General features: G+C 64.6%; 102 protein-coding genes and 3 pseudogenes (1 of these 105 running past the window's edge). 47 read left to right on the forward strand and 58 right to left on the reverse strand.

Annotation, left to right across the window (positions count from 1 at the left end):
- Window positions 1-23: 23 nt before the first annotated feature.
- The 4 genes and pseudogenes from JNC62_RS07530 to JNC62_RS07545 form a co-directional block, all read right to left on the reverse strand.
- Window positions 24-203 carry a hypothetical protein gene (locus JNC62_RS07530; RefSeq protein ID WP_374837468.1) on the reverse strand — a complete coding sequence of 60 codons (180 nt, stop codon included), beginning with the start codon at window positions 201-203 and terminating at the stop codon, window positions 24-26.
- A 180-nt stretch (window positions 204-383) separates the two neighbouring features.
- A pseudogene (locus tag JNC62_RS07535) lies at window positions 384-782 on the reverse strand (IS3 family transposase); the annotation flags it as partial.
- Window positions 783-1,005: 223 nt separating this feature from the next.
- Entirely contained in the window at window positions 1,006-1,692 is a 687-nt protein-coding gene (locus tag JNC62_RS07540; protein WP_374837470.1) for a hypothetical protein, read from the reverse strand.
- A 112-nt stretch (window positions 1,693-1,804) separates the two neighbouring features.
- Window positions 1,805-2,110, reverse strand: a complete 306-nt coding sequence (locus JNC62_RS07545; protein ID WP_374837472.1) for an acyl-CoA dehydrogenase family protein — start codon at window positions 2,108-2,110, stop codon at window positions 1,805-1,807.
- A 97-nt stretch (window positions 2,111-2,207) separates the two neighbouring features.
- Here JNC62_RS07545 and JNC62_RS07550 point away from each other — a divergent pair, with 97 nt between their 5' ends.
- The 3 genes and pseudogenes from JNC62_RS07550 to JNC62_RS07560 form a co-directional block, all read left to right on the forward strand.
- Entirely contained in the window at window positions 2,208-2,981 is a 774-nt protein-coding gene (locus JNC62_RS07550) for an FAD/NAD(P)-binding protein (RefSeq protein WP_374837474.1), read from the forward strand.
- Window positions 2,982-2,990: 9 nt separating this feature from the next.
- On the forward strand, window positions 2,991-3,782 hold the full coding sequence (locus tag JNC62_RS07555) for an FAD/NAD(P)-binding protein (RefSeq protein WP_374837475.1): 792 nt from the start codon (window positions 2,991-2,993) through the stop codon (window positions 3,780-3,782).
- A 149-nt stretch (window positions 3,783-3,931) separates the two neighbouring features.
- Window positions 3,932-4,129, forward strand: a pseudogene (locus JNC62_RS07560) (hypothetical protein); the annotation flags it as partial.
- A 47-nt stretch (window positions 4,130-4,176) separates the two neighbouring features.
- On the opposite strand, the pseudogene JNC62_RS07565 reads toward JNC62_RS07560, so the two are convergent.
- The 3 genes and pseudogenes from JNC62_RS07565 to JNC62_RS07575 all read right to left on the reverse strand — a co-directional run.
- Window positions 4,177-4,566 (reverse strand): annotated as a pseudogene (locus tag JNC62_RS07565) (ATP-binding cassette domain-containing protein); the annotation flags it as partial.
- On the reverse strand, window positions 4,545-5,513 hold the full coding sequence (locus JNC62_RS07570) for an ABC transporter ATP-binding protein (RefSeq protein ID WP_374837477.1): 969 nt from the start codon (window positions 5,511-5,513) through the stop codon (window positions 4,545-4,547). The gene JNC62_RS07570 and the pseudogene JNC62_RS07565, both read right to left, overlap by 22 nt.
- On the reverse strand, window positions 5,506-5,724 hold the full coding sequence (locus JNC62_RS07575; RefSeq protein WP_374837478.1) for a hypothetical protein: 219 nt from the start codon (window positions 5,722-5,724) through the stop codon (window positions 5,506-5,508). Before JNC62_RS07575 ends, JNC62_RS07570 begins: the two co-directional genes overlap by 8 nt.
- Here JNC62_RS07575 and JNC62_RS07580 point away from each other — a divergent pair.
- Complete coding sequence (locus tag JNC62_RS07580) at window positions 5,711-5,869, forward strand: glutathione S-transferase family protein (protein WP_374837480.1); 159 nt, start codon at window positions 5,711-5,713, stop codon at window positions 5,867-5,869. The two genes, JNC62_RS07575 and JNC62_RS07580, sit on opposite strands and share 14 nt — an antisense overlap.
- Before the next feature lie 83 nt (window positions 5,870-5,952).
- On the forward strand, window positions 5,953-7,203 hold the full coding sequence (locus tag JNC62_RS07585; RefSeq protein ID WP_374837482.1) for a 3-hydroxybenzoate 6-monooxygenase: 1,251 nt from the start codon (window positions 5,953-5,955) through the stop codon (window positions 7,201-7,203).
- Window positions 7,204-7,485: 282 nt separating this feature from the next.
- Here JNC62_RS07585 and JNC62_RS07590 read toward each other — a convergent pair whose 3' ends face one another.
- Complete coding sequence (locus JNC62_RS07590) at window positions 7,486-8,115, reverse strand: TetR/AcrR family transcriptional regulator (RefSeq protein WP_374837484.1); 630 nt, start codon at window positions 8,113-8,115, stop codon at window positions 7,486-7,488.
- 147 nt (window positions 8,116-8,262) lie between these two features.
- Between JNC62_RS07590 and JNC62_RS07595 the strand changes: the two genes are divergently transcribed.
- Window positions 8,263-10,299 (forward strand): oxidoreductase, encoded by a 2,037-nt coding sequence (locus JNC62_RS07595; RefSeq protein WP_374837485.1) that lies wholly within the window; start codon window positions 8,263-8,265, stop codon window positions 10,297-10,299.
- Between the two features lie 150 nt (window positions 10,300-10,449).
- On the opposite strand, the gene fabI is transcribed toward JNC62_RS07595, so the two are convergent.
- The 4 genes from fabI to JNC62_RS07615 all read right to left on the reverse strand — a co-directional run bounded on the left by fabI (window position 10,450) and on the right by JNC62_RS07615 (window position 15,730).
- Window positions 10,450-11,232 (reverse strand): enoyl-ACP reductase FabI, encoded by a 783-nt coding sequence (gene fabI, locus JNC62_RS07600; RefSeq protein WP_374837487.1) that lies wholly within the window; start codon window positions 11,230-11,232, stop codon window positions 10,450-10,452.
- Between the two features lie 61 nt (window positions 11,233-11,293).
- A complete protein-coding gene (locus JNC62_RS07605) occupies window positions 11,294-12,463 on the reverse strand; it encodes an acetate/propionate family kinase (RefSeq protein ID WP_374837489.1) in 1,170 nt (389 codons plus the stop codon).
- Window positions 12,464-12,468: 5 nt separating this feature from the next.
- Window positions 12,469-13,434 (reverse strand): phosphate acetyltransferase, encoded by a 966-nt coding sequence (locus JNC62_RS07610; protein WP_374837491.1) that lies wholly within the window; start codon window positions 13,432-13,434, stop codon window positions 12,469-12,471.
- Window positions 13,435-13,504: 70 nt separating this feature from the next.
- On the reverse strand, window positions 13,505-15,730 hold the full coding sequence (locus tag JNC62_RS07615) for a DUF3141 domain-containing protein (RefSeq protein WP_374837893.1): 2,226 nt from the start codon (window positions 15,728-15,730) through the stop codon (window positions 13,505-13,507).
- Between the two features lie 364 nt (window positions 15,731-16,094).
- Between JNC62_RS07615 and JNC62_RS07620 the strand changes: the two genes are divergently transcribed.
- The 4 genes from JNC62_RS07620 to JNC62_RS07635 all read left to right on the forward strand — a co-directional run bounded on the left by JNC62_RS07620 (window position 16,095) and on the right by JNC62_RS07635 (window position 20,799).
- A complete protein-coding gene (locus JNC62_RS07620) occupies window positions 16,095-16,547 on the forward strand; it encodes a YqaA family protein (RefSeq protein ID WP_374837493.1) in 453 nt (150 codons plus the stop codon).
- 88 nt (window positions 16,548-16,635) lie between these two features.
- On the forward strand, window positions 16,636-17,010 hold the full coding sequence (locus tag JNC62_RS07625) for a hypothetical protein (RefSeq protein WP_374837495.1): 375 nt from the start codon (window positions 16,636-16,638) through the stop codon (window positions 17,008-17,010).
- Window positions 17,011-17,126: 116 nt separating this feature from the next.
- Entirely contained in the window at window positions 17,127-17,582 is a 456-nt protein-coding gene (locus JNC62_RS07630) for a DUF411 domain-containing protein (RefSeq protein WP_374837497.1), read from the forward strand.
- 184 nt (window positions 17,583-17,766) lie between these two features.
- Entirely contained in the window at window positions 17,767-20,799 is a 3,033-nt protein-coding gene (locus JNC62_RS07635; protein ID WP_374837499.1) for an aminotransferase class III-fold pyridoxal phosphate-dependent enzyme, read from the forward strand.
- Window positions 20,800-20,926: 127 nt separating this feature from the next.
- Here the strand turns inward: JNC62_RS07635 and JNC62_RS07640 are convergent, their stop codons facing one another.
- The 15 genes from JNC62_RS07640 to JNC62_RS07710 all read right to left on the reverse strand — a co-directional run bounded on the left by JNC62_RS07640 (window position 20,927) and on the right by JNC62_RS07710 (window position 38,263).
- Window positions 20,927-22,060 carry a DmpA family aminopeptidase gene (locus tag JNC62_RS07640; protein ID WP_374837500.1) on the reverse strand — a complete coding sequence of 378 codons (1,134 nt, stop codon included), beginning with the start codon at window positions 22,058-22,060 and terminating at the stop codon, window positions 20,927-20,929.
- A gap of 25 nt (window positions 22,061-22,085) precedes the next feature.
- Window positions 22,086-23,354 (reverse strand): glycerate kinase type-2 family protein, encoded by a 1,269-nt coding sequence (locus JNC62_RS07645; protein WP_374837501.1) that lies wholly within the window; start codon window positions 23,352-23,354, stop codon window positions 22,086-22,088.
- A 6-nt stretch (window positions 23,355-23,360) separates the two neighbouring features.
- Window positions 23,361-23,678 carry a Dabb family protein gene (locus JNC62_RS07650; RefSeq protein ID WP_374837503.1) on the reverse strand — a complete coding sequence of 106 codons (318 nt, stop codon included), beginning with the start codon at window positions 23,676-23,678 and terminating at the stop codon, window positions 23,361-23,363.
- 9 nt (window positions 23,679-23,687) lie between these two features.
- Window positions 23,688-25,343 (reverse strand): GMC family oxidoreductase, encoded by a 1,656-nt coding sequence (locus tag JNC62_RS07655; protein WP_374837505.1) that lies wholly within the window; start codon window positions 25,341-25,343, stop codon window positions 23,688-23,690.
- Between the two features lie 165 nt (window positions 25,344-25,508).
- Entirely contained in the window at window positions 25,509-26,309 is an 801-nt protein-coding gene (locus tag JNC62_RS07660; protein WP_374837507.1) for a 3-ketoacyl-ACP reductase, read from the reverse strand.
- On the reverse strand, window positions 26,306-27,814 hold the full coding sequence (locus JNC62_RS07665) for a GMC oxidoreductase (RefSeq protein ID WP_374837509.1): 1,509 nt from the start codon (window positions 27,812-27,814) through the stop codon (window positions 26,306-26,308). Before JNC62_RS07665 ends, JNC62_RS07660 begins: the two co-directional genes overlap by 4 nt.
- A gap of 9 nt (window positions 27,815-27,823) precedes the next feature.
- Complete coding sequence (locus JNC62_RS07670) at window positions 27,824-28,939, reverse strand: ABC transporter ATP-binding protein (RefSeq protein WP_374837510.1); 1,116 nt, start codon at window positions 28,937-28,939, stop codon at window positions 27,824-27,826.
- A gap of 5 nt (window positions 28,940-28,944) precedes the next feature.
- Window positions 28,945-29,826 (reverse strand): carbohydrate ABC transporter permease, encoded by an 882-nt coding sequence (locus JNC62_RS07675; RefSeq protein ID WP_374837512.1) that lies wholly within the window; start codon window positions 29,824-29,826, stop codon window positions 28,945-28,947.
- On the reverse strand, window positions 29,823-30,704 hold the full coding sequence (locus tag JNC62_RS07680) for a carbohydrate ABC transporter permease (protein ID WP_374837514.1): 882 nt from the start codon (window positions 30,702-30,704) through the stop codon (window positions 29,823-29,825). Before JNC62_RS07680 ends, JNC62_RS07675 begins: the two co-directional genes overlap by 4 nt.
- Window positions 30,705-30,913: 209 nt before the next feature.
- Window positions 30,914-32,167: an ABC transporter substrate-binding protein gene (locus JNC62_RS07685; protein WP_374837516.1), complete on the reverse strand. Its 1,254-nt coding sequence runs from the start codon at window positions 32,165-32,167 to the stop codon at window positions 30,914-30,916.
- 152 nt (window positions 32,168-32,319) lie between these two features.
- The gene (locus JNC62_RS07690; RefSeq protein ID WP_374837518.1) at window positions 32,320-33,828 is read right to left on the reverse strand and encodes an aldehyde dehydrogenase family protein; all 1,509 of its coding nucleotides are present in this window, start codon (window positions 33,826-33,828) and stop codon (window positions 32,320-32,322) included.
- Window positions 33,828-34,607 (reverse strand): enoyl-CoA hydratase/isomerase family protein, encoded by a 780-nt coding sequence (locus JNC62_RS07695; protein WP_374837520.1) that lies wholly within the window; start codon window positions 34,605-34,607, stop codon window positions 33,828-33,830. Before JNC62_RS07695 ends, JNC62_RS07690 begins: the two co-directional genes overlap by 1 nt.
- A complete protein-coding gene (locus JNC62_RS07700) occupies window positions 34,600-36,213 on the reverse strand; it encodes an acyl CoA:acetate/3-ketoacid CoA transferase (RefSeq protein ID WP_374837522.1) in 1,614 nt (537 codons plus the stop codon). The genes JNC62_RS07695 and JNC62_RS07700 overlap by 8 nt, the downstream gene beginning before the upstream one ends.
- An 8-nt stretch (window positions 36,214-36,221) precedes the next feature.
- Complete coding sequence (locus JNC62_RS07705) at window positions 36,222-37,223, reverse strand: Gfo/Idh/MocA family protein (protein ID WP_374837524.1); 1,002 nt, start codon at window positions 37,221-37,223, stop codon at window positions 36,222-36,224.
- Window positions 37,220-38,263, reverse strand: a complete 1,044-nt coding sequence (locus JNC62_RS07710) for a LacI family DNA-binding transcriptional regulator (protein ID WP_374837526.1) — start codon at window positions 38,261-38,263, stop codon at window positions 37,220-37,222. The genes JNC62_RS07705 and JNC62_RS07710 overlap by 4 nt, the downstream gene beginning before the upstream one ends.
- 493 nt (window positions 38,264-38,756) lie before the next feature.
- On the opposite strand from JNC62_RS07710, the gene JNC62_RS07715 reads away from it, so the two are divergent.
- Window positions 38,757-39,923, forward strand: coding sequence for a dihydrodipicolinate synthase family protein (locus JNC62_RS07715; protein WP_374837528.1), 1,167 nt, complete (start codon window positions 38,757-38,759; stop codon window positions 39,921-39,923).
- A 190-nt stretch (window positions 39,924-40,113) separates the two neighbouring features.
- Here JNC62_RS07715 and JNC62_RS07720 read toward each other — a convergent pair whose 3' ends face one another.
- The 3 genes from JNC62_RS07720 to JNC62_RS07730 all read right to left on the reverse strand — a co-directional run bounded on the left by JNC62_RS07720 (window position 40,114) and on the right by JNC62_RS07730 (window position 44,598).
- Window positions 40,114-43,320, reverse strand: coding sequence for an efflux RND transporter permease subunit (locus JNC62_RS07720; RefSeq protein ID WP_374837530.1), 3,207 nt, complete (start codon window positions 43,318-43,320; stop codon window positions 40,114-40,116).
- The gene (locus JNC62_RS07725; RefSeq protein WP_374837532.1) at window positions 43,317-44,279 is read right to left on the reverse strand and encodes an efflux RND transporter periplasmic adaptor subunit; all 963 of its coding nucleotides are present in this window, start codon (window positions 44,277-44,279) and stop codon (window positions 43,317-43,319) included. Before JNC62_RS07725 ends, JNC62_RS07720 begins: the two co-directional genes overlap by 4 nt.
- A 118-nt stretch (window positions 44,280-44,397) precedes the next feature.
- On the reverse strand, window positions 44,398-44,598 hold the full coding sequence (locus JNC62_RS07730; RefSeq protein ID WP_374837534.1) for a YgaP family membrane protein: 201 nt from the start codon (window positions 44,596-44,598) through the stop codon (window positions 44,398-44,400).
- A gap of 164 nt (window positions 44,599-44,762) precedes the next feature.
- Here JNC62_RS07730 and JNC62_RS07735 point away from each other — a divergent pair, with 164 nt between their 5' ends.
- On the forward strand, window positions 44,763-45,116 hold the full coding sequence (locus JNC62_RS07735; protein ID WP_374837894.1) for an ArsR/SmtB family transcription factor: 354 nt from the start codon (window positions 44,763-44,765) through the stop codon (window positions 45,114-45,116).
- 128 nt (window positions 45,117-45,244) lie between these two features.
- Window positions 45,245-45,940: a uracil-DNA glycosylase gene (ung, locus tag JNC62_RS07740; protein WP_374837536.1), complete on the forward strand. Its 696-nt coding sequence runs from the start codon at window positions 45,245-45,247 to the stop codon at window positions 45,938-45,940.
- 3 nt (window positions 45,941-45,943) lie between these two features.
- On the opposite strand, the gene JNC62_RS07745 is transcribed toward ung, so the two are convergent.
- The 6 genes from JNC62_RS07745 to JNC62_RS07770 form a co-directional block, all read right to left on the reverse strand.
- The gene (locus JNC62_RS07745; RefSeq protein WP_374837538.1) at window positions 45,944-46,897 is read right to left on the reverse strand and encodes a nucleoside hydrolase; all 954 of its coding nucleotides are present in this window, start codon (window positions 46,895-46,897) and stop codon (window positions 45,944-45,946) included.
- A 31-nt stretch (window positions 46,898-46,928) separates the two neighbouring features.
- Entirely contained in the window at window positions 46,929-48,167 is a 1,239-nt protein-coding gene (locus JNC62_RS07750) for an NAD(P)/FAD-dependent oxidoreductase (protein WP_374837540.1), read from the reverse strand.
- A 163-nt stretch (window positions 48,168-48,330) separates the two neighbouring features.
- The gene (locus tag JNC62_RS07755; RefSeq protein ID WP_374837542.1) at window positions 48,331-49,194 is read right to left on the reverse strand and encodes a metal ABC transporter permease; all 864 of its coding nucleotides are present in this window, start codon (window positions 49,192-49,194) and stop codon (window positions 48,331-48,333) included.
- Window positions 49,191-50,018 carry a metal ABC transporter permease gene (locus JNC62_RS07760; RefSeq protein ID WP_374837896.1) on the reverse strand — a complete coding sequence of 276 codons (828 nt, stop codon included), beginning with the start codon at window positions 50,016-50,018 and terminating at the stop codon, window positions 49,191-49,193. Before JNC62_RS07760 ends, JNC62_RS07755 begins: the two co-directional genes overlap by 4 nt.
- A 32-nt stretch (window positions 50,019-50,050) precedes the next feature.
- The gene (locus tag JNC62_RS07765) at window positions 50,051-50,944 is read right to left on the reverse strand and encodes a manganese/iron ABC transporter ATP-binding protein (RefSeq protein WP_374837898.1); all 894 of its coding nucleotides are present in this window, start codon (window positions 50,942-50,944) and stop codon (window positions 50,051-50,053) included.
- A gap of 2 nt (window positions 50,945-50,946) precedes the next feature.
- The gene (locus JNC62_RS07770; RefSeq protein ID WP_374837544.1) at window positions 50,947-51,843 is read right to left on the reverse strand and encodes a metal ABC transporter substrate-binding protein; all 897 of its coding nucleotides are present in this window, start codon (window positions 51,841-51,843) and stop codon (window positions 50,947-50,949) included.
- Between the two features lie 253 nt (window positions 51,844-52,096).
- Here JNC62_RS07770 and JNC62_RS07775 point away from each other — a divergent pair, with 253 nt between their 5' ends.
- Window positions 52,097-52,771, forward strand: a complete 675-nt coding sequence (locus JNC62_RS07775) for a hypothetical protein (RefSeq protein WP_374837546.1) — start codon at window positions 52,097-52,099, stop codon at window positions 52,769-52,771.
- 96 nt (window positions 52,772-52,867) lie between these two features.
- Here JNC62_RS07775 and JNC62_RS07780 read toward each other — a convergent pair whose 3' ends face one another.
- From JNC62_RS07780 to JNC62_RS07805, 6 genes are all read right to left on the reverse strand, one after another.
- Window positions 52,868-53,695, reverse strand: a complete 828-nt coding sequence (locus JNC62_RS07780) for a class I SAM-dependent methyltransferase (RefSeq protein ID WP_374837548.1) — start codon at window positions 53,693-53,695, stop codon at window positions 52,868-52,870.
- Window positions 53,696-53,907: 212 nt separating this feature from the next.
- A complete protein-coding gene (gene lysS, locus JNC62_RS07785) occupies window positions 53,908-55,404 on the reverse strand; it encodes a lysine--tRNA ligase (protein ID WP_374837550.1) in 1,497 nt (498 codons plus the stop codon).
- 165 nt (window positions 55,405-55,569) lie between these two features.
- On the reverse strand, window positions 55,570-57,039 hold the full coding sequence (gltX, locus tag JNC62_RS07790) for a glutamate--tRNA ligase (RefSeq protein WP_374837552.1): 1,470 nt from the start codon (window positions 57,037-57,039) through the stop codon (window positions 55,570-55,572).
- A gap of 206 nt (window positions 57,040-57,245) precedes the next feature.
- Window positions 57,246-59,018, reverse strand: a complete 1,773-nt coding sequence (locus JNC62_RS07795) for an SLC13 family permease (RefSeq protein ID WP_374837554.1) — start codon at window positions 59,016-59,018, stop codon at window positions 57,246-57,248.
- 248 nt (window positions 59,019-59,266) lie between these two features.
- Window positions 59,267-60,025: a TerC family protein gene (locus JNC62_RS07800; RefSeq protein ID WP_374837556.1), complete on the reverse strand. Its 759-nt coding sequence runs from the start codon at window positions 60,023-60,025 to the stop codon at window positions 59,267-59,269.
- Between the two features lie 114 nt (window positions 60,026-60,139).
- A complete protein-coding gene (locus JNC62_RS07805) occupies window positions 60,140-60,874 on the reverse strand; it encodes a TetR/AcrR family transcriptional regulator (RefSeq protein WP_374837558.1) in 735 nt (244 codons plus the stop codon).
- A gap of 152 nt (window positions 60,875-61,026) precedes the next feature.
- On the opposite strand from JNC62_RS07805, the gene JNC62_RS07810 reads away from it, so the two are divergent.
- The 6 genes from JNC62_RS07810 to xylA all read left to right on the forward strand — a co-directional run bounded on the left by JNC62_RS07810 (window position 61,027) and on the right by xylA (window position 69,383).
- A complete protein-coding gene (locus JNC62_RS07810; RefSeq protein WP_374837560.1) occupies window positions 61,027-62,220 on the forward strand; it encodes an HlyD family secretion protein in 1,194 nt (397 codons plus the stop codon).
- Window positions 62,221-62,321: 101 nt separating this feature from the next.
- A complete protein-coding gene (locus JNC62_RS07815; protein WP_374837562.1) occupies window positions 62,322-63,914 on the forward strand; it encodes a DHA2 family efflux MFS transporter permease subunit in 1,593 nt (530 codons plus the stop codon).
- 78 nt (window positions 63,915-63,992) lie between these two features.
- Window positions 63,993-65,123 (forward strand): metallophosphoesterase, encoded by a 1,131-nt coding sequence (locus JNC62_RS07820; protein ID WP_374837564.1) that lies wholly within the window; start codon window positions 63,993-63,995, stop codon window positions 65,121-65,123.
- A 227-nt stretch (window positions 65,124-65,350) separates the two neighbouring features.
- A complete protein-coding gene (locus JNC62_RS07825) occupies window positions 65,351-66,418 on the forward strand; it encodes a LacI family DNA-binding transcriptional regulator (protein WP_374837566.1) in 1,068 nt (355 codons plus the stop codon).
- Window positions 66,419-66,427: 9 nt separating this feature from the next.
- A complete protein-coding gene (xylB, locus tag JNC62_RS07830; protein WP_374837568.1) occupies window positions 66,428-67,882 on the forward strand; it encodes a xylulokinase in 1,455 nt (484 codons plus the stop codon).
- A 190-nt stretch (window positions 67,883-68,072) separates the two neighbouring features.
- Window positions 68,073-69,383, forward strand: coding sequence for a xylose isomerase (xylA, locus tag JNC62_RS07835; RefSeq protein ID WP_374837570.1), 1,311 nt, complete (start codon window positions 68,073-68,075; stop codon window positions 69,381-69,383).
- Here xylA and JNC62_RS07840 read toward each other — a convergent pair.
- Window positions 69,367-70,296, reverse strand: coding sequence for a LysR family transcriptional regulator (locus JNC62_RS07840; protein ID WP_374837572.1), 930 nt, complete (start codon window positions 70,294-70,296; stop codon window positions 69,367-69,369). The two genes, xylA and JNC62_RS07840, sit on opposite strands and share 17 nt — an antisense overlap.
- A gap of 178 nt (window positions 70,297-70,474) precedes the next feature.
- Between JNC62_RS07840 and JNC62_RS07845 the strand changes: the two genes are divergently transcribed.
- Complete coding sequence (locus JNC62_RS07845) at window positions 70,475-71,389, forward strand: DMT family transporter (protein ID WP_374837900.1); 915 nt, start codon at window positions 70,475-70,477, stop codon at window positions 71,387-71,389.
- A gap of 54 nt (window positions 71,390-71,443) precedes the next feature.
- Here the strand turns inward: JNC62_RS07845 and JNC62_RS07850 are convergent, their stop codons facing one another.
- Window positions 71,444-72,481, reverse strand: a complete 1,038-nt coding sequence (locus tag JNC62_RS07850; RefSeq protein ID WP_374837573.1) for a LacI family DNA-binding transcriptional regulator — start codon at window positions 72,479-72,481, stop codon at window positions 71,444-71,446.
- Between the two features lie 167 nt (window positions 72,482-72,648).
- Here JNC62_RS07850 and JNC62_RS07855 point away from each other — a divergent pair, with 167 nt between their 5' ends.
- The 4 genes from JNC62_RS07855 (at window position 72,649) to JNC62_RS07870 (ending at window position 77,613) form a co-directional block, all read left to right on the forward strand.
- Complete coding sequence (locus JNC62_RS07855) at window positions 72,649-74,175, forward strand: sugar ABC transporter ATP-binding protein (protein WP_374837575.1); 1,527 nt, start codon at window positions 72,649-72,651, stop codon at window positions 74,173-74,175.
- 72 nt (window positions 74,176-74,247) lie between these two features.
- Entirely contained in the window at window positions 74,248-75,258 is a 1,011-nt protein-coding gene (locus tag JNC62_RS07860) for an ABC transporter permease (protein WP_374837577.1), read from the forward strand.
- Window positions 75,259-75,402: 144 nt separating this feature from the next.
- The gene (locus JNC62_RS07865) at window positions 75,403-76,353 is read left to right on the forward strand and encodes a substrate-binding domain-containing protein (protein WP_374837578.1); all 951 of its coding nucleotides are present in this window, start codon (window positions 75,403-75,405) and stop codon (window positions 76,351-76,353) included.
- A gap of 207 nt (window positions 76,354-76,560) precedes the next feature.
- On the forward strand, window positions 76,561-77,613 hold the full coding sequence (locus JNC62_RS07870) for a sugar phosphate isomerase/epimerase family protein (protein WP_374837580.1): 1,053 nt from the start codon (window positions 76,561-76,563) through the stop codon (window positions 77,611-77,613).
- 4 nt (window positions 77,614-77,617) lie between these two features.
- On the opposite strand, the gene JNC62_RS07875 is transcribed toward JNC62_RS07870, so the two are convergent.
- Window positions 77,618-78,253: a CatB-related O-acetyltransferase gene (locus JNC62_RS07875; RefSeq protein ID WP_374837582.1), complete on the reverse strand. Its 636-nt coding sequence runs from the start codon at window positions 78,251-78,253 to the stop codon at window positions 77,618-77,620.
- 204 nt (window positions 78,254-78,457) lie between these two features.
- On the opposite strand from JNC62_RS07875, the gene JNC62_RS07880 reads away from it, so the two are divergent.
- Window positions 78,458-79,642 (forward strand): Gfo/Idh/MocA family protein, encoded by a 1,185-nt coding sequence (locus tag JNC62_RS07880; protein WP_374837584.1) that lies wholly within the window; start codon window positions 78,458-78,460, stop codon window positions 79,640-79,642.
- Between the two features lie 186 nt (window positions 79,643-79,828).
- Here the strand turns inward: JNC62_RS07880 and JNC62_RS07885 are convergent, their stop codons facing one another.
- From JNC62_RS07885 to JNC62_RS07900, 4 genes are all read right to left on the reverse strand, one after another.
- Entirely contained in the window at window positions 79,829-80,626 is a 798-nt protein-coding gene (locus tag JNC62_RS07885; RefSeq protein WP_374837586.1) for a DUF1194 domain-containing protein, read from the reverse strand.
- 188 nt (window positions 80,627-80,814) lie between these two features.
- Window positions 80,815-81,759 (reverse strand): oxygen-dependent tRNA uridine(34) hydroxylase TrhO, encoded by a 945-nt coding sequence (trhO, locus tag JNC62_RS07890; RefSeq protein WP_374837588.1) that lies wholly within the window; start codon window positions 81,757-81,759, stop codon window positions 80,815-80,817.
- A gap of 62 nt (window positions 81,760-81,821) precedes the next feature.
- Window positions 81,822-82,724: a CHAD domain-containing protein gene (locus JNC62_RS07895; RefSeq protein WP_374837590.1), complete on the reverse strand. Its 903-nt coding sequence runs from the start codon at window positions 82,722-82,724 to the stop codon at window positions 81,822-81,824.
- A complete protein-coding gene (locus JNC62_RS07900) occupies window positions 82,699-83,196 on the reverse strand; it encodes a CYTH domain-containing protein (RefSeq protein ID WP_374837592.1) in 498 nt (165 codons plus the stop codon). The genes JNC62_RS07895 and JNC62_RS07900 overlap by 26 nt, the downstream gene beginning before the upstream one ends.
- A 192-nt stretch (window positions 83,197-83,388) precedes the next feature.
- On the opposite strand from JNC62_RS07900, the gene JNC62_RS07905 reads away from it, so the two are divergent.
- The 4 genes from JNC62_RS07905 (at window position 83,389) to JNC62_RS07920 (ending at window position 85,903) form a co-directional block, all read left to right on the forward strand.
- Window positions 83,389-84,027: a 2-dehydro-3-deoxy-phosphogluconate aldolase gene (locus JNC62_RS07905; RefSeq protein ID WP_374837594.1), complete on the forward strand. Its 639-nt coding sequence runs from the start codon at window positions 83,389-83,391 to the stop codon at window positions 84,025-84,027.
- A gap of 153 nt (window positions 84,028-84,180) precedes the next feature.
- The gene (locus JNC62_RS07910; protein ID WP_374837596.1) at window positions 84,181-84,894 is read left to right on the forward strand and encodes a tellurite resistance TerB family protein; all 714 of its coding nucleotides are present in this window, start codon (window positions 84,181-84,183) and stop codon (window positions 84,892-84,894) included.
- A 104-nt stretch (window positions 84,895-84,998) separates the two neighbouring features.
- A complete protein-coding gene (locus tag JNC62_RS07915; protein WP_374837598.1) occupies window positions 84,999-85,688 on the forward strand; it encodes a GNAT family N-acetyltransferase in 690 nt (229 codons plus the stop codon).
- Complete coding sequence (locus JNC62_RS07920; protein WP_374837600.1) at window positions 85,688-85,903, forward strand: hypothetical protein; 216 nt, start codon at window positions 85,688-85,690, stop codon at window positions 85,901-85,903. The genes JNC62_RS07915 and JNC62_RS07920 overlap by 1 nt, the downstream gene beginning before the upstream one ends.
- A 52-nt stretch (window positions 85,904-85,955) precedes the next feature.
- Here the strand turns inward: JNC62_RS07920 and JNC62_RS07925 are convergent, their stop codons facing one another.
- From JNC62_RS07925 to JNC62_RS07935, 3 genes are all read right to left on the reverse strand, one after another.
- Window positions 85,956-87,029 (reverse strand): nickel/cobalt transporter, encoded by a 1,074-nt coding sequence (locus JNC62_RS07925; RefSeq protein ID WP_374837601.1) that lies wholly within the window; start codon window positions 87,027-87,029, stop codon window positions 85,956-85,958.
- Window positions 87,023-87,664: a DUF1007 family protein gene (locus JNC62_RS07930; protein ID WP_374837603.1), complete on the reverse strand. Its 642-nt coding sequence runs from the start codon at window positions 87,662-87,664 to the stop codon at window positions 87,023-87,025. The genes JNC62_RS07925 and JNC62_RS07930 overlap by 7 nt, the downstream gene beginning before the upstream one ends.
- 111 nt (window positions 87,665-87,775) lie before the next feature.
- On the reverse strand, window positions 87,776-88,690 hold the full coding sequence (locus tag JNC62_RS07935; RefSeq protein ID WP_374837605.1) for a LysR family transcriptional regulator: 915 nt from the start codon (window positions 88,688-88,690) through the stop codon (window positions 87,776-87,778).
- Between the two features lie 550 nt (window positions 88,691-89,240).
- On the opposite strand from JNC62_RS07935, the gene odc2 reads away from it, so the two are divergent.
- The 5 genes from odc2 to JNC62_RS07960 all read left to right on the forward strand — a co-directional run bounded on the left by odc2 (window position 89,241) and on the right by JNC62_RS07960 (window position 93,372).
- Window positions 89,241-90,374 carry an ornithine/lysine decarboxylase gene (gene odc2, locus JNC62_RS07940; protein WP_374837607.1) on the forward strand — a complete coding sequence of 378 codons (1,134 nt, stop codon included), beginning with the start codon at window positions 89,241-89,243 and terminating at the stop codon, window positions 90,372-90,374.
- A gap of 105 nt (window positions 90,375-90,479) precedes the next feature.
- Entirely contained in the window at window positions 90,480-91,070 is a 591-nt protein-coding gene (locus JNC62_RS07945; protein WP_374837608.1) for a GNAT family N-acetyltransferase, read from the forward strand.
- A 108-nt stretch (window positions 91,071-91,178) separates the two neighbouring features.
- Complete coding sequence (locus JNC62_RS07950) at window positions 91,179-91,583, forward strand: hypothetical protein (protein WP_374837610.1); 405 nt, start codon at window positions 91,179-91,181, stop codon at window positions 91,581-91,583.
- A gap of 398 nt (window positions 91,584-91,981) precedes the next feature.
- A complete protein-coding gene (locus JNC62_RS07955; protein WP_374837612.1) occupies window positions 91,982-92,674 on the forward strand; it encodes an OmpW/AlkL family protein in 693 nt (230 codons plus the stop codon).
- 260 nt (window positions 92,675-92,934) lie between these two features.
- A complete protein-coding gene (locus tag JNC62_RS07960) occupies window positions 92,935-93,372 on the forward strand; it encodes a glyoxalase superfamily protein (RefSeq protein WP_374837614.1) in 438 nt (145 codons plus the stop codon).
- Window positions 93,373-93,438: 66 nt separating this feature from the next.
- Here the strand turns inward: JNC62_RS07960 and JNC62_RS07965 are convergent, their stop codons facing one another.
- The 3 genes from JNC62_RS07965 to JNC62_RS07975 form a co-directional block, all read right to left on the reverse strand.
- Complete coding sequence (locus JNC62_RS07965; protein WP_374837616.1) at window positions 93,439-94,428, reverse strand: WD40 repeat domain-containing protein; 990 nt, start codon at window positions 94,426-94,428, stop codon at window positions 93,439-93,441.
- A gap of 58 nt (window positions 94,429-94,486) precedes the next feature.
- Window positions 94,487-95,581, reverse strand: coding sequence for a CobW family GTP-binding protein (locus JNC62_RS07970; protein ID WP_374837617.1), 1,095 nt, complete (start codon window positions 95,579-95,581; stop codon window positions 94,487-94,489).
- A gap of 91 nt (window positions 95,582-95,672) precedes the next feature.
- Window positions 95,673-96,467, reverse strand: coding sequence for a creatininase family protein (locus tag JNC62_RS07975; protein ID WP_374837619.1), 795 nt, complete (start codon window positions 96,465-96,467; stop codon window positions 95,673-95,675).
- Between the two features lie 81 nt (window positions 96,468-96,548).
- Between JNC62_RS07975 and JNC62_RS07980 the strand changes: the two genes are divergently transcribed.
- From JNC62_RS07980 to JNC62_RS07990, 3 genes are all read left to right on the forward strand, one after another.
- Window positions 96,549-97,070, forward strand: coding sequence for a MarR family winged helix-turn-helix transcriptional regulator (locus JNC62_RS07980; protein ID WP_374837621.1), 522 nt, complete (start codon window positions 96,549-96,551; stop codon window positions 97,068-97,070).
- 51 nt (window positions 97,071-97,121) lie between these two features.
- Entirely contained in the window at window positions 97,122-98,156 is a 1,035-nt protein-coding gene (locus JNC62_RS07985) for a LacI family DNA-binding transcriptional regulator (RefSeq protein ID WP_374837623.1), read from the forward strand.
- Between the two features lie 205 nt (window positions 98,157-98,361).
- Entirely contained in the window at window positions 98,362-98,778 is a 417-nt protein-coding gene (locus JNC62_RS07990) for an AprI/Inh family metalloprotease inhibitor (protein WP_374837625.1), read from the forward strand.
- A 13-nt stretch (window positions 98,779-98,791) separates the two neighbouring features.
- Here the strand turns inward: JNC62_RS07990 and JNC62_RS07995 are convergent, their stop codons facing one another.
- Entirely contained in the window at window positions 98,792-99,571 is a 780-nt protein-coding gene (locus JNC62_RS07995) for a gamma-glutamyl-gamma-aminobutyrate hydrolase family protein (RefSeq protein WP_374837627.1), read from the reverse strand.
- 524 nt (window positions 99,572-100,095) lie between these two features.
- On the opposite strand from JNC62_RS07995, the gene JNC62_RS08000 reads away from it, so the two are divergent.
- The 6 genes from JNC62_RS08000 to JNC62_RS08025 all read left to right on the forward strand — a co-directional run bounded on the left by JNC62_RS08000 (window position 100,096) and on the right by JNC62_RS08025 (window position 106,906).
- Entirely contained in the window at window positions 100,096-102,426 is a 2,331-nt protein-coding gene (locus JNC62_RS08000; RefSeq protein WP_374837628.1) for a putative bifunctional diguanylate cyclase/phosphodiesterase, read from the forward strand.
- Window positions 102,427-102,679: 253 nt separating this feature from the next.
- Entirely contained in the window at window positions 102,680-103,459 is a 780-nt protein-coding gene (locus JNC62_RS08005) for an N-acyl amino acid synthase FeeM domain-containing protein (protein ID WP_374837630.1), read from the forward strand.
- Between the two features lie 167 nt (window positions 103,460-103,626).
- A complete protein-coding gene (locus tag JNC62_RS08010) occupies window positions 103,627-103,851 on the forward strand; it encodes an aa3-type cytochrome c oxidase subunit IV (protein WP_374837631.1) in 225 nt (74 codons plus the stop codon).
- A gap of 85 nt (window positions 103,852-103,936) precedes the next feature.
- The gene (locus JNC62_RS08015; protein WP_374837633.1) at window positions 103,937-105,088 is read left to right on the forward strand and encodes a Re/Si-specific NAD(P)(+) transhydrogenase subunit alpha; all 1,152 of its coding nucleotides are present in this window, start codon (window positions 103,937-103,939) and stop codon (window positions 105,086-105,088) included.
- The gene (locus JNC62_RS08020) at window positions 105,088-105,498 is read left to right on the forward strand and encodes an NAD(P) transhydrogenase subunit alpha part 2 (protein WP_374837634.1); all 411 of its coding nucleotides are present in this window, start codon (window positions 105,088-105,090) and stop codon (window positions 105,496-105,498) included. The genes JNC62_RS08015 and JNC62_RS08020 overlap by 1 nt, the downstream gene beginning before the upstream one ends.
- Window positions 105,499-105,508: 10 nt before the next feature.
- Window positions 105,509-106,906 carry an NAD(P)(+) transhydrogenase (Re/Si-specific) subunit beta gene (locus JNC62_RS08025; protein ID WP_374837636.1) on the forward strand — a complete coding sequence of 466 codons (1,398 nt, stop codon included), beginning with the start codon at window positions 105,509-105,511 and terminating at the stop codon, window positions 106,904-106,906.
- 239 nt (window positions 106,907-107,145) lie between these two features.
- On the opposite strand, the gene JNC62_RS08030 is transcribed toward JNC62_RS08025, so the two are convergent.
- Complete coding sequence (locus JNC62_RS08030) at window positions 107,146-108,030, reverse strand: tetratricopeptide repeat protein (RefSeq protein ID WP_374837638.1); 885 nt, start codon at window positions 108,028-108,030, stop codon at window positions 107,146-107,148.
- Window positions 108,031-108,305: 275 nt separating this feature from the next.
- Window positions 108,306-108,533, reverse strand: coding sequence for a 30S ribosomal protein S21 (gene rpsU, locus JNC62_RS08035; RefSeq protein ID WP_037155834.1), 228 nt, complete (start codon window positions 108,531-108,533; stop codon window positions 108,306-108,308).
- Between the two features lie 326 nt (window positions 108,534-108,859).
- On the opposite strand from rpsU, the gene JNC62_RS08040 reads away from it, so the two are divergent.
- The 3 genes in view from JNC62_RS08040 to JNC62_RS08050 are tightly spaced (at most 57 nt apart) and all read left to right on the forward strand, a layout consistent with a single transcriptional unit that may run on beyond the window.
- Window positions 108,860-110,113, forward strand: a complete 1,254-nt coding sequence (locus tag JNC62_RS08040) for a sarcosine oxidase subunit beta (protein WP_374837640.1) — start codon at window positions 108,860-108,862, stop codon at window positions 110,111-110,113.
- Between the two features lie 57 nt (window positions 110,114-110,170).
- Complete coding sequence (locus JNC62_RS08045; protein WP_374837642.1) at window positions 110,171-110,515, forward strand: sarcosine oxidase subunit delta; 345 nt, start codon at window positions 110,171-110,173, stop codon at window positions 110,513-110,515.
- Window positions 110,512-113,114, forward strand: partial view of a sarcosine oxidase subunit alpha gene (locus tag JNC62_RS08050; RefSeq protein WP_374837644.1) — the 5' portion only. The gene runs 391 nt beyond the window's last position; only the first 2,603 of its 2,994 coding nucleotides appear in the window; the start codon lies at window positions 110,512-110,514; the stop codon falls past the right edge of the window. Before JNC62_RS08045 ends, JNC62_RS08050 begins: the two co-directional genes overlap by 4 nt.

Below are 113,114 nucleotides of genomic sequence, written 5' to 3' on the forward strand. Positions count from 1 at the left end.
AGCAGCCCGGTAGCTCGTCAGGCTCATAACCTGAAGGCCGCAGGTTCAAATCCTGCCCCCGCAACCACTGAGACTTGAATATTTGCCCATTCAAGCCGTTTCATAGAAAGCTCCTCCGCAGATGCGTCGAGGAGCTTTTTGCGCTTCTGCTCTGTATCCAGTTCACCGGCACGCAGCTTCTCCAGATAATAGTGACGCGCCAAGGCCTAGAACCGCTTCTCCAGGATCGTCGCCGCTGCCATCGCGGCGAGGATCGAGGCGATCTGGCCGTGGAATGGCCCAGACATGGTTGGAATGGGTCGCCTCCGTGCGGTCGGCCCGGAGCTTGGCCTTGACCCGACGCTTGGGGATGAATAGCCCCGAGTTTGGTAGACACCCTCGGGTTAGATTTTCTGCTGCTTCTCGAACTCGACGGGTGACAGCATCCCGTTTCTGACGTGTTTGCGTTTCGGATTGTAGAACATCTCGATGTAATCGAACACGTCCTGGCGGGCCTCGTCGCGGGAGCGGTAGACTTTCCGGCGTATCCGCTCTCGCTTCAGAAGATTGAAGAAGCTCTCAGCCACCGCGTTGTCATGACAGTTGCCGCGTCGGCTCATCGAGTGAACCAGATTGTGGTGCTAGAGGAACGAGGCCCAGTCCATGCTGGTGAACTGCGAGCCCTGGTCCGAATGGATCAGTACTTTGTCCTTCGGTTTGCGTCGCCACACCGCCATGAGCAGAGCCTGCAATACGACGTCCGTGGTTTGGCGACGCTGCAGTGCCCAGCCGATAACGCGGCGGGGACGTCACCGCGTTCGTTTCGTTTTAGATTGGCCATGTTCATTCGCAGGCTCCTGGTCTCGCCCGAGGGCGACATGCTAATGCCACGATAGAATGGCATTTGCTATTGGCAACTAAATTTATAGATTTTGTGTTATTGGTTGTACTGGCTACGGTACGCCCCAGCTTGGGCGCGGCAGGCAGGATCGAACGGGAGGGCATGGTAAGGAAACTCACCTTTGCCTAGAGGCCTTTCGGGGAGCACCGGTGCTGCTCGAGACGAAGCGCGCCAACTTGTTGAAATAGGTCCGTCATACGAGGCGCCGGCTCCCCCTCCGGCGTCGCCGTCAAAAGCGCCTCGGCGTTCTGTTCGAAGGTCGCCCGAATCTCTCGTGCGGCATCGGCAGCGGCAATGCAGGCCGCAGCGGCGGCAAAATAGGCCTTCGTTCGATGCTGTTCAGTCAGGCCGATCTGCGCGGCGTCGATCGCGCGCCCGGCGTGCTCGGCCGCCGCTTCGGCGGCGGCGAGACGCATCGAAAGGACGCCGGTGGCGTAAGTATCGGGTTCGCTGATGTCCAGCCCACGCCGAAGCGTCCGGCGTCCGGCTCCGATATGGCGGGCCGCCTCGAGCAGCAGGGCGAGCGAATGCGGTACGTCGATGCGATCCTCCTCGGCAACTGCATGGAGCAAGGCTCCGCTGTCGGCGAATACGTCCTTCAACAGGATGTGCTCCGAAGGCGGCTGGCCGATGGCGGACGGCTCGTAACTGTTGGCAACGTAATGCAGCCCGTCGATCCGGGTCGGCAACAGAAGCTGGGCGGCCTTGCCTTCGTCGATCTGCGTCGGTACCAGCAGCCAGTCGGCATGGCGGGTGCAAGGCGTACTGAGCGCCTCCCCCGCAAGACGCCAGCCAACGCCGCTTACCATCATCTTAAGCGGGGCGCCGTTCTCCGGATTGCGGTGAAAAAGCAGCGCTTTGTTGAGCCTGGCGCCGGCCAGTGCTGCCGGAAAGACGGTATTGTGCTGGCCTTCGGTTCCAAAACTACGGATCTCCTCCAGCGCGACGAAATGAGTAGCGGAGTAACTCCGCCAGCGTTGCGGACGTTTCGGCTGCGATGGCGCAGATCTCGACTAGCGCGACGTTCGAAGCGTCGAGGCCTCCATGTTCGGATGGAATCGAAACGCCAAGCAGGCCGGACCGAGCCAGGATCTCCAGACGCGCTTGCTGCGGAATGCCGGCGGCTTCAAAGCCAGCGGCGACCGCGCTCGCAACGATAGTCGCCTCGTCTTCCGCCGCGATGAGGGCGGCGGTGCGGACAGGATGGCCAATCGCTGGTGTCGTGCCCATGTTTGCTCCTCATGCGGTTTCGGAAGGATCGGGTAAAAAGATCATAGTCTATAGAGACTGTATAGAATGATTTTGCTAATTTTCGGCCGATTTGAAGTTGGTCTATGCCGGCTTCACGAAGATCGAGAAGGGTAAGCCGGTCGCCGTCTATGACGAGCATGGAGGCAATCAAGTTCCGGCAGTGGCCGCCTTAACCAATTCCTCTGGAACCCCGCCCCCGCCGTTTTCTCGGGTAGAAAGTAATTCCGAGGTTTCTATAGATTTTGTAGGAAATACCGTAGACTATGCGCAGGCGGCCGGGGCCGGAGGACTATTCATGCATTTGAGCACCGACGTCGCAATCATCGGTTCGGGATTTTCCGCCGTTTCGCTCGGCCTCAATCTTATCGAGATGCTGCCACCGACCGCCAATGTGAGCCTAGTCGGGAGTGCTGCGCGGCAGGGCAGGGGCATCGCCTATTCGACCACTGACGATTCCCATCTCCTGAACGTTCCGGCCGGCCGGATGAGTCTCTTTGCCGACCGTCCGAACCACTTCGTCCGCTGGCTTGCCGAGGTTGGCTTTGCCTGGACAATCGACGACTACGTGCCGCGTCAGATCTATGGCCGATATGTCAGCGATTGCCTGGAGGCGGCGAGGCGACGGACGGCCAACCGAGCTGCACTTTCCCTGGTCGATGCCGACGCGCTTGGCGCTGAAGCCGCAGCCGATGGGAGTCTGGTTTTCCGCCTGAACGACGGTCGCATGCTCACTGCCCACCTTGCCGCGCTTTGTACGGGCGCCGGCACAAACCGTCTCCCAATAACCCCAGACGCGGTCTCCGCGGACGTTTTACCGCTGGTCGTCAACGACCCATGGGCGGCGGCCTAGTGCGAGCACATGCCGAACGACGCGGACGTCGTTTTCATCGGCACCGGCCTCACCATGGTCGACCAATGCCTGCTTCTGAAGCGGCGGGGCTTCAAAGGTACCATGCACGCCGTCTCGCGACGCGGGCTCTTGCCGCAAGCGCATCTGTCGCGCAGGGCGGATCCGGCCGATCCGGTGCTTGTCGCGGGCGAGAGTAAGCTCAGCGACATGCTTCGCAGGCTGCGCGCGCAGGCCGCCGACATGCCTGACTGGCGTGCGGCGATGGACGGGCTCCGCCCCGTCACGCAGGCACTCTGGAAGGCGATGGATGCGGACCAGCGGGGACGGTTTCTCCGCCATGCGGCCGCGTACTGGAACGTGCATCGCCACGGCATGGCGCCGGCGGTGGCGCAAGAGATCGAAGCGCTTCGGAAATCCGGCCAGTTGGTCATACATCGCGGTCGGCCCGGCGCAATCCGAAGTGCAAAACACGGGGTCATCGTGGACGTAGTGGGCGTCAATGCCGTGGCTCTGCCGGCTGGCATGGTTGTCAACTGTGCCGGCCTGGAGCGATGCGTGGTCGGCGCCTCGCCGCTCTTGTCCGATCTGGCCCGCAAGGGGCTCGTTAAGCCCGATTCCCTCGGCCTCGGCATCGCCGTCGACGACGATTCGACCGTCATCACCGACCGGGAGGCGACCGACGGTCGCCTCTATGCGATCGGTCCGTTGACCGTCGGCAGGCATTGGGAGATCTCCGCCGTGCCTGACATTCGCGTTCAGGCGCGCTCTGTTGCCGAACGCATCAGCGCCCGGATCCGCTGATTGACGGACCAATTTCGCAAGTTCGATCTTTTCAAGCAGGAGTGAGCGATGGAGAGGCCTCGCAGCGACAAATTCAACCGCGGTCTTGAGACCCGCCGCGAGGTGCTGGGGGCCGTGACATGCGCTCCACAACAACAGGCCCGCCGCGACTGGCGCGCCTGGACAAGGTATCCCGATACCTGGCGCAGCGGCTGCTGCGGCTGACCCAGGAAATCGGCCATCAAACCAAGGCGTCGCTCGATGAGCGGCAGCGCGAGGCGATTTTGCGCGAACAGATGGCGGCGATCCAGAGGCAGCTCGGCGGCAATGAGGGCCGTGGGCCGGAAATGGCCGATCTCAGCGAGGCGAGGCCGACGCTCGTCAGCAGGTTCTCCACCACCCTTTGCCGGTCGCCGGGGCGGCCGATCGCATGCAGATCGAGCACCATGCGCAGGCTGTCGCCGACGCGGATGCGCGGATCAAGTGCCGCCATGCTGTCCTGGAACACCGGCTGGATGAGCCGGCGGAACTGTGCAATCGTGCGTCCCTTGAGCCGGTAGGGATCCTGTCCGGCCACCGCGACGGATCCGCACGTCGGTTGCATCAGCCGGAGCACGACGCGTGCCAGGGTCGATTTGCCCGATCCGCTCTCCCCGACCACTCCGAAAATGCAGCCGGAGGGCACGGTCAACTCGATCCGGTCGAGGGCGAGGCGCCCATTCGATCTCTGCGGCCAAGCACCGCCATAGGCTGCGCATACATTCTCGAGTCGGATTGCGGGCGTCATGGGATCGGGTTCCAGCATAGCAAGGTAGAGTCATCGAGGGTTCGCTTCGGCGGCGCAGTTGAGCAGACCGCTGTCGCGCGCGGACAGCGCGGTGCAAAGGCGCAGCCGTCAGAAAGCGTCGCCGGATCCGGGGGATGGCCGTCGAGCCGGCCAGTGCGCGTCGGGGCTTCCGGCAGGGCGGCGATCAGGCCGGCAGTGTAGGGATGGCGCGGCCTTGTGAAGACATCAGCAAGCGGTCCGCGCTCGACAATGCGGCCCGCATACATGACGGCGACGTGCTGGGCGATCTGCGCCACCACGCCAAGATCATGAGTGATGAACAGCATGGCCATGCCGTGCCTGGCTTGCAGCGCGCGCAGCAGATCGAGGATGCGAGCCTGGACCGTAACGTCGAGCGCGGTGGTCGGCTCGTCGGCAATCATCAGCTTCGGTTGACGGATCGCCGCGATCGCAATGATCACCCGCTGGCGCTGGCCGCCGGAAAGCTGATGCGGATAGGCCCGATATCGGGCATCCGGCTCCGGCAGTCCGACGGCGGCGATCATCTCCCGTGCCAGCCGTTCGGCGGCGGTCGGGCTGAGTTCGTGATTTGCGGCCTGGGCAGCCTCGGCAATCTGCGGGCCGACGCGCATGACCGGATTGAGGCCCGACAGCGCCTCCTGCGAAACCAGCGCGACTTCGCGCGCCCTAAGGTGCCTCAGGCGCTCTGGCGGCGCGCCAAGAAGCTCTTCGTCCTGAAGGTGGATGCTACCCTGCATCGAGGCGGCGGAGGCGACAAAGGGTGGCGCGTGAAGGCCGAGGATCGATTTGCCGAGCGCCGATTTTCCGGATCCGCTCTCGCCGACAAGGGCGGTGACCTCGCCTGCGGCAAGATCGAGATCGATGCCTCGAAGGACCGACACGTCGCCGCGCGCGGTGCCAAAGTCCAGTCGAAGGTTGCGGATGGAGAGGAGTGTTTCAGCCATTGCGCCACTCGTCGACATGATCACGCAGGGCATCGCCGATGATCTGGAACAGCAGCGTGATGGCGACGATCACCAGCGCCGGCACGCCCGAAATCCACCAGGCGTTGACGAGATGGTCGCGTCCGTCGCCGATCATGCGGCCGAGCGAGGCGGTGGGCGGCTGGACGCCGACGCCGAGAAAGGAAAGACCCGCCTCTTTGCTGGCCGACATCTGCCTGATCCCCCAGCTCGCGTCCGCGACGCGCTTCAATGTCGACATTTCCGACCTGACCCGGCTCGCGGAGATCCGGGCGGCCTGCAACGCGCTGGATGCGTTCACGCGCGCCGCGCCGGACGCGCAGCCCGACGCCGAATAGCGAAGCTTCGCCGGGGCGACAGGCCCCGGCACTGAACCCGCTCCTGCGGAGTGAGCAAGAATGATCCCAGAGGAGGAGATCACATGCCTCAGACCCATCCCATCCTGATCGCCGGCGGCGGCATCGGTGGACTGGCCACCGCCATCGGCCTCGCCCATCGTGGCTTTCGCACCCTCGTTCTGGAAAAGGCACCGGAACTCGGTGAGATCGGCGCCGGCATTCAGCTCGGCCCCAATGCATTCCACGCGTTTGATGCGCTCGGCGTCGGTGAGATCGCGCGCAACATGGCCGTCTATGTCGACAGCCTCCGCCTGATGGATGCACTGACGGCGGAGGAAGTGGCCAACATTCCGCTCGGAGACGCCTTCCGGGCGCGTTTCGGCAATCCCTATGCCGTAATCCATCGCGGCGACCTTTTCGGTGTCTTCCTGCGCGCCTGCCAGGACCATCCCCTGGTCGTGCTGCGCACCAATGCGGAAGTGGTCGACTACGATCAGGACGCTTCCAGCGTGACGGCCATTCTCGCCAATGGCGAACGGATCGCCGGGCATATGCTGATCGGGGCGGACGGCCTGTGGTCGAATGTCCGCAAGCGCGTTGCAAATGACGGGCCGCCGCGCGTGTCCGGCCATACCACCTACCGTTCGGTGATTCCCACCGAGAACATGCCGGAAGACCTGCGCTGGAACGCCGCCACGCTCTGGGCCGGCCCGAAATGTCATCTGGTTCACTATCCGCTATCGGACTGGAAGGTCTTCAACCTCGTCGTCACCTACCACAATGATGCGCCCGAGCCCGTTGCCGGCCTGTCGGTCAGCCATGAAGAGGTGATGCGCGGCTTCCAGCACATCCATCCCAAGGCGCAGCAGATCATCGAGCACGGCCAGAACTGGAAGCTCTGGGTGCTCTGTGACCGCGATCCGATCACCAAATGGCAGGACGGCCGCGTCGTGCTGCTGGGCGACGCCGCCCATCCGATGATGCAGTATTTCGCGCAGGGCGCCTGCATGGCGATGGAGGATGCGGTTTGCATCGGCCTCGAGATCGAGGCGGCCGCCGGCGATCCTGAGCGGGCGATCAGCGGCTACCTCGCCAAGCGGCAGATGCGAACTGCTCGAGTCCAATTGCAGTCACGGTGGATTGGCGAGAATATCTACCACCCGGCGGGCGGGCACGCTGAGCTTCGTAACACAATCATGAAGGCGAAGTCCCCGGTTGATTGGTATGACACCCTGCAGTGGCTCTATGGAGGCCCTCAGCACAACGCAGGAGAACAACATACAATCTCGCTACAAACGGAAAACCTTCCACAGCGAGCCGCAGGCCATCGCTGACTTGCTGCCCAAAGAGGGGGCCCGACGGCAGTTGGGTCCCTGGCTCTGTGGACTCAGGCCCCGCCAACCAACGACACTTGAATATTCGAACATTCAAATCGCTTGATACAAAGCTCCTCCGCGTAAGCGTCGAGGAGCTTTTGCGCTTGGCACACGTCTCGACCCCGTTGGCTTCCAGCTTCTCCACAAAAACCACATGCACCCGGTGAGGACGCGGCGTTTAGCCAGCCCGGCCGCCCGATCACGCCGGTGCTCAAATCCGAGCCCGTTTCCACCCTGAGCTCATACCGGCTTGAAGCCATGCCGGGCGAAGAAGCGCGCCAGTTCCCTCTGCTGGGGAACCTGACCGGTGTAGATCGCGATGTATTCCGGGATGCGCTTCATGCGGAGCGCAAGATCCTCCTCGGACTGCATCGAGATGTATCCGATCTGGACGAGGTAGGTGGTTCGTGCGCGAACGTCCGCAGCTGCTTCATCATAGTCGAACCGCATGAACATGCGCGACAGCGCTTCGAGCCGCGCCTGGTCGGCGTCTTGAACCTGTTGGAGGATGTCGGGCGATTGCAGTGCCCAGCTGCGGACGGCAAACTCGAACTGGGAATCGAAAAGCTCCTTGTTCAGCCAGCAGTCGAAGACGTTCAGCATCGCTTCGGCGAGCGATTCCGCGTAGGCCTCGGACCGCTTCACAAGATTGCCGGTGTTCTTCTCCCTCCAGCGCGCGATCAGCGCACTCAAAAGCTCCTCGCGGTCCTTGAAGAACCAGTAGAAGCTGGTCCGGGAGAGATTGAGCCGCTTTGCGAGCGGAAGGATCTTCACCGAATCCACGCCAGATTCCAGCAGGCAATCATAGGCCGCTTCCAGCCATCCCTCGTGAGAGCCCCGCCAGCCGCTATCGCTCGTCGCGTGTTCCATGAGTGCCTCGTAGCAAATCCAGCGCCCCGCCGAAAGCAAAATGTACAATTTTGTCTATTTTGCGTACCTTCATGTTATCTTGAATTGACGCTTATGTACATTTTCGCTTACCGTCGTTCCAAAGTCGCTTAACCCGGAGCCCGCCGCATGTCGAATGATCCCCTCCTTCAGCCGTTCCAACTGAAGCATTTGACCCTTCGCAACCGCATCATCGTCACGTCGCACGAGCCGGCCTATCCGGAAGATGGCATGCCGAAGGGGCGTTACCGGGCCTATACCGTGGAACGGGCAAGGGGCGGTGTGGCGCTGACAATGACGGCCGGCTCCGCCGCCGTCTCGAAGGACAGTCCGCCGGTCTTCAACAATCTGCTCGCCTACAAGGACGAAATCGTTCCGTGGATCCGGGAAATGACCGATGCCGTGCATGAAACGGGTGCGGCGATCATGATCCAGCTCACCCATCTGGGCCGCCGCACGCGCTGGGACAAGGGCGATTGGCTGCCGGTGGTGGCGCCCTCTCACCATCGCGAGGCGGCGCACCGGGCCTTCCCCAAGAAGCTGGAAGACTGGGACATCGAACGCATCATCAAGGACTTTGCCGACGCCGCCGAGCGCATGAAGGCCGGCGGCATGGATGGCGTCGAACTGGAGGCCTACGGTCACCTGATCGACCAGTTTACCTCGCCCCTTACCAACGAGCTCGATGGCCCCTATGGCGGTTCCCTTGAGAACCGCATGCGCTTCTGCTTCGACGTGTTCAGGGCAATCCGCAAGCGGGTGGGCGACGACTTCATCCTGGGCGTTCGCTATACCGCGGACGAATGTCTTCCGGGCGGAACCGACAGGGCGGAGGGGATCGAGATCTCCAAGCGCCTCAAGGAAAGCGGCCTGATCGACTATCTGAACGTCGTCCGCGGCCATATCGATACCGATGCAGGCCTCACCGACCTTATTCCGATCCAGGGCATGGCGAGCGCGCCGCATCTGGACTTCGCCGGCGAGGTTCGCGCAGCCACCAATTTCCCGACCTTCCACGCGGCGAAAATACAGGACGTGGCGACCGCACGCCACGCGATCGCCGCCGGCAAGGTCGACATGGTCGGCATGACCCGCGCCCACATGACCGACCCGCACATCGTGCGCAAGATCATGGAAAAGCGAGAGGACGACATCCGCCCCTGCGTCGGTGCGAATTACTGTCTCGACCGCATCTATCAGGGCGGCCTGGCCTTCTGCATCCACAATGCGGCAACCGGCCGCGAGGAGACGATGCCGCATCAGATCGCCAAGGCCGAGGTCCGCAAGAAGGTGGTGATCGTCGGTGCCGGCCCGGCCGGGCTCGAGGCCGCGCGCGTGTCCGCCGAGCGCGGCCACGAGGTCGTGGTGTTCGAGGCTGCGAACAATCCCGGCGGCCAGATCCGGCTGACGGCGCAGAGTGAACGCCGGCGCGAAATGATCAGCATCATCGACTGGCGCATGAGCCAGTGCGAGAAGCTCGGTGTCACCTTCCGCTTCAACACCTGGGCAGACGCCGCCACCGTCACGGCGGAAAACGCCGACGTCGTCATCATCGCCACGGGCGGCCTGCCGCACACCGAGGTTCTGTCGAAGGGCAACGAGCTTGTCGTTTCCGCCTGGGATATCATCTCCGGCGACGTCAAGCCCGGCACGAACGTGCTCGTCTATGACGATGCCGGCGACCACGCCGGCCTCCAGGCCGCCGAATTCATCGCCAGGGCCGGCGGCAAGGTCGAGATCATGACGCCGGACCGCGCCTTCGCGCCGGAAGTCATGGCGATGAACCTCGTGCCCTACATGCGCTCGCTGCAGAAGCTCGACACGACCTTCACCGTCACCTATCGGCTCGAGTCGGCGGAAAAGAGTGGCAACCAGATCATCGCCCATATCGGCAGCGACTACGGCGGGGTATCCAAGCAGCGCACGGTCGACCAGATCGTCGTCAACCACGGCACCATTCCGCTGGACGACCTCTATTTCGAGCTGAAGCCGGGCTCGAAAAATCTTGGCGAAGTCTCCTATGACGAACTGATTTCGGGTGAACCGCAGACGGTCGAACGCAACCCGGAAGGCACCTACCAGCTCTTCAGGATCGGCGATGCGGTTGCTGCCCGTAACACGCATGCGGCGATCTACGATGCGCTGCGCCTTGCCAAGGATATCTGACGATGGCTCCGGGCCGCGGTCGTGCGGCCCGGGCCGGCCGGGATGCGTGGCTTGCAGCGCTTTCCGTCAAGGCTGATCACGTCCCCAACCTTGGCCGAGCATCCTGTTCACCTCGCGTGCTCGGCGCAGCTCTTGCCGGTCTCACCGCGCTCAGTCGATGATGTGATACCCGCCATCGATATAGAGGGTCTCTCCGGTGATGAGCCGGGCGGCGTCATGGGCGAGGAAGGCGGTCGCCATGCCGACGTCATCGATGCTCACCAGGCTACGCGCCGGTGCGGTTTGCTGCGCCTTGTTCAGCAGTTCGTCGAACTGCGGAATGCCGGAGGCGGCGCGCGTGGCGAGCGGCCCCGGCGAAATGGCGTGCACACGGATGCCTTTCGGACCGAGTTCCGCCGCCAGGTAGCGCACGGCGCTCTCCAGTGCGGCCTTGGCAACGCCCATGACGTTGTAGTTCTTCACCACCATCTGGCTGCCGTAATAGGTCATGGTGAACAGCGTCCCGCCGTTCTTCATCAGCGGTTCCGCCAGGTGGGCCATGCGGATGAACGACCAGCAGGAGATCTCCATCGTCGTGAGAAAGCCGTCCCGCGGCACGTCGACAACGCGTCCCTGCAGCGTGTCCTTCGGCGCATAGGCGATGGAATGGACGAGGAAATCGATCTTGCCCCAGTCCTTCTCGATGCGGTCAAACACCGCCTCCATCTGGCCGGGCACGGCGACGTCGAGCGGCATCACGATCGGTGCCGCCAATTCGCGCGCCAGCGGTTCGACATGCGGCCTGGCCCTGTCGTTCAGGTAGGTGACGGCAAGTTCGGCGCCGAGCGCCCGGAATGCCCGCGCACAGCCCCAGGCGATCGACTGGTCGTTGGCGATGCCGACGATCAGGCCCTTCTTGCCCGCCAACAATTGTGCCTGCACATGTGGGATCATCTGCGCCTCACCGTTCGAGAAGTGCCAGGGTGCCACGCGGCACCTGCAGACTGCAATGTTGTCAACCGAGCAGCGCCAGCGTGTGGCGGGCGACCATCAGTTCCTCGTCGGTCGGGACGACAAGGAGCCGCACCTTGCTCTCCGGCGTGGAAACATCGAGCTCGCCGGCGAGGTTCCTCGCCGGATCGATCCGGGCGCCGAGCCATGCGAGCCGTGCTGCGATCCGCGCGCGCATCGGGGGCGAATTTTCCCCGATGCCTGCCGTGAAGACGAAGGCATCCAGTCCGCCGAGCGCGGCGGCCAGCGATCCGGCATGCAGGCCGATGCGATGGACGAAATGATCAAGGGCAAAGGCCGCGCGAGGGTCCTTGCTCTGAAGCAGCATCCGCACGTCGTTGCTGATCCCGGACAGCCCCTTCAGGCCCGAATCCTTGTAGAGCAGCTCCTGTACCTCTTGTGCTGTCATTCTCCGTTGCTGCAGCAGGTAGAGAATGACGCCCGGGTCGATCTGTCCGCAACGCGTGCCCATCGGCAATCCGTCGAGGGCGGTAAAGCCCAGCGTGCTCTCGATGCTCTTGCCGCCGAAGATCGCGCACATCGAGGCGCCGCTGCCGAGATGCGCCACGACCACCCGGCCATCAGCGACTTGCGGGGCGACCTCGCGCAGCTTGCCTGAAACGTATTCGTACGACAGGCCGTGGAAACCATAGCGCCGGATGCCCTCGGCGTAGAAGCGCTCGGGAATGGCGTAGTGGCTCGCCACCTGGCTGTGTTCCCGATGGAACGAGGTGTCGAAGCAGGCGACCTGGGGCAGGTCCGGTCTGCGGTCGAGGATCGCGCGGATCGGGGCAAGGTTGTTCGGCTGGTGCAGCGGGGCGAGCGGCACGTAGCGTTCCAGCCTGGTCAGTACCTCCTCGTCGATCAGCACCGGCCGGTCGTAGTCGGGACCGCCGTGAACGACCCGGTGGCCGACCGCGGCAAGGCGGCCCTCGTGGCGCTCGCGCAGCCAGGCACCGACAACCCGCATGGCGGTGGGCAGGTCGGGCACGTCGGATTGCGCGTGGGCTTGATCGGCGAGAGCCTGTCCGTCGCTGCCCTTGATGCGCAGCCGGGGTGCCGTACCGATGCCCTCCAACTGCCCGCGCAGCAGTTTTCTCGGGCCGTCGCCGATGGCGAAGACCTCGAATTTCAAGCTGGACGAACCCGCATTGACGACAAGGATGGTGTCCATGGGCCTCACCCGTGCTTGACGGCGGCGGCGCGCAGGCGCGCGGCGGCGAGCAGGACGGCCACCGCGCAGGAGGCTAGGCGGGTGCGGAGCGAGTCCGCCCGCGACGTCAGGATGATCGGGACCCGCGCACCGAGCACGATGCCGGCCGCATCGGCTCGGGCCAGAAACGTCAGGTTCTTTGCCAGCATGTTGCCCGCCTCCAGATTGGGCACGACGAGAATCTGTGCATGACCTGCCACCGGCGAGGCGATTCCCTTGATCTTCGCGGCTTCCCGGTCGATCGCGTTGTCGAAAGCGAGTGGCCCCTCCAGAAGACCGCCGGTGATCTGACCGCGTTCGGCCATCTTGCAGAGTGCTGCGGCATCGATGGTGGATGGAATCTTCGAGGTGACCGTCTCGACGGCGGAAAGGATCGCCACACGCGGCGTCCCCAGCCCGACCTGGACGAACAGGTCGATCGCGTTTTGCACGATGTCGCGCTTGGCATCGAGGTCGGGGGCGATGTTGATCGCCGCATCCGTGACGAAAAGCGTTTCGGGATAGGTCGGCACGTCCATGACGAAGACGTGGCTTATCCGTCGTTCGGTGCGCAGCCCGGTGGTCGAAGAGGTGACGGCGCGCATCAGTTCATCGGTGTGGAGGCTGCCTTTCATCAGCAGTTCGCCCTTCGCCTCGCGGATCAGTTCCACCGCTCTGGCCGCCGCGGCATCGCTGTGCGGCACGTCAAGGATTTCGTAGGCGCTGATGTCGAGGCCGTGCGCTTTTGCGACCGCGTCGATCTTGTGAGCCGGACCGACGAAGGTCGGTATGATCAGGTCCGCCTCGGCGGCCGCAATCGCGCCGCGCAGTGACGTCTCGTCACAAGGGTGGACGATGATCGTGCGGGCGGAAGGTGCTTCCTTCGCCCGTGCGATCAGGCGCTCGTATTTTTCGTGCGTGCCCTGCGGTGGGGTGCTGTCGATTTCCGTCATGGGTCCGACCCCGTTCCTCATTGTTCCCGTTCGCGCATATGCCGCGGACGCCAACCCGACCGCCCGTGATTCAATGCCGGATCATCTTCATCCGTGCTGCCTTGGCCGAGGCTTGCTCGACGGCCGTCAGCTTGCCGTCGGGCAAAAACAGCCGCGCGATCGTCTGCCAGCGCCGTTCCGCCTCGCCGGTCAGTTCACCGCGTGCGCTGACGACCGTTCGGACGGCGGCAAGGCCCTTCTGGCGCTCTTCCGGATCGGCCGGCAGCAATTTCGGAATCGCCGCCAGTGCTCTTTCCTCGTCGATCAGCAGCATCAGGAACTGGTCGCGGATGAGGGACTTGAATTCACTGAGCGTCAAACGGGGCAGGGCGTCTTCCGTGGCGCGCAGGCGGCGGATGGCGGCGAAGCCGCGTTCATCGGCGCCGCCACGCGCCATCGACACGTAGAGCAGGGCGCGCGCCAGGCACTCGCGCATCCCCCCTTCGTCAATACGCCCCTTCAGATCCTCTCTGTGCGCCTGAAGGATCGTTCGGTGCAAGCCCGTCTTGCCGGCCTTGCGCTGCGGCATATCGCTTGTGGGGTCAATGCCGACCGAAGCCTGGAGCAGCGGTGAGCCGTAGACGGAGAGGAAGGTTGCTTCCGAAACAGCTTCCACCCACTGTCGCCAGGCGTCGAGACCGGCGACGATCTGACGGGAGGCGACCTGTTCCAGGGCAAGCAACGGATTGTCGGCAGAGACGGGCCGGCGCTCGCTTGTCGCCTGCACGGCCAGATCGGCCACGGTCGCCATCAACGGGTTGGCATCGGAGAGGATGTCGTACTGGAGCCGCAGGGGATGAAGCCTGCGCAGCCACTCCCCAAATCCGTCCGGCAAGAGATCGCGCAGGAATGGCTGCACGAATGTTCGATAGAGCGCCAGATTGGTCTCGGAAACCCTCGCCGCGGTCGCAAAGCGGCGATCATCGGCGGCGTCGTTGCCACCAGGCGCGCGGATGTCGTCGAGCGTCCGCGCCTCGCACCGCATGATCCAGTCGCCCGCCACCAAGTCGGCGTTTCTGGTTTCTTCGGTCCGTGGCTCGAAGATCGCCTCGTAAAGGCCGGGCGGCAAGGCATCGATCAGGTCGATGTTGCCGGCGAACTCGCCGTGTTCCTTGCGCGCAACGCCACCCGACACGAAAATGCCGAGATGGCCGACGCTTTCGTGCACGGTATAGACGATCGTCTGCCCGTGGGCGCGGATTTCGTCGACGTCGTCATAGAGATCGAGGATCCAGCCGAGCGCTTGCTGCGGCGGGGTTATGTTGTCGCCCTTCGAGCAGAACACGACGATCGGCGCTCGGATGTTCCGCAGATCGACCGTCGATCCGTCTGACGTCTTGATGCGGCCGGCTGCCAGGTTGTTGCCGACGAACAGTTCGTCGACGATGAACTGGATCTCTTCGGCGTTGAGATTGACGTGCCCGCCCCACCACTCTTCAAAGCCGAGGTAGCGCGGCGCCTCGGTATCGATCTTGGAGTAGAGGTTGTACTGCTTGCTCCAGAGCGTATTGGCCGGGTTCTGGTTCTCGAAGTTCTGCACCAGCCAGGCGCCGTCGAACTTGCCCTGGCCAAGGTCACTGGTCAGTGCGGTCAGCCAGCTGCCGCCAACCAATCCGCCGCTGTAGCGCATTGGGTACCGGCCGCGCACCCCCGCCCAGTAGGACAGCGGCGCCCCCGCGATGATGATCGAGCCGAACAGTTCGGGTCGAAGGGCTGCCAGCATCATCACCGCCCAGCCCGCCTGGCAATTGCCGATGACGCAGGGCTTGGCATCTGCATCCGGATGCAGCGCGATGACCTTCTCCAGGAAGATCGCCTCGGCCCTGGCGATGTCCTCGATCGTCTGGCCAGGGACGGGCTCCGGAAGAAAGCCGATGAAGTAGCAGGGATGGCCGGCGCGCAGCGCGACCCCGATCTCGCTGTCGGCCTTGAAGCCGCCGATGCCCGGGCCGTGTCCGGCCCTGGGGTCGATGACGACGAACGGGCGGCGGGTCCGATCGACCTCCGTCCCTTCAGGCGGCACGATCCGGACGAGGGCATAGTTGACGGGCCGCTCCAAGGTTCGGCCATCAATCAGGATTTCCGGCGTATAGCTCAGAACATGCGGCGCCGTCTTGGCGGCATGGGCGTGGTACCGGTTGCCACGCTGGCGCATGACATCCCAAAACAGAATGCTTCGCTGCGCTGCATCCACGGCATAGTCGAATGCCGCTCCCCATGGGCCGAACTGGGAGGTTAGCACATCTTTTGCCTGCATCGTCGAAGGACTGCTCATGCGTAACTCCTTCATTCGCGCCGTGGTTGCTGCGTTGCGATGCAGCAATCAATCTATAAAAAGATGCAATTTTCCAATTGTATTGCCTGTGCTCCAACTGTTTTTCAGCGCAGAGTGTGTATCGGACTCTAGTCGACTGACAGGCTACGCACCACTCGGTCGTGCAGGCAAGAAAAGATTTCATGACAATCATGTTTCTTTTTGGGCCACGATAAAATCGCCGTGGCTGCCAAGGTCGGGTCGAGGCGGTCGACGCACCCTTTGGCCGGTATGACCGCCACCGGTTTGCCCGGCAAACCGAAGCATGAGACAAGGGGCGCGTTTGATGGGATGCGGAAACCACGTGATGACCAGCCTGGGCGCCTTTGTCGGCCTGTTTCTCGCGGCCTTCGGGGCCGCGACGGTGCTGCCGTTTCAGTCCGAACCCGTCCTGGTCGGCCTGCTGGTGTCGGGACAGTTCTCCATTCCCAGCCTCGTTTTGGTGGCAAGCCTAGGCAACGTCGCCGGCGCGGTGTGCAACTGGTTCCTCGGACGGTTCATCGATCGGTTCGGTGACCGAACGTGGTTTCCGGCAAAGCGGTCTTCGCTCGACAGGGCCGGCAACTGGTATCGGCGGTACGGCCGCTGGTCGCTGTTGCTGTCGTGGATGCCGTTGTTCGGTGATGCGCTGACCGTCCTTGCTGGCGTTCTGCGGGAGCCGCTGTGGTCCTTTCTGCTGCTGGTGAGCGTCGCCAAAACGGGGCGCTACGTTGCCTTGGCCGCCGCGACGGTCGGCACCCAGTCGGCGCTTGGATACTGAAACAGCGGTAACGGGCGCGGTTGCGGCCGTGCGTCGCAATGCGGGCTGCCCGCTTCCAACCGGATCCGCCACGTGCCATTCTGCACCCATGTCTGCAATCGCGATGCTGCGACGAATTTGCCTGCTGCTGGCCCTGCTCGGGATCGCGTTCGCTCCCGTGTATGCGGCTGCGGCCGCGCCGGCCATGATGGGCATGTTCGGGATGCATCAAAGCGTGGCGCCCGGGATGGATGCCGCCATGGAGAAGGACGACTGCTGCCGCAGTGAACTCCCGGCGCAGACACGCGGCTGCGGCGGCCTCTGCCCTCTGGCGTTGACCTGCTCCTCGCCGGCCATGGCCTGCGAGAACCTGTCGAGCTGGATTGTTCGACGCGTGCCGCGTGTGGTTTTGCATGGGCCTCTGCACGACCAGCAACGGTCGTCCGCCGTCGTTGAGCCACCCACGCAGCCTCCCAGGGTCTGAACACATCCTCTTTGAGGAATATCGGCTGCATCCTCCACATGAACTGGATCAACGATCCTGGAGACCAGCCGGACGCAACGGCTTGACCCTATCTCCGATACAGGATGGAGAAAACAATGAAGAGAAGACAATTCCTCTGGTCCGTCGCCGCGGCCGGAGCGATCGCAATGGCTGGATCGGCACGCGCTGGCGGCGAATCAATCCTGGTCTACAAGGATCCGAACTGCGGCTGTTGCCAGGCGTGGGCAGACGCGATGAAGGCGGCAGGGTTCTCGGTGAAGATCGAGAATGTCGACGATCTCGGCGCGATCAAGCAACGGTTTGCGATACCAGCGCAGTTGCAGGGCTGCCACACCGCGATTGTCGCGGGGTACTATCTCGAGGGCCATGTGCCCCTCGACGCCGTCAGCCGCCTCCTTGCCGAACGCCCCGCCGTCGTCGGGCTTGCGGTGCCTGGGATGCCGAGCGGATCGCTGGGCATGGGGGATGATCCCGGTGCCTCCTATGACGTTCTGGCCGTGAGCAAAGACGGATCAAGCCGGGTCTATCAGGAAGTCCGGCCCAAAGCTTGATGCTCGAACGACCCTCATACGGGGAAAAACGCTGCCGGCGGCGGGATATCGTCGCCGGCAGCGCGCCGACAGAGGCGGTCCTATTCACCGAAAAACGTTGATATCCAAATATCTCTGCTCGAAGGCGGCGTTGAGCATGGCTAGGGTGTGCAGAATTGCGCAATGACGGGGAGGGGACAACGGAATGACGGACGCAAAGAACGAACTCAGCCACGAGGCCGAGGCGATAGACGCGTTGCTTCGCGACAACTATGGCATGGCAGGCGAGGTGACGGCCCTTCCTGGTGAACACGACCTCAACTACCGCGTCCGCGTGACGAGCGGCGAGGCGTTTCTGCTCAAGCTGCATGCTCCAGGCGCGCCCCTTGAACTGGCAATGCAAATGGCCGTCCTCGATCATCTTGCCCATGTCGCGCCGGAACTGCCGGTCTCGCGCGCGCTGCCCGACGTGAACGGCGCCGCGATCACCGCGGCGCTTGTGCGCGGGGAGCGGGTCGCGCGGCTGCTGACCTGGCTGCCCGGTGAAGTCTGGTCGCGCTCTGCGGCACGTGGCAACGAGAGCGTCGAAACGCTCGGCCGCCTGCTCGGCGAACTGGACCGGAGCCTCGAGAGCTTTAATCATCCCGCTGCCGTTCGCCACTACGCCTGGGATATCGGGCGTGCCGGGATGCATCTGGAGAACGTCGGTCTCATCGAGGACGCCGAACGGCGGAAGACCGCCCGCGGCATCCTCGAGCGCTTCGGCACGGATGTGCTTCCGCGCCTCGAAACCTGCCCGCGACAAATCATCCACAACGACGCCAACGACTATAACGTCCTGCTCGACGACAAGGGGCGCGTCAGCGGCCTGCTCGATTTCGGCGACATGGTCGAGACATGGCGCGTGATCGAGATCGCCGTGGCCGGCGCCTATGCGCTGATCGGCACGGCCGATCCCGTCGAGACGATCGCCCGGCTCGCGGCGGCCTATCACGCCGTCAACCCGATCGGCGAGGTCGAGGCGGAACTGATCTTCGATCTCGTCTGCACCCGCTATGCGGTCAGCATGTGCATGGCCGCAAGACAGATCCGCGACAATCCGGAAAACACTTATCTGCTGGTCAGCCAGGACGACGTCTGGCGTGAATTGCAGCGGCTGCAGCGGGAAAACCGGTGCGTTGCCATTGCCCGCATTCGCGACGCCTGCGGCTTCGCGCCGATTGCGCATGCGCCCCGGGTCGAACGCTGGCTGGAGCGCAATGCGCATACGTTCCATCCGATCGTGCGCCCCGCCATCGCCCGGCCGAAGGTGCTGGCTCTGGACCTCACGGCTCATGGGCCGGATGCGCAGGCCTGGGCAACACTCGACGCCGCCGGCGCCGAGGCGCTGGTCGATCAGCGTGTGGCCGAGCACGGCGCCGATTTCGCCATCGGCCTCTACGGCGAGGACCGCGTCATCTACAAGGGCGACGCCTTCGAGACCGCCTCCCCGGGCGCCCGCCGCACCGTGCATCTCGGCGTCGACATCTTCGCGCCGGCCCACGAGCCGGTGCACGCGCCGTTTTCGGGCAAGGTCGCGTTCATCTATGACGACGCGGTTCCCTTCGGCTTTGGCCCGACCGTTCTGCTCGAACACGCAACCGACGACGGCGATGTCTTCTGGACGCTCTACGGCCACCTGTCGCGCGACAGCGTCGCAAGGCTGTCGATCGGCCAGACCATAGGCGCCGGCGAGGCGTTTTGCGCCTTCGGTGCGGCCTCTGAAAACGGCAACTGGTCGCCGCACCTGCATTTCCAGATCGTCACCGACCATCTCGGTCTTGAGGCGCGGATGCACGGCGTCGGCGTGCGCAACCAGTGGCAGGTCTGGCGCGCCATCAGCCCGGATCCGAGCGTCATTCTCGGCTATTCCGTGCCCGCCTCGGTGATCGTCGCGCGCGACAAGAGTTTCCTCGTCCGAGAGCGCCATCGCCGTATCGGCCGGTCGTTGAGCATCGCCTATTCGGACGCCCCGCTGAAGATCGTCGGCGGCGAGGGTACCTACCTGATCGACGAGGACGGCACGCGCTGGCTCGACATGGTCAACAACGTCTGCCACGTCGGCCACTGCCACCCGCGCGTGGTCAGGGCGGCGCAAACGCAGTTGGCCAGGCTCAACACCAACTCGCGCTACCTGCACGATTCTCTGGTCGAATATTCGCGCAGGCTGGCGGCGCTGTTTCCCGATCCGCTCAATGTCTGCTTCTTCGTCAACTCCGGCAGCGAGGCGAATGACCTGGCGATCCGCCTGGCGCGCGCCTATACCGGCAACCGCGACATCATCACTGTCGACCACGCCTATCATGGCCATCTGACGAGCCTGATCGACGTCAGTCCCTACAAGTTCGCCGGCAAGGGCGGGGAGGGGAGACCGGCACATGTGCGCGTCGCGGAGATGCCCGACCTCTATCGCGGCCGCTTCCGCTACGGCGACGAAAGCGCCGGTCGCAAATATGCCGAGGACGTGCGCAACCAGGTGGCAGCACTCGCAGCGGAAGGGCGCCGGCCGGCGCTGTTCTTCAGCGAGGGCATTCTCGGCACCGGCGGGCAGCTGACCCTGCCGGCCGGCTATCTGAAGGAGGCCTATGCCCATGTGCGCGCCGCTGGCGGCCTGTGCCTGGCCGACGAGGTGCAGGTCGGCTTCGGCCGGGTCGGCAGCCACATGTGGGCGCACGAGACGCAAGGGGTGGTGCCGGACATCGTCACCATGGGCAAGCCGATCGGCAACGGCCACCCGATGGCCGCGGTCGTCACCACGGAGGCCGTCGCCGCGGCCTTCGCCAACGGCATGGAATACTTCAACACCTTCGGCGGCAATCCCGTCTCGGCCGAGATCGGCCTTGCGGTGCTCGACGTGATCCGGGACGAGCGGCTGATGCACCACTGTCGCGTCATCGGCGACCGGCTAATGGAGGGCGCCCGGGAACTGGCCACACGCCATCCGATCATCGGCGACGTGCGCGGCCACGGCCTCTTCAACGGCATCGAGCTGGTGCGCCATCGCGAGACGCTGGAGCCCGCCGCAAGCGAGCTTGAAGCCGTCATCGCGCAGATGAAGCGGAAGCACCGCATCCTCTTGAGCAGCGAGGGACCGCACCACAACGTGCTGAAAATCAAGCCGCCGGCGCCCTTCAGTGCTGAGGACTGCGATTATTTCCTCAACGCGCTCGACGACACGCTCGCCGCCTTGAGTAACTGACAAGATCCACGATCCATCCGTCCGCGCTTGGTCGGAGGGATCGTGGTGTAGCGAGCCCACAGTTCACCCCGTCCCGCGGGCCAACGCGACCCGAAGACATTAGCGTCGTCAAATGCTGGGCGGAGTTCTACCGCGTCATGCGCCCAAATTTGCGCATCACATTGGCCAGCAGATCGTGCGGAATCGCCTCGATCAGGAAGCGGTCATGGACGGTTCCGCCGAGCGTTTCGGCTGCCAGCATGGCGTTGACGATCGCCTCGTCGACGCTGTCGACCGCCGCCAGGTAGACCGGGTCGAGCTGCTCGTCATTGACGATTTCGAGCTTCAGGAGCGGCGGCGCGCGGTGGGCCATCGGTTGCGGATTGGCAGTGGAGAAGGCGAGAAAGATGTCGCCGGAGCTGTTGCCGCCCGGCGTGCCGTTGCGGCCGATGCCGATCGCCGCGCGCCGCGCCAGTCTCTTCAACTGGTGCGGTGCCATAGGCAGGTCGGTGGCGATGACGACGATGATCGAGCCGCGCTCCTGCATCTGGCTTTGCGGGGTTCCGTCCTTCATGTGCTGTCCGACGGGAACGCCGCAGATCGTCAGCCAATCGCGCTGGCCGTGATTGGCCTGAACCAGGGTCCCGATTGTGTAGTCCTCACCGCCGAGGGAGACAATGCGTGACGCGGTGCCGGTGCCGCCCTTGAAGCCGTAGGTGATCATGCCGGTGCCGCCGCCGCAGTTTCCCTCCTGCACCGGACCGGCGGCCAGGCTGTTAAGGGCGGCAAACACGTCGGCCTCGGTTAATGGCAGACCATTGATGTCGTTGAGGACGCCGTCGTAGGTCTCGGCGATCACCGGTATCAGCCAGAGAAAATCGTCGCTGTCGTAGGTCGAGGCAAAGCGCTCGAGCATCCACTTGACGGTCGCGTGGTGGGTCATGCCGACGGCGTGGGTGTTGGAGATCATCACCGGTCCGACGAAAGTGCCGCCATCCTCGATCCAGTGGGTTCCCGTCATTTCCCCATTGCCGTTGAAGCGATGGATGCCGGCATAGACGGGCACCGGGGTGGGCGAACCCGCATGGGGCAGAATGGCGGTGACACCGGTGCGGACGGGGCGCTTCCGTCCCGGCCGCGGCGTGTCCTCCACAATCGTACGGAAGCCGACTTCGATCCCGGCCACGTCGGTAATGGCGTTGTATTCGCCCGTGCGGCCGGAGAAGGGCAGGCCGAACGCGCGGGCGCGAGGCTTGGTGGTTTGCAGGTCGTTGGGAGCCATGGTCATTTCCGTCCGGAACAGGAGATCAAAGGACCAGTATCGCCCGGAAATCATTAACATTCGTGCCGGTTGGCCCGGTCGTGAAGATGTCGCCGATCGCCTCGAAGGCGGTGTAGGCGTCGTGGCCGAGCAGGCGCGCGCGCGGATTTTCGCCGGCGGCTCGCATGCGAGCGACCGAATCACCGTCCGCGAAAGCCCCGGCATTGTGCTCCGAACCGTCCCGGCCATCGGTGTCGGCAGCAAGGGCATGGACATCGGGCAGCTCGTCGATGGCGACGGCGAAGGACAGCAGGAACTCGCTGTTGCGCCCCCCCTTGCCATGGCTTCCCTCGCCGATCGTCACCGTCGTCTCGCCGCCAGACAGGATGAGGACCGGCACGCGGAAGGGACGGTTGCGGCTGCGCACCTCGCGGGCGATCGCAGCATGCATCAGGCCGATGTCGCGCGCTTCGCCCTCGATGGCATCCGACAGGATGACGCTCTCGATCCCGGCGGCGCGGGCGCGGTCGGCTGCGGCTTCCAGCGAGACACGGGCAGACGCGATGACGTACTGCTCATGATTGCCAAAGGCCGGATCGGCCGGGCCGGGGGCGGCCGCGGCGTCGGACGCCAGATGCGCCATCACCCGCTCGGGCAGGGACATGCGGTACTGGCGGACGATCTCCAGCGCATCCCCGGGCGTCGAAGCGTCCGGAACGGTCGGGCCGGAGGCGACATGGGCCGGGTTGTCGCCGGGAATGTCGGAGACGATCAGGCTGATCACTTTAGCCGGGGCTGCGGCATGAGCAAGCCGGCCGCCCTTGATGCGCGAAACGTGCTTGCGCACGACGTTCATCGCCGAAATCGGCGCGCCGGAGGCGAGCAGCGCGCGATTGACGGCGATCTCGTCCTCAAGCGTGAGATCGCCCGCCGGTGCGGGCAGCAGCGACGAGCCGCCGCCGGAGACCAGCGCGATGACAAGGTCGTCCGCGGTGAGGCCCCGGACCGCCTGCAGCAGTCTTGCAGAGGCCGCCAGTCCCGCCGCGTCCGGAACCGGATGGGCGGCCTGCAGCACCTCGATCTGCCGGCAGGCGGCGACGGGACCGTGCTGGGCGACGACCACCCCCTCGAGAGGCCCCTCCCACAGGGCCTCCAGCGCCGCCGCCATCTGGCTTGCCGCCTTGCCGGCGCCGACGACGACCGTGCGGCCCTTCGGCCTTTCGGGAAGGTGCGCGCAGATTGCAACAAGCGGGTCGGCCGCTTTGACGGCTTCGTCAAAAAGGCAGGCGAGGAAGGCGCGAGGATCGTCGATCATGCGCGCTCAATCCTCGGTTTCGAGGTCATAGACAAGGATGCCCTTGGCGCCCTCGAGCGCGGCGGCGACGATCTTGGCTCCGGTCTTGCGGTGCTCCTCGTCGGCCAGATAGGCGTCACGGGCGAAGCTGTCGTCGAAATCGACGATGAAGCCGTCGGAAAAGCCCTTGTCCATGCCGACTTCCGGGCTGACATTCGTACCCACATGCACCGCCAGCAGGCCGGGCAGCCGGCCCTTCAGCGCGGCGATCTCGTCGAAGATCTCGGCCTTCTGTGCGTGCGAGATGGTGGGCTTGAAGCGGATGAAGACGCAGTGCCGGATCAAGGCGGGCTCCTATCGGACCTCGGCACGGGCGCGCGGCCGCGTGTCGTTTCGTTCATGGGCGAAAATCTGCGGCGGAAGCGGCTGAAAGTCACGGATTATGTCAGCCCCCTTTTCGCCGACCATGATCGTCGGTGCATTGGTGTTGCAGGATGGCACCCGCGGCATCACCGAGGAGTCGCAGACGCGCAGGCCTTCCAGCCCCCGCACCTTCAGGTCGAGTCCGACGACCGCATCCGGCCCGGTGCCCATCTTGCAGGTGCCGACGGGATGGTGGTCGGTCTTGGCGTTGGCGCAGCCATAGTCGAACAGGTCCTCGTCGGTGAGGCATTTCGGGCCGGGCAGCCGTTCGGCCAGCACGAAGGGCTTCAGCGCCGCCTGCTGCATGATCTCGCGGGCGATCTTCAGGCCCTCGATCGACATCTTGCGGTCGTGCGGGTCGGCCCAGTAGTTCGGGTCGATCAGCGGGGCGGCCGCCGGATCGGCCGAGGACAGCCGCACGGTGCCGCGGGAGCGGGGGTGCAGATAGGCGGAGTTCAGCGTGACGCCGGCGTTCTTCAGCTTTTCCACGCCGGCCTCGATGCCGGAGCCAAGCCCGAGGTGGAACTGGATGTCGGGGGAGCGGGCATCGGGATCGGCATACCAGAAGCCGCCGGTCTCGAAGAGCGAGGAGGCGACGGGGCCGGAGCGAAACAGCACGTATTGCAGCCCGGCCCAGAGCGTGCGGTGAAGCTTCGCCACGTTGTCGTAGGTGTGGTCGCCGGTGCATTCGGCGATGACGAACAGGTCCAGGTGGTCCTGCAGGTTGGAGCCGACGCCGGGAAGATCGTGCTTCACGTCGACGCCGACCTCTCTCAGGTGGTCGGCCGGGCCGATGCCGGATTGCAGCAGCAGCTTCGGCGAGCCGATGGCGCCCGAGGAGACGAGCACCTCGCGTTCCGCCCGGATCGTCTCGATGCCGCGACCGGTGACGACCTCGACGCCGACTGCGCGGGTGCCCTCCAGCACGATGCGGGCGACGCGGGCGCCGGTGCGGATCGTCAGGTTCTTGCGCTTCCTGATCGGCGAGAGGTAGGCGAGCGAGGCCGAGGAACGCCGGCGGTTACGCTGGGTCAGCTGGTAGAAGCCGACGCCGGCCTGCTGGCGGCCGTTGAAATCGTGGTTGTAGGGAATGCCGAGCTCCTGGCCGGCGCGGATATAGGCGTCGCAGATCGGCAGGCCGGAGACCGGCATCGAGACCCCGAGCGGGCCGCCATAGGCATGATAGTCGTCGGCGAAGCGCTGGTTGTCTTCGGCGCGCTTGAAATAGGGCAGCACCGAGCGGTAGTCCCAGCCCTCGCAGCCGTCCTCGCTCGCCCAGAGGTCGTAGTCGGCGGCGTTGCCGCGGGTATAGAGCTGCGCGTTGATCGAGGAGCCGCCGCCGATCACCTTGGCTTGCGTATAGCGCAGCACCCGGCCCTTCATGTGCTTCTGCGGCACGGTCTCCCAGCCCCAGCTGGCCACGCCCTTGGTCATCTTGGCAAAGCCCGCCGGCATGTGGAACAGCGGGTTCCAGTCGCCGCCGCCGGCCTCAAGCAGCAACACCCGCACGCTTGCATCCTCGCTGAGGCGGTTGGCGAGCACGCAGCCGGCCGGTCCGGCGCCGGTGATGATGTAGTCGTAGGTCATGCACGTTTCCTCAGAACGTTTCGGTGCCGCGGCGCGATGGGAGTTGCCCCTCATCCGCCTGCCGGCACCTTCTCCCCGCAAGCGGGGCGAAGGGATTTGCCGTGCCCTCTCGTCTCCCTCTCCCCGCTTGCGGGGAGAGGGCTGGGGTGAGGGGCCAACCCATGCTCACAGCCGCCCGATCGAAAGCCCGCCGTCCAGGTCGATGACCGAGCCGGTGGCGAAGGCGAAGCGGCCGGAGGCGAGGGCTGCGACGGCGGCGCCGATGTCGTCCGGCTCGCCCCAGCGCTTCATCGGCACCAACCCGCCTTCGATCAGTGCGTCGTATTTCGCCGAGACGCCTGCGGTCATGTCCGAGCGGATGATGCCGGGGCGGATCTCGAACACTGAAATTCCGGTCTCGGCGAGCCGCAGCGCGAGTCCCTGGCTGAAGGCCGCAAGCCCCGCCTTGGTCATGCAGTAGTCGAGCCGTTCCGGGGAACTCATCGTTGCCGAGACGGAGGTGATGTTGACGATGGCGCGCGGCCCGGCCGCGGGCGCGGGCAGCATGGCGCGCACCACCGCCTGGGTGAAGAAGACGGTGCCGCGCAGGTTGGTGGCAACGATCGTGTCGAAGTTTTCCGGCTCGAGATCGAGGAAGTCGCCGCGCGCCACCGAGGCGATGCCGGCATTGTTGACGAGGCAATCGATGCGGCCGAAGGCGCTCATGATCGCTTCGACCGTTGCCGTGTGGCCGGCAACATCGGCCAGGTCTGCCTTGAAGTAGACAGCCTTTGCGCCTGCCTGTCCCAGTTCGGCGAGCATCCGGTCGGTGCTGGCGTCCGCCTCGCCGATGCCGGTTATGGCAAGGTCGAAGCCCTCGGCGGCAAGCGCCTTCGCGATGCCCAAGCCGATGCCGCGGCGGCCACCGGTGACGATGGCGAGGGGGCGGGCGGCGTGGCGCCGTAGCGAGCGAAAGGACGCCGTCATGCCGCAAGCTCCCTTGTGCGGATGTGGTCGGCAACGCGCAGCGCCTGGGCGGCGACGGTCAGCGCCGGGTTGACGGCGGCCGAGGTCGGCAGGAACGAGGCGTCGACGACGAACAGGTTCGGGTGATCGAAAGAGCGGCAGTAGACGTCGAGTGGCGCCGTCGCCGGGTCGCTGCCAATGCGGATGGTGCCGCACTGGTGCGAGGGCGTGCGCTTGTCGAAGGCGCGCGACAGCACGATCGGGAAACCGGCCTTCTTCAGCACTGCCTTCAGCTTCGCCACCAGTTCGAGATGGGCGTCCCAGTTGGTGCGCGTCCATTTCAGCACGATCCGCTCACCGTCGACGGTGATGCGGCTTTCGGGATGCGGCAGGTCCTCGCTCATCGCGTAGAAGTCGATCGCATGCCGCGAGACGCGCTCAAGCAGCCATTCCGGCACCTTGGGCATGTTGGCCTTGAGGATCTTGCCGGAGACGCGGCCGAGCAACTGGACATTGCCGAGCGGCGGCCCGCCGGCGCCATCGGAAAGGTAGAAGTCATTGAAGCCGAAGGTCTTCTGGTAGACCGAGTCGTTGCGATAGCGCGGCGAGATCGCGATCACCGCGCTGGAATTGTGGTTCATGAAGTTGCGGCCGACCTGGTCGGAGGAATTGGCAAGCCCGCGCGGGAAGGCGTCGCTCGCCGAGCGCAGCAGCAGGGCGGCGGACTGCACCGCGCCGGCTGCAAGGATGACGAGCTTCGGCGAGACGCTGTGTTCTTCGCCGTCTCTCATGTAGCGCACCGTAGTGATCGTCCGACCGTGCGGGGCGGCGTAGAGGCGGGTGACGCGGCTGCCGGTCTGCAGCCGGACGTTCGGATGCTTCAGCGCCTCGGCAAGGGCGGTGCTCTCGGCATCCATCTTGCCGTCGTCGCAGTTGGGATGTGCGTCCCACGGCGTCTTCGCCTTCTTCAGCCAGCGCTCGATGTCGACGCCGAGCGGTAGGGCAGAGGGGTGCATGCCGGCGGCCTTGAGCCGCTTGCGCACCTTCGCGATTGCCGGCTCGTCGGGCACGGGCGGGAAGGGGTAGGGTGCGGAGTGCGCCGGCTCGGTCGGATCCTCGCCGAGGGTGCCGCGCACCTGGTAGAGCCGCTCGGCTCGGGTGTACCAGGGCTCCAGTTCCTCGTAAGCGAAGGGCCAGGCCGGCGAGATGCCGTCGCGGTGGCGCATCTCCAGGAAATCCTCGCGGCGATAGCGCACGAGCACTGCGCCGTAGAATTTCGAATTGCCGCCGACATTGTAGTAGTTGCCGGGGTTGAAACCCTCGCCGCCGGCCTCATACCAGGTCTCCTTCGGGCGGAAGTGGCCGCGCTGGAAGATCGCGCGCTGGTCGCGGTTCTCCGGCCGGTCCTCGATCCGCTCGCCGGCCTCCAGGATGAGGATGCCGGCGCCGGTCGGGGCGAGGCCGGCTGCGATCGTGGCGCCGCCGATGCCGGAGCCGATGATGACGATGTCGGGCTGCGTGGTCATGCTGTCGTCTCAGGCGATGCGGCGCTGGCTGTCCGGGTCGAAGAACACGGCCTTGTCGAGATTGAAGGCGAGCCGCGCTTTCTGCCCGGCGGAGATGCGGGCGTCGGCGCGAAGCCGGGCGACGATCTCCTTGCCGCCGAGGTGCGTCACCGCGAAGGTGTCGGCACCAGCGGGCTCGACCACCTCGATCAGGCAATCGCCCTGCGCGATCGTGCGGGCGTTGTGGTCGGCGCCCTCGGGATCGGTCAGCGCCTCGGGGCGGATGCCGAAGATCACCTCCCGGCCGCGATAGGCGCCGAGCCCCTGCGGGGCGTTGTCGATGACGAGCCGGAGCGGCTCGGCCTCGGGGCGGGCGAGCGACACGGCCAGCGCGCCGCCGTCGCCTTCGATGCGCGCCTTCAGGAGGTTCATCGCCGGCGAGCCCATGAAGTCGGCGACGAACATGTTGGCCGGGTTGTTGTAGATCTCGGCCGGCGTGCCGAACTGCTGCAGCACGCCGTCCTTCAGTACGGCAATCTTCGTCGCCAGCGTCATCGCCTCGATCTGGTCGTGCGTGACGTAGACGATCGTCGTCTTCATGCGCTGGTGCAGACGCTTGATCTCGGTGCGCATGTCGACGCGCAGCTTGGCGTCGAGGTTCGACAGCGGCTCGTCGAACAGGAACAGTTTGGGATCGCGCACCAGCGCCCGGCCCATGGCGACACGCTGGCGCTGGCCGCCGGAAAGCTGGCCCGGCTTGCGATCGAGCAGGTGGCCGATCTGCAGCATCTCGGCGACCTGCTTGATCGCCTTGTCGCGCTCAACCTTCGGCACGCCGCGGATCTCCATGCCAAACGCGATGTTCCCGGCGACCGTCATGTTCGGGTAGAGCGCGTAGGACTGGAACACCATCGCGATGTCGCGCTTGGAGGGGTGCAGGCCCGCCACCGAGCGGCCGTCGATGGCGATGTCGCCGGAGGTGATCGGCTCGAGCCCGGCGATGGTGTTGAGCAGCGTGGACTTGCCGCAGCCGGAGGGGCCGACCAGAACCAGGAAGCCCCCCTGCTCGATCTCGAGGTTGATGTCCTTCAGGATCTCCAGCGACCCGAAGGACTTGCGAAGGTTGCTGATCTTCAGAAACGACATTGCGGTCATCCTTTCACGGCGCCGGACATCAGGCCGCGGACGAAGTAGCGACCGGAGACGATGTAGACGATGAGGGTGGGAAGGGCTGCGAGGATCGCGCCGGCAAAATGGACGTTGTATTCCTTCACGCCCGTCGATGAGGAGACGAGGTTGTTCAGTGCCACCGTCATCGGCGTCGAGTAGGGGCCGGAGAAGGAGGCGCCGAACAGGAAGTCGTTCCAGATGTTGGTGAACTGCCAGATGACGGAGACGACGATGATCGGCCCGGATGACGGCAGCAGGATGCGGCGGAAGATCTGGAAGAAGCTCGCCCCGTCGATCTGGGCGGCGCGCACCAGTTCGGTCGGAAACGCCTCGTAGTAGTTGCGGAAATAGAGGGTCGTGAAGCCGATGCCGTAGATGACGTGCACCAGGATCAGCCCCCAGATCGTGCCGGCCAGGCCGAACAGGCCGAGCATGCGGGCCATCGGAATCAGCACGATCTGGAACGGGATGAAGCAGGACAGAAGCAACATGCCGAAGAAGACGTTCGAGCCGCGGAACTGCCATTTCGTCAGCACGTAGCCGTTCAGCGCGCCGACGATGGTGGAGATCGCCACCGCGGGCACCACCATCAGGATCGAGTTGATGAAGAAGGGGCGCAGGCCGGTCGGCTGCACGCCGATCTGGGCGGTCGACCAGGCCGACAGCCACGGCTCGATCGTCCAGGTCTGCGGCAGGTTCAGCATGCCGCCCTGGCGGATTTCTTCCAGCGGCTTCAGCGAATTGACCACCATCACGTAGAGCGGCAGCAGGTAATAGAAGGCAAAGACCAGCAGCGCGGCGTAGAGCAGCGCGCGCGTCAGGCGACCGTGGGTGATGACGTTTTCGGAGCTTGCAGCACTCATCGGCCTTTGCCTCCGCGGATTTCGGAATAGAGATAGGGAACGATGATCGAGAAGATCATGATCAGCATGATGATCGCCGACGAGGCGCCGATCGCCATCTGGTTGCGGGTGAAGGTGTAGGAATACATGAAGGTGGCCGGCAGTTCGGTCGCCTGTCCAGGGCCACCGCCGGTCAGGGCGATGATCAGGTCGTAGGCCTTGATCGCCAGGTGCGCGAGCACGACGAAGGCAGACAGGAAGACCGGGCGCATCAGCGGGATGATGATGCGGCGGTAGACGGTCGTCGTCGTGGCGCCATCGATCTGGGCGGCCTTGATGATCTCGTTGTCGACGCCCCGGAGCCCCGCCAGGAACATCGCCATGACGAAGCCCGACGACTGCCAGACGGCGGCGATGACGACGCAGTAGATCGCGTAGTTGCGGTCCTTGATCCAGTTGAAGGAGAAGCTCTCCCAGCCCCAGAGATGCATGGTGTTCTCAAGGCCGATGCCGGGGTCGAGGAACCATTTCCAGGCGGTGCCGGTGACGATGAAGGAGAGCGCCATTGGGTAGAGGTAGATCGGCCGCAGCACGCCTTCGATGCGTATGCGCTGGTCGAGCAGGATCGCCAGACCGAGCCCGAGCACGCTGCAGATGACGATGTAGAGCGAGGCGAAGATCGCCAGGTTGGAGATCGCCCGCCACCAGTGCGGCAACGACCAGAGCCGGACATAGTTCTGCAGGCCCACGAAATTGTAGGACGGCAGCATCTTGCTGTCTGTCAGCGATAGAACGCCCGTATAGGCGATGAAGCCGTAGACGAACACCAGGACTATGAGGAAGCTGGGGGCGAGCACGAGCTTCGGCAGAAGCTCCTGCAGCCGGGCGCGGCTATCCATGATCGTTACCACCGTTGAAAGGTTGTATTTGATTGGCCCCACCCTCCCCTTGAGGGGGAGGGTCGGACCGCAGGTCCGGGGTGGGGTGACATTTTCGGCGTCAGCGTTTGCCGCGGGGCACCCCACCCGCCGCTTCGCGGTCACCTCCCCCCTCAGGGGGAGGTGACGTCAGCACGGATACAAGGCAGTCCGGCCCTGTGAGTCGCCGCTTACTTCGCGCCCTCGACGGCTGCGACCAGTTCCTTGGTGGCTTCCTCGGAGGAGAGCTCGCCGTTGAACTGGCGCGTCACGACGTCGTAGATCGCATTCTTCACGGATGCCGGGTTGGCGTGGCCGTGCGCCATCGAGCCGTAGAGCGTGCCGCTGGCATTGGCTTCGGCCAGGTCCTTGATGCCCTTCTTGCCGCAATCGTCGAAGGCGGTGTCCGGCACGTCGGTGCGGGCCGGGACCGAACCCTTGACCACGTTGAAGGCCGACTGGAAGGTCGGGCTCTCGATGGCGGACGCCATGGCGAGCTGGGCGGGGACCTTGTCAGCCGAAACCTTGAACATCGCGAACTGGTCGGAGTTGAAGGTGACCGAGCCCTGGGTGCCGGGGAAGCGCATGCACACGAAGTCGGTACCTGGCTTCTTGCCGGCCTTCAGGAACTCGCCCTTGGCCCAGTCGCCCATGAACTGCAGGCCGGCCTTGTTTTCGATGACCATGGCCGAGGCCAGGTTCCAGTCGCGGCCGGAGAAGTTGTCGTCGACGTAGGAGCGAAGCTTCGTCATGCGGTCGAAGGCTTCCTTCATCTGGTCGCCGCCGAGCGCTTCGGAATCGAGGTCGATGAAGGCCTTCTTGTAGAAGTCGTTGCCGAGCGAGAGCACGACGGCGTCGAAGATCGTCGCATCCTGCCAGGGCTGGCCGCCATGGGCGATCGGGGTGATGCCCTGGGCCTTGAAGTTGTCGAGCAGCGCGATCAGTTCATCCCAGTTCTGCGGCTCCTTGCCGCCGGCCTTGTCGAGGGCGGCCTTGTTGATCCACACCCAGTTGGTGGAGTGGACGTTCACCGGTGCGGCGATCCAGTGGCCATCATATTTGGAAAACTGCTGCAGGGCGCCGGGGATGACCTTGTCCCAGCCCTCCTTGGCGGCGACCTCGTCGAGGTTGCCGAGCGCGCCTTCCTTGGCCCAGTCGAGGATGTCGAAGCCGAGCATCTGCACGGCCGTCGGCGCGTTGCCGGCTGTGACGCGGGCGCGCAGCACGGTCATGGCCTCGGTGCCGCCGCCGCCGGCGACCGGCATGTCGGTCCAGGTGATGCCCTTGGACTCGAGATCCTTCTTCAGCACGTCGAGCGCCGCAGCCTCGCCGCCGGACGTCCACCAGTGCAGGACTTCCACATTCTCCGCAGCGCGTGCGGCAACGCCGCCGCCCAGCGTCATCATCACCGCGGCAATCGCGGTCGTCGTTACAAACTTGCGCATCGTTTTCCTCCCGTTTGCAAGTTGCTCCCGCGGGCTTCTTGCTCCCGCGACCTCCAGCCTCCGCCGCTCTTGGCGGCATCGGCTCAATTTAGATGGGAGCGTTGTCGTTACGTCAAGCACCTCCCACAGGTATTTTAAATCGATTGAAGCTGCTACCTCGGCATCCACCAGTTCGTGCGGGCGCCGATGTGCATGTTGAGCGTCTTCGTCTCGGTGTAGTCCTCCACCGCGTGCCGTCCGAGCTCGCGCCCGAGGCCCGATTGCTTGTAGCCGCCGAAGGGCAGTTCGGAGGCGCCGTCCATGAAGGTGTTCATCCAGATCGTGCCGGCGCGCACCCGGCGGCCGATCGTCAGGCAGGTGTCGAAGTCGCGGCTCCAGACGCCGGCGGAAAGGCCGTAGTCGATGGAATTGGCGAGGCGGATCGCTTCCTCAGTCGTCTCGAAGGTCAGGACGGAGAGGACCGGCCCGAACACTTCCTCGCGCGCCACGGCCATCTCGGGCCTTACGCCGGAGAGGATCGTCGGCGCCATGAACTGGCCGAGGCCGAGATCGAGCGCTTCGCCGCCGAGGGCAACGCCAGCGCCGGCATCCTTAGCGCCGGACACGTAGCCGGCAATCTTTTCGAGGTGCTGCGGCGTGATGATCGCGCCGACCTGCGTGGTCGGGTCGAGCGGGTCGCCGACCTTGACCTTCTTCGACAGCTCGGCGATGCGGGCCGTCACCTCGTCGGCGATGTCGCGGTGCAGGATCAGCCGCGAGCCGGCGTTGCAGCATTCGCCGGCGTTGAAATAGGCGCCGAAGACGGCGGCGTCGACGAATTCGTCGAGGTTGGCGTCCGGGAAGACGATCTGCGGGTTCTTGCCGCCGAGCTCCAGCGACACCTTCTTCAGCGTCTGCGCGGCGTTCGCCATCGTCAGGCGGCCGACGCCGGTCGAGCCGGTGAAGGAGACCATGTCGACGTCCGGATGCGTCGCCATCACGCTGCCGACCTCGGGGCCGGTGCCGGTGACGATGTTGACGACGCCCGCGGGCACGCCGGCCGCGAGAAGGATCTCGCCGAGCACCAGCGTCGAGCCGGAGGTGAGTTCCGACGGCTTGACGACGGTCGTGCACCCGGCCGCGAGCGCAAAGGGCAGCTTCTGGCTGACGATCAGGAAGGGGAAGTTCCACGGCGTGATGATCGAGACGACGCCGATCGCCTCGCGTAGCACGACGCCGAGCGTGCCCTGTCCGAGCGTGTTGTAGCTCTCGCCGTGCAGGTCGCGGGCGAGCGCTGCGGCGTAGCGCCAGATGTCGACGGCACCGCCGAGCTCGGCCTTGGCCTGGCTGATCGGTTTGCCGGATTCGATGGCGTCGAGATAAGCGAGTTCATCGGCGCGCGCGGCGATCAGGTCGGCGGCCTTGAGCAGCATATTGGAGCGTTCCGCACCGGTCATGTTCGGCCAGCGACCGTCGTCGAAGGCGCGGCGGGCGGCGGCGATGGCGCGCTCGGCATCGCGCTTCGTGCCGGCCTGGTAACGGCTGACGACAACACCGTGGCCGGGGGCGACGCGCTCCAGCGTGCCGCCGCCTTCGGCCTCGACCCAGCTGCCGTCGACCAGCATGCGGAAGTCGCGCGCCATGTAGTCCGTAAGTGCCTTGGGCTGCACCGTGACAGTCATCACCATTCTCCCTTGAATTCGGCGGGGCGTTTTCCGGTGAAGGCGGCGACGCCTTCCTTCAGGTCCCCGGTCTTGGCCACGAGGATGGAGCCGAGGGCCTCCACCGCGCTGCCGTTGTCCTCGCCATTGGCGACGGCGATCATCAGTTTCGAGATTTCCGTCGCAGCCGGACCGCGCGCGGCGATGCGCGCCGCATAGTCCCTGGCCGCCTGCACCGAGGTTCCGGTCTCCACGACCTGATCGACGACGCCGAGCTTCTCAGCCTCGGCCGCCGTCAGCACTTCGCCGCCGAGCAGCATGCGCCGCACGGCCTGCGCGCCAAAGCGCTTCACCAGCCGTTGCGTCCCCGACCAGCCGGGCACCATCCCGAGCCCCGCTTCCGGCAGGCCGATCTTTACCTGGCTTTCGGCGATGCGGATGTCGGCGGCGGCGGCGAGCTCCAGCCCGCCGCCGAGCGCATGGCCGTTGACAGCGGCGACCAGCGGCATGCGCAGGCTCGCCAGCCGTTCGAAGACGCGATGGCCGAAGCGCACCCAGGCATGGCCGAATTCGTTCGGCTCCATGCCGGCCCAGGCCCGGATATCGCCGCCGGCGGAAAAGGCCTTGCCTTCGCCGGTGAGGATGGCGACGCGGACGGCGGCGTTCGCCTCGATCGCGTCGCAGGCGGCGGACAGCTCCTTCAGCATGTCGATGTCGAAGGCGTTCAGTTTTTCTGGCCGCGCCACGGTCAGGGTGGCGATCGGGCCGTCGATCTCGATGCGGATTCGCGGCTCAGACATTTCCGGCCCCCTCTAGCGTACGCTCGGGCTTGCTTGGCAGCTTCAGCCCCAGCGCTGCCTCGTGGAACAGTGCCGGGTCCATCGTCTTCAGTTCGTCGGAAACGATCAATGGGAACTCAGACTGGTCGAGTATGTGCGCCTTGAGGTCGACGCCGGGGGCGATCTCGGTCAGCACGATGCCCTTGGGCGTCAGCTTCATCACGCAGCGCTCGGTGACATAGGTGATGTCCTGGCCCTGCTCGATGGCGCGGCGGCCGGAGAAGGTGACGTGCTCGACCTCGTTGACCAGCTTCTTCAGCTTACCCTCCTTCTCGATGACGAGCTTGCCGCCCTCGACGGCGAGCTTGGCGCCGGCATTGAACATGCCGGAGAACACGATCTTCCTGGCGCGCGCGGTGATGTCGACGAAGCCGCCGGCGCCGGCCGTCACATGCGGGCGGAACGACAGCTTGGAGACGTTGACCGAACCGTCGCGGCCGATCTCGAGGAAGGACAGCAGCGAGGCATCGAAGCCGGCGCCCTGGAAATAGGTGAACTGGTAGGGCGAGGGCATGAAGGCGTCGGCGTTCGAGGCGCAGCCGAAGGCGAAATCCAAGAGCGGAACGCCACCGACCGCACCCTGTTCGATCACCCAGGTCACGGCGCCATGCAGCCCTTCTTCCAGCAGGATGCGCGGCACGTTGGCCGAGATGCCGAAGCCGAGATTGACGCAGCTTCCGGCCTCAAGCTCCTGCGCGACGCGGCGGGCGATCACCTTCTGGATGTTGAACTCAGGGACGCGGAACGTCTCGAGCGGACGGATGATCTCGCCGGAGATCGCCGGGTCGTAGAGGGTCTGGGTCGTCTGCTTCTGGTCGGGGTCGACGACGACGTAGTCGACCAGCATGCCGGGCACGCGCACGTCGTGGGGGCGCAGCGAGCCGGCCTTGGTGATGCGCTTGACCTGGGCGATGACGATGCCGCCGTTGTTGCGGGCGGCGAGCGCCTGGTCGAGGCCGCCGAGATAGGCGCCCTCGTGCTCATAGGTGAGGTTGCCGCGCTCGTCGGCGGTGGTGGCGCGGATGATCGCCACCTGCGGCCGGATCGCCGGGAAGTACAGCCACTCCTCGCCCTCGAACTCGACCTTCTTCACGACCGGTTCGGCGGCAGCCTTGTCGTTCATCGCGCAGCCTTGCCGGGCCGGATCGACGAAGGTGTCGAGGCCGACCTTGGTGAGGACGCCGGGACGCTTGGCGGCCGCCTCGCGATGCATGTCGAACAGGATGCCGGAGGGGATGTTGTAGGCAGGGATCTCGTTGCCGGTGATCATCTGCCAGATCAGCGGCGGCTCGGCGGAGGAGGGGCCGGAGGGATAGGAGCCGCCGATGATCTTCGCCAGCAGCCCCTTTTTGGCGATGTAATCGACACCCTTGATGCCGCTCATATCGCCGGCGGCGATCGGGTGCAGGGTGGTGATGTTCTTCGGGTGTCCCGTGGTCTCGAAGCGCTCGCCGATCGCCTTCAGCATCAGGTCCGGGCAGCCGAGTCCGGACGAGGACGAGACGGAGACGACGGCGCCATCGGGGATCAGGTTGGCCGCTTCGGCGGGAGAAATGTGCTTGCTCATCATACTGCTCAAAGTCCGGGTTCGATCGTAACTGCCTTGCCGGTCTGCGCCGCCTCGACGACCGCAAGGCCGGTCGCCAGCGACCAGATGCCGTCCTCGCCGGTGGCAGACGGCCTGCCCTTGCCGGCGATGGCCGCATGGAAGGCAGAAAGCGCCGTCTCGTAGAGATTGCGGTGGTCGAGCGGCAGGTCGTGCTCGCCCTCGGCATTGCGCAGCATCACGGTGCCGACCGCGCGCTGGGTCATGACGTTGCGGCCGATCAGCGAACCCTCGGTGCCGTGCACCTCCAGGCCCGTTTCGGCATATTTGGTGGTGAAGCCGTCATGGAACTGGGCAATCACGCCGGACCTGAAGCGCAGCACGCCCATCACCGCGTCCTCCAGCCCCGCCTTGCCCATGCCGCCCATCTGCGAAAGAGCGATCGCTTCGACCGGGTCGTCGCCGAGGATGAAGCGCAGCGTATCGGTGTCGTGCACGGTGATGTCCAGGATGACGCCGCCGCCGGCATCCGGCCGCTCCAGGCGCCAGCCCTGCAGGTGCGGCGGCAGGTAGACGGCATGGAAGACGCGGGCGGCCAGCGGCTTGCCGATCCGGCCCGCCGCGATCGCATCGCGCATGGCGCGGTGGGTGGCGGCGTTGCGCAGGTGGTGGTTCGTCGCCATGACGACGCCGGCGTCGCTCGCCGCCTTCACCATCGCCTGCGCATCGCTCAGCGAAGTCGCCAGCGGCTTTTCGCACAGGATGTGCTTGCCGGCGCGGGCGGCGGCGATCGCCTGGTCGCGGTGCAGCTCGTTGGTCGTGGAGATGTAGACGGCGTCGACCTGCGGATCGCCGACGAGATCGGCGGTGGTGGTGACGGATTTGCCGATGCCGTGGTCGGCGGCGTATTTTTGGCCGCGCTCGGCGCTGCTGCTCATGACCGAAACGATCTCGCCGCCGGTGGCGCGGATCGCATCGATCACCCATTCATGCGCGATCGTGCTCGCGCCGATCAGTCCCCACCGCGTCATACCGTATTCCTTCCCATGTCCTTCATCGCCGCGCCGCAGCTCTGGCGCACCGCCAGCCGCACCGGAGTTACCATCGCCTCGGCCTCCACCCGGCCGGAATTGATCTGCTTCAGAAGCATCTGCGCGGCGCGCCGGCCCATGCCCTGCGGATCGACCGAGACCGTCGTCAAAGCGGGCACCGCGGCTTGCGCCTCGATCACGCCATCGAAGCCGACCACGCCGAAATCCCGGCCGGGCTCGATCCCGCGGGCGCGCAGGCCGTCGCAGACGCCGAAGGCGACCGCATCGTTGAAGCACAGCGCCGCGGTCGGCGGCTCGGCGAGCAGCATGGCGCGCTCGACGGCCGCGACTCCGCCTGCGCGCGAGGGGGCCGAATTGACGATCAGCGCGTCGTCGGCGGCGATGCCCGCCTGCACAAGCGCGTCACGGTAACCCTGGACGCGTTCCCGGGCGACGGTGGTGTCGGAGAAGCCGCCGAGGAAGGCGATGCGGCGGTGGCCGAGCGAGAGCAGATGCTCCGTCGCCTCGCGCGCACCGGCATGATTGTCGGACAGCAGCGAGGACACCTTGGCGCCCGCAATGTTGCGTACGACGATGACGACCGGAATGCCCGCCGCCGTCAGCGGTCGGAAGTCGGCAGCCTCGGTGCCGCGGGCCGGCGAGATGATCAGGCCGGAGATGCCGTGCTCGTGCATCGAGGCGATCACCTCGCGCTGGCGGTCGAGACTCTCGCCGGTATTGGCGAGGAACTGCACGAAGCCCGCCGACTGCATGACCATGTCCATGCCGACGGCGAGTTCGGCGAAGAAGGAGTTGGTGAGGTCGTTGACGACGATGCCGACGATCTTCGACGACGCCGTCTGGCGCAGATTGGCGGCACTCCGGTTATAGACATAGCCGAGCTCTCGGATGGCGGCGTTGACCTTGGCGCGGGTCTGCTCGTTGACGAGCGGGCTCGCCTGCAGGACGAGCGAGACCGTTGACTTCGACACCCCGGCGGCGCGCGCAATGTCGATGACGGTCACCCGGCTCCTGGTCACGATTTCCTCCTCGCGGCGCTCTCCACCCGCTTTCGGTTGCAAGAATTATTGGATCGTTCCAAACGAGTCAAGGGGCGTTGATGGGGAATGCTGCGGCCGCGCCTATGATCGAGGTCATCGTCAACAAGGGTGGCGGGGATGATTGGGGCGGGCTGGCCAGCCGGCGTCGCTGGCGATCCTTGCCGCCTCCGTCCGCCGTGCCTGCTTTCGAGGCCGTCGGCTGCTGCGTGTCCTTGGCTTCAAGGGGCGCAAATGGTCGGGGTATGTCGTTACGGGATGCGGGAGTTGGCCGGTCGCGTGCGGAGCCGCAATGGGCGAGGGCCTGCGGCGCGGGCTGCGGAAGGCTGAGCGGTCAACGGAATTAGAGGGCGGTCGATCGGCCGCAAGGCCGAGGCGCGGAGTGTCTCGGCCGCGGCGATCGCCGTTGGAAAACCGGTCTTGAAATTTGGAACGATCTAAATTACTGACGATCAAAACCATGGAGGAGGGTTTCATGCCGACAGTCATGCTTCCGAAGGCCGACGGTACGCTCGAGCACTACGCGCTCACCGGAGCGCCGGTTGCCCGGCCCGCCAGCCCGCCGGCCTTCAACCGCATCGCCTATGCGGCCGCCCATGTGGTGTCCGATCCGTGGCGGGAGGTGCGTCCGTGGGAGGAGCCGGCAATCGACTGGGACGCGACGATGGCGTTCCGGCATCACCTCTGGTCGCTCGGTTTCCGCATCGCCGAGGCGATGGACACGGCCCAGCGCGGCATGGGGCTGAACTGGGCCAGCGCGCAGGAACTGATCCGCCGCTCGCTTGCCGAGGCGCGCACGGTGCCCGGCGCCGACCTTGCCTGCGGGGCGGGCACCGACCATCTCGCGGCCGCCGATGTGCGGTCGCTCGACGACGTTATCGCCGCCTACGAGGAGCAGGTCGGCTTCGTCGAGGCCTGTGGCGGCCGGGCGATCATGATGGCGAGCCGGGCGCTGGCGCGGGTCGCGACCTCCCCGGACGATTATCGCAAGGTCTATTCTCGCATCCTCGGCCAGGCGAAGGACAAAGTCGTGCTGCACTGGCTCGGCGACATGTTCGATGCGCAGCTCGCGGGCTACTGGGGATCGAAGGATTTCGAGGGCGCGCTGGAAACGGTGCTGTCGATCATCGAGGAAAACCGCAGCAAAGTCGAGGGCATCAAGATCTCGCTGCTCGACAACGCCAAGGAAGTGGCGCTGCGGGAGCGGCTGCCCGCGGGCGTGCTCTGCTTCACCGGCGACGATTTCAACTATGCCGAGCTGATCGAGGGCGACGGGCGGAAATACAGCCACGCGCTGCTCGGCATCTTCGACGCGGTGGCGCCGCAGGCCTCGCAGGCGCTCGCCGCGCTCGCTTCCGGCGACGTCGCGACCTTCCGCGCCGTGATCGCGCCGACGGTGCCGCTGTCGCGAAAAATCTTCGAGGCGCCGACGCAGTATTACAAGGCGGGCGTCGTCTTCCTCGCCTGGCTGAACGGGCACCAGTCGCACTTCACCATGCCCGCCGGCCTGCAGTCGGCGCGCGGCCTGCTGCATTACGCCGATATCTTCCGCCTCGCCGACCGTGCCAACGTGCTGGATAAGCCGGAGCTTGCGGCCAGGCGGATGAACAGCTTCCTGGCGGTGCACGGGATCGCCGAGTAACGCCCGGGCGGGACGGGTCGCACTCTCACCGGAGCGAAACCTGTTGCGCGTCGCCCAGGTCGCGGGCAGCGTCAGCGACATAGTCCGACGGGCCAATGCCCCAGACCGCACAGGGTTATTGCAGACAATCCAGAATTTCCGCGTATGTCTCCCGGTTCCGGGAGACATACGCGGGGCGTGGGCACCGTGTTCAGGTCCTGAGGACGCGATAGATGGCCGGGATGACCAGCACCGTCATCAGCGTCGAGGACGCAAGGCCGAACAGCAGCGAGATGGCCAGCCCCTGAAAAATCGGATCGGCGAGGATGACCGCCGCACCGATCATCGCGGCGAGTGCGGTGAGCAGGATCGGCTTGAAGCGAATCGACCCCGCCTCGATCAGGATCTCCGTCAACGGTCGGTCGCCCGTGTTGGCGTGGCGGATGAAATCCACCAGCAGGATCGAATTGCGCACGATGATACCGGCAAGCGCAATGAAGCCGATCATAGAGGTGGCCGAGAACGGCGCGGAAAACAGCCAGTGGCCGCCGAGGATGCCGATGAAGGTGAGCGGGATCGGCGTCAGCACGACCAGCGGCACCTTGAACGAGCCGAACTGCGCTACGACGAGGATATAGATGCCGAGCAGGGCGATCATGAAGGCCGCGCCCATGTCGCGGAACGTGACCCAGGTCACCTCCCATTCACCGTCCCACAGCAGGGTCACCGCATTTTCATCCTCGGGCTGGCCATGCAGCGACACGACCGGCTTGGGCAATCCGGTCCAGTCCTGCGCGTCGAGTGCTTCCTGCACGGCCATCATGCCGTAGAGCGGTGCCTCGAACGCGCCGGCAAGCTCGGCGGTGACCATTTCGGCGGCACGGCCGTTGTGGCGGAAAACGGGGAACGAGGCACGCTCCTCGGCGACCTGCACCACGTCGCCCAGTTCGACCACGCTGCGATCGCCCGGCAGCACGTTGGCCGGTATCGGCGTCGTCAAAAACCGCTCGTCGAGTGTGCGTTCTCCCTTCGGACGCTCGATACGGATCGGGATCGGCTGCCGGCCGCCGCTGCGATGCGAGTAGCCGATCGTCTTGCCGCCATTGAGGATGGCGACGGTGTCGAAGACATCGCCTTGCCTGACCTGGAAAAGCTCCAGGTCGTCGGTCGAAATCGTCATCCGCAGCCGGCGCGCGGCCGTTCCGTAGGAATTATCGGTGTCGACGATGAACGGGACGGCGCGGAACGCCGCCTCGACCCGCTCGGCGACCCGGCGGCGCGTCTCGGCGTCGGGGCCGTAGATCTCGGCCAGAAGTGTCGCCATCACCGGCGGGCCGGGCGGCGGCTCCACCACCTTGAGGCTGGTTCCGTCAGGCATCGCCACCGCGGCGATCCGCTGACGGATGTCGAGGGCGATGTCGTGACTGGACCGGCTGCGCTCGCTTTTGGGCAACAGGTTGATCGCCACTTCGCCCTGATGCGGCTCGGTGCGATAGAAGGCGTGGCGCACGAGGCCGTTGAAGTTGAAGGGGGCGGCAGTTCCCGCATGGGCCTGGACGGATCGAACCTCATCCATTGCCAGCGCGATCCGCGCCACCGCCTGCGCCACCGCGTCCGTGGCTTCGACCGACGAGCCCTCGGGCAGGTCAATCGTGACGGAAAGCTCCGACTTGTTGTCGAACGGCAGCAATTTCACCGTGACGTCCTTGGTGTAGAACAGTCCCAGCGATCCCAGCGTCAGAGCGCCGACGAAGAGAAGGAACGCCCAGCTTGCGGCCTTGGACGACAGGATCGGCCGCGCGATCGAGGCGTAGATGCGCCCGAGCATGCCGCCATGCGCATGGTCGTCATGGGTGTGAACCGGACCCCCGCCCGCCAACTTCAGCATCAGCCACGGGGTCACCGTAACTGCGACGAAGAAGGAGAAGATCATCGCCGCGGACGCATTGGCGGGAATGGGGCTCATGTACGGGCCCATCATCCCCGAGACGAACAGCATCGGCAGCAGGGCGGCGACCACCGTCAGCGTGGCCACGATGGTCGGGTTGCCGACCTCCGCCACGGCCTCGATGGCGGCCTGCCGCCGCTCGCGGCCATCGCCCATGCCCCAGTGCCGGGCGATGTTCTCGATCACGACGATGGCGTCGTCCACCAGGATGCCGATGGAAAAGATCAGCGCGAACAGCGAGACGCGGTTGAGCGTGTAGCCCATCACCCAGGAGGCAAACAGCGTCAGCAGAATGGTGACCGGAATGACGATCGCGACGACGATCGCCTCTCGCCGTCCGATCGCAACCCAAACAAGCAGGATGATCGACACCGTGGCAAGGCCAAGATGGAACAGCAGTTCGTTCGCCTTTTCGTTGGCGGTCTCGCCGTAGTCGCGTGTCACCTCGACGGCGATCTGCTCCGGGATCAGCGTTCCCTGCAACTGCTCGACCCGATGCAGGATCGCCTCGGCGACGGTCACGGCGTTCGAGCCGGCACGTTTGGTCACGGCGAGCGTGACGGAAGGCACCCGGGCCACGCCACCCGCCTCGCCGCCACGCGTGACGGTGGAGACGAGCGCATCACTCGTATCGGTTGCGAATTCGATCGCGGCGACGTCGCGCACATAGACCGGGCGGTCGTCGCGTGCGGTGAGAAGCAGGTTGCCGATCTGCGCCGGTGTGGCGAGCGTCTCGCCGGCGATCAGGGTGATCTGTTCGCCGTCCTGGCGCAGCCGGCCTGCCGGAAAGGCCCGGTTCGCGTTGCCGACCACCTCGGCGAGTTGCTGGAGGGTGACGCCGTAAAGGGAGAGCTTCGACGGGTCGGGGGCGATGCGAATGATCTCGTCGGTCCCACCGACCAGATAGGCAAAGCCGACGTCCTCGATCTTCGTCGTTTCCGTCCTCAATTCGCGGGCGATGCGCGTCAGGTCGTTGGCGGAAATGTGATCGGCCGCCCCGGGCTTCGGCGACAGCGTCAGCGACACGATCGCGACGTCGTCGATTCCCCGGCCGACGATGAGAGGCTCCGGTATGCCGACCGGAATGCGGTCCATGTTGGCGCGCACCTTGTCGTGGACACGAAGAACGGCAGCATCGGCCGACGTGCCGACGAAAAAGCGGGCGGTCACCAGGGCGCTGTCGTCGCGGGTTTGCGAGTAGACATGTTCGACGCCGTCGATCCCCTTGACGATCGTCTCCAGCGGTTCGGTGATGAGCTTGACGGTGTCTTCCGCCTTCAGCCCGTCGGCGTGCACCAGGATGTCGACCATCGGCACCGATATTTGCGGCTCCTCCTCGCGCGGCAGGGCAAGCAGCGCGACCAGACCGAAGACGAAGGCGGCGATCAGGAACAGCGGTGTCAGCGGCGAGGAAATGAAGGCACGCGTCAGCCACCCGGCCAGCCCGAGCCTGAGAGGCGACGGCGTCATGGCGTCACGACCTTTTCTCCGGCGGAAAGGCCGGTCAATATCTCCACCATCGGCTGGCCGTCATGGTCGAGCCGTTCGCCCGGCACCACCGCCCTCAGGACGGGCTTGCCGTCGTCGAGGACCGTGACGAAGTCGATGCCTGAGCGGGTTTGCATCGCCGCGGCTGGCACGAGGAGGGCATTCCGCTGTCCGACAGGTAGTTGCACGAGGATGCGGGCATTGACGAAGGCCTCGTTCAGGTGAGCGACCTCGACATCGGCGATCACGCGTCCGTTCTCGATGCGGGGATAAATCTTTGCGAGCCGGCCGGCCGTCTCGGCGCCGCCGGCCTGGATGCGGATGTCCGAACCGAGGCGCAGCATGTGCGCGTGGCGCTCCGGAATCGCCAGCCGCAGGAAAAAGCCGCCACTGCCGACCGTCGCGACGGTCTCGCCGGCCAGCACCACGGCGCCGCGGGTGGTGGGGACGGTCAGGACACGCCCGGCGGCGGGGGCGAGCACCTCGCCCTCCTGCTGCTGCCGGACGATCACCGACCGCTGCGCCTCGGCTGCCGCAATCTGGCTCGTCGTCACGTCCAGTTCCGCCTGCAACTGCTCGAGCCGCTGGACCGTGATCACGCCCCGTTCGATCAGGGATTTTCCGCGGCCAAGCTCGGAGCGGGCCCGTTCCTGTTGAGCCCGCAGCGCGACGAGCTGGGCGTCGTAAGAGGAGATCTGATACGTAATCTTGTCGTCCTGGATGCGGGCAATGCGCTGGCCCGGCTGGACGCTGTCGCCTTCGCTGACGAGCAGTTCGGCGATCGTTCCGCCGATCCGCGCCCGCGCCGGGACGAGATCACGCGTGTCCACACGGCCATATACCGGCTTCCACTCCGTGATGGGGGTCGTGGTGATTATTATTTCCCCAGCGGTCGCCGGGGCGCTCGCCAGAAGGAAGGCAGCCAAGAAGATGTAGCGCATTGATGGCCTCGGTCGTGTTCCAATGCATGCCTCCCGAAAGGAGGCGCCGTTTCGGGAGGCATGCGAAAAACCAAAGAGCTGCAAGCTCGGAATAGGAGCGTGAAACACCGGAAGGCGCTCAGAAGGCGGTCCCGGACCTGACGCCCAGTTTCTTGAGAAGCATCGCTGCCGGGCAGAAGCCGGTGAAGGCGGATTGCAGCAGGTTCGCGCCGACGAAAACCGTCAGCCAGACAAAGAGCGGCGAGACCCAGACCGTTAGCGCAACGGACAAGAGAACCATGAAGCCAGCAAAGGCGAGGATGGACTTATCGAGAGACATGACGTTTCCTCCGGTGTTGAATAGATCCGTATATACGTAGTATTGTATATCTCTGCAAGCCCCCTCCGCGCGTGGGATGGGCGCAGCCCGCGATGTCCGGCCATGCCCGCCCAGGGCAAGGAACCGATCCATGGCATCGACGCAGAACAACGGAGCCTCGTTTGATGTTGACGATATATGCAGATAATCGTAGGTGCATGAAGGTGAACCTAGATGCCGATCTGATGCAGGCCGCGGCCGACGAGGCCAGCGAGCTGTTGAAAGCGATGTCGAACCGGCATCGCCTGCTGATCCTGTGCCAGTTGATCGAAGGCGAGAAATCTGTCGGCCAGCTTGCCGATTTCCTCGGCATTCGCGATTCGACGGTTTCGCAGCACCTGGCGCTATTGCGCAAAGACCGCATTATTGCCGGACGGCGAGATGGGCAAACCATCTGGTATCGCATCGAAAGCGAGCCTGCCCGCAATGTCGTCGGGGCGCTTTACCAGGCATTCTGTTCCCCCGATGCGGCGACGTAACCAGAATTTCCGCCGGGGCCAGGCGTTCTGTCGGACCGCCCCGGGCGCTTGCCGGTGCACTTTTCCGATTTCCCGTTTCGCCGATCATGGGCTATCCAGAACGAAGTGCACAACACGGGGAGAGCGGCATGTCGGCGGCGGATGTCCGGATCGGTGAAAGCTGGAGGCGGCCACTCTCGGCCGAGTTTGACAGCCCTTACATGACGGGACTGAGGGGTTTTCTTGTTCGGGAAAAGCAGCAGGGCAAGCGCATCTTCCCGAAGGGAACCGAATATTTCCGAGCGCTCGACCTGACGGCGCTGGAGGACGTCAAGGTTGTGATCCTCGGCCAGGACCCCTATCACGGCGAGGGACAGGCGCACGGCCTTTGCTTCAGCGTGCGGCCTGGCGTGCGCATCCCGCCGTCGCTCGTCAACATCTACAAGGAGATCGAGGCCGATCTCGGCATTGCACCGCCGCGCCATGGCTTCCTCGAGCAGTGGGCGCGGCAGGGCGTGCTGCTGCTCAACAGCGTGCTGACGGTGGAGATGGGCCGCGCCGCCTCGCATCAGGGCCAGGGCTGGGAACGCTTCACCGATGCGGTGATCCGCGTGGTGAACGACAGCGAAAAGCCGGTCGTCTTCATGCTCTGGGGCGCCTACGCGCAGAAAAAGGCGGCGTTCGTCGATCCGCAGCGGCACCTCGTGCTGCGGGCGCCGCATCCTTCGCCGCTCTCCGCCCACAGCGGCTTCCTCGGCTGCCGGCATTTTTCCAAGGCGAACGCGTTTCTTGAAAGTCGCAGGCGCCAGCCGATCGACTGGCGCCTGCCCGTCGATCCGGAATAAGCCTCAGACCGGGCGCGAAAGCGTTTCGGCAATCAAGGCCAGCACCGCATCGGCATCGATGCCTGTACAGGCGTTCTGGCTCGGCAGATCGTCCCAGTTTCCCGGCGGGAAGGCGCGGCCATCCGGCTTCTGAATCGTCTGGCCGTCGGCGATGCCGCCGGCGACGACACGGATCGCGCCGGAGCGGGTGGTAAACAGTTCCGGTGCCACGAGATAGACGCAGGCGCAGCTGTCGTGCACCACCATGCCGTCCTTCACGTGCCGGCCGTAGAAGTCGATGTAGAGTTGCGAAATGTCGGAGAGCAGCTTCGCCCGCGCCCCGCCCGCTTCGGCGATCTCGTTCAGCAGGGTGCGGGTCATCACCGTCTGCATCGTCACGTCCAGGCCGACGACCGTCACCGTCCAGGGGGCCGTCATCACGACGTCGGCGGCTTCGGGATCGCCATGGATGTTGGCTTCCGCCGCCGGGGTAATGTTGCCGGGCACGTCGAAGGCGCCGCCCATGACGATCACTTGCTTCACCAGCGCGGCGATCTCCGGGTCCTCTTTCAGCGCAAAGGCGAGGTTCGACATGCGGCCGACGGCGATCAGCGTTACCTCGCCCGGGTTTTCCCGCACCGTGTCGATGATGAAGCGCTGGGCCGGACGCGGGTCGAGCGGCAGGTCGATCGTGTCGGGCACGTCGATGTTGCCGAGCCCGTCATGGCCGTGGATCATCACCGGCCAGTCGGTCGGGTTGCGCATCGGATTGAAGGCCTTGCCGTCACCCTTGGCGACGGGGGCGGGAATGCTCCATTCGCGCTTGAGGAACAGCGCGTTGCGCGTCGTCGTCTCGACGGAGGCGTTGCCGAAAACGGTGGTGATACCGATCAGGTCGATTTCGGGATGCTGGTGCAGGAAAAGCAGCGCCATGGCATCGTCGATGCCCGGATCGGTGTCGAATATGACCTTGTGCATGTTAGCGGTTCTTTCGGTTCTGCGGCGCGGTCTACTGGAACCGGCGGATCGAAAAAGCATCGAGTTCCGGGCTGACCTGGCCGGCAAAGAGGTCGGCCACGTGGCGCCCAGTGGTGGCCGAAAGGGTGAGGCCGAGGTGGCCGTGGCCGAAGGCACAGGCGATGCGCTGATCGCCCGGGTGCAGGCCGATGACCGGGATGGAATCCGGCGTCGAGGGGCGGCGGCCCATCCACTCGGTGCCACCGTCTTCCGGCAGGTCCGGAACGTAGCGGCGCATCTTCTTGCGCATGGCGGCAGCGCGCGCGTAGTTGGCGGCCGTGTCGGGTTTCGCCATCTCCACAGCACCTCCGACACGCAGCATGTTTTCGAACGGGGTTGCGACGAAGCCATGCTCGGAAAAGAACACTGGCATTTCCAGCGTCACCGACGGGTTGACGAAGGTGGTGTTGTAGCCACGCTCGGTCTCGAGCAGCACGTGTAGGCCGAGCCGCTCAACGAGCGCCTTCGACCAGACCCCCGCGGCGACAACGATCTTGTCGAAGCGATGGGTGTTCTGGGCCTCGGTGCGAACCGATATGCCCTGATCGTTCCATGCGATCGATGAAACGGCGGCATCGATGAAGACCGCCCGCTCGCGAATCGATGCCTGAAGGCGGCGCAGGAAGGTGAGGGGATACTCGAAGGTCTGATAACCCTGGTTGAACACAGCGCCGGCGAAATTACCGCTCAGCGCCGGAACGCGGCGGCGCGCCTCGGCTGCATCGAGCTTCTCGATATCATACCCGCCTAGCCGGCGTGCGTTTTCAAGCTCATGGGCAAAGGCCTTGTCGCGCGCGGCCTCCGTGTCGAAGATCGTCAACGCGCCGGTCTTGCGGATGTAGCCAGAGATGCCGGCCATCTTCGCCATGGCGGCGTGGTCGGTCGCCGCGGTCTGCATCAGGAACGTCAGCGCCTGTCGGGACTGCTCGACCTGCGCCGGCCGGGACGACAGCAGGAAGCGCGTGAGCCAGGGCAGGAGCGAGGGAAGGTCCTTCCAGCGCACGGTCAGCGGTCCGAGCGGGTCGAGCAGCCAGCCTGGTGCCGACAGCAGCATTCCGGGCCGCGCGATCGGGTCGATTTCGGGAGCGGCGAGGATGCCGGCATTGCCGACGGAGGCCGGCAATCCCCCTGCATCGCGTTCGATGACCGTCACCTGGTGGCCGCGGTCGAGAAGGTGAAGTGCTGTGGCGCAGCCAATGATGCCGCCGCCAACGATGCCGATGTGTGCCATGCCTGTCCTGCGAGGTCCGCGCGGTGGTCCGCCACAAGGGGAGGCCACCTCCTGATCGGGGCGGACGATAAACGGAAAAGAAAAGCCTGTCGACCGCGCCCCGGTCGGTCACGCACAGCTGGTTTCGACTGCCGCAGTCGATTTCGACATGCTCTCTCAGTGGTCAACGGCGCTCCGACCGCCCTGGAATCTCACTCGCCGTCTGCCGGTTGCGCGTGGTCTGTACGACGAAGGCAGCGATGAAGAGAACCGTCAGGAGGACGACGATTGTCGGGGCCGGGGCGCTGTCGAGGAAGAAACTGAGATAGATGCCGCAGAGGGAGGCGCCGATGGCAATGGTGACGGCGGTGGCGAGCATCGAGCCGAATCGCCGCGTCAAAAGGGCCGCGATCGCGCCCGGCGCCACCAGCATTGCCACCGACAGGATGATGCCGACCGCCTTGAGCGCGCCTACGACGACGAGCGAGAGCACCGCCAGCAGGCCGTAATGCAGCAGGTTGACGGGCAGCCCGATCGCGGCGGCGTGCTGGCGATCGAAGGCCTGCACCAGCAGGTCCTTGCGGAAGAACAGGATGAAGGCGGCGCAGGCGAGCGCAATCAGCCCGGTCTCGATCAGATCGGACGTAGCGATGCCGAGCATGTCGCCGAAGAGGATATGGTCGAGGTGCACGTCGGATTCGGTCGCCACGTAAAGCACGATGCCGAGACCGAACATGCCGGAGAAGACGATGCCCAGCACCGTATCCTCCTTCACCCGGCTGTGATTGCGCAGGAAGCCCGCAGCCAGCGCGCAGAGCAGGCCGGCCACGAAGGCGCCGACCGCGAAGGGCAGGCCGACGACATAGGCGATGACGACGCCGGGGAGCACCGCATGCGAGACGGCGTCGCCCATCAGCGACCAGCCCTTGAGCACCAGGTAGCACGACAGCAGCGCCATCGGCACGGCGATCATCAGCGTCACGGCGAAAGCATACTGCATGAAGCCGAGGCGGAAGGGTAGCAGGGCGAGGTCGAGAAAATCGCTCATGCCGGTGCCCTCTGTTCCAGCGCCAGCCGTCCCCTGCGGCGGGCGGCGAGCAGCCCATGCTTCGGGGCGAAGACGAAGGCGAGCAGGAACAGCAGCGTCTGCAGGCAGACGATGATTCCGCCTGTGGCGCCGTCGAGGAAGTAGGAGGCGTAGGCGCCGACGAGGCTTGTGCCGGCGCCGAGCAGCGCGGCGATCAGGATCAGCCGCTGGAAGCGGTCGGTCAGGAGATAGGCGGTGGCGCCGGGGGTGACGACCATGGCGATGACGAGGAAGGCGCCGACGGTCTGCATGGCGGCCACGGTGGAGGCGGACAGCAGCGTGAAGAACAGAAGCTTCAGGGCCAGCGGCTTCAGCCCGATCGAGCGGGCGTGGTTCTCATCGAAGAAGGTGACCATCAGGTCCTTCCACTTCAGAAGCAGGATCAGAAGCGTGACGCCGCCGATGATGGCGAGCTGCAGCGTGTCGGACGGCGTGATCGCCAGGATGTTGCCGAGCACGATCGTCTGGATGTTCACCGAGGTCGGCGACAGCGACACCATGAACAGGCCGACGCCGAAGAAGGAGGTAAAGATCATGCCGATGATCGCGTCCTCCTTCAGCTTGGTGCGGTGGTTCAAAAAGAGCATCGCGCCGGCGGCGAGTCCGCCGGAGAGAAAGGCGCCGAGCGAGAACGGCAGGCCCAGCATGTAGGCGCCGGCGACGCCGGGCACGATCGAGTGGGAGAGCGCGTCGCCGATCAGCGACCAGCCCTTGAGCATCAGGTAGGCCGACAGGAAGCCGCAGATGCAGCCGACCAGCGCGCTGACCCACATGGCGTTGACCATGTAGCCGTAGCCGAACGGTTCGAGGAGCACGCTCACGGTTCGGCCTTTTCGGTTGGTGCCTCGGTGGGCGCCGTTGCGTCGCGCTTGTCGCCATAGATGACGAAGGGCCGCTCGTCGTCGCTGATGACCTTGACCTGGCGTGGGTCCGCGTCCTCGTGCAGGTCGTGGCCGGACAGGATGAAGTGGCGCAGCACGCCGCCAAAGGCGCGCTCCAGATTGGCCTCGGTGAAGGTTTCGGCGGTCGGCCCGGAGGCGAGCACCGTGCCCTTGACGAAGACGGTGCGGTCGCAGAACTCCGGCACGCTGCCGAGATTGTGGGTGGAGACGAGCATGACCCGGCCTTCGTCGCGGAGCATGCCGAGCAGCTGGACGATCTGCTCCTCGGTGGTCACGTCGACGCCGGTGAAGGGCTCGTCGAGCAGGATCACCTGGCCTTCCTGGGCGAGCGCGCGGGCGAGGAAGACGCGCTTGCGCTGGCCGCCGGAGAGCTCGCCAATCTGGCGCTTGCGGTAGTCGCTCATGTTGACGCGGGCGAGGGCTGCGGCAACCATCTCGTGGTCGCGCTTTGTCGGGATGCGCAGCCAGTTCATGTGGCCGTAGCGGCCCATCATCACCACGTCCTCGACGAGGACGGGGAAGGTCCAGTCGACCTCCTCGGCCTGCGGCACATAGGCCACGAGGTTCTTCTTCAGAGCCTCGCGCACCGGCATGCCGAGGATCGTCACCTTGCCGCCGGTGAGCGGCACGAAGCCCATGATCGCCTTGAACAGGGTGGACTTGCCGCTGCCGTTGACGCCGACAAGTGCTGTGATCGTGCCCCGCGGCACCGAGAAGCTGGCATGCCTGAGCGCCGTGACGCCGGTGCGGTAGGTGACGGTGACGTCCTCCGCAACGATGCCGTCGGCCGGTTTCCTGCGGTTGCCCATCATCATTGCGAGAGGCCTTTCACAATCGTCTCCGAGGTGACGCGCAGGAGGTCGAGATAGGTCGGGACGGGGCCGTCAGCCTCGCTGAGGCTGTCGACATAGAGCACGCCGCCATAGGCCGCCCCCGTTTCCGCCGCCACCTGCCGGGCCGGCTTGTCGGAGACGGTGCTTTCCGAGAAGACGACGTGGATGTTGTGCTCGCGCACCGCGTCGATCACTGCCTTGACCTGCTTGGGTGTGCCCTGCTGGTCGGCGTTGATCGGCCAGAGGAACAGTTCCTTCAGGCCGAAATCGCGGGTGAGGTAACTGAATGCGCCCTCGCTGGTGACGAGCCAGCGCTTGTCTTCCGGCAGTATGCCGAGTTCGGCCTTGATCTTCGCCGAGAGCGCCTTGATCTTGTCGCCATAGGCCTTCGCATTCGCCTCGTAGACGGCGGCATTGCCGGGATCGAGCGAGGCGAGCGCCTTCCTGATGTTTTCGACATAGATCAGTGCATTGTCCGGCGACATCCAGGCGTGCGGGTTCGGCTTGCCCTCGTACGGGCCTTCAACGATACTCATCGGCTCGATGCCGTCGCTGACGATGGCGTTCGGCACGTCGTTGAGCTTGGTCAGGAACTTTTCGAACCAGCGCTCGAGATTGAGACCGTTCCACAGCACCAGCGAGGCGTCCTGGGCCTTGAGGATGTCGCGTGGCGTCGGCTGGTAGTTGTGGATCTCGGCGCCGGGCTTGGTGATCGATTCCACCACTGCCGCATCACCGGCGACGTTTTGGGCGATATCGGCGATGACGGTGAAGGTGGTGATGACCTTCGGCTTTTCCTGGGCCGCGGCTACCGTGGCACCTCCGAACGTCAAGAGCGCTGCAAGGACGGCGGTTCTAGCCAAACGGACGATCATGTGAAATCCCAAAACGCTTTTGCAAATGAATTGCAACAAGGTATCGGCGGTCCGGCCGCCTGTCAATGCAATTGCAAATCATTCTCAATTGTGGCTGTCGTTAACCATTGGTGGCATCAAAGGGGCACAGGCCACGGATATTATCGGCCAAAGGCCATTCTTTAAGATTTCGGAAACGCCCGCCGCCCTAGGTTGGGAGCAGCCCTCCGCCGCGTTTTGGGTCCGTTTCCACGATATAGAGTAGTGCGTCCCGGTGAAGTTCCTCCCTTCGAAGCTGCGCCTCCCCAAGAAGGTGCTGATTCTCCTTGCAGGTGTCGTTGTCCTGACCGGGGCATCAGGGGCCGTGGCCGCGCTCGTCGGGCGTGATGCCATCCTGGGGCCGCGACCGGAGCGGATCTCCGGCGTTGCCTGCACGACAGTCTTGACCTTGCGGCAGGAACACGACGGCCAGCGCTGGATCCGCCATTACATCCGCGCCAAGGCCGAAGAGGGCGATGTCCGGGTCAAAACGGCCCTGCGGGTGGCCGGGGCGCTCTCCAACAAGGAGCAGGCGGATCTCTATCAGGTCGTTCTGCTTGACGAGGCTGGTCCGGCTCAAAGGGCGGATATGCGAGGTCGCGCGATCGGCGCGGAAGTACTGTTCTCACGCGACCCCGGCAAGGTTCCCGGCATGAACGGGCCGTTTCAGGCGAGCTATGTCGAAGGCACGGCTGCAGCGAATGGTGAGTTCTACGGCGAGCGCAAGGCGCTTTCGCTCGACGAGATCAAGACCATCGTGACTGCGATGGAGGAGCGGGCGGACTGCATCGATCTCCCGCCGGAGGGCGAGGAAACCACCGTGGGCGCTGAGGGCGGCAAGACTGCCGGGAAGCGCGCCGCCGCGCCCGCTGAAGCAGGCTCGCACGAGGTCGCGGTGAACGCCCACTAACCCGCTCGCGACCTGCAGGCATGCCACCATCGTCCCGCGCAATCGGAGAGCACTTCCATGCCGATGGAAATGCTCTCGTTTCATGGGAAATTTTCCTTACGCGTCTTCCGAAACTGACTGGACAGGCTCGATGGTTTCAGACTGCATCGGCTTCTGTATAATCCAGGTATCTCTTTCGCCCGTGAACTTGAGCTCGAGATTGTGAACCTTACAAAACAGATCGACGTCATGCTTAACGGCCGGGAACATCAGGTAATCGTCGCCGATCATGATGCCTCCAGGCGGAAGAAGATCATAATATAAGGATAGCTCAAGGAAGGTTTCTCCGCATTCGTGGGCGGAATCGAGATACACGAAATCAATTTCGTAGTTGAGAACCTTCAGTGTTCTGGCAGCAACGATCGAGGAAACGCGGAACGGAATGACCGTTTCCGTAAGGCCGTTATTGAACATAGTGTTCATGAAATAGTCGAAGATGACGGGATTGCCGTCCATTTTCCGCATGGTCCCGGCAAAGTTTCCGAGAAGCCACATGTTGATGTCGCCACACCAGGTGTCGACGCACATCAAAGTTCCGCCGGTTTCACGCAGCCAGGAGCCGAGGATTGTTGCACTGCCGCCGATGAAGCTGCCAACCTCCACACCTAAATTGGGCTTGCGTCCTAGCAACATCTCGATGGCACCGAGGGTCTTCGGGCCGATATGAGCCGTGTAGGGCATCGGGGAGGGCAGAAGTTCCGGCTTGTAGGCGTGGTAGGGGTTGTCGCAGCCGAACAGGCGATTGCAGACATCCTTGAACGTAGGTTTTGTTTTTTTTAGATCGTTAGATTCAATGAATCTTGCCAATTGGGGATCTGCAAGTGTTTTGGCCGAGAACCAGTTCTTGAGCACGTCTTCGTCGATATGGTTGCTGTAGTTCGTCATGTCTTACCTCGGTGGTGGGTCGGCTTGCGTGCTTGATACGTTCGGAAACAGCCTGCGACGAACCTATCGCACACATACATCATCACATCTTCAGGGTGATGGCTTGTGTGTGGCTGATGCTGTGAGGCGGGTGACGGCTGGCGATGCGACAAAAAAAGCGCCTCCTGTTCGGAAGCGCTTTCGAAGGCGGTAGGATGGTGCTGGTGCGCCCCTCAGTCGTTCTTCGCCCGGCGGGCCGGGAAGAGGATTACGTCGCGGATCGACGGCGCGTTGGTTAGGAGCATGATCAGCCGGTCGACGCCGATGCCGAGGCCGCCGGCTGGCGGCATGCCCTGATCGATCGCGTCGAGGAACTCGTCGTCGAGCTGCTTGGCCTTCTCGCCGCGCGCATGCGCCTGCTCGAGCTGCTCGACCATCCGGGCCCGCTGTTCGATCGGGTCGTTCAGCTCCGAGAAGGCGTTGCCGAGTTCCCAGGTGTTGCAATAGGTCTCGAAGCGCTCGACAAGGCGAGGTTCGCCCGGCACTTCCTTGGCGAACGGTGAGATGTCCTTCGGGAAATGCGTCACATGGGCCGGCTGGATCAGCGTCGGCTCGACCCTTTCCTCGAAGATGAAGGCCAGGCATTCGCCCCAGGTCCAGTCCTTCTCGACCTCGAATCCGGCAGCCTTGGCGGCGGCGCGGGCCTCCTCGTCGGTCTTGAGGCTAAGGAAGTCGATGCCGGTTGCTTCCTTGACGGCGTCGGGCATGGGAACGCGGCGGAACGGGCCCTTGAACGACAGCTCCGTCTCGCCGTACATGAACTCGGGCTTGCCGTGGATCGCCACCGCCAGGCTCTCGAACAGCCGCTCGACGAGATCCATGACGTCCTCGTAGTCGGCATAGGCCCAGTAGCACTCCATCATCGTGAATTCGGGATTGTGCCGGGTCGACACGCCCTCGTTGCGGAAGTTGCGGTTGATCTCGAACACCTTGTCGGTGAGGCCCGAGACCAGCGTGCGCTTCAGGTACAGTTCCGGCGCGATGCGCAGAAACATGTCGAGCTTCAGCGTGTTGTGATGTGTCTTGAACGGCTCGGCGGTCGCGCCGCCGTAGACCGAGTGCAGCATCGGCGTCTCGACCTCCATGAAGCCGTCATTCTCCATGAAGCGGCGGATGCCGGAAACGATCTTCGAGCGCTGCTGGAAGCGCAGCTTCGATTCCTCGTTGGTCATGATGTCGAGGTGGCGCTTGCGGTAGCGGATCTCGACGTCGGACACACCGTGCCACTTCTCCGGCATCGGCAGCAGCGACTTGGTCAGCATGGTGATCGCTTGCGCGTTGATGGTCAGCTCGCCGCGCTTGGTGCGGCGGACGACACCGGTGACGCCGATAATGTCGCCGAGGTCGATCATCGGCAGCAGCGCGCGCGCCTCTTCGCCGGTGACGTCCTTGTGGGAAAAGATCTGAATCTTGCCGGAGGCGTCGTGGAGATCCATGAACATGCCGGAATTGCGCGAGGAATAGACGCGGCCGGCCACGGTAACGACGTCGCCGCTCTCGGTGTCCGGCTCCAGATCGGCGTATTTCTCCGCCAGTTCCGCGTTGGTGATGGTGCGGTGGAAGTGGGCCGGATAGACGTCGCCGATCTGCTGGCGCAGAAGCTCGAGCTTCTGGCGGCGGACTTCGGTGGCGTCGGAGGAGAGGGCGGTTTCGGTCTTGGTGTCGGTCATCGTGTATCTCGCCTATTCGGGCTTTTGATCTGGGTCGCCGGAGCGGCGGGCTCTGCAATCCGTCCGCCTTGCGGGGAGGATGGCCCGACGGGCCGGGAGGGATTCACTCGGGGATCGCCCTCCCCAACCCTCCCCACAAGGGGGAGGGGGCACGTCGTGTATTTCTTACTTTCCGCTGCCGGCCATCGAGGCCACCACCTGTGCGGCCACCTTCAGCCGCTGGCGCACGACGGAACGGCCGAGGATCGCCATCGAATCGAACAGCGGCAGCGACCGCGAGGAGCCGGAAACGGCGACGAACAGCGGCGCCAGAAGCACCTTGAGCTTCTTGCCCGTGTTGTCGGCGATCGCGCGCAACTTGGCCTCGATGCTCTCGACGTTCCACTCGACGATGCTTTCGAGTTCCGGCTGCACCGTAGTGAGGATTTCCACGATCTCTTCGGGCGTCGACTTCACCTTGGCGAAGGCGGACGGTTCCAGATGGAGATCGGACTTCAGCAGGAAGCCGGCCAGGTCCGGCAGTTCGCCGAGCTTGGTGATGCGCGACTGCGACAGCTTCAGGCCTTCACGCAGGCGGTCGTTCTCCATCGCCCAGGCAAGCACGCGGGTGGTGAATTCCTCCTCGGTAAACTTCTCGCGGATCCAGCGGCCGTTCAGCCAGTCGAGCTTCTGGATGTCGAAGATGGCGCCGGACTTCGACAGATTGTCGGGGTCGAACTTTTCGGCGAGCTCCTCCATCGTCATCAGTTCCTCGCCTTCGGCGATCTGGATGAAGAACAGGCCGAGGAAGTTCATCAGCGCTTCCGGCATGTAGCCGAGCGCCGAATAGTAGGAGATCGAGGTCGGGTTCTTGCGCTTCGACAGCTTCGACTTGTCAGCGTTGCGCATCAGCGACAGATGCATGAACACCGGCGGCTCGAGGCCGAGATACCGGTAGAGCAGGATGTGCTTGGGCACCGATGCCAGCCACTCCTCGCCGCGGGCGACGTGGGTGATCTTCATCAGGTGGTCGTCGACCACGTTGGCCATGTGGTAGGTCGGCATCCCGTCGGCCTTGAGCAGGACCTGCATGTCGACGGACTCCCACGGGATCGAGACATCGCCGTAGACGCCGTCATGGAAGTCGCACGAGCCTTCGGTCGGGATCTTCATGCGCACGACATGCGGCTCGCCGGCCTCGACGCGCCGGGTCACTTCTTCGGCGGTCAGATTGAGGCAGTGGCCGTCATACTTCGGTTGCTTGCCCTCGGCGCGCTGCGCCTCGCGCATCTGCTCCAGCCGCTCGGGCGTGCAGAAGCAGCGGAAGGCGTGGCCGTTCGCCTCGATCTGGCGGACATAGTCGAGGTAGATGTGCTTGCGGTCGGACTGGCGATAGGGGCCGTAGGGACCGCCGACATCCGGGCCTTCCGCCCATTCCAGCCCGCACCATTTCAGCGCATCCAGCACCTTGGTCTCGAATTCCGGCGTCGAACGGGTGGCGTCGGTGTCCTCGATGCGCAGGATGAAGGTGCCGTTGTGCTTTTTGGCGAACAGATAGTTGAACAGCGCGATGTAGGCGGTGCCGACATGCGGCTCGCCGGTCGGAGAGGGGGCGATGCGGACGCGTACGGGGGCGTTCGTTGCGGAGGTGGTCATGTGTCTTCGGCCCGGTCGAATGCTGTGGTGCCGTTCGCCGGAGGAATTCCCGCGTGATCGGCTCATGCTTTATGGGAGGGAAAGCCCGATTTGCCGCCAAAATTGCGGCGGAGACGGAGTTTTCCGTTCGGTCAGGGGTGAGACCACATTCGATCCGGTGCGTCAAGGGAAAGTGCGGCTGCACAGCGGCGCAACCGGTCCCGGGTTCATTGCACCGGCCAGACATAGAGCAGCGCCGGCACGCTGACGAGGATGACGAGCAGCGACAGCGGTAGGCCGAGGCGCGAATAGTCGCTGAAACGATAGCCGCCCGGCCCCATCACGAGCGTATTGCACTGGTGGCCGATCGGCGTGAGGAAATCGCAGCCGGCGCCGATCGCTACCGCCATCAGGAAGGCCTCCGGACGGTAGTCGAGCGCCGCGGCGAAACTGACGGCTATCGGCGCCATGACGAGCACGGTTGCGGCATTGTTGAGGAACGGGGTCACTGCCATTGCAGTGACGAGGATCAAAACCAGCGCCCCATAGGCCGGCATGCCCGCGGCAAACGCGCCGAGCCAGCCGGCGATCAGTTCGCTGCCGCCGGTGGTGCGCAGCGTGTCGGCGACGGGGATGAGGGCGGCGAGCATGACGAGGATCGGTCCGTCGACGGCCCGGTAGGCGTCGGCCAGGGGGATCACCCGGAAGAGCAGCATCGCGATCGCGGCGGCGAAGAAGGCGGTTGCGACCGGCACGGTTCCGGTGGCGCTGGCGAGCATTGCCGCAGCCAGGATGATCACCGGCACGATGGCGCGCCGCCTTGTGCCGAGCAGGATCTCTCGTTGGGCGAGCGGCAGCAGGTTCAGTTCCTGCAGGGTCGCCGGCAGGGTCTTCATTCCGCCTTGCACCATCAGCACGTCGCCCGGGCCAAGGCTCACCTCGCTCAGACGCTCCGTCAGCCGCTTTCCCTGCCGGCTGACGGCGAGCAGGTTGATGCCGTAGCTGTGGAACAGCGCCAGCCGCCTGGCCGACAGCCCAACCAGGCGGGAATCGTTTGCGACGACCGCTTCGATGGCAGCGATCTCCTCGCCGGTTGCGGGTGCCTCCTTGATCGGCTTCCCCGACAGCTTGAGACCCGCGGCTGATGTGACCCGATCGAGCGCCACCGGCGTTCCTTCCAAAAGGATCGTGTCGCCGACTCGAACCGTGACGTCCGGCAGCGGTGCCATGTGGCGACCGTTGCGGATGATCGCGGTGGCGATGATGTCGCCCTCGCCGGGCTTGAGGACAACGCTCAAAGACTTGCCTGCTGCGCCGGACTCCTCAGTGACGGTGGCGTCGGAGGAATAGGTGGCGAAGTCGAGCGCCTCGTCGAGCGAGGGGTTCTGTTTGACGCGGGGCGGAACCAGCCGGTTGAAGCCGATCAGGAACAGGACGCCCGCGATCGTCAGGATTCCGCCAACTGGCGTGAAATCGAACATGGTGAAGCTCTCGCCGGTGATCTCCTGGCGCACGCGCGAGACGACGATGTTCGGCGAGGTGCCGATCTGCGTCATCAATCCACCGAGCAGGGCGGCAAACGCCATCGGCATCAGGTAGCGTGACACCGGGACGCCCGAGCGCCGCGAGAACTGGAAGGCCATCGGCATCATGATGGCAAGCGCGCCGATGTTCTTGATGAAGGCGGACATCACCGCGACGGTTATCAAGAGCAGAAGCATCTGTGGTGTGAAGGTGACAAGGCTCGGAAAGAAGCGCTGCACCGTGGTGTTGATGATGCCCGAGCGCGCGACGCCCGCGCTGACCACCAGCGCGCTGCCGACGATGATGACGATGTCGTCGCTGAACCCTGAAAATGCCTTGTCATAGGGAACGATGCCGACCGCGACGGATACCAGCAGCGCCAGGCATGCGACGATGTCGTAGCGAAGGCGCCCCCAGATAAAGCCGGCCATCATCAAGAGGATGACCCCGAACGCCAACATCTGATCCGTCGTCATTTCTCCCCCATCGTCCCTGCGAGGGGCGCGGCCTCGCAATGATGAATGGAAATTCCAGCGTCGGCCAAAGGTTCCGGACCCTTCGGTGGTAAAGCTTCCACAGGGTAGGAAACGGTGTCAACCGGCAACGGGGATGGCCGGTTTCATTCGCAGCCAAACGAACGGCTTAACGGCCCGGCCCGCGCCTCGCGCATCCGTCTGGCCGGCGCGTACCGTTCGCCGGCCAGTTGGGACCGATAGGCAGGCGCTCAGTGCAGTGTCTGCGCCTCGACCTTCTTTTTCCGCTTCGCATTGCGCGACAGCATGTTGAGCACCTCGACCAGTGCCGAGAACGCCATGGCGGCGTAGACGTAGCCCTTCGGTACGTGGAAACCCATGCCTTCGGCAATCAGCGTCATGCCGATCATCAGCAGGAAGGCGAGCGCCAGCATGACGATGGTCGGGTTCTTCTCGATGAAGTTGGCAAGCGGCGTTGCCGCCAGCAGCATCACGGCGACGGCGACAACGACGGCCGTGACCATGATCGGCAGGTGCGGCGTCATGCCGACGGCGGTGATGATGCTGTCGACGGAGAAGACGAGATCGAGCAGCAGGATCTGGCCGATTGCGGCCCCGAACGAGGCGACCGCGGCGGTACCGATGAAATCCTCGCCCTGATCGGCCGGATCGACGTTGTGGTGAATTTCCTTTGTCGCCTTCCAGACGAGGAAGAGGCCACCGGCGATCAGGATGATGTCCTTCCAGGAAAAGCCCTGGCCGAAGATCTCGAACACCGGCGTCGTCAGCTTGATGATCCAGGCAATCGTGCCGAGCAGCGCCAGCCGCATGATCAGCGCCAGGCCGATGCCGATGCGCCGGGCCGAGATCCGATATTCGGGCGACAGCTTGTTCGTCAGGATCGAGATGAAGATCAGGTTGTCGATACCCAGCACGACTTCCATGACGATCAGCGTCACAAGGGCAACCCAGGCTTCAGGGCTTTGCATCAGGACAAGGATGCTGTCCATGCGATCTTCCTCTCCAAATCGGAACGTCAATGACGTCGGTATGTATGGAGAATCAGAGTGCTTGCAAGGCAGCCGCCACAGATAGGATGCAAAAATGCGTGCCATCCCGTGCGTTTATCCAATTTGGCCGGCGGATACCGGGCCTTCGGAGTCTCGGGGCTGCAAAGACAGGTGACCTTCGGATACGCGCCGTTCGTAGGCTGCGAGGAAGATTTTCGTGCCGCTCGCCACGATCCGCTCCACCTCGGATGGGGGTGGCGGTGTTTCCATCGAACCGAACAGGCGATGCTTGAAGATGCCAGCCGTCGCCAGTTCCAGGAACTGCCGGCTGGCGAGCTCGGTATCGTCGATCACAAGCCGGCCATCCGCGACCTGCCGGTCGAGATAGGTCTTCAGAACCGAAACCGGGTTCATCGGGCTGGCGGAAAGGAATTGGCAGGCCAGCGGCATGCGCTGGTTCACGGCAATCACCATGCGCATGGCCTTGATCGTATAGTCGGCCGATAGGTGCGTGGCGAACAGCACGCCGAAGTCGTGCAGGGCCTCGGCCACCGTGAGGTCGTCTTTGAGAGCGCCGCGGGCCGATTCGGTGATGCGCAGACGTTCGCGCTGGATCAGTTCGCCGAACAGGTCCTCCTTGTTCTCGAAATAGACGTAGATCGTACCCTTGGACACACCGGCCGCCCGCGTGATGTCGTTCATGCTCGCAGCGTCGAAACCCTGCTCCATGAAAACGCGCTTGGCGCCGTCCAGGATCTGCTCGCGTTTCACCGGGTCCGCGCCGGCGGCGCGCCGCCCGGTCGGGCTCGGGCAGGTCTCCTCGCAAGTTGCCGTTAACTTCGTTTCCATCGCCCCTTGCAGAAATTCCTCTTGCTGCTTGCTTTTCGAACCGCGCGGTTCGATTTGACCTTGATATGGAACAAATTTGGTACTAAGTCAAATCGAACTGAACGGTTTGGTTCGATTGCATCATCGCTGCCATGCCATTTGCGGGTGAACATATGTCGGTCTCCAAAACGTCTAGCAAAGCCAAGGTGCGTCCCGTCGACGATGATTTCGTTGCCGAGGCGCCGACCGCGCCCGTGCCGGAGGCACCGGCGGCCGCCGAACCGGCGCCGGCGAGCAAAACCACCAAGGCAGGTGGCAAGCGCCGTGTTCTGCCGGTGCTGTTTCTCGCGTTGCTGGCCGGCGGCGGTTGGTACGGCTACAACTGGTGGACGACCGGACGGTTCATGGTCTCGACAGACGACGCTTATATCGAGGGGGACATCGCCACGATTTCGCCGAAGGTGACGGGCTATGTCGCGCAGGTTCAGGTGGCGGCGAACCAAAAGGTCAAGGCTGGCGACGTGCTCGTGACCCTCGACAGCGGCGACTATCAGAACGCCCTCGACCAGGCGAAAGCCCGGATTGCGACCGCCGAACTCTCGCTGCATCGGATCGATGCGCAAATCGACGGTGCGAAGGCCTCGCTTGCCCAGGCGGAAGCGGCGAAGCAGGCGCTCGATGCTGCCGTCCGGGGGGCCGAAATCAACCAGCAACGCGCCAGCACCTTGCAGTCAAAGTCGGTCGGCACGACGGCCGAACTTGACAGCGCCAATATTGCCCTCGATCAGGCCCGGGCGAACCTGGCCGGAGGCGAGGCCAACATCGTTGTCGCCAAGGCCAATATCGCGTTGCTCGAAGCGCAGCGAATGGAAACCGAAGGCACGATCCGGACCCTGGAGATCGAGCGTGACAAGGCCGCCCGCGACCTGGGCTTCACGGTGCTGAAGGCACCCTATGACGGCGTCATCGGCAACCGCTCGGTTCAGGTCGGCGATCTGGTTGCGCCGGGGCAGCGCCTGATGGCGCTGGTACCGACCCGCGAACTTTATGTCGACGCGAACTTCAAGGAAACGCAGCTCAAGCACCTGGTGCCCGGCTCGAAGGTCAAGGTCTACGTCGATGCCTACGACGATGACGCTATTCAGGCTACCGTGGAGTCGATCTCTCCGGCGTCCGGCTCGGTCTTCTCGCTGCTGCCGCCGGAAAATGCGACCGGCAACTTCACCAAGGTCATCCAGCGCGTGCCGGTCCGCATCGCCCTGCCCAAGGACGCGCTCGAAAGCGGACGCCTGAGGGCGGGCCTGAGCGTCGTCGTCGATGTCGATACCCGCACGGCCCCCGAGGCAGGCGCCGCTGCGGCAAGGTGAATGTTGCGCGTTCTCCGGACGCGCAACATTCCGCAACCCACTTTGATCCCGTATCCGGACGCCGGACGTGTCCCGGGTAGCAATTGACCGTCGGAGTCGGCATGTCAGCCACAACCGTTGTTTCGGGTTCGGCCGCTCCAACCGTCCCCACCTCGGAGACCATGGACCCGAAGCGGCTGGTCGCCTTCCTGGCGATGGTTCTCGGCATGTTCATGGCGATCCTCGACATCCAGGTGGTGTCGGCTTCGCTGTCCGAGATCCAGGCCGGCCTCAGCGCCGGCTCGGACGAGATCGCCTGGGTGCAGACCTCGTATCTGATCGCCGAGGTTATCATGATCCCGCTTTCGGGCACGCTGGCGCGGATCATCTCGACCCGCTACCTATTCACCATCTCCGCCGCCGGCTTCACCGCCGCAAGCGTGCTCTGCGCCACGGCGACGAACATCGAGCAGATGATCGTCTACCGCGCGATTCAGGGCTTCATCGGCGGCGGCATGATCCCGTCCGTCTTCGCCGCCGCCTTCACCATCTTCCCGCCGTCGAAGCGCAACATCGTCTCCCCGATCATCGGGCTGATCGCGACGCTGGCACCGACCATCGGGCCGACCGTCGGCGGCTATCTCAGCCATACCTTCTCCTGGCACTGGCTTTTCCTGATCAACGTCATCCCGGGCATCATCGTTACGATCGTCGCGTGGAACTTTATCGATTTCGACAAGCCGCAGTTTACGTTGGTGAGGCGGTTCGACTGGTGGGGCCTTCTTTCCATGGCCGTCTTTCTGGGATCGCTCGAATACGTGCTGGAAGAGGGCAATGCCAAGGACTGGTTCAATGACGAGCATATCGTCATGGGTGCCGTCGCCTCGGCCATTGGCGCGGCGTTTTTCTTCTACCGCGCCTTCAAGGTCGAGTTTCCGGTCGTGGACCTTCGAGCCTTTTCCGATCGCAACTTCGCTTTCGGCTCGATGTTCTCCTTCATCATGGGTATTGGCCTCTATGGCCTGACCTATCTTTACCCGGTCTATCTCGCCCATATCCGCGGCTACGACTCCCTGATGATCGGTGAGACCATGTTCGTCTCCGGCCTTGCGATGTTCTTCACCGCGCCGGTCGCAGGCATACTGTCGAACAGGCTCGACCCGCGGGTTATGATGGCGATCGGGTTCACCTCCTTCGGCGCAGGCACCTACATCATGACGGGGCTGACGGCGGACTGGGATTTCTACGAGCTGTTTATCCCGCAGATCCTGCGCGGCGTCGGGCTGATGCTGTGCATGGTGCCGATCAACAATATCGCGCTCGGCACCCTGCCGCCGGCCCGCATCCCCAACGCCTCCGGCCTCTATAACCTGACCCGCAATCTTGGCGGCGCCGTCGGTCTCGCGGTCATCAACTCGATGCTGACCACCCGCCAGGACGTGCACTACATGCGGTTGCGCGAGCACATCGACTGGGGCAACCCGGCGGCGCTCGAGCAACTGAAGAACATGGCGGCCAACTATTCAGCGCACGGGCTCGATGGAGCGACCGCCGCGATCAAGCAGATGGTCGGACTGGTGCAGCGGCAGGCCATGATCATGTCGTTCAGCGACGTGTTCCTGTTCCTGACCGTGCTGTTTGCGGCCATGCTCGCCTGCGTGGTCATGATCAGGAAGCCGGAGGCCCGGGCGGCCGGCGGAGGCGGCGGGCACTGAGGCTTGGCCGAGGGGCTTGCCGGCCAGCGGCATTTTCGGTCAGGATGCCACACGGACCTGACCTGTGCGGCGCGCGAAATGGCTTACGATCGATCGAGCGGACTCACCCGGCGTGCATTTCTGAAGGGTGCGGCAGGCCTCGGTGCGGCAACCATGCTGCCGGGGCTTCCGGTACGGGCACAAGACGCGTGGCCTGCGATCGACGCCACGTTCGTCTTCGCCGCTGACGTTCATGCCTGCCTGGTCACCGCGGACACCCTCAGTCCGAATTGCGAGCAAGAGGGCAAGACCGACGCAAATCTCGTCCGCCATGTGCGGGCGATCAATCAGATCGCCCGCAAGGACTGGCCGCGCGTTATCGGCGGCATCGACACCGGCCTTGAGAACGCCGGCAAGGCGATCGGGCGTCCGCATGGCGTGATCATCGGCGGCGACATGACCGACGATGGCGGCGGCCAACTGAGGATCCCGGGGGTCGGGTGGCAATTGCAGCAATTCGCCGGCCGCTACCGGCAGGGCACCGGCCTCGACCAGGTGAACTATCCCGTCTATGCCGGCCTCGGCAATCACGACCTCGACCAGAACGGCGTGCCGCCCCACGTCGACTTTTATCGTCGGGAACTGCGCGACTATGTGGAGCTGAACCATCGCCTGTCGGTGTTCTACAAGCCGCCCGTGCCGGTGACGAACTTTCACGTGCCGTCCGACAGCTACTCCTGGGATTGGGGCGGGTTGCACCTCGTCCAGTTGCACCGCTTCGGCGGCGACGAAACGAAGGGAGCGGTCAGCGGCCTGCCCTGGTTGCAGCAGGATCTCGCCGCCTATGCCGCCGATGGACGGCCCGTCGTGCTGTTCCAGCACTATGGCTGGGATCCGTTCTCGATCGAGCGCTGGGATCCCGCCATGATGACCTTCGACGATAACGGAGTCGGTAAGGCCCACTGGTGGACCGAGGACGACCGACAGTCGCTGCTGGCGGTGCTGAAGGGATACAACGTGATCGGCCTCTTCCATGGCCATGAGCACGATACACCGATGATCTACCGCCGGAACGGCTTGGATATGTTCAAGCCCATCGCCGCCTACAAGGGCGGGCTGGCCGTCGCCCGGGTCACCGACGAGCGGTTCGAGGTCGTGCTGGCAAAAGCCTATGGCGAACGCGGCGACGTCGTCTTCACCAACGCCTTCAGCAAGCGGCTGGGCGGGTGAGGGTCTGTCCGATTTTTTAGGTTGCTGGCGCTGAGGCGGTCGGTTCGGCAACCAAGGCTCCCGTCGTGCCGGGCTCGACCGCTCAAGGCCGGGAGGACGACGTGCGGTTGGGCGGTAACAAAAAGTGCAGGCCCTCCCAGAGCAAACCACCCGTACGAACCGGCCGCTGCCAGTTTTTGATTTACGTACATCAGAAACTTCGCTACAGCTTCTCGCCGGAGGAAATCATGCGACCGATCGTTTACGACATCGCGGCAAATGCCGGCGTCAGCCTGGCCACCGTCGATCGCGTTCTCAACGGCCGGCCCGGCGTGCGTGCCGTGACACGGGCCAGGGTCGAGGCGGCGATCCAGAGCCTCGGCTATGTCCGCGACATGGCGGCGGCCAATCTCGCCAAGGGCCGGGTCTATCCGCTGGTGTTCATCGTTCCGGGAGGGGAAAACCCCTTCATGCGCGGGCTGGAGGCGGAGGTGCGCGCGGCTGTCGATCGCTCCGCTTTCGAGCGGACGCGGATCTCGATCGTCAACGTTCCGCCATTCGAGCCGGCCGCGCTCGTCGCGGCGATCGATGCAGCCATCACCAGCGGCGTGGCCGGGATCGCCGCGGTCGCCGTTGATGCGCCGGAGGTGGCCGAGGCGATCGGCCGGGCGCGCGCAGCGGGGATCGCCTTGGTTACGCTGGTCTCCGATCTTGCGACTTCCGGGCGCGATCATTTCTGCGGCGTGGACAATGTGGCCGCCGGCCGGACCGCCGGCAGCCTGATGGCGCGGTTTCTTGGCGCTCGGCCGGGTCCTGTCGCCGTGCTCGCCGGCTCGATGCGGGTGCGCGACCATCGCGAGCGGCTGGACGGGTTTCGGGCGGTGATGGCGGAAGCCGGCGGCAGGCGGCCGGTGCTCGACGTGCTGGAGGGCCAGGACGATCCAGAACTGGCGCAAGCGCTGATCGCCGAATGCCTCGAGAACAATCCGGACCTCGCCGGCATCTACAGCCTCGGCGCCGGCAATGGCGGCCTGGTTGCCGCGCTCGCCGCAGCCGCTCGGGACGATCTCTGCGTGATCGCCCACGAGCTGACCGCGCCGACGCGCGCCGGGCTGGCAAGCGGCCTGATCGATGCGGTGCTCAACCAGGACGCCGGCCATGAGGTGCGCAGCGCCATCCGTATCCTGCGTGCCAAGGCCGACGGCCTACCGGTGGTCGAGGCGCAGGAGCGGATCCGCATCGACATCTTCATCAGGGAAAACCTGCCGCCGGAAAGCGGTGTGGGGCCGCGACCGGCCGGGTCGGACGAACATTAGGAGAAGATCATGTATCTCGGAATCGATCTCGGAACGTCCGGCGTCAAGGCCATGCTGATCGAGGCCGACCAGCGGATCGTCGGGTCGGCCAGCGGCGCGCTCGAAGTTTCGCGCCCGCATCGGGGCTGGTCGGAACAGGATCCGGCCGACTGGATCGCCGCCACCGGACAGGCGCTCGACGCCCTGAAGGCGGCTCATCCGGAAGCGCTTGCCGCCGTGCGGGGCATCGGTCTTTCCGGCCACATGCACGGCGCCACGCTGCTCGACGACAGGGACCAGGTGCTGCGCCCCTGCATCCTGTGGAACGACACCCGCAGCCATCGCGAGGCGGCGGCCCTCGATGCCGATCCGCGCTTCCGCGCCATCACCGGCAACATCGTCTTCCCCGGCTTCACCGCGCCAAAACTCGTCTGGGTGAAGAACAACGAACCGGAGGTCTTCGCCAAGGTGCGCCGGGTCCTGCTGCCGAAGGATTACCTGCGCCTGTGGCTGACGGGCGAGCACCTGTCGGACATGTCCGATTCCGCCGGTACGGCCTGGCTGGATACCGGCGCGCGACGGTGGTCGCCGGAGCTTCTTGCCGCCACCGGACTGGAGGAGCGGCACATGCCGGGTCTCGTCGAAGGGACCGACCCGGCTGGAACGCTGCGCGCCGAACTCGCCGCCCGCTGGGGCCTTGGAGCCGGGGCCATCGTCGCCGGTGGCGCAGGAGACAACGCGGCGTCGGCCTGCGGCATGGGGACGGTCCGGGACGGGGCGGCTTTCGTCTCGCTCGGCACCTCGGGCGTGCTGTTTGCCGCCAACGGCCGCTACCTTCCCAATCCAGAAAGCGCCGTGCACGCCTTCTGCCATGCCCTGCCTAACACCTGGCACCAGATGGGGGTGATCCTGTCGGCCACCGACGCGCTGAACTGGCATGCCCGTGTCACTAGCGCTTCCCCGGCCGATCTCACCGCTGAACTGGGCGAGGCGCTGAAGGCGCCGGCCGGGGTCATCTTCCTGCCGTACCTGTCTGGCGAACGCACGCCGCACAACGACGCCACCATGCGCGCTGCCTTTGCCGGCCTCGGCCACGAGAGCGACCGCGCGGCGCTGACGCAGGCGGTTCTGGAAGGCGTCTCCTTTGCGGTCCGCGATAGTCTGGAGGCGCTGCGTCTCGCCGGCACGACCCTTTCGCGGGTCACGGCGATCGGCGGCGGCTCGCGCTCGCGCTACTGGCTGAAGTCGATCGCCACCGCCCTGGCGCTGCCGGTCGACGTGCCGGCCGATGGCGACTTCGGCGCGGCTTTCGGAGCGGCGCGACTCGGGCTGATCGCTGCGACCGGCAGCGATCCGCTTGCCGTCTGCACGCCACCGAGGACGGCGGAAACGATCGAGCCGGACGCCACGCTGACCGCGGCGTATGAGGTGGCCTACGAGCGCTACCGCCGGCTCTATCCGGCGATCCGCGAGGCGATGATTTGAGGGGTTGGCTTGCCGCTCACCCTAACCCTCTCCCCGCGAGCGGGGAGAGGGGACGTGGCACGCGCAGCGTCCCTGGAGAAGGCGAGCGACGCGGCATATCCCTTCTCCCCGCTCGCGGGGAGAAGGTCGCGGCAGCGGGATGAGGGGCCATCTGCCGCGGTCAGGTTCAGTTATTCAAGGAGGAGAACCCATGAGCACCGGCTTTTTCGGCGAGATCGCCAAGGTGAAATACGAGGGCCCGGAGAGCACCAATCCGCTTGCCTTCCGCCATTACGACAAGGACGAGGTGGTGCTCGGCAAGCGGATGGAGGACCACCTGCGCTTCGCCGTCGCCTACTGGCACAGCTTCGTCTGGCCGGGCGGCGATCCGTTCGGCGGGCAGACTTTCGAGCGCCCGTGGTTCAAGGACACGATGGACGCAGCGAAGCTGAAGGCCGACGTCGCCTTCGAATTCTTCCAGCTGCTCGGCGTGCCCTTCTACTGCTTCCATGACGCCGACGTGCGCCCGGAGGGCAGGAGCTTCGCCGAAAACACCAGAAACCTGAACGAGATCGTCGACTACTTCGAAAAGAAGCAGGCCGCGACCGGCGTCAAGCTGCTGTGGGGCACGGCGAACCTGTTCTCCAACCGCCGCTACATGGCGGGCGCGGCCACCAACCCGGATCCGGACGTCTTCGCCTTCGCGGCGGCGACGGTGAAGACCTGCATCGACGCCACAAAGCGGCTCGGCGGCGAGAACTACGTGCTGTGGGGCGGACGCGAGGGCTATGAGACGCTGCTGAACACCGACATGAAGCGCGAGCTCGACCAGCTCGGCCGCTTTGTCAACCTCGTCGTCGAATACAAGCACAAGATAGGCTTCAAGGGCACGATCCTGATCGAGCCGAAGCCGCAGGAGCCGACCAAGCACCAGTATGATTTCGACGTCGCCACCGTTTACGGCTTCCTGAAGAAATACGGGCTGGAGAACGAGGTGAAGGTCAACATCGAGCAGGGCCACGCGATCCTCGCCAACCACTCCTTCGAGCATGAGCTCGCGCTCGCGAACGCGCTCGGCATCTTCGGCTCGATCGACATGAACCGCAACGATTACCAGTCCGGCTGGGACACCGACCAGTTTCCGAACAACGTGCCGGAGATGGCGCTGGCCTATTACCAGGTGCTGGCCGGCGGCGGCTTCAAAACGGGCGGTACCAATTTCGACGCCAAGCTGCGCCGCCAGTCGATCGATCCGGAGGACCTGCTGATCGCCCATATCGGCGGCATGGACTGCTGCGCCCGCGGCCTGAAGGCGGCGGCGAGGATGATCGAGGACGAGGCGCTGTCGAAGCCGCTCGAGGAGCGCTATGCCGGCTGGAGCGTACCGGAAGCGAAGAAGATGCTCGGCGGCGGCTTCAGCCTCGAGGAGATCGAGGCCTGGGTGCTCAAGTCCGACCTCAACCCGAAGCCGCGGTCCGGCAAGCAGGAACTGCTGGAGAACGTGGTCAACCGCTACGTCTGAGGTGGGCGGTTTCGACCGCTACGTCCGGCCCTATCCTCAGGCAACCGTAGCGGTCGGTCTCGCGTTTGATCTCCGCGACGAGGACATCCAACGCGGGATTGCGGGATTTTCGCGCGCGACGTACGACGTAGGCCACCGATGGTGGCTGCGGCAGCCGGCCGGCGATGCGTTCCATCTCCGGAGAGAGATGGCGGCTGCTGACGATGGCGACGCCGAGGCCTGAGGCGACACCTGCCACGATCCCCGCGGCGCTCGTGCATTCCAGCACGGTCTCGAAAACCAGGTCGCTGTCTTTCGCGATCTCGAACGCCCATTGCCTGTAGAAGCACGCGTCGTCGAACGACAGGAAGGGAATAGGGCCGGCGTCCGGCAAGGAAAGCTCCGGCGACTTCACCCAGTGGAGGTCCTCGCGAAACAGCACCACGTCCGAGGGGCGAACTTCATGGGCAAACACCTGGAGGATGGCCGCATCAAGCCGTCCGTCGTCCAGCATGGATCGAAGCGTCAGGCTCATCCGTACCTGTGCCCTGACCGACACTTCAGGATGCAGCCGGCGAAATCGACCGAGGATGCGCGATAGATCCGTGCACGTCGTATCCTCGGTCATGCCGAGAGCAATTCTCCCCGCCAGCGAGGTCTTGGACAGGCTTAGAAGCGCTTCGTCGTGCAGGCTAAGAATACGTTCGGCATAGTCCAGCAGTTCTTCGCCCAGCTCCGTGAACAGCGGAGCGTCCGGCTTCCGGCTGAGTAGTTCACAACCAATATTGACTTCCAGCCGCCTTATCTTGTGGCTGACCGCCGATTGCGACAGCCTCAGGGCCGCCGCAGCGCGCGTCACGCCACCGTGAAGTCGGATAGCCTGGAGGGCTCGAAGCGCGTCGACATCCAGACGCCTTGCGGTCAGTTCGGTCATGGTTCCGGTCCAACAAATCATCTGTGGTCAGAGCATGACAAATCTTGGCGACCGCATACAGTCCGCAATCCAGATTCCGTTGAACATTCATTGCGTCATCGAAATTTGTCATGTGATCTCGTCCCGGTTTGCGCGTATTCGGCCGGGACCGTCATCACACGAACCAGTTCTGGCGACCATGGCTGACACGACTGCTGCATCCTCCCCTGTTTCCGGCCACCGCCTTCTATGGCCCCTTCTGGCGATCGCCCTGGTCGTCAGTTGGAGTTCGGGGTTCGTCGGAATCCGCTACGCCAGCGAACAGGCAGGCGTGATGCTGGTGCTCTTCTGGCGCACCCTGTTGTCCGGGGCCATCCTGCTCCCCTTCGCTTTGCTTGTCGGTCCCCGCATGTCGCTCCGGGCCGTCGGCGTGCAGATGATCTTCGGCGTGATGATCGTCTTTTTGTATCTGGGCGGATTCGCCATGGCGATCGAACAACGGGTGCCGACGGGTCTCGTCGCGCTGATCTCGGACCTGGTCCCGCTGGCGATCGCTGCTCTGTCGCACACGTTCCTGGGCGAGCGGATGAGCCTGCGCCAATGGGCTGGCACCGCAATCGCGATCGCCGGGGTGCTGATCGTGTCATTCGACAGTCTGAGCCTAGGCACTGCACCTGTGTGGGCCTATGTGGTGACGGTCGCTTCGATGGGCGTGTTTGCGCTGGCGACCGTTCTTCAGAAACGCTTTGGCACGCTGCGGATGCCGATCCACCAGAGCCTTTGCATCCAGTTCCTGACCGGCTCGGTCCTGTTCGGGGTTGTCGCCGGTGAGCAGGGCGGGCTGCTGCCCCCGGCCGATCGCGGCTTTGTCGTCGGGATTGCCTGGCTCGTGCTGGTCGCGACGTTCCTGTGCTACACGACCTACTATATGAGCCTGCGCCTGTTTCCGGCCGCGAAGGTCAGTGCCGCGATCTATCTCAGCCCGCCTGTCACGATGATATGGGCATGGGCGCTATTCTCCGAACCGCTTAGCGTGTCGATGTTCAGCGGGTTGCTGGTCACGCTTCTGGGGGTCTGGCTTACCTCGTCGTCGGGCGGCGCCAAGCAAAGCTAGTCGTGTAGCCGGGTTATGGCCGTGCAGGCGCCGTGCGCATCCCCGACGAACGGCCTACCGCGCCGCCCATTGTCTCGACGGCGCTGCCACCGAGTTGCGCACCACAAGGTCCGGCCGAAGCAGGATCTCGGTCTCCGTCTCCGCCGACGTGCCGTCTGACAGCATCTCCAAGAGCAGCGCCATGGCACGCTTGCCGATGGCCGTGCGCGGCTGGCGGATCGTGGTCAGCGACGGTGTCATGAAGCTCGCCTGCGGGATGTCGTCGAAGCCGGTGACGGAGAAGTCGCCGGGAATGTCGTAGCCGCGCGCCTTCAGGCCGATCATCACGCCGAGGGCGGTCTGGTCGTTGACGCACATGAAGGCGCTCGGCAGATCGTCGCGCATGAAAAGCTGTTCGAGCGCCAGCCGGCCGCTCTCGATCGTTCCGTCCCCCTCCATGACGATGCGGCCGGCCGCCGGGATGCCGGCGGCATCGAGGCCGGCGTCGTAGCCGGCGCGGCGCCGGTTGTGGGCGAGCTTCGTGCGCGAATCGCCGATGAAGGCGATCTTTCGATGACCTTCGGCAATCAAAAGGTCGACCGCCTTGCGCGCGCCCGCCGCATCGTCGACACCGACATAGGGGATGCCGCCGTTGAAGACCGGCTCGAAGACGCCGACGCAGGGCGGCAGGCGCGCCGTCATCGCCCGGTGGCCGAAGGGCAGAATGCCTGTGAACAGGATCAGTCCGGCGGCCTGGTTGGAGTTGAGGAACTTCAGGTATTCGAGGCCGCGCTGCGGCTCGTTCTGCGTATGGCCGATCAAGACGCCATAGCCATGCGCGCGCGCCTCATTCTCCAGGCCGATGAGGATGTTGGAGAAATTCGGGTCGCCGATGTCGGGCGCCACCACCAGGATCATGTTGGAGCGGCCGAGCCTGAGGCTGCGCGCCATCGCATTGGTGGTGTAGCCGGTGATCGCGATCGCCTGGTCAACCTTCAGGCGTGTCGATTTTGCCACCTTTTCCGGCGTGTGGATCGCCCGCGAGACCGTCGCGATCGACACCTCGGCGATCCGGGCGACGTCTTCGATGGTTGCGGGGGAGGAATTCGACACTGCGTTCTGCCTCGGGCTGCTTTGCGGGCGACACTACACAGACTTGTCCAGCGGTCAAACGGCACCGCGTAAAAATCCGGGACAACCGTCAATGTAAACCTTTACATTTGACGATGTAAAGGTTTACATCAGTTCTGAGCGGTGGGGAGACCGCACGGGAGGCTTTCATGGTTTCGGATGTCGTCGACGGTGCGCCCGTCGTCCTGTCGGCGCGGCGCATCAGCAAGGCGTTCAGCGGCGTGCAGGTGCTGTTCAGCGTCGATTTCGAGCTGCGTCAAGGCGAGATCCATGCGCTGATGGGCGAGAACGGTGCCGGCAAGTCGACGCTGGTGAAGATCCTTTCCGGCTTCGAGCAGCCGACCTCGGGCGAAATCCTCCTCGACGGCGAGCCGATCGAACTGCCGCCGAACGGCGGCGCGGAGGCGCTCGGCATCGTCATCATCCACCAGGAACTCAACCTTGCCGAACACCTCACGGTGACCGAAAGCCTGTTCCTCGGCCGCGAGGTGACCCGCTTCGGCGTGCTCGACCGCAAGTTCATGCGCGCCGAGACGCGCCGCGTGCTCGACCTGCTCGGCTCCCACGTCGACGAGAACGCGCCGATCGCCTCGCTGTCCATTGCCGAGAAGCAGATGGTCGAGATCGCCAAGGCGATCAGCCGCGACGCGCGCGTCGTCATCATGGACGAGCCGACGGCGGTGCTGTCGCGCGAGGAAACCAGCATCCTGTTCCGGCAGGTTCGCAAGCTGCGCGACAAGGGCACCAGCTTCATCTTCGTCTCGCACAAGCTCGACGAGGTGATGGAACTGACCGACCGGGTCACGGTGCTGCGCGACGGCCAGTGGATCAAGACCTCGCCGACGGCGATCCTAGACGGCGAGGCCATCGCCCAACTGATGGTCGGCCGCGAGCTCTCCAGCCTCTATCCGGCGAAGACGGAGCCGGACGTGGACGAGGCGATCGCGTTGCGGGTCGAGGCGGTTTCGACCGGCTACGTGCGCGACGCCAGCTTCGAGGTGCGCAAGGGCGAGATCCTCGGCTTTTCCGGCCTGATCGGCTCGGGGCGGACGGAACTGATGGAGGCGATCGTCGGGCTGCGCCCGCGGCTTTCCGGCGATGTGCTCGTCAACGGGCAGGCCGTGCCTTCCGGCGACGTGCATGCGGCGAACCGATCGGGCCTCGCCTACATGACCAAGGACCGCAAGGCCAAGGGGCTGCTGCTCAACGCCGGTATGGCGGCCAATCTCACCCTGCAGTCGCTCGAGCGGCACAGCCGGCTCGGCTACCTTGACCCGGGCAGCGAAAAGGCGGCGCTTGCCAGGGCAAGGCGGCGCTTCGACATCCGGGTGCGGGACGCTAATATCGTGGCGGGGCGCATGTCCGGCGGCAACCAGCAGAAGCTGCTGCTCGCCAAGGTCATGGAGACAGAGCCGCAGATCATCATCATCGACGAGCCGACCCGCGGCATCGACGTCGGCACCAAGCAGCAGATCTACCATTTCATCTCGGCGCTGGCCCGCGATGGCCGGTCGATCATCGTCGTGTCGTCGGAGATGCCGGAGATCATCGGCCTGTGCACCCGGGTGGCGGTGATGCGCGAGGGCCAGATCGTCGGCATGCTCGAGGGCGATGAGATCAGCGAGCATGAGATCATGCGCTACGCTGCGGGCTTGAAAAAGAAGGCTGCCGCCTGACGGCAGATGAAGCAGACGCCGGCAAGAGATTGATGTTCCTCGCTGGAGCGGGACGGGAGGTTGGACTTGGACATGAGCGTGAACGAGGAAAGCGGCCAGGCGAAAATCCGCCGGCGCAGTTGGCGGGATGTCGATCTCAGGGCCGTGGCCCCCTTTGCGGCGCTGGCCTTGCTCCTGATCATCGGGGCGCTGGTCAATCCGAACTTCATCGGCATCAACAACCTCGCCAATGTCGCCACCCGCAGCGCCTTCATCGCCATCATCGCCGTCGGCGCCACCTTCGTCATCTCCTCCGGCGACCTCGACCTCTCGGTCGGCGCGATGGTGGCCTTCATCGCCAGCCTGATGATCCTGTTCATGAATTCCGGCGCGATCGCCGATCCGGCGTTGATGTTGGCGGCGGCGGTTGCCTTCGCCGTCGCCGCCGGTGCCGCCTGCGGGCTTGCCAACGGGCTGATCACCACGGTCGGCCGGATCGAGCCCTTCATCGCCACCCTAGGCACCATGGGCATCTACCGCGGGCTCACCACCTGGCTGTCGCAGGGCGGGGCGATCACGCTGCGGGAGCCGCAACTGCAGGAGATGTACCGTCCGGCCTATTTTGGCTCGATCCTCGGCGTGCCGGTGCCGATCGTCGTCATCCTCGCCGTCACCGCGGTCGCCGCCTTCATCCTCTACCGCACCCGCTACGGCCGGCACGTCGTCGCCGTCGGCTCCAACAGCGATGTCGCGCGCTACTCCGGCATCGCCGTCAACCGTGTCCGCACCATCGCCTTCGTGATCCAGGGCCTGTGCGTCGCCGTCGCGGTCCTTCTCTACGTGCCGCGCCTCGGCTCCACCTCGGCAACCACCGGCATCCTCTGGGAGCTGCAGGCGATCACCGCCGTCGTCGTCGGCGGCACGGCGCTGAAGGGCGGCGCCGGGCGCGTCTGGGGCACGATCTGCGGCGCCTTCATCCTCGAACTGGTCGGCAACATCATGCTGCTGTCGAACTTCGTGAGCGAGTACCTGATCGGCGCCATCCAGGGGGCGATCATCATCATTGCAATGCTTGTCCAGCGCTCGCTGGTGCGCAAGTCGTGAGCCAGGCAGTTCCGGACCGCCGTCCGGAACTGCGGCAACCAACGGAATGGAGCATGTCCGGTTCTCGGAGGAGACGGAGATGCTCAGGCCGGGTCTGCAGGTCTCCCGGCATCGTGGATTGACCTGTTTTTTGGGAGGAACTTTATGCGCAAGAAATTACTGGCTCTGACGGTCGCGGCCGTGGCAGCCTTCGCCGGCACCGGCCACGCCCAGGACAAGAACGTGACGATCGGCGTATCGATCCCCGCCGCCGACCACGGCTGGACGGCCGGCGTCGTCTTCCATGCCGAACGCGTCGCCAAGCTCCTGATGGAGCGGCACCCCGGCCTCAACGTCATCGTCAAGACCTCGCCGGATCCGGCCAGCCAGGCCAACGCCGTGCAGGACCTCGAGACGCAGGGCATCGACGCGCTCGTCATCCTGCCGACCGACCCGGACCCGCTCGTCAACGCCATCAAGGAGGTCAAGGGCAAGGGGACGTTCGTCGCGCTCGTCGACCGTGCGCCGTCCGTCAACGACAACTCGGTTCGCGATCTCTACGTCGCCGGCAACAACCCGGCGCTCGGCCAGACCGCCGGCGAATACATCAAGGCGACCACGCCGGACGCCGAGGTGGTCGTCATCCGCGGCCTGCCGATCCCCATCGACCAGCAGCGTCAGGACGGCTTCGACAAGGGTATCGAAGGCTCCAACGTCAAGGTTCTCGACCGCCAGTACGGCAACTGGAACCGCGACGACGCCTTCAAGGTCATGCAGGACTACCTGACCAAGTATCCGAAGATCGACGTAGTGTGGTGCCAGGACGACGACATGGCCGTCGGCGTGCTGCAGGCGATCGAGCAGGCCAAGCGCACCGACATCCAGTATGTCGTCGCCGGCGCCGGCTCCAAGGAAATGATCAAGAAGGTCATGGACGGCGACAAGATGATCCCGGTCGACGTGCTCTATCCGCCGGCGATGGTCGGCACGGCGCTCGAGATGACCGCCGCCAACTTCTACGGCCAGGTGCCGGTGCGCGGCGTCTACACGATCGACGCCACGCTGATCACCAAGGACAACGCCAAGGACTTCTACTTCCCGGATTCGCCGTTCTGATCCGGACCGGATGACAGTCGCCCGGGCCAAAACGGTCCGGGCGGCTTATTGTCTTCGATCGTTTCCAGCAGGGAAGATCTGGGTTGCCCGGGAAAACATCGTCAGCTTCAGCAGCGTTTCAGGTGCGCGAGGCCGGGCGTCAGGCCCGCAGGCAGGAAAATTCAAGGCGCGGCAGCCGGAAAGGCCCGCGATGGGAGGAGGCAAGAGATGAAGACGATCAAGGGACCGGCGCTGTTTCTGGCGCAGTTCGCCGGCGACACGGCGCCGTTCAACTCCTGGGATTCGATCACCAAATGGGCCGCCGACATCGGCTATCATGGCGTGCAGGTGCCGTCCTGGGATGGCCGGCTGATCGATTTGAAGAAGGCGGCGGAATCGAAAACCTACTGCGACGAGTTCGCGGGCAAGGCACGTGAGAACGGCGTCGAGGTCACCGAGCTCTCCACCCATCTTCAGGGCCAGCTCGTTGCCGTGCACCCGGCCTATGACGAGGCCTTCGACGGCTTTGCCGCCCCCGAGATGCGCGGCAATCCGAAGGCGCGGCAGGCCTGGGCGGTAGAGCAGGTGAAGCTTGCGCTGACGGCGTCGAAGAACCTCGGCATCGGCGCACACGCGACGTTTTCCGGCGCGCTCGCCTGGCCCTTCGTCTATCCCTGGCCGCAGCGTCCCGCCGGGCTCGTCGAGACCGCCTTCGACGAACTGGCCCGCCGCTGGAAGCCGATCCTCGACCATGCCGAGGACTGCGGCGTCGACGTCTGCTACGAGATCCACCCGGGCGAGGACCTGCACGACGGCATCAGCTACGAGATGTTTCTGGAGCGCACCGGCCACCATGCCCGCGCCTGCATGCTCTACGACCCGTCGCACTACGTGCTGCAGTGCCTCGACTATCTCGACAACATCGACATCTACAAGGACCGCATCCGGATGTTCCACGTCAAGGACGCGGAGTTCAACCCGACCGGCCGGCAGGGCGTCTATGGCGGCTACCAGGGCTGGGTGAACCGGGCCGGGCGCTTCCGCTCGCTCGGCGACGGCCAGGTCGATTTCGGCGCGGTGTTCTCCAAGATGGCGGCAAACGATTTTGCCGGTTGGGCCGTCGTCGAGTGGGAATGCGCGCTCAAGCACCCCGAGGATGGCGCGCGCGAGGGGGCGGAGTTCGTCCGGCACCACATCATCCGCGTCACGGAAAAGGCCTTCGACGACTTCGCGGGCGCCGGCACCGACGAGGCCGCCAACCGCCGGATGCTCGGGATTTGAGGGGTCAGGCGGCCCGGAGGGCGGCGAGATCGGCACGTTCGAGCGCGGCGATGTTGCGCTCGATCCTGGCCGCATCCCAGTCCCACCAGGCAATCTCGAGGAGGGCAGAAATCACATCATCGCCGAAGCGCTTGCGGACGGGGGCAGCCGGATTGCCGCCGACGATCGTGTAGGGTTCGACGTCGCGCGTGACGACCGCGCCGGCAGCAACGATCGCGCCTGGACCGATCGTGACGCCGGGCATGACCAGCGCGCCATGGCCGAGCCAGACGTCGTGACCGATCACGGTGTCCTTGAAGGGCAGGTCGGCATAGCCGCCGGTCTCGGCCAGATCGAAGACGCGGAAAGGATAGGTGGTGAAGCCGTCCATCGGATGGTTTGCCGAGCTGGTGATGAAGCGCACGCCGTGGGCGATCTGCACGAAACGGCCGATCACGAGCTTCTCCTGGCTGAAGTCGAAGAGATAGGGAGCAAGTGTGGCGGCCCAGTCGTCGGGGCAGGTGAAGTCGCTGGCATAGGAATAGTCGCCGACCTCGATCCTGGGGTGGTCGATGACATTGCGGAGATAGACGGTGTTCCTGATGACCGTACCGTCAGGTGTCGTGATCGGGTGCGCAAGGATGGGATTGAGCAAAGGCATGGCGAAGATCTCTCGGATGGAATGGATGCCGCCGCCGAGGCGACGGCGTTGATCCCGGATCGGACCGCCTGGAGGGAGGCCGGTTCCGATCGCAGCCGGGTAGCTGAATCGACATCGGCTCCCGCATGCCGGAGCGTGATTTGGCCCAGGCGCATGATTGAAGATGATCCAGCCCCGCGCGGGGAAAGGCAAGGAGGAAACGGAATGGCAATCGAAGGAAGTGCTGTCGAGGCGCGGCAGCCGCGGATCCGGCTCGGCATGGTGGGTGGCGGCGCGGGCGCGTTCATCGGCGCGGTGCACCGCATCGCCGCAAGGCTCGACGATCACTATGAACTGGTCGCCGGCGCGCTGTCGTCGACGCCGGAAAAATCCGTCGCCTCCGGCCGCGAGCTCGGGCTCGATCCGGCGCGTTGCTACGGCAGCTTCAAGGAGATGGCCATCCGCGAGGCGAGGCTGAAGAACGGCATCGAGGCGGTGGCGATCGTCACGCCCAACCATGTGCACTACGAGGCGGCGAAGGAGTTCTTGAAGCGCGGCATCCATGTCATCTGCGACAAGCCGCTGACCTCGACGCTTGCCGATGCCCGGAAGCTGAAGCGGCTCGCCGACGCGAGCAATGCGCTGTTCGTGCTCACGCACAACTACACCGGCTATCCGATGATCCGGCAGGCGCGCCAGATGGTGAGGGACGGCATGATCGGCCCGGTGCGGCTGGTGCAGATGGAATACCCGCAGGACTGGCTGACGGAGAACATCGAGCAGACCGGCCAGAAGCAGGCGGCCTGGCGCACCGATCCGGCGAAGTCCGGTGCCGGCGGCTCGACCGGCGACATCGGCACCCATGCCTACAATCTCGGTTGCTTCGTCTCGGGCCTCGAGCTCGAGGAACTGGCGGCCGACCTCGACAGCTTCGTGGCCGGCCGCCAGCTCGACGACAACGCCCATGTGATGATGCGTTTTGCGGAGAAGGACGGCGTGCGCGCCAAGGGCATGCTCTGGTGCAGCCAGGTGGCGCCCGGGCACGAGAACGGCCTGAAGGTGCGGGTTTACGGCACCAGGGGCGGGCTTGAATGGGTGCAGGCCGATCCGAATTATCTCTGGTATACGCCCTTGGGCGAGCCGAAGCGTCTCATCACCCGCGCCGGCGCCGGCTCCGGTGCAGACGCAGCCCGCGTCAGCCGCGTTCCTTCGGGCCATCCGGAAGGCTACCTCGAAGGCTTCGCCAATATCTATTCGGAAGCCGCACGCGCCATCTACGCCAAGCGCAAGGGAGCGAAGGTCGATCCGGCCGTGCTCTATCCGACAGTTGATGACGGCCTGAAGGGCATGGTCTTTGTCGACGCCTGCGTGCAGTCCTCGAAGAGGAACGGCGCCTGGGTGAAGGTCTGATCGCCGGCTTCGCCTTGCGGAAGGGGCAGGGCGTTTGACAAGGGCAGGGTATGGGGGAGGTGCGACGCGTCCCCCATATGCCTTGTGCTGCGGCAGCCTCGACGCTGCATTCGGCGTCGCTGTCACGTTGTCGCCTTCCGGCTCGATGGACTGCGGTCGGCCTGGAACGGGCAAACAAAGGAAGACCTACTGCCCTATCCGGCGTTCCTGCATCTCTTCGCCCACAAAACAATTGTAGCCCCCGCGGTCGATGACCCGTCTCAGCGGCAATTCGAACGGCTGCAACTCGCTCACCTCCGCCCCCAATATCTCGACGACGAGCTTGCGGAGGATCGCATCGGCAAAATGGCTGACATCGGATACTTTCAGCAAGAAGGCGCCGTTTCCGCCGATCACGCATTCCTCGTAATAGACGTCGAGGTCCGGGATCGATGCCGAATCCAGGTGCATCAGCATGATGGGAAGACCATCGATCACGATGCCCTGGGCGACAGTCGAATTGCGGGCGACGGGTGCGGGAACGCCGGCGTTGTTCGGTCCGTCGCCCGATATGTCGATGACGCGCCGCGTTCCGTGAAAGGGGCTGATCTGAAAGAGTTGCCGCGCAAATATGAGGGCGTTGGAAATCGAGGTGAAGGAAATCCGCCTGATCGGCCGCCGACGCAGGGCTTCTGCGAATTGAGCCGCAGCGCTTGGGCCGTCGATCAGTGTCCACGGCAAGACCTGGACAGCGGAGCCGCCCCATTCGACATAGGTCACGGCAATCCTGCCGAGCGGCCCGCTTTGAACGGCGCTGACGAGTTCCGGCTGCAGGAATGCATCGACATAGCCTTGCCGCTGGATCTGCTGTTCGTGGATCTCCATCGAGTAGGAGACATCCACGGCAAGAACCAGCTCAAGATCAACGGCAACCGGATCAGGTCGGGCGGGAGCGCTTCCCGCCAGAACGCCACAGCAGACAAGAAGTGCGCATCGCAGGTTCATCGCGACAACAGGTCAGAGTGCGTTGATGATACACCTCTACCGCGTGTTCGCAATGCGAGCGTGTGAGGCATAATGCGTGTGGGGGGATCGCATACCCTGCCGGCAGGTCGGCGAAACGTTCAAAGTACGTCCGCAGACCTGTAGGCAAGCGCTTCCGCTTGGACGATGCGCGATGGAAAAAATCGTCGCTATTTGCCGAGGTGCCGCTCGCCGCGCTTGCAGGCGAGGTCCATCTGCTTCTGCCGCTCTCGGAAGCGCGCCCGGTCCTCGTCGGTCCGGCGTGCGAAACAATGCGGGCAGGAGACCCCGGCCTCATAGGTCGACGCCGTGACCTCCTCTGCCGTCAGCGGATGCCGGCAGGCGCGGCAGAGCGTGTGCTCGCCCTCCTCGAGGCCGTGGGTGATCGAGACGCGCTCGTCGAAGACGAAGCAGGCGCCCTCCCACAGGCTTTCTTCGGCCGGCACCTCCTCGAGATATTTCAGGATGCCGCCCTTCAGGTGATAAACTTCGTCGAAGCCCTGTTGCTTCATGAAGGCGGTCGCCTTCTCGCAGCGGATGCCGCCAGTGCAGTACATGGCGATCTTCGGCTTGTTGTGCAGGCCGGTGTGGTTGCGCACCCATTCGGGGAATTCGCGGAACGTCTTCGTCTGCGGATCGACCGCGCCCTTGAAGATGCCGATCGCGGTCTCGTAATCGTTGCGCGTGTCGATGACGATCGTGTCCGGATCGGAAATCAGCGCGTTCCAGTCCTTCGGCGCGACATAGGTCCCGACCACCCTGTTCGGATCGATGTCCTCGACCCCCATGGTGACGATCTCCCTTTTCAGGCGCACCTTCATGCGCAGGAACGGCATTTCGGCGGCCTGGCTTTCCTTGTGCTCGAGCGCGGCGAACTCGGGCTGCGCGCGCAGGAAGGACAGCACGGCTCGGACGCCGGTCTCCGGTCCGGCGATCGTGCCGTTGATGCCTTCATGGGCGAGCAGCAGCGTCCCACGCACGCCGTGGTCCTCGCACAGCGCCTGCAATGGCGCGCGCAGGTCGGCAAAACGCGGCACGGAAACGAAGTGATAGAGGGCGGCGACGAGGAACGATGCCTCGTTCGGCTCCGGAGTGCTGGTCGAGATGGCTGTCATGCCGGCTGGAATACAGCTTTGTGCGCCGCGGCGCAATCGGACCGCTGCGGCAGGTCTCGTGCTCAGGCAGCGTGCCGCCACAACAAGGCGATGTGTTCGGCGTCCTTCCTGGCGTTTTTGGGAAAAAGCATCGCCGCCAGGGGCAGGGCTTCCGCGCGCAGTCGGCCTTCTTCGGCGGTCATCACGGCGATCAGATGCGTCAGGTCCTCCGGCGGGCCGATTTCATGCGGGTGCGCATCGGCAAAGTCGGACAACAGGGCGATATCCTGGTTCTCGCCGAGGAGCGCCGCCAGGTGCTTTGCGTGCCGGCGGGCGCTGGACAGTGCGGCCGGCCAGGCCTGCGCGAGGAAATGGCAATGCACCCAGCGGTCCTGCGTCCGCTTGCGCAGCGAATGGAAACTGTCGGCCGCGCCGGTGTCGGCTGCCTGGCGGAGCGCGAGGGCGGCTTTCTTGCCCGTCCTGCGCCATCCCTCGCCGAGAATGCCAGCACACCGCTTCGGGCCCGCGTCGAAGCGGAAGTGGTCGACGGCGTCGAGGGCGTCGGCGCAGATGGCGATGGCCTCCTTGATCAGGTCGTCGGTCGCTGCCGCGCTGGCAACGGAATCACGGCGGGCGACGAGCCGCTGATGGACCCGATTCACCGCCATGCGCTCCTCTGCCGTCGAGGCCGCATCCGCCAGCCTGTGCGCTGTTTCCACGAGCGAGGTCGCATCCCGACTTTCCCTGAGGTGGCGGCCAAGCGCACCGATCCGCTCGTTTTCCCTTTTCTGAAAGACCCGGTCCGCGGTCGCAATCAGCCGGTACAGGCTTCTGACGCGCTTGAACTGCTTGCGGGCGGTATGGATGGCCTCGTGGGGGCCGTCCGGCCGTTCTTCGAGCACGGTCCTGGCCCGCACCAGATAGCGGGATGCAACCCGTCGCACTTCGCTGTCGAGCGGCTTATCCGCTTTGAGGATGAGGCTCATCAACGGGTCCGGTTGTTGCTGCGGATAAGGCCATTACCTGGTTCGAGTAGCGGTCGTCGCCGGTCACCTCGCGCCCCACCCAATCGGGGATTTCCGGCAGATCGGCCTCGCTGTCGAGCTCGACTTCGGCAATGACAAGGCCGCTGTAACGCCCGCCATACTCGTCGATCTCCCAGGTGAAGCCTTCATGCTCCACTTCGTAGCGAACCTTCTCCAAAACCGTCCCGACGGCATGGCGGAGCATGTCGGTGGCGACCCCGATATCGATGTCGAATTCGTACTCGTCGCGGGAAAGGGCGGTCTTGCCGATCTTCAGCGTCAGGCAGGAACGACCGTCGCCATAGGTGCGCACGCGCAAGGATCGGTCGTCCATGGCGACAAGATAGCCCTGCCTGATGGTGACACCCGCGTCGGCGACATGTCGCCAGCGCTTGCCGGAAACCAGAAACTTTCGCTCGATCTCTTTCGCCATTGCCACTCGCTTTCGCATTGTGGATAGTCGGGCAATAAAACTCTACACGAAGGGGCGCCTCTGACAAGGAGCGAAAGCCGCGGCTTGCGATGGCGCCTCGGATGGCACCTCCACGGTCGCTTTTTTGCTCGACAGCAGCGAAGCGAGGGAGTAATCACCGGATAATTCAATCGTTTTAAAGGTCGTTGCGCCATGTCCGGCAAAACCGAAAACCTGCTTGCCGTGCTCAATCTGCAGCCGGTCGTTCCGGTGCTCGTGGTGGAAGAGGCCGCGAGCGCCGTGCCTCTGGCGCGCGCCCTTGTCGCGGGCGGCCTGAAAGCGATCGAGATCACGTTGCGCACCCCGGCCGCGCTGGAGGCGATCCGGCTCGTGGCAAACGAGGTCGAGGGGGCCGTCGCCGGAGCCGGCACCATTCTGAACGCGGCGCAATTCGACCAGGCCGTCGCCGCGGGCTCGCGGTTCATCGTCAGCCCGGGCACCACGCCGGAACTGCTTGAGGTGGCGGCGCAATCGCCGGTGCCGCTCCTGCCGGGCGCTGCAACGGCCAGCGAGGTCATGGCGCTGCGGGAACAGGGCTACCAGGTGCTGAAATTCTTCCCGGCCGAGCAGGCCGGCGGTGCGGCGTATCTGAAGGCCCTCTCGTCGCCTCTTGCCGGGACGCTGTTCTGCCCGACGGGCGGGATCTCGCTTGCCAATGCAAAGGACTATCTTTCGCTGCCGAACGTGGTCTGTGTCGGTGGGTCATGGGTGGCGCCGAAAGAATTGGTGGCGACGGAGGATTGGGCCGGGATCACCAGGCTGGCGGCCGAGGCGGCGGCGCTGAAAAACTAGCCGGCTAACAAAATCAGCACCGAACGGTTCGCTGCCGGGTGGCGCAAGCGGCGTTCCGCATTCTGCAGCTCGGGTTTGTATTCCCGCCGTCGCGTTCCTATGTCTCAATCCGGATTCAACACGGCCGGCTTCGACACGGCAAGGAGAGAACTGATGTTTGATGCGAAGAAGTTGCTGGACCAGTTTCTCGGCATGCAGGTTCCCGGCGCGGGTGGCACGGTGCGCGAGCGGGCGGGGCAGGCGGGCCAACTGGCGAAGGACAATCCGCTGGCGGCCGGCGCTATCGCGGGAATTCTGCTTGGCACAAAAGGCGGCCGGGAGGTGGCGGGGACGGCGCTCAAGCTCGGCGGACTGGCGGCAATCGCAGGCCTCGGCTACCAAGCCTACAAGAACTACAAGGACGGCCAGGCGCCGGGTGCCGCTCCGCCGGCTGAAAATCAGCCGGAACTGCTTCCGCCGCCTGAAAATTCCGGCTTCGCCACGCAAACTGTCAGCGCCGATTTTGCGCTCACCCTGGTCCGCGCCATGATCGCCGCCTCGCGCGCCGACGGCCACATCGATGACGCCGAGCGCGCCCACATCATGGACAGGCTGAAGGTCTCCGGCATCGGCGGCGATGCGGCCGCCTTTCTGGAACAGGAACTCGCCAATCCGATCGACCTCGACGGCATCGTCGCTGCGGCGAAAACCGAGGAGCAGCGGGTCGAGCTTTACACCGCCTCTCGGTTGACGATCGAGCCCGACAGCCGGGCGGAGCGCGGCTACCTCGACCTGCTCGCCGGCCGCCTTGGCCTGGACGATGCGCTGGTGGACCACATCGAGGCGACAGTCTCCACGGCGAAGGCGCCGGCCGGCCCGTGGGCGTGATCGATCGATCACGACTTTGCATTTGTGTCGCGGCAGGCTCTGGCCTATGACCAGCCGGTCCGGCTCCGGCCGGGTAGCGGGAGCGCAAGACACGGGGGGACACGATGCGAGACCTGAGCAACTGGAAGGCCTGTCCGGCACCTGAGCCGGTGAGGCTGGACGGCCGGTTCGTCCGTATCGAACCCTATGACCGCGCCGAGCATTTGCAGGCACTGTGGGATGCCTTTGGCGGCCTGGCGATCAATCCGTTGCTCAAATACTTCACGCAGGACGATTTCGCCGGCATCGAGGATTTCGATGCGTGGTCCGAAGCGGTCATCAGGTCCGGCTGGGTTCGCGAAGTCATTGTCGACAACGAAACCGGCAAGGCCGCGGGGATGGCGCATTACATGCGACCAGATCCGGCCAACGGGGTTGTCGAGATCGGCGGCATCGCGCATGGCCCGGCGATGGCCCGCTCGCCCGCCTCCACGGAAGCGCAGTATCTCCTCGCCAAGCACATCTTCGAGGATCTGGGCTATCGGCGCTACGAATGGAAATGTCACAACGAGAACGAGCCCAGCAAGCGGACCGCCCAGCGGCTGGGCTTCACCTTCGAGGGTGTTTTCCGCCAGCACATGTTGTCGAAGCATGCAAACCGGGACACGGCCTGGTTTTCGATCATCGACGCCGAATGGCCGGCGCTGGCGCGGTCCTTCGAGCGCTGGCTTTCGGCGGACAACTTCGACGCCCAAGGCAGGCAGAAGCGGAGGCTCGAAGACATCCGTGCGGAAATAAAGGAGTTGGCACCGTAATGAGCAACAATCCGGGCCCGAGCAGCCGTTCCGCTGCCATCGCCGCAGCCGTTATTTTGCTCATCACGGGGCTTGCCTTTTTCGTCCTGCCGAACGTGATGGTCTGGCTCGGCGAGATCTCGCCATGGCTTGCCGCTGCGGCGGGTGCAGCTCTCGTGCTTGCCTTCTTCCTGGTGTTCTGGCTCCGGGCGCGCTACCAGCGCAGGGGCGAATAGCGCGCCGAGCCAAAGCGCACGGGTCCAAAAGCGAAAGCCCTGATCTCGTCGTTCAGCTCTGTAGCGACGCGCCGAGCAATACAAGCCCAAGAACCAGCACCAGTAGCGCCCCGAGGATCTCGATGGCGTTGCCGACGCGGAGGGCGGCGCTGTTGCCGCCAGCAAGGCGCATCGCGGCCCCCTTGGCCGTCACGGCCAACGTCGCCAGCGCCGAGACGGTGATGGCGGTACCGATCGACATGGCGACGACCGACAGGATGCCGCCGAGGTAAAGCCCGTTCAGCAGGGCGAACGAAAGCACGATCAACGCACCTGAACACGGGCGAAGGCCCACGGCGACGATCGCCGACCAGGCTTCACGCAGCGCAAATCTATCCCCCTTCAGCAGCGTCGGGTCCGGCGCATGCACATGGCCGCAGCTGGCACACACCTCGCCCGGCGCATGCGAATGGCCATGATCGTGGCCATGCGAATGGTCGTGATGATGGCCGGCGGCGGTGCCGGAGTGGGTATGATGACGGTGGTCATGTCCGGCGGCATCCGCCTGGGCCATCGCATAGACCTCGACGGGAGCATCGCGTCGGCTCCGGCGCCAGAGCTTGCGATAGAGCAACCACGCGCCGAAAGCGGCGATGAGGGCGTAGCTGGCCGTCTCCAGCGCCATCGTTGCGTCGGTCATCGAAATCGACGTCCCACGCAGAAGGAGGTAGGCGGCGCCGACGAGCAGGATCGCGACCACGCCCTGCAACAGGGATGATAGGAAGGAGAGCAGCACCCCGCGCCGCAGCTCGATCTCGTTTGCGAGCATGTAGGAGGAGATGACCGCCTTGCCGTGACCTGGGCCTGCGGCATGGAAGACGCCATAGGCGAAGGAGAGGCCAACCAGCGTCGAGGCTGCCCAGGGATTGTCGCGCATGTTCTTCAAGGCGCCGGTCATCATTCGATAGAATGCCTGCTGCTCGCTGTTGATCCAGGCGAAAATGCCGCCGAAGAAACCGGTGGTGTTGAAGGCCGGCTCGGCGCTGCCGATCCCGAGCGGCGACTGGGCGTAGGCTGTGCTCAGCCCGGCCAAGAAGAGAAGCACAGCGACTGAGGCGATGTGCGGGATCGTTCGCCGCGTCAGCATGTGACCTCCAGCCGCGTTGCAAAAAGCTTCGTCATGTCGGTTCCGGCCGGGTCGTTCCAGAAATCCGCCGTCAACGTCCCCTGGTTCTGAGCAAGAACTTCGTCAGGATCCGGGCGCACGACCTTGTGCTTGCAGGCGGCGAATTTCTCGCCGACGACAACCAGGTCTCCATCGGTGGCGAAGTCCATTGCCGCATACATCGTTGGATCGTAGACGCCAAAGGTGAGCTTGCCCTTCAGGGCCAGAGCTTCTCCCGGGCTAAGCTTGAAGAACATCAGGAGCTGGCCGTCCTGAAAGTCGACGTTGATGGCGTCGGGCTTGGTAACCTTGATGGTTCTCCCGTCCTCGGTGATGGAGGTGTAATAGCTGAACTCCTCCAGCGATTCGAGCACCGTCTGGCCGACCTCGGCCAACTCGTCGACATCAAGCTTGAGGTTGGAATTCTTGTCGAACTCGAGCACGACGCTGGACGAGAACATCTCATCGAAGCGCCAGACGTTGCGCAATTCGGCGATCGTTCCGTCATCGCCCGCGACGACCTCAAGGCGCGCTTCGGCAAAAATGTGCGGATGCGCAAAGGCCGCGGCCGGCAGCAGCCAGGCAGCGCCTGCGAACAGAAAGGAGGCGGGCTTCATGTGCGCAGGATTCCTCTCGTTTCTGGCATTTGCGGACGCGCGGCAGGGTTAACAGAAATTGGGCCGGATTTGGGGCCCTGGCCAAGGCGCGAATTGTCGCGCCCACCGATTTCAGTTCCGCACATCGGCGCTGGTGCCGTTCTTCTTGAACCAGCTGTGCAGGAAATCGACGAAGGTGCGCACCTTCGCCGGCAGATAGCGGCGATGCGGATAGATCGCGTAAATGCCGCGGTCAGCGGGAAGATAATCATCGAGGATCGATATGACCTTGCCCGAATCGAGGCTGGCGCGGGCGATGAACTCCGGCACCTGGGCGATGCCGAGGCCGCTTGCCGCCGCCCTGACGGCGGAGGCCGGGCTGTTGACCTCGATGTGCCCGCTCACCGGAACGCTGAAATTTGTGCCTTTGGCATCGATGAAACGCCAGTTGCTGTGCGACTTGCCGTTGGTATCGATAACGCAGGGCAGGCGCGACAGTTGCGACGGGTGGTCGATCGGCCCGGTGCGCGCAAGAAAGTCCGGCGAGACGCAGATCTTAAGGAAAAAATCCCCGAGCTTGCGGGCGATCAGTGTCGAATCCTCAAGCCGCGTGATGCGCACCGCCACGTCGAAGCCCTCTTCGACCAGGTCGACGAAGCGGTCGTCGGAGACGATCTCAAGCGACAGTTCCGGATGCTCGCGGCCGAAATCGATGAGCGACTGGCCGATCTCGGCATCGACGAAGGTGCGTGGCGCGGAGATCTTCAGCTTGCCCTTCAGGTCGGTGTTGTTCTCGCGCACCAGGTCGGCGAGGTTGTCGATCTCTTTGAGGATTTCCGAGGCGGTCCGGTAGTAGGTGTGGCCGGCCTCTGTCATCGAGAACTGGCGCGTCGTGCGGTTGAGCAGCAGCGCGCCGAGTTCGTCTTCCAGTTCGCGCACATACTTGGACAGGAGCGCCTTGGACTTGCCAACCTTGCGCGAGGCCGCCGAAAAACCTTCCGCATCCACGACGTCGATATAGGCGCGAATGCGGGTGAGCGTATCCATGTCAGTCCTGGTCCTTCCTTGCGGGCGCACGGTCACGGCGGGGCGTGCGCCGAGGCAGCAGGAATGTCGTAGGCTGGCGAAAAAAATTCAATAGCAACCGCGAAAAACTCTTGATTGCGACGGGGAATCTTCTTATCTCCGCGTCTGCCCAAAGTCGCACGTGCCTGTGGGTGTCCGCCGACCCTCGATTTGGTGAGGATCATCGGTAAGGTACCTGGATCTAACCGCTCCAGTCGCTATTCCGGCCAACCGGGAAATGCGAGGACATCTTGAAGCAACGACGGTGCGGGCCTTTCTGGTGTCTGCCGGCTTTCCATCAGCCGGGGTTACTGAAGAGGCACACCTTCATTGCCGGAAGTGCGGTTGGGTTCTTCCCCGCCAATCCATGGCAGACAAAGCCGAATCCGAGCCTCGGCAGGCTCAGGTTCATCGTTTGGCGCATCGCGCGCATGCTTGGTTCCGGGGTCTCCACCGGCTGGTTCCATCGCATGTTCGCGTCGCCCTTTGTCCTCCGGTTTTTCCGGAGCATCTGTTCACGGGGAATGGCAAGATGACCACTGCACGCATTATCGACTTCCTGAACACGCGACGACCGGACGGCCCCTGCCTCGTGGTCGACCTCGATGTGGTGCGCGACAACTTCAAGGCGTTCCGCCACGCGCTGCCCGACAGCGCCATCTATTACGCCGTGAAGGCCAATCCGGCGCCGGAAATCCTGCGGCTTCTCGCCAGCCTGGGCTCCTCCTTCGATTGCGCGTCCGTTGCCGAGATCGAAATGGCGCTCGATGCCGGCGCGACCCCGAGCCGCGTCTCTTATGGCAACACCATCAAGAAAGAGCGCGACATCGCCCGCGCGCATGCGCTCGGCGTCAGCCTCTTTGCCGTCGACAGCCACGAGGAGGTCGAGAAGGTTTCCCGTGCCGCGCCCGGCGCGCGCGTGTTCTGCCGCGTGCTGACGGATGGCGAGGGCGCCGAGTGGCCGCTGTCGCGCAAGTTCGGCTGCGTGCCGCAGATGGCTGTGGACGTGCTGGTCTACGCCCACCAGCTCGGTCTCGTCTCCTATGGCGTCTCGTTCCATGTCGGCTCGCAGATGACGAAGGTCGACGCCTGGGATTCGGCGCTCGCCGATGCCAAGCGCGTTTTCGTCCAGCTTGCCAAGCAGGGCATCTCTCTGAAGATGGTCAACATGGGCGGCGGTTTTCCGGCAAAGTACCTGAAGGACGTGCCGACGGCGGAAGCCTACGGCCAGGCGATCTTCGGTGCGCTGAAGAAGCACTTCGGCAATCATATTCCCGAAACCATCATCGAGCCGGGCCGCGGCATGGTCGGCAATGCCGGCGTGATCAAGGCGGAGGTCGTGCTGGTGTCGAAGAAGTCGGACAACGACGCGCACCGCTGGGTGTTCCTCGACATCGGCAAGTTCGGCGGCCTCGCCGAGACGATGGACGAGGCGATCCGCTACCCGATCCGCACCGCGCGCGACGGCGACGCGATGGAGCCCTGCGTGCTCGCAGGCCCCACCTGCGATTCGGCCGACGTGCTTTACGAGAAGAACATGTACCCGCTGCCGATCACCCTTTCGATCGGCGACCAGGTGCTGATCGAGGGCACCGGCGCCTACACGACGACCTACTCGGCCGTCGCCTTCAATGGCTTCGAGCCGCTGAAGGCCTACGTGATCTGAAAGTGTTCTGAACCGATCCAGGCGGCTCCCGCGACAAACGGGAGCGCCACCCATAACAAGATCTGATGACCGCTCGTGGCGGCAATTGAAGTTCGGGAGGCCGGGATGGCCACTGTTCTTGGTTCTGTCCGCGCATTCTTTGCGCAATCCGCCTATTCCATCGATCAGGAAAATCCGGGCGATGTCGTCGCGCGCGAGCGCCTGCTCGACCGGGCGATGGGCGAAGCTCGTTTCCGCAACTCCTCCGAAAAACTGCGCCGCGGCCGCGTGCCGGCAGACGGGCTGGCCCTCGTCGCCCGCGATCCGGACGGCTACGTGATCGGCACCGTGCGGCTGTGGAACGTCGAGGCGGGCGTTGATGCCTCGGGAAATGCGGTGCCGGCGCTGCTGCTCGGCCCGCTCGCGGTCGACCCGGAGCATGAGGGCAAGGGCATCGGCTCGGCGCTGATGCGTGCGGCCGTCACCGAGGCGGCGACGCGCGGCCACGGTGCCGTACTCCTGGTCGGCGATGCGCCCTATTACGAGCGCTTCGGCTTTTTTGCTGACAAGGCGAAACATCTTGTCATGCCCGGCCCCTCTGAGCGCGACCGCTTTCTCGCGCTCGAATTGAAGCAGGGCTGGCTTGGCGGCGCGGCCGGTGTCCTCGTTCCGTCCGGGCGCCGGTTTGGTCGCGCCGGGCTTCGCAAGGCGGCCTGACAAACAGCAAGCATCGACAGTAACCTGCAGTTATCGCGATTCTCCCCGGCCGGTGTTACTGTCGGCCGGCGGCGCGAGGGGCGCCGCTTCAAATGGGGGAATCACATCATGCGCAAACTCGATGACGCCTACATCGCTTGCGGGCTGCTCTGGCTCATCTTCGGGATGGCTTACGGGATCTGGATGGGCATCGCGATGCAACTGAACTTCGGCAATTCGCACGCCCACGCCAATCTTCTCGGCTTCGTTGCGTCCGTGCTCTTCGGTCTGATCCTGCGCGCCTATCCGGCGATGCGGGAAGCGCGGTTGGCCCTGCCGCAGTTCCTCGTCTACCAACTCGGCGCGGTGCTTCTCGTGGCCGGCAAGATGCGGATCGATGCCGGCGGAGATCCGACGCTCGCCAAGATCGGCTCGCTCGTCATCATCGTCGGTGCCCTTGGCATGGTCTGTCTCTTCGTGATGCGGCGCAGCGGGCAGGGGGCATTGGACGGCCGAGCCAGTTCGGCTGCCTGACGGCAGCGGACGGTGGGCAACGCGGGCCTGACGGTCCGCAAGCCCTATCCGGGGGAGTGTTCAAGCCGACTGATGATAGGATCGGCCGGCTTGGCACGCTCTGTCTCTTCGGCCTACAGACGCAATGGGGCCGACGCGCGCGTTGGGGGGCTAGTCCTGCGACCCGAATCGGCCGTCGCCGGGTGATCGGCAATAGTCGCCCTTCGGTTTAGCTAGCGTTGCATTGCGCTCATGGCGAGCGCCTGACCTGTTACGAAATTGCAAAGCTGCTCAGCCATCGCCGCGATCCGCAAGGTAACCGGTAAGATATTGATCTGTCTCAATCCCCTTCTCTTGATGGGGGAATAGTCGGCCCGTTGCAGCGGTCTAGCTGCGGATTACCGATGAAGGAGAGACAGATGTCCAAAACCCTGACCCGTTCCATGGGACTCGTTGCGGCCGTGGTTGCCGCGAGTTTCGGGCAGGCAGCCGTGGCCGCCGACCTGGCGCCGCTATCCGAACCGGCGCCGGAAGCCGCTGCCGCGGACCCACTCGGCCCCTGGCAGATCCGTCTCCGCGCCCTGGGCGTGATCACCAACGATTCCGGCCATGTGAAGGGTATTCCCGGTTCCGACTTGTCCTACAGCGACACGGTCGTGCCCGAGCTCGATATTTCCTATTACTTCACCGACAACATCGCGGCGGAACTGATCCTCGGCACCACCTATGCCAGTGTCGACGCGGACGGATCGATCGAGGGCCTCGGCAAGGTCGGCAAGACCTGGTTGTTGCCGCCGACGCTGACGCTGCAGTATCACTTCACCGATTTTGGCGCCTTCAAGCCCTATGTCGGCGCGGGTGTGAACTATACCCTGTTCTACAACCAGTCCGGCAAGGGCAAGTTCTCCGACCTCGACGTCAAGAACGAGTTCGGCGCGGCATTGCAGGTCGGCTTCGACTACATGCTCGATGAACACTGGGGCGTGAACTTCGACGTCAAGAAGCTGTTCCTCGAGCCCGAGTGGAAGGTCGATTTCGACGGCACGTCGCTGTCGGGCAAGGCGAAGCTCGATCCCTGGCTGATCGGGACCGGTATCACCTACCGTTTCTGACGCGCGGCATCTGTGCAGGACCACGCGGAAATGGGCGTGGCCGAGCCTAACGAAGGAGGGGACGTCAGGATCGACGGCCCCTTTGACAGGCGGCGCGCGCGGGTGTATCGGATTGCCACGGGTGAGAGCCCCGGCCGTCCGCAGGCGCAAGCTTTGGTGAAGTCTCTCGTTTCTTAACACGGTTATCCAGCCCTCAAGGCATGCGAACCGGTGGCAATGCGGACCCCCCGACATGACGCATGCAGAGACTGGAGAAACCCATGCGTCCATCGACGCCGCTTCCCGCCCTTGATGGTCTCAAAGAGCAGGCAAAGCGCCTGCGATCGCGCTTTGTCGCCGACGACCAGCCGATCAGCCACTCCCGCGCGCTCGAACTTGTCGCAGCGCAATACGGCTACCGCGACTGGAACACGCTCCACGCCGCAGTCGGCAATCGTCCGCCGTTCGATCCATGGCAGTTAGGCTCGCGCGTGCGCGGCCATTATCTCGGGCAGCCTTTCGACGCGAAGGTGCTCGGCGTCCAGGCGAGTACGCCCGGCCGATACCGGCTGACGCTGCATTTCGACGAGCCGGTCGATGTCGTCACCTTCGAAAGCTTTTCGGCGTTCCGCCAGCGGGTGTCCTGCACGGTCGATGAGACCGGCCGGACCGCCGCGAAGACATCGGACGGCCGGCCACACCTCGAACTGGAATGGTAGGCCCTCGCCCCAGCCGTTCGCGGCACATCATTGATGGTGGCGCCGGCAAATTGTCCGGCGCCATGCTCAGGCGCTGATATCGACGACGCCGCAGTCCCCGACCTCGGAGGCGAAAGCAAGCTGGCGGCCGCTCTGGCTCCAGGCCATCGAGGAGATTGCGCCTTTGCCGGGCCGGCGCAGCAGCACCTCGCGGCTGTCGGCAAAGCGGGCGGCAAGCACCATGCCGTCCGAATAGCCGATCGCGACGACCTCTTCGGCCGGATGGCAGGCGACGGACGTCACCATCACGTCGGCGCGGGTGCCGAGTTCCAGCGGCGCCTTGCCCATCGGTCCGTCCTTCGAGGCAAAGGGCCAGACGATCGCGGCCGGTGCGCCTGAGGAGGCGAGCCACTTGCCTTTCGCCGACCAGGAGAGCGACTTGACCTTGGCGGGATAGCCGGTCATGCGCATGTGACGGGTGTCGGCGCCGGGCTTGCTGTCGAGCTTCCAGCCGTGCAGGGCGTTCTCCTGCATGCTGGTGACGACAAAGCGCCCGTCCGGCGAGAAGGTGACGCCCGTGTGTGCGCCCTTCCATTCGAGATCGACCGGCGCGCCTGCGGTCGCCACCCAATGCAGGGAGACGCCGTTGTAGCGGGCGACGGCGATGCGCAACCCCTTCGGCGCGAAGGCGATGCCTTCGACCGTGCGCTGCTCGGGAAACTCTTTCAGCGTGCCGTCGGCAAGGCGGACGCGGGTGGTGCGGCCCTCGGCGAAGGCGACCGCTCCTTGCGGCCCGGCGGCGACGACGGAAATCCACTTGCGCGGTACGTCCGAAAGCAGTGTTGCGGTTCCATCGGCGGCGATCCGGAACACCTTGCCGTCTTCACCGCCGGTGACGAGCGTGTCGTTCATCTCGTCGCGCACGCAGGCGAGCAACCCGTCATTGGCCTCGGTCACCTTGTGGCCGTGGTCGAGCCGGTGGATCGCGCCGATCGCGGTGGCGAAGAACGGCACGTCGCCGAGAAAATACGTTGCGACGACGTGGCCGTCGAGATCCAGGGGGGCAACGGTCGGCATCAGTTCGTGTCTTTCTTCCGCGTGACGTTGTCCGAAAAACGCTTCGCCCTTTTCGGCGTCATGCTTTCGCCTCGCAGGCCTTGAACGTGCGCTCGATCTTCTCGCGGTCGAGGTCGCGGCCGATGAAGACGAGGCGGCTTTCGCGCTTCTCGCCGTCCTTCCAGGCGCGCTGGTGGTCGCCCTCGACGATCATGTGCACGCCCTGAATGACGTAGCGCTCGTCGTCGCCGGCAAAGGCGATGATGCCCTTCAGGCGCAGGATGTTCGGCCCGTCCGTCTGGGTGATCTTCTGGATCCAGGGGAAGAAGCGATCCGGGTTCATCTCGCCGCCGCGCAGCGAGATCGACTGCACCGTCACGTCGTGGATCGGCGAGGGGCCGTGGTCGTGGTGGTGATGGTCGTGATCATGATCGTGATGGTCATGATCGTGATGATGGTGGTCGTGCCCATGGTCATGGTCGCAGCCGGGGCCGCAGACGTGGTCCTCGTGATCATGGTCGAGGAACTGCGGATCGTTCTCGAGCGCGCGTTCCAAGTTGAAGGCGCCCTGATCAAGCACCTTGGCCAGGTCGATGTCGGAACGGGTGGTGCGATAGATGCGGGCCGACGGGTTGATCGCGCGTACGGTCGCCTCCACCTGCTCCAGCTCTTCCGGAGTGACTAGGTCGGTCTTGTTCAGCAGCACGACGTCGGCAAAGGCGATCTGGTCCTCGGCCTCGCGGCTGTCCTTCAGCCGCAGCGGCAAATGCTTGGCGTCGACGAGCGCCACGACGGCGTCGAGCTCGGTCTTGGAGCGGACGTCGTCGTCCATGAAGAAGGTCTGGGCGACCGGCACCGGGTCGGCAAGGCCGGTCGTCTCCACGATGATCGCATCGAAGCGGCCGGGACGGCGCATCAGGCCTTCGACGACGCGGATCAGGTCGCCGCGCACCGTGCAGCAGATGCAGCCGTTGTTCATCTCGTAGATTTCCTCGTCGGATTCGACGATCAGATCGTTGTCGATGCCGATCTCGCCGAATTCGTTGACGATGACGGCGTACTTCCGGCCATGGTTCTCGGTGAGTATCCGGTTCAGGAGCGTGGTCTTGCCGGCGCCGAGATAGCCGGTGAGAACGGTGACGGGAACGGGCTTTTGCGTGGCGGTATCGGTCATGAGAGCCTCGAGAACGGTCGGGGATGCGGTCGGCACCCGGTTGGCGTCTGATATAGGAGATTGAAGGCGGCAGCGCAAACGCTGCGCGCGCTCAGCGCAGCATCGCCACGTCGAACGCGTTCACGTCCTTGAGCAGTTCGATCAGGCCGGCGACCGCATGGTCCAGCAGTCGTTCCCCGCGTGCGGCTGTCGCGGCGGCTGCGTTGCCGGAAGCACCGAGGGGGTTCAGGTCCGACATCTTCCAGCCGAAGGCGTGCGGGCCATAGGCGCGCAGGTGGCGGAACTGCCTTGCAAAATCCGTTTGCCGCGAGGGGAAGTTCGCAGCCTTGTCGCGCTTCACCAGTTGCGGATGGATTGCGAGCATCACCGACGTCTCGATATCGCCGCCGTGAATATCGACGGCTTTCTGCTCCGGTGCTATCCAGCCGTCTGGCTGGCCGAAGCGGGTCCAACTCGTCGCAACGGCAAGCATCGCGTAACGGATGCGCGCCTCGGTGGCGACGATCGTCATCAGCGGCGAGTTGCCACCATGGGCGTTGAGCATCACGAACTTGCGGATGCCTTGCGCGGACAGGTCGGCGGCGACGCCGAGCCAGCGCTCCACGGCTTCATCATAGGCGAGTGATTTCGTGCCTTCCACGTCAAGATGTTCGGGCGAGTAGCCGATCCGCTCGGTGGGCAGGAAGGTGGCGGGCAGATCCGTCGGGAGTGCGGCGATGAGCCGGTCGACGATCGCGTCGGCGATCAGCCAGTCCGTCTCGAGCGGCAGGTGCGGACCGTGGCCTTCATGGGCGCCAAGGGGAAGGATGGCAATCCAGTCGGCGCGCGCCGCAGCGTCGAGCGTGGGGTCGTTGTCTTGCCAGCGTCTGGCCGGGCGGACGCGCATCGGGCCTCTTCCTGTCTTGTCGTCAACGGGTCGTCTCTGTCATACAAGGTGAGTTCGGCGAAACAAGATCGGCGGGGGCGCATGGGCAAGAAAAAGAAGGACGAGAAGAAGGACAAGGCCCGGAAGAAGGAGCACGCCCCGATCGGGGCAACCGACGTTTCCGGCGCGATCGTCCAGGCCGCACGCTCGATCCGCACCGTCCTCTCCCGAAATCTTCTTTCCAGCGGCCTATACGCCGGGCAGGATGGCGTTATGCTGGCGCTGGCCGACAATGGCGGGATGACCGCGGGCGCGCTCGCCACCCGCCTCGGCGTCAAGGCCCCCACCATGACCCGCACCATCGGGCGCCTGGAAGCGCAAGGGTTTGTCGAGCGCAAGCCGGACACGACTGACGGGCGGCTGACGGTTGTCGAGCTGACGCCCACCGGCCGCGCCTCGCTCGCCCTGATAACGCAAGCCTGTGATCTGAGCGAGCGCCAGGCGCTGGACGGCCTGAGCGACAAGGAGGTCCGCACCCTCCTGAAGCTGTTGCGCGCCGTCGATGGAAATCTGCGGGGCGTCGCAACGCAAGCCGGCGAGAAGGACGTTGCGGAGCAAATTTAAATAGTTTAAATAAACGATTTAAACGTCGCATTTGCAGATCCGGTGAGGGGCATGGCGCAGAAAGTCAAACTGTCCACGATCGCGGAAACGCTCGGGGTCTCCACCGCAACCGTGTCGCTTGCGCTGCGCGACAGCCCGCTCGTTGCGCTCGCCACCCGCGACCGCATCAAGGAGCAGGCGCGTGCGCTCGGTTACATCTACAACCGCCGTGCGGCCAGCCTGCGTACATCGCGGTCGGGGATCATCGGCGTCGTCGTGCACGACATCATGAACCCGTTCTACGGCGAGATCCTCAAGGCGATCGAGAGCGAGCTCGACCGCGACCGCCAGACATTCATCCTCTCCAACCACTACGACTCGGTCGAAAAGCAGCGCAACTTCATCGAGACGCTGCTGCAACTCGGCGGCGACGGGGTGATCATGTCGCCGGCGATCGGCACGCCGCCGGAGGATATCCTGCTGGCCGAAGACAACGGCATGCCGGCGATCCTGATCGCCCGCTCGATCGACGGTCTGGACGTACCGATCTTTCGCGGCGACGACTCCTACGGCATCTCGCTCGCCACCAACCATCTGATCGGCCTCGGACACCGTGTGATCGCCATGGTCGGCGGGACCGACCAGACCTCGACCGGGCGCGACCGCTACCAGGGCTATGTGAACGCGTTGCGCAAGGCCAATATCGAGGTCGATCCGGGCCTGCGCATTCCGGGTCCGCGCTCCAAGCAGGGCGGCTTCGAGGCGGCGGTGCATTTCCTGTCGCTGCCGCAGAAGCCGACCGCCGCCGTCTGCTGGAACGATCTCGTCGCCATCGGCCTGATGAACGGCATCGCGCGTGCCGGACTCGTGCCGGGCCGCGACGTGTCCGTGACCGGCTATGACGACCTGGAGGAAGCGGCAATCGCCACGCCCTCGCTCACGACCGTCTGGAATGGTCAGTCCGAGGTCGGGCGCAGTGCCGCCCGGGCGTTGCTGGACAAGCTCTCCGGAAGCCACGAGCCGGACGGCATCCACCTGATCAAGCCGGAAATGCGCATTCGCCAGTCGACCGGTCCCTTGAAGCACAACGGACACGACGCCGCCTGAGGGCGAAGGGGGCAGCCGCGTGACGCCATGGCCGATCCGGTCGCGGTACCTGCTGGCCTGGTTTCGTCGGGCAGGCCGCTGGCTCCGGTGCCGGAAACGCCGCGCCGACGCGGTGTCGAAAAACGGCCAGGATGCGGCCGTTAAGATCTCGTCAAGCATACGGGAGCAAGCTTTCTCCGAATCGCCCCCGCTTCGGAGAGAGCCCATGCGAAAAGTGATGCTTCCGGCTGGTTGTGTCCTTGCCCTTCTTGCCGGTATCTGGTCGCTGGATGGAGCAAGCCTGCCCGACGTGGACCCGGTGATCTCTGGCTCAGTCCACAACGACGCACCTGCGGGTGACAAGCTTTTCGCCGTCACGAATGTCGAAGCCGAAACGGCCTGTGCCGTGTCGCGCGGCGAAAAGTTGACCAACAGAAGCATGCGCCTTGCCGCTGCCAGGGGCTGCGAGCAGGTCTGGCCCGGCTTGTCGCATGTCGTGACCTGGACCGAGACCGGCGACGGGACGGTCGTCCTGTCGGATGCCGCCGGCGGCGCCGTGCTGACGCTGAGCGAAGGCGATGGGATGGCCTACGAGGCCATCGACCCGTCAAACGCTGTGATCACGCTGAACGCTGCGGATTGAGGTTCGCTGCCGGTCAGCCGGCAGCTTGGCGCACCGGCCGAACCACCTTCGAATCCGCATAGGCGCGGACGGCCTCGCCAAAGGCTGCGAACAGCTTGTTTGAAGGTTCGTCGGAACCAACCCAATACTCGGGATGCCACTGGACACCGACGGCAAACGCCTTCGAGCCGATGACCGAAACAGCCTCGATCGTGCCGTCTTCGGCCAGGGCCTCGACGGCAAGCTGCGGGGCGGTCGCCGAAATCGCCTGCCGGTGCAACGAGTTGACACGCACCGTCCCGGCGCCGATGACCGAAGCGAGACAGCTTCCCTCCCGGACGATCACGTCCTGGCGGATGCCATAGGCCTCGTCGAGGTCTGTCGTGTTCGGCTTGCGGTGATCCCAGTTGCCAGGGATTTCCTGGATCTCGTTCGCCAATGTTCCGCCGAGCGCCACGTTCAGTTCCTGCAGCCCGCGACAGATCGCGAGCAGCGGGATGCCGCGCTCCAGCGCGCGCTTGATGAGGGGAAGCGCGGTGGCGTCGCGGGCGAGGTCGAACGGGCCGTCCGCCTCGGTCGCTTCGCTGCCCCAATAGGAGGGATGCACGTTGGTGCGCGAGCCGCTGACCAGAAGGCCATCCACGCGGTCGAGGATTTCGTCAAAGTCGTGCCCGCTTTCCAGCGCCGGCACCAGGAACGGGATGACGCCGGCGCCCTTGACGGCGGCGCGGACATATTGGTTCGGCGTGGCCTGCCAGACATTGCCCTCGATCTCGCGGATATCGGCGGGGATGGCGACGACAGGTTTCGGCATGCTGAACTCCGATCGAATTGGCTTGTCGATGCCGCGGCAAATTCGATCAAGCCTTGTCCACGTGCAAGCTGTCGCGCCTCGCGCAACACGCTGTCCGATGGGTTTGCCGATAAATCGCAACCCAGTCAATTCCCAAGCTTGGAGCGGCGGGAGATTTATTGCGATTGCGGGCCTGGGGACTGCTCGCCTGCGCCGCGTGGTGATAGGTCAGAACCGACCAAGCAAAATTGACCTTTGGTTCATCATGTTTCTTGAAAGACGACGTGCTGCAATGAAATCGCCGTGAGGCCGGCCGCGGGCGTCGTTCGGGCCCGACGTGCGATTTCCGCACCAATCCGCTATGTGAGGTTGCGTTTTGTGCGGTTCCTGGAGAGGCCAGCGCAAGAGGGGGTTGAACAGGTATGCAAAGGCAGAGGCAAAACGGCGGCACGCCGGTGCGCACTCCGTTCAATCGGACAATTTCGGGAAATCATTCATTAAAATTTGGCCTGTAACGCTCGCCCGGCAATGGGAGCGCCGAATCCATGAAGGATCGAGGTCAAAGCACGCTGCCGGCGGATGTGTATCTGTCGTTCGTCAGTTCGCTTTACGGAAACCGCCAGACCCTGTTTGTCGGCATGATTTCTCATGTCGTCACGTTCGCGTTCGTCTATGCAAAGACCGCCGATCCGTTCTTCCTCGTCTGTTGCGCCGCCGTCGTCCTTATCTGGTCCCTGCGTGCCCACGGCATGCGCCGCTTCGACCTCGTCGATCACTCCACGCTCGGCAGTGACGGAATCCGGTACTGGGAGAACTGGTACAATACCGGCGCAGTCGGCACGACACTCGTGCTCGGCATGGCCAGCGGCTACAGCCTGCTGGTCAGTCGCGACAGCTTTGCGGAACTCGCCTGCATTTCCGTGACGCTCGCCACCATGGTGTCGGTGGTGGGGCGCAACTGCGGCTCGAGCCGGGCTGTCGACTACATGAGCTTTTCCGCCTGCTTTCCGATGGTGGTGGGTTTTCTCGGCCTGCAGGATTTCTACCACGCCGTGCTGGCGGTGCTCATTCTGCCCTTTATCGTGACGACCAGGATCATGGCGAACGGCGTGCGCAGCTTCCTGCACAAGGCCGCGCTGGCAACCCGCGAAATCACCATCATCGCCGACCGTTTCGATGCTGCGCTCAACAACATGCCGCACGGGCTGTTCATGCTGGATGCGGACCAGCGCATCCTCGTCGCCAACCGTCGTGCCTGCGAATTGCTGCAGCTCGGCGACAAGGATCGACTGAAGGATTGCCACCTCGACGTCGTGCTGCGCTACGGGGTGCGAAACACCTTCCTGAACGCGGAACAGAGCCGGGGCGTGCTGCGACAGCTCGACGAACTGTTGAAGGGCGAACGCTCCCGCGCGCTCGTGCAGATCACCGACGATTTCTACCTGGAGTTCACCGCCAGCCGCCGGGAAAACGGCGGTGCCGTGCTGATTTTCGAGGACGTGACGGCGCGCATGCGGGCGGAGAGCAAGATCCTTCACATGATCCGCTACAACAGCCTGACCGGGCTGCCGAACCGCACCTATTTCAGCGAATTGGTTCAGGCGGCGCTGGCCAAACGCAAGCGGCCGGGCACCGTGGGCTTCATGGTGCTCGACGTCGACGAGTTCAAGCACGTCAATGACATGAAGGGGCACGTCATCGGCGACCGGTTGCTCTGCCTGATCGCAGAACGCATGCGCAAGGCGGCCGGCGACAAGGCGATCGCCGCCAACCTGATGGGCGACGAGTTCATCCTGTTCTTCCCCAACGAGAACGACCGCACGGATCTCGAGGACCGCATGCGCCGGATGCACCAGCAGTTGCGGGGCGCTTATGAATTGGCCGGAACGACGTTCAACGTCTCGCTGAGCGCCGGATGCGTGCTCTGCGACAGCGAAGAATTTCGCATGGAAGACATGCAGATCAAGGCCGACCTTGCCTTGTTCGAGACCAAATCGCGCGCCAAGGGCGGCTTCACCACGTTCGAGGAGGAGATGGATGCCCGCTATGTCGATCGCCAGAAGCTGAAGGCCGACCTGCGCGAGGCCGTTGCCAAGGACGAACTGTCGATCGCTTACCAGCCGATGTTCCAACCCGACGGATCGCGCATCGAATGCTGCGAGGCGTTGGCGCGATGGACGCATCCCGAGCGGGGGCCGGTTTCGCCCACGGTCTTCATCCAGATCGCCGAGGAGATGGGGATCGTCTCCGAGATCACGCGTCTGATCATCGAGCGCGCCTGTGCGGACTGCGCCAGCTGGCCCCAGCACATGGGTGTCTCCGTCAACCTGTCGGTGCAGGACCTGCGCAACGCGGAAATCGTCAACGTCGTCACGGATGCACTGATCGCGTCCGGCCTCAGGCCGTCGCGCTTGCATCTGGAGGTGACCGAGAGTTGCCTGATGGAGGAGCCGGTCAAGGTCAAGGCGGTGCTGCAGGAGCTTCGCGCGCGCGGCATCACCATCGCCATCGACGACTTCGGCACGGGCTACTCGAGCCTCAGCTATCTCGACGCGCTGCCGCTGGATGTCATCAAGATCGATCGATCCTTTGTCCGCAACATCGTCGAGGATGCGCGTCGCTTCAAGCTGCTGCGCGGTACGGTCAATCTCTCGCGCGAACTCGGTCTGAAGATCGTCATTGAAGGCGTCGAAACGCGCGAACAGCTGGCGCTGATCAATCAGCATCGATGCGCCGATCTGGTTCAGGGATATGTTTTCGCGGCACCGATGTCTTCGGCCGCGCTGATGGACCTGACAGAGACGCTGGCCCGGACCTCTCCAGACACACGACCTGGGGCGCGTCGCGGTCTGTCAGATTCGCTTGCCACGCTTTAGCTCCACGTCCCTTCGCATGTCTGGCCAAAACCGGTTCCCGCTTTTGGGAAATATTCTGTAGACGCGGGCGTCGCATCGCCTGCTGTCTCAAAGCGCCGGCAACCCTCAAGATCCTCCTAAAATACTGATTTTCTTATATACTGGAAAAGCCTGTTAAGGTTAATAGATGGTAATTTACACAAATTGATCGAAATGATTGAGTGTGCGCCTGCGGCGCTGCGGCCGCGGTCAGTCAATCGGGGATTTGTGTCTTATGGCCAGCGTACAATCGGCGACCAATCGGTTCTCGGACAAGCTCATGCAGTTGCTCGACCGGGTGGAATACCGCCGGGTGGAAACAGGGGAAGACATGGAGGAGGTCGCGCGCATCCGCTACAAGGCCTATAAGGCCGGTAGCGTCATGCAATTGGGCGACGACTCACCGCTGCTGATCGACGAAGCCGACTTCGACAGTCACGCTTATGTGTTCGGGATCTACTACGAGGAGCGTCTGATCTCGACGGTGCGTCTGCACCACGTCACGCCCGAGCATCGCGTCACTTCGTCCGGCAAGGTGTTCCCGGACGAAATCAATGCCTTCCTCGACGCAGGTATGACGCTGATCGATCCGGTCCGCCTGGCCGCCGATCCGGAAGTCTGGACCGAAATGCCGGCGATCCCCTACCTCACGCTGCGGCTGGCCACGATGGCGACCGACTATTTCCAGGCCGATCGCTGCCTGCAGATGGTCAAGCCGGCGCATGCGGCTTTCTACAAGCGGGTGTTCGATGCGGATTTCGTCGCCTCGCCGAAGAGCAACCACGGCAAGTTCATCATCGACCTCATGCTGCTCGCCACCCGCGTCAAGGATGTCCTGCCGTCGCTCTATGTGCGGTTCCCCTTCTTCAAGTCGGAAGCGTTCGAGCGGCGGATGCTGTTCGGGCGCGGCGAAGAGATGCAATTCAGTCCGCTGACGGTGCGCCCGACCGCCCGGCTGGCGCATTTCGGCGCCGTTGGCCGCATCCAGATCGGCGAGGCGGGGCTGCGAGCCTGATCCGTGCGTCCCATGTCGCAACTCGAGCGACAAATGTCGAGGTGCGACTCTGTCCCGCGTTGCGCTTTGACAATCCATTGTGTAAGCGATGGCAACAGGGGCCTTGTGGCCCGCGTTGACGGATGCGCTTTTTAAGGGACGGGCGCAGGCAAACAGGAGACGATAGCATGGCTGAACTTCATACCGGACCGGTCGAAACGGGTGCTTCGATGGACTACCCAGAGCACGAGAAGACCTACGCCTTCTTCCTCAATGCGGCCAAGTACGGCACGATGTTCTGCGTGACGCTGCTCATCGCAATGGCCGCCGCCTTCTTTACCAGCGCCGGGTTCTTTTCCGGGCTCGTTCTCCTGATCGTTCTCAACGTCCTCGGCTTCATCGTTCTGCGCTGAACGTTCTCGAGCCGACGACGGAATGCGGCGCCCCCTGTCGGGGGCGCCTCTACATAGCGCTGCCGAACTGGGGGAGGATTGGCGTGTGAGTGGAATTGTGTTCGTGGCGCGGGAGGTGGATCCTGCGGAAAGCCGGGTTGCGGCGTCCGTCGAGACGGTGAAGAAGATGAAGGGGCTCGGCTTCGACGTGGTCGTCGAAGGAGGGGCAGGCCTTTCGTCGCGCATTGCCGACACGGATTATGAGGCCGCCGGAGCCAGGATCGGCTCGACTGCAGACGCAAAGGGCGCCGACGTGGTGCTCAAGGTGCGGCGGCCGACCGACAAGGAAATCAAGGCCTACAAGTCCGGCGCGCTCGTCATCGCGATCATGGATCCCTACGGCAACGACAAGGCGCTCGCCGCCATGGCCAAGGCCGGGCTCACGACATTCGCCATGGAACTGATGCCGCGCATCACCCGCGCGCAGTCCATGGACGTGCTTTCCTCGCAGGCGAACCTGGCCGGCTACCAGGCGGTGATCGATGCGGCCGCCGAATACGACCGCGCGCTGCCGATGATGATGACGGCGGCTGGCACCGTTCCGGCCGCAAAGGTCTTCGTCATGGGCGCAGGCGTTGCCGGCCTGCAGGCGATCGCCACGGCCAAGCGGCTCGGTGCCGCCGTGTCCGCCACCGACGTTCGCCCCGCCGCCAAGGAGCAGGTCGCTTCTCTCGGCGGCAAATTCATCGCCGTCGAGGACGAGGAGTTCAAGGCGGCCGAGACGGCGGGCGGCTACGCCAAGGAAATGTCGAAGGAATACCAGGCGAAGCAGGCGGCGCTCGTCGCCGACCACATCGCCAAGCAGGACATCATCATCACGACTGCCCTTATTCCCGGCCGGCCCGCGCCCAAGCTTGTCACCCGTGACATGCTGAAATCGATGCGTCCGGGCTCCATCGCCGTCGACCTCGCCGTGGAGCGCGGCGGCAACATCGAGGGCTCCGAGGCCGGCAACGTCGTCGAGGTCGAGGGCGTCAAGGTCATCGGCCATCTCAATATGCCGGGCCGCATCGCCGCATCCGCCTCGCTGCTCTACGCCAAGAACCTCGTCACCTTCCTGGAAACGCTGGTCAACAAGGAAACCAAGGCGATCGCCGTCAACCCCGACGACGAACTGGTCAAGGCAACCATGCTGACCCATGCGGGGCAGGTCGTCTATCCGGCCTTTGCTGCCGCCCCGACCAAGGAGAACGCGTGATGGCCAATGAACTCCTGGACAAGGCGCTCACCGATCTCGAGCGCGCCGTGGAAGCGGTCCGCACGGCGGCCGAATACGCCCCCGAGGCCGCCGGCGCCGTGGCGCATGGCGTTTCCGGCGGGGCGATCGATCCGTTCGTCTTCCGGTTGGCGATCTTCGTGCTGTCGATCTTCGTCGGCTACTACGTCGTCTGGTCGGTGACGCCGGCGCTGCACACGCCGCTGATGGCGGTGACCAACGCGATCTCCTCGGTGATCGTCGTCGGCGCCCTGCTCGCCGTCGGCATTTCGCTGTCGGGCATCGCGACCGGCTTCGGCTTCGTCGCCCTGGTGCTTGCCTCCGTCAACATCTTCGGCGGCTTCCTCGTCACCCAGCGCATGCTGGCGATGTACAAGAAAAAAGAGAAGTGAGGGCCGGCTGATGTCTCAGAATCTCGCAGCCTTCCTCTATCTCGTCTCGGGCGTGCTGTTCATCATGGCACTGCGCGGCCTCTCGCACCCGACCACCAGCCGGCGCGGGAACATGCTCGGCATGACCGGCATGGGCATTTCCATCGTCACGACGCTGATCCTGGCGGCGCCCTCTTTCGGCGGGCTTCTGCTGATCGTCGTCGGCCTGGCGCTCGGCGGCGGCGCCGGCGCCTATATCGCCCGGTCGATCCCGATGACCTCGATGCCGCAGCTCGTCGCCGGCTTCCACTCGCTGGTCGGCCTCGCCGCCGTGCTCGTGGCCGCAGCCGCGCTCTATTCGCCGGCTGCCTTCGGCATCGGCGAGGTCGGTTCGATCCACGGCCAGGCGCTGGTGGAAATGGCGCTCGGCGTCGCGATCGGCGCGATCACCTTTACCGGCTCGATCATTGCGTTCCTCAAGCTCGACGGGCGCATGTCCGGCAAGCCGATCCTGCTGCCGTCGCGCCACCTGATCAATGCTGCGTTGCTGGCGCTGATCGTCTTCTTCATTGTCGGTCTGGCGCTGACCGAGAGCCACTTCAATTTCTGGGCGATCGTGCTGCTGTCGCTGGCGCTCGGCGTGCTGATCATCGTGCCGATCGGCGGCGCCGACATGCCGGTCGTCGTCTCGATGCTGAACTCCTATTCGGGATGGGCTGCGGCCGGCATCGGCTTCACGCTCGGCAACCTGGCGCTGATCATCACCGGCGCGCTCGTCGGCTCGTCGGGTGCGATCCTGTCCTACATCATGTGCAAGGGCATGAACCGCTCGTTCATCTCGGTCATCCTCGGCGGTTTCGGCGGCGAGACCGTCGCGGCCGTCGACGACGGGATCCAGCGCACGGTCAAGCAGGGCTCGGCCGACGACGCCGCCTTCCTGATGGCGAATGCGTCCAAGGTCATCATCGTGCCGGGCTACGGCATGGCGGTGGCACAGGCGCAGCACGCGCTGCGCGAGCTCGCCGACAAGCTGAAGGAGAACGGCGTCGAGGTGAAGTACGCGATCCATCCGGTCGCAGGGCGCATGCCCGGTCACATGAACGTGCTGCTGGCGGAAGCCAACGTCCCCTATGACGAGGTGTTCGAGCTGGAGGACATCAACTCCGAGTTCGCGCAGGCCGACGTCGCCTACGTCATCGGCGCCAACGACGTCACCAACCCGGCCGCGCGCGACGACAAGGCCTCGCCGATCTACGGCATGCCGATCCTCGACGTCGACAAGGCCAAGACCTGCCTGTTCGTCAAGCGCTCGCTCGGCTCCGGCTATGCCGGCATCGACAACACGCTGTTCTACAAGGACGGCACGATGATGCTGCTCGGCGACGCCAAGAAGATGACCGAGGATATCGTCAAGGCGATGAACCACTGAGCCGTCGCAATCGGCGAAATGTACAAGGCCCGCGAGACGATCGCGGGCCTTTTTTTGTTGGTGAGTCTGCAATCAGCAGCGCCGCGTCTGCGGCGCAAATGACTCTATTGCGCTCAAGGACTTGAGCGCGCTGGATGCCGGATCAAGTCCGGCATGACGGAACTGACTGCGCACGACCAAAACTGCGAAGCCCGCTATGCAGCGGGCTTCTCAGTTGATAGCTGGAAATAGAGGGCCGGTTACGCCGTTTTGCCGCGAGTGCGGGCCAGGCCGTCTTTGGCCGGCTGGTACTTGGGATCGAGCCCCAGTGCGTGCGAATAGGACTTGGCGGCCTTCGCCATGTCGCCGCGACGCTCGTAGATCAGCGCCTGGTTCGCCCAGGATTCGGCAATCTTGCCGTCGAGCGTGATCGCGGTGTTGAAATCGGCAAACGCGTTTTCATCGTCCCCCTGCGCGGCGTAGGAGAGGCCGCGGCCGTTATAGGGCTCCGGCGAACTGGGCGACAACGAAATCGCCTTTGAGAAGTCCTCGATGGCGGGGCCGTGCTGGCCGCGCTTCTGGTAGATCAGGCCGCGGTTGTGATAGGCGCGCGGATCGGTGGTGTCGAGTTCGACCGCCTTGTTGAAGTCGGCGAAGGCGGCATCGATGCGCCCGGCCTGGCGGTAGAGATTTCCCCGCCCGATATAGGCGACGTCGTAGTTCGGATTGATCTGCAGCGCAGCATTGTAGTCGGCGGCCGCTTCGGCCAGGTTGCCGAGGTTGCGCTGGACGAGCGCGCGATTGGCATAGGCCTGGTAGAAGCGCGGGTTCAGCTGGATCGCTCTGTTGAAGTCGTTCAGCGCGTCGCGGAACTGGCCGGCGCGGCCATAGGCGGAGCCGCGAACGTTGTAGCCTTCCGGATCCTGGGGGTTGGCGGCGATCACGCTCGACAGCGAGGAGATGTTCTCCGAGGAGCCCTGCGCGCGCTCGACGCGCATGACGTCGGAGGTGGTGTTGCTCTGGCAGGCGGTCAGCAGCCCGGCTGAGGCAAGGGCGAGAAAAGCGACGGCAGCCGGCCTGCGAAGGTTCGTGGCATCAGCGAAGCGTTTCAGCGTGAAGGTGGAATGCGCCGTATTAGCTGCCATCAAGATCTGATCCCTCAATAAAGCGCATTGCGCCGATCCTGCACCCCGTCGCGCCGGCGTGACCTGCCACCGCTGGGCTCGTTCCATCGGACAGCGCTTTGGAGACAAACCTCATGCGCCGGCTGCCCAGCGGCGCGATCGGTACCCACCTCGCGGCGGATTGGAGCAATGCGCGGGTCCCCGGGGCGCAAGGCCCGACGCGCATCAAAAAAGGCGGTGGCGATCCTATCGCCCCCGCCAGACCTTGCATCGGAAAACGTCGAAAAAACGACGGATCAACGACCCGTGCGGCCGCCGGCAATCAGGCCTTCGCGCTGTGCACGCTTGCGGGCGAGCTTACGGACGCGGCGAACGGCTTCGGCCTTCTCGCGGGCACGCTTCTGCGACGGCTTTTCGTAGTAGTCCCGCATCTTCATTTCGCGGAAGATACCTTCGCGCTGCATCTTCTTCTTGAGAGCGCGGAGCGCCTGATCGACGTTGTTATCGCGGACTAGTACCTGCACGAGTATCCCGTTCCTTTGGTTTGTGTTGGACGCCTCGGGGAATCAGGTCGACGAGGCAATACAAAAATGGTTTCGCAGCCCAGCAGGCACGCGAGTGGGAGGTCGGATACCAGAACATTGTGCGGAAGTCCAGACGTCCCGCTCGAAACCACGGGAAAAATCACCGGGCAGCGCCGCAACACGCGCTGCGACGGCCGGTATCGGACCGATGTCGCAAGGCGCGCAAGCCACGCCGGAATGCGTCGCAAAGAAAACGTTGTAACGTCCCCAGATTTGCTTTCTATCGACGACACGGAAATCGAGCCGGACTTACGGAGTAGAGGCGGATGCGCAAATATTCGGTCTTTGCCGTCGCACGCGAGGCGTTGCGCGGCCACACGGGATGGGAGCCACAATGGGCATCGCCCGAACCGCGCAAGGAGTATGATGTCATCATCATCGGTGCGGGCGGTCATGGCCTCGGGACCGCCTACTATCTGGCCAAGGAGCACGGCATCACCAATATTGCCGTCCTCGAGAAGGGCTGGCTCGGCGGCGGCAACACCGGCCGCAACACGACGATCATCCGCTCGAACTATCTCTATGACGAAAGCGCGGCACTCTATAACCACGCGCTGAAGCTTTGGGACGGTCTGTCGCAGGAGCTGAACTACAACGTCATGTATTCGCCGCGCGGCGTGATGATGCTCGCCCACAACGTCCACGACGCGCAGGGCTTCAAGCGTACCATCCACGCCAACCGCCTGAACGGCGTGGACAACGAGTGGCTGACGCCGGAGCAGGCCAAGGAATACTGCCCGCCGCTCGACATCTCCCGGTCCGCCCGCTACCCGGTCGTCGGCGCGACGCTGCAGCGCAAGGGCGGCACTGCCCGCCACGACGCCGTCGCCTGGGGCTACGCCCGCGGCGCCTCCGATCTCGGCGTCCACATCATCCAGAACTGCGAGGTTACCGGCATCCGCCGCAATCCGGACGGTTCCGTCGCCGGCGTCGAGACGACGCGCGGGTCGATCAACGCGAAGAAGGTCGGCGTCGTCGCGGCCGGGCACACCTCGGTCGTCATGCAGATGGCCGATATCCGCATGCCGCTCCTCAGCTTCCCGCTGCAGGCGATGGTCTCCGAGCCGGTCAAGCCGATCTTCCCTTGCGTCGTCATGTCGAACACCGTGCACGCCTATATCTCGCAGTCGGACAAGGGCGAGCTGGTGATCGGTGCCGGCACCGACCAGTACCAGTCCTACTCGCAGACCGGCGGCCTGCACATCATCACCCACACGCTGGATGCGATCTGCGAGCTGTTCCCGATGTTCACCCGCATGAAGATGATGCGCTCCTGGGGCGGCATCGTCGACGTGACGCCGGACCGTTCGCCGATCCTGGCCAAGACGCCGGTCAAGGGGCTCTACGTCAACTGCGGCTGGGGCACCGGCGGCTTCAAGGCGACGCCCGGCTCCGCCCATGTCTTCGCCCACACGATCGCCCGCGACGAGCCGCACCCGATCAATGCGCCCTTCACGATGGAGCGGTTCCGCACCGGCCGCCTGATCGACGAGGCTGCCGCCGCCGCCGTGGCTCACTAACCTTCTTAAATCGCCTGCGCTCTTCATAAAGAGGGGCGGCAGGCAGGAGACGACAAGATGCTGCTGATCCATTGCCCCTACTGCGAGGAAGAGCGCCCGGAACTGGAATTCCGCGGCGCCGGCGACGCCCATATCCTGCGTCCAACCAACATCGCTGACATCTCGGACGAAGAGTTCGAGGCCTTCTTTTTCCTGCGCGACAACGTCAAGGGTCTCGTCTACGAGCGCTGGCGCCACATCCACGGCTGCGGCCGCTTCTTCAATGCGGTGCGCGACACGGTGAGCGACAAGTTCGTGACGACCTACAAGGCCGGCCAGCCGCGGCCTGATCTCTCGCCGGCACCGAAAGCGACGGAAAAGACCGTCGAAACCTATGAAGCGACGGAAGGAGTGGCAGGATGAGCGGGGCCAATCGTATTGCAGGCGCTGGCCGCCTGACCCCCGCCCGCACGGCGAGGTTCACCTTCGACGGCAAGAGCTACGAGGCGCTGGAGGGTGACACGGTCGCCTCGGCGCTGCTCGCCAACGGCGTCCATCTCGTCGGCCGCTCGTTCAAGTACCACCGTCCGCGCGGCATCCTGTCGGCCGGCGCCGAGGAGCCGAACGCGCTGATCGACGTCGAGCGCGACGCCGCCCGCAAGCAGCCGAACGTGCGGGCGACCGTGCAGGAGGTGTTCGACGGGGCGAAGATCTCGTCGCAGAACCGCTGGCCGTCGCTTGCCTTTGACGTCGGTGGCGTCAACAACCTGCTGTCGCCCTTCTTCGCGGCCGGCTTCTACTACAAGACCTTCATGTGGCCGAAAGCCGCCTGGGAAAAGTTCTACGAGCCGCGCATCCGTGCGGCCGCCGGCCTCGGCGTTGCGCCGACCCAACCCGATACCGACCACTACGCCAACCGCTTCGCCCATTGCGACGTGCTCGTCGTCGGGGCTGGCGTTGCCGGTCTTTCGGCGGCCCTTGCCGCGGCAGAGAGCGGTGCGCGCGTGATCCTTTGCGACGAGCAGCCGGAAGTCGGCGGTGCGCTGCACTATGACACGTCGGTCAAGATCGATGGCCAGGATGGCTTCGCTTGGGCACAGGCGACCGCCGCCCGGCTTGCGGCGATGGACAACGTCACCGTCCTGACCCGCACAACCGCCTTCGGCTACTATGCGCAGAACTTCGTGGTTCTGGCAGAACGGGTCACCGACCACCTTGCCCGTCCGGACCGCAAGCTGCCGCGCGAGCGGATGTGGCAGGTGCGGGCCAAGCGCGTGATCCTGGCGACCGGCGCGATCGAACGCCACATGGTGTTTGCCAACAACGATCGCCCCGGCATCATGCTGGCCTCGGCGGCGCGGACCTACCTCAACCACTTCGGCGTTGCTGTCGGCAAGAAGGTCGGTGTCTACACCTCTAACGATTCGGCCTACGAAGCGGCTTTCGACCTGCATCGGGCCGGCGTCCGGATCGCCGCGATCGTCGACAACCGCAGCAAGCCGGGCGAGGGCGTCCTCGCCGAAGCGCGCAGCCTCGGCATCGAGGTGCTGACCGGCCATTCGGTGATCGACACCAAGGGACACCGCCGGGTCAATTCCATGACGGTCGCCCGCAACGGCGGCGGCGGAAATCGCAGCATCGCCATCGACGCATTGATCATGTCGGCGGGCTGGACGCCGTCCGTCCATCTGTTCTCGCAGTCGCGCGGCAAGGTCGCCTACAACGCCGAGACCGGCCAGTTCCTGCCGGGCACCTACGCGCAGGATTGCCTGTCGGTCGGCGCCTGCAACGGCACCAATGGCCTGCAGGCAACCGTCGAGGAAGCGCTCGCCGCCGGTGAACTGATGGCGCGCGCGACCGGCAGCAAAGCCGGCGGCAAGGTCGAGATCCGCGCCGAGAACGCCTTTGAATGGACCGGGGGCATGGCCGGTGCGGCCGAAGGGGCGGGCGCCAATGACAACGTCAAGGCGTTCATCGACTTCCAGAACGACGTCTGCGCCAAGGACATCCGCCTTGCCGTGCGCGAGGGCATGCACTCGATCGAGCACATCAAGCGCTTCACCACCAACGGCATGGCGACCGACCAGGGCAAGCTGTCCAACATCCATGGCCTTGCGATCGCTGCCGAGACGCTGGGCCGCGACATCCCGAAGGTCGGCCTGACCACATTCCGCGCGCCCTACACGCCGGTGACCTACGGGACGATCATCAACCACTCGCGCGGCGAGCTCTTCGATCCGACCCGCAAGACGCCGATGCATGCCTGGGAAGAGGCGCATGGCGCCGTGTTCGAGGACGTCGGCCAGTGGAAGCGTGCCTGGTACTATCCGCGTGCCGGCGAGACCATGCACGAGGCGGTCAGCCGCGAGTGCAAGACGGTGCGCGATGTGGCGGGCCTGTTCGACGCCTCGACGCTCGGCAAGATAGAGGTGGTCGGCCCGGATGCGGCCGAGTTCCTGAACCTGATGTACACCAACGCCTGGGACACGCTGAAGCCCGGCCGCTGCCGCTATGGCATCATGCTGCGCGAGGATGGCTACGTCTATGACGACGGCGTCGTCGGCCGCATCGCCGAGGACCGCTTCCACGTCACCACCACGACCGGTGGCGCGCCGCGGGTGATGAACCACATGGAGGATTACCTCCAGACCGAGTTCCCGCACCTGAAGGTATGGCTGACCTCGACCACGGAGCAGTGGGCGGTGATCGCCGTCCAGGGGCCGAAGGCGCGCGAGATCATCGCGCCGCTCGTCGAGGGCATCGATCTGTCGAACGAGGCTTTCCCGCACATGAGCGTGCGCGAGGGCAAGATCTGCGGCGTGCCGACCCGGTTGTTCCGCATGTCGTTCACCGGCGAGACCGGCTTCGAAGTCAACGTCCCGGCCGATTACGGCCAGGCCGTCTGGGAGGCGATCTGGGCCCGGGCCGAGCCGATGGGCGCCTGCGCCTACGGCACCGAGACGATGCACGTCCTGCGCGCCGAGAAGGGCTACATCATCGTCGGCCAGGACACCGACGGCAC

The sequence above is a fragment of the Mycoplana ramosa genome (genome assembly GCF_041930185.1).
Lineage (GTDB): Bacteria > Pseudomonadota > Alphaproteobacteria > Rhizobiales > Rhizobiaceae > Mycoplana > Mycoplana ramosa.

Excerpts from the sequence above, each read along its gene's own strand:
- JNC62_RS07930 (WP_374837603.1), bottom strand. The coding sequence starts at position 87,664 with ATGAAGCCCGCCTCCTTTCTGTTCGCAGGCGCTGCCTGGCTGCTGCCG.
- JNC62_RS07590 (WP_374837484.1), bottom strand. The coding sequence starts at position 8,115 with ATGGAACACGCGACGAGCGATAGCGGCTGGCGGGGCTCTCACGAGGGA.
- JNC62_RS07555 (WP_374837475.1), top strand. The coding sequence starts at position 2,991 with ATGCCGAACGACGCGGACGTCGTTTTCATCGGCACCGGCCTCACCATG.
- JNC62_RS07725 (WP_374837532.1), bottom strand. The coding sequence starts at position 44,279 with ATGCGCTACATCTTCTTGGCTGCCTTCCTTCTGGCGAGCGCCCCGGCG.
- JNC62_RS07595 (WP_374837485.1), top strand. The coding sequence starts at position 8,263 with ATGTCGAATGATCCCCTCCTTCAGCCGTTCCAACTGAAGCATTTGACC.
- JNC62_RS07860 (WP_374837577.1), top strand. The coding sequence starts at position 74,248 with ATGAGCGTGAACGAGGAAAGCGGCCAGGCGAAAATCCGCCGGCGCAGT.
- JNC62_RS07865 (WP_374837578.1), top strand. The coding sequence starts at position 75,403 with ATGCGCAAGAAATTACTGGCTCTGACGGTCGCGGCCGTGGCAGCCTTC.
- JNC62_RS07895 (WP_374837590.1), bottom strand. The coding sequence starts at position 82,724 with ATGAGCCTCATCCTCAAAGCGGATAAGCCGCTCGACAGCGAAGTGCGA.
- JNC62_RS07975 (WP_374837619.1), bottom strand. The coding sequence starts at position 96,467 with ATGCGCGTCCGCCCGGCCAGACGCTGGCAAGACAACGACCCCACGCTC.
- JNC62_RS07690 (WP_374837518.1), bottom strand. The coding sequence starts at position 33,828 with ATGACTGTCACGGTGCAGCCCAAGGCACTTACGGACTACATGGCGCGC.
- JNC62_RS07620 (WP_374837493.1), top strand. The coding sequence starts at position 16,095 with ATGACCAGCCTGGGCGCCTTTGTCGGCCTGTTTCTCGCGGCCTTCGGG.
- fabI (WP_374837487.1), bottom strand. The coding sequence starts at position 11,232 with ATGATCCCACATGTGCAGGCACAATTGTTGGCGGGCAAGAAGGGCCTG.
- JNC62_RS07815 (WP_374837562.1), top strand. The coding sequence starts at position 62,322 with ATGTCAGCCACAACCGTTGTTTCGGGTTCGGCCGCTCCAACCGTCCCC.
- JNC62_RS07570 (WP_374837477.1), bottom strand. The coding sequence starts at position 5,513 with ATGGCTGAAACACTCCTCTCCATCCGCAACCTTCGACTGGACTTTGGC.
- JNC62_RS08010 (WP_374837631.1), top strand. The coding sequence starts at position 103,627 with ATGGCTGAACTTCATACCGGACCGGTCGAAACGGGTGCTTCGATGGAC.
- JNC62_RS07760 (WP_374837896.1), bottom strand. The coding sequence starts at position 50,018 with ATGGTCAACGCCATGTGGGTCAGCGCGCTGGTCGGCTGCATCTGCGGC.
- JNC62_RS07820 (WP_374837564.1), top strand. The coding sequence starts at position 63,993 with ATGGCTTACGATCGATCGAGCGGACTCACCCGGCGTGCATTTCTGAAG.
- JNC62_RS08040 (WP_374837640.1), top strand. The coding sequence starts at position 108,860 with ATGCGCAAATATTCGGTCTTTGCCGTCGCACGCGAGGCGTTGCGCGGC.
- JNC62_RS07685 (WP_374837516.1), bottom strand. The coding sequence starts at position 32,167 with ATGCGCAAGTTTGTAACGACGACCGCGATTGCCGCGGTGATGATGACG.
- JNC62_RS07795 (WP_374837554.1), bottom strand. The coding sequence starts at position 59,018 with ATGACGACGGATCAGATGTTGGCGTTCGGGGTCATCCTCTTGATGATG.
- JNC62_RS07810 (WP_374837560.1), top strand. The coding sequence starts at position 61,027 with ATGTCGGTCTCCAAAACGTCTAGCAAAGCCAAGGTGCGTCCCGTCGAC.
- gltX (WP_374837552.1), bottom strand. The coding sequence starts at position 57,039 with ATGACCACCTCCGCAACGAACGCCCCCGTACGCGTCCGCATCGCCCCC.
- JNC62_RS07720 (WP_374837530.1), bottom strand. The coding sequence starts at position 43,320 with ATGACGCCGTCGCCTCTCAGGCTCGGGCTGGCCGGGTGGCTGACGCGT.
- JNC62_RS07845 (WP_374837900.1), top strand. The coding sequence starts at position 70,475 with ATGGCTGACACGACTGCTGCATCCTCCCCTGTTTCCGGCCACCGCCTT.
- JNC62_RS07885 (WP_374837586.1), bottom strand. The coding sequence starts at position 80,626 with ATGAACCTGCGATGCGCACTTCTTGTCTGCTGTGGCGTTCTGGCGGGA.
- JNC62_RS07980 (WP_374837621.1), top strand. The coding sequence starts at position 96,549 with ATGGGCAAGAAAAAGAAGGACGAGAAGAAGGACAAGGCCCGGAAGAAG.
- JNC62_RS07665 (WP_374837509.1), bottom strand. The coding sequence starts at position 27,814 with ATGACCACGCAGCCCGACATCGTCATCATCGGCTCCGGCATCGGCGGC.
- JNC62_RS07715 (WP_374837528.1), top strand. The coding sequence starts at position 38,757 with ATGCCGACAGTCATGCTTCCGAAGGCCGACGGTACGCTCGAGCACTAC.
- JNC62_RS07770 (WP_374837544.1), bottom strand. The coding sequence starts at position 51,843 with ATGATCGTCCGTTTGGCTAGAACCGCCGTCCTTGCAGCGCTCTTGACG.
- JNC62_RS07925 (WP_374837601.1), bottom strand. The coding sequence starts at position 87,029 with ATGCTGACGCGGCGAACGATCCCGCACATCGCCTCAGTCGCTGTGCTT.
- JNC62_RS07635 (WP_374837499.1), top strand. The coding sequence starts at position 17,767 with ATGACGGACGCAAAGAACGAACTCAGCCACGAGGCCGAGGCGATAGAC.
- JNC62_RS07735 (WP_374837894.1), top strand. The coding sequence starts at position 44,763 with ATGTTGACGATATATGCAGATAATCGTAGGTGCATGAAGGTGAACCTA.
- JNC62_RS07970 (WP_374837617.1), bottom strand. The coding sequence starts at position 95,581 with ATGACCGATACCGCCACGCAAAAGCCCGTTCCCGTCACCGTTCTCACC.
- JNC62_RS07800 (WP_374837556.1), bottom strand. The coding sequence starts at position 60,025 with ATGGACAGCATCCTTGTCCTGATGCAAAGCCCTGAAGCCTGGGTTGCC.
- JNC62_RS08045 (WP_374837642.1), top strand. The coding sequence starts at position 110,171 with ATGCTGCTGATCCATTGCCCCTACTGCGAGGAAGAGCGCCCGGAACTG.
- JNC62_RS07640 (WP_374837500.1), bottom strand. The coding sequence starts at position 22,060 with ATGGCTCCCAACGACCTGCAAACCACCAAGCCTCGCGCCCGCGCGTTC.
- JNC62_RS07945 (WP_374837608.1), top strand. The coding sequence starts at position 90,480 with ATGGCCACTGTTCTTGGTTCTGTCCGCGCATTCTTTGCGCAATCCGCC.
- JNC62_RS07875 (WP_374837582.1), bottom strand. The coding sequence starts at position 78,253 with ATGCCTTTGCTCAATCCCATCCTTGCGCACCCGATCACGACACCTGAC.
- JNC62_RS07660 (WP_374837507.1), bottom strand. The coding sequence starts at position 26,309 with ATGACGGCGTCCTTTCGCTCGCTACGGCGCCACGCCGCCCGCCCCCTC.
- JNC62_RS07615 (WP_374837893.1), bottom strand. The coding sequence starts at position 15,730 with ATGCAGGCAAAAGATGTGCTAACCTCCCAGTTCGGCCCATGGGGAGCG.
- JNC62_RS07670 (WP_374837510.1), bottom strand. The coding sequence starts at position 28,939 with ATGTCGTTTCTGAAGATCAGCAACCTTCGCAAGTCCTTCGGGTCGCTG.
- JNC62_RS07610 (WP_374837491.1), bottom strand. The coding sequence starts at position 13,434 with ATGACGGAAATCGACAGCACCCCACCGCAGGGCACGCACGAAAAATAC.
- JNC62_RS07855 (WP_374837575.1), top strand. The coding sequence starts at position 72,649 with ATGGTTTCGGATGTCGTCGACGGTGCGCCCGTCGTCCTGTCGGCGCGG.
- JNC62_RS07920 (WP_374837600.1), top strand. The coding sequence starts at position 85,688 with ATGAGCAACAATCCGGGCCCGAGCAGCCGTTCCGCTGCCATCGCCGCA.
- JNC62_RS07960 (WP_374837614.1), top strand. The coding sequence starts at position 92,935 with ATGCGTCCATCGACGCCGCTTCCCGCCCTTGATGGTCTCAAAGAGCAG.
- JNC62_RS07730 (WP_374837534.1), bottom strand. The coding sequence starts at position 44,598 with ATGTCTCTCGATAAGTCCATCCTCGCCTTTGCTGGCTTCATGGTTCTC.
- JNC62_RS07545 (WP_374837472.1), bottom strand. The coding sequence starts at position 2,110 with ATGGGCACGACACCAGCGATTGGCCATCCTGTCCGCACCGCCGCCCTC.
- JNC62_RS07900 (WP_374837592.1), bottom strand. The coding sequence starts at position 83,196 with ATGGCGAAAGAGATCGAGCGAAAGTTTCTGGTTTCCGGCAAGCGCTGG.
- JNC62_RS07680 (WP_374837514.1), bottom strand. The coding sequence starts at position 30,704 with ATGGATAGCCGCGCCCGGCTGCAGGAGCTTCTGCCGAAGCTCGTGCTC.
- JNC62_RS07755 (WP_374837542.1), bottom strand. The coding sequence starts at position 49,194 with ATGAGCGATTTTCTCGACCTCGCCCTGCTACCCTTCCGCCTCGGCTTC.
- lysS (WP_374837550.1), bottom strand. The coding sequence starts at position 55,404 with ATGACCGACACCAAGACCGAAACCGCCCTCTCCTCCGACGCCACCGAA.
- JNC62_RS07765 (WP_374837898.1), bottom strand. The coding sequence starts at position 50,944 with ATGGGCAACCGCAGGAAACCGGCCGACGGCATCGTTGCGGAGGACGTC.
- JNC62_RS07805 (WP_374837558.1), bottom strand. The coding sequence starts at position 60,874 with ATGGAAACGAAGTTAACGGCAACTTGCGAGGAGACCTGCCCGAGCCCG.
- JNC62_RS07915 (WP_374837598.1), top strand. The coding sequence starts at position 84,999 with ATGCGAGACCTGAGCAACTGGAAGGCCTGTCCGGCACCTGAGCCGGTG.
- JNC62_RS07645 (WP_374837501.1), bottom strand. The coding sequence starts at position 23,354 with ATGATCGACGATCCTCGCGCCTTCCTCGCCTGCCTTTTTGACGAAGCC.
- JNC62_RS07995 (WP_374837627.1), bottom strand. The coding sequence starts at position 99,571 with ATGCCGAAACCTGTCGTCGCCATCCCCGCCGATATCCGCGAGATCGAG.
- JNC62_RS07840 (WP_374837572.1), bottom strand. The coding sequence starts at position 70,296 with ATGACCGAACTGACCGCAAGGCGTCTGGATGTCGACGCGCTTCGAGCC.
- JNC62_RS07825 (WP_374837566.1), top strand. The coding sequence starts at position 65,351 with ATGCGACCGATCGTTTACGACATCGCGGCAAATGCCGGCGTCAGCCTG.
- JNC62_RS07950 (WP_374837610.1), top strand. The coding sequence starts at position 91,179 with ATGCGCAAACTCGATGACGCCTACATCGCTTGCGGGCTGCTCTGGCTC.
- odc2 (WP_374837607.1), top strand. The coding sequence starts at position 89,241 with ATGACCACTGCACGCATTATCGACTTCCTGAACACGCGACGACCGGAC.
- JNC62_RS07905 (WP_374837594.1), top strand. The coding sequence starts at position 83,389 with ATGTCCGGCAAAACCGAAAACCTGCTTGCCGTGCTCAATCTGCAGCCG.
- JNC62_RS07585 (WP_374837482.1), top strand. The coding sequence starts at position 5,953 with ATGCCTCAGACCCATCCCATCCTGATCGCCGGCGGCGGCATCGGTGGA.
- JNC62_RS08000 (WP_374837628.1), top strand. The coding sequence starts at position 100,096 with ATGAAGGATCGAGGTCAAAGCACGCTGCCGGCGGATGTGTATCTGTCG.
- JNC62_RS07780 (WP_374837548.1), bottom strand. The coding sequence starts at position 53,695 with ATGACGAACTACAGCAACCATATCGACGAAGACGTGCTCAAGAACTGG.
- JNC62_RS07605 (WP_374837489.1), bottom strand. The coding sequence starts at position 12,463 with ATGGACACCATCCTTGTCGTCAATGCGGGTTCGTCCAGCTTGAAATTC.
- JNC62_RS08005 (WP_374837630.1), top strand. The coding sequence starts at position 102,680 with ATGGCCAGCGTACAATCGGCGACCAATCGGTTCTCGGACAAGCTCATG.
- JNC62_RS08020 (WP_374837634.1), top strand. The coding sequence starts at position 105,088 with ATGGCCAATGAACTCCTGGACAAGGCGCTCACCGATCTCGAGCGCGCC.
- JNC62_RS07675 (WP_374837512.1), bottom strand. The coding sequence starts at position 29,826 with ATGAGTGCTGCAAGCTCCGAAAACGTCATCACCCACGGTCGCCTGACG.
- xylA (WP_374837570.1), top strand. The coding sequence starts at position 68,073 with ATGAGCACCGGCTTTTTCGGCGAGATCGCCAAGGTGAAATACGAGGGC.
- JNC62_RS07540 (WP_374837470.1), bottom strand. The coding sequence starts at position 1,692 with ATGATGGTAAGCGGCGTTGGCTGGCGTCTTGCGGGGGAGGCGCTCAGT.
- JNC62_RS07910 (WP_374837596.1), top strand. The coding sequence starts at position 84,181 with ATGTTTGATGCGAAGAAGTTGCTGGACCAGTTTCTCGGCATGCAGGTT.
- trhO (WP_374837588.1), bottom strand. The coding sequence starts at position 81,759 with ATGACAGCCATCTCGACCAGCACTCCGGAGCCGAACGAGGCATCGTTC.
- JNC62_RS07655 (WP_374837505.1), bottom strand. The coding sequence starts at position 25,343 with ATGACCTACGACTACATCATCACCGGCGCCGGACCGGCCGGCTGCGTG.
- ung (WP_374837536.1), top strand. The coding sequence starts at position 45,245 with ATGTCGGCGGCGGATGTCCGGATCGGTGAAAGCTGGAGGCGGCCACTC.
- JNC62_RS07575 (WP_374837478.1), bottom strand. The coding sequence starts at position 5,724 with ATGTCGGCCAGCAAAGAGGCGGGTCTTTCCTTTCTCGGCGTCGGCGTC.
- JNC62_RS07955 (WP_374837612.1), top strand. The coding sequence starts at position 91,982 with ATGTCCAAAACCCTGACCCGTTCCATGGGACTCGTTGCGGCCGTGGTT.
- JNC62_RS07870 (WP_374837580.1), top strand. The coding sequence starts at position 76,561 with ATGAAGACGATCAAGGGACCGGCGCTGTTTCTGGCGCAGTTCGCCGGC.
- JNC62_RS07750 (WP_374837540.1), bottom strand. The coding sequence starts at position 48,167 with ATGGCACACATCGGCATCGTTGGCGGCGGCATCATTGGCTGCGCCACA.
- JNC62_RS07935 (WP_374837605.1), bottom strand. The coding sequence starts at position 88,690 with ATGGATACGCTCACCCGCATTCGCGCCTATATCGACGTCGTGGATGCG.
- JNC62_RS07705 (WP_374837524.1), bottom strand. The coding sequence starts at position 37,223 with ATGACGCGGTGGGGACTGATCGGCGCGAGCACGATCGCGCATGAATGG.
- JNC62_RS07745 (WP_374837538.1), bottom strand. The coding sequence starts at position 46,897 with ATGCACAAGGTCATATTCGACACCGATCCGGGCATCGACGATGCCATG.
- JNC62_RS07630 (WP_374837497.1), top strand. The coding sequence starts at position 17,127 with ATGAAGAGAAGACAATTCCTCTGGTCCGTCGCCGCGGCCGGAGCGATC.
- xylB (WP_374837568.1), top strand. The coding sequence starts at position 66,428 with ATGTATCTCGGAATCGATCTCGGAACGTCCGGCGTCAAGGCCATGCTG.
- JNC62_RS07880 (WP_374837584.1), top strand. The coding sequence starts at position 78,458 with ATGGCAATCGAAGGAAGTGCTGTCGAGGCGCGGCAGCCGCGGATCCGG.
- JNC62_RS07695 (WP_374837520.1), bottom strand. The coding sequence starts at position 34,607 with ATGTCTGAGCCGCGAATCCGCATCGAGATCGACGGCCCGATCGCCACC.
- JNC62_RS07985 (WP_374837623.1), top strand. The coding sequence starts at position 97,122 with ATGGCGCAGAAAGTCAAACTGTCCACGATCGCGGAAACGCTCGGGGTC.
- JNC62_RS07965 (WP_374837616.1), bottom strand. The coding sequence starts at position 94,428 with ATGCCGACCGTTGCCCCCCTGGATCTCGACGGCCACGTCGTCGCAACG.
- JNC62_RS08030 (WP_374837638.1), bottom strand. The coding sequence starts at position 108,030 with ATGGCAGCTAATACGGCGCATTCCACCTTCACGCTGAAACGCTTCGCT.
- JNC62_RS07700 (WP_374837522.1), bottom strand. The coding sequence starts at position 36,213 with ATGAGCAAGCACATTTCTCCCGCCGAAGCGGCCAACCTGATCCCCGAT.
- JNC62_RS08025 (WP_374837636.1), top strand. The coding sequence starts at position 105,509 with ATGTCTCAGAATCTCGCAGCCTTCCTCTATCTCGTCTCGGGCGTGCTG.
- JNC62_RS07990 (WP_374837625.1), top strand. The coding sequence starts at position 98,362 with ATGCGAAAAGTGATGCTTCCGGCTGGTTGTGTCCTTGCCCTTCTTGCC.
- JNC62_RS07625 (WP_374837495.1), top strand. The coding sequence starts at position 16,636 with ATGTCTGCAATCGCGATGCTGCGACGAATTTGCCTGCTGCTGGCCCTG.